Origin of the sequence: Streptomyces sp. NPDC003247 (genome assembly GCF_042888135.1) — a bacterium.
Taxonomy (GTDB): Bacteria; Actinomycetota; Actinomycetes; order Streptomycetales; family Streptomycetaceae; genus Streptomyces.
Genome location: NZ_JBIAPF010000021.1, coordinates 1 through 93764, shown reverse-complemented (window position 1 = coordinate 93764; position 93764 = coordinate 1). Strand labels below are relative to the sequence as shown.

The window sequence follows — 93764 nt, the reverse complement described above, 5'->3', positions numbered from 1 at the left end:
CTGTCCGAGGCCATCGACGGCCTCGCCGCCGCCAGGGACGCGCTGGACCACCTCATCGAGGACAACCACGCGTACCTGGCACGGTCGGCGGACGATGAGGCGTGAACCAGGGGGCGTTCGGATCAGCGTGCGGACCAGAAAAAGATGCCTGCGATGTGGAGTCCGGCCAGGTAGATGGTCGCGGGTGAGGCGGCACGGACGCGGCGGCTCCGGCCGACGCGCTGCACGCCGTGGGGCGGAACACCCCCGCGTCGGCGGGGAGGACCATCGCCCGATCATCACGCACGGTGGTTACTCCGGAACACCCCGGCGTCGGCGGGGAGGACGGCCGCGCGCACTGGGGGTTCGAGTCGCCCTACGGAACACCCCCGCGTCGGCGGGGAGGACGGCCGGACCTGGGGGACGGCCGAGTTTCTGGACGGAACACCCCCGCATCGGCGGGGAGGACTAGCCGCGCCTCCGCCCCACACGTGCCCGCAGCGGAACACCCCCGCGTCGGCGGGGAGGACGCCCAGGCCCTGGTGGAGGCTGTCGACCTCGGCGGGACACCCCCGCGTCGGCGGGGAGGACAAGGACGGCGCCCTGTGACGACCGTCGACCAGCGGAACACCCCCGCGTCGGCGGGGAGGACGTGCCGAGCGACGACTCGACCGCCCCGGTGCGCGGAACACCCCCGCGTCGGCGGGGAGGACATCCGCGATCGGGCCTGCCTACCGCCCATCAACGGAACACCCCCGCGTCGGCGGGGAGGACGAAGCTCGGACATGAGCGGACCCCTCGTTCTACGGAACACCCCCGCGTCGGCGGGGAGGACACCAGTTCGCGGGCGGCGCGGTAGGCGTGGCGCGGAACACCCCCGCGTCGGCGGGGAGGACGCCAGCAAACCGGCTTCCTTGGCCCGGGACGGCGGAACACCCCCGCGTCGGCGGGGAGGACGCCCGGCACCGTTTCGGACGCGCCGGAGTTCGTGGAACACCCCCGCGTCGGCGGGGAGGACGGCACCACCACGGCCACCACGTCCGGCACCACCGGAACACCCCCGCGTCGGCGGGGAGGACCAGCAGGTGAGGCGAGAGGCGTACGCGGCGTTCGGAACACCCCCGCGTCGGCGGGGAGGACGCGCCCACCGCCGCCATCACCCGACTCGGGCTCGGAACACCCTCGCGTCGGCGGGGAGGACGCCGCAACCGCGCATGCGTCCGCGGCAGCCACCGGAACACCCCCGCGTCCGGAACACCCCCGCGTCGGCGGGGAGGACCGCCCCGGTTTGGCCTTCGGGGTGCCGTCCGCCGGAACACCCCCGCGTCGGCGGGGAGGACTTGGCTGCCAGCCGCTCGATCACCGCCCCGGACGGAACACCCCCGCGTCGGCGGGGAGGACTTCACGCCCTCGGCCTCGTACCCGAGCCACAGCGGAACACCCCCGCGTCGGCGGGGAGGACGTGCTGAGCGACATGGCGCAGGCCGACCCCGGCGGAACACCCCCGCGTCGGCGGGGAGGACGACAGATTGAGGGGGGTCCCATGGGGGTCCCGCGGAACACCCCCGCGTCGGCGGGGAGGACGGCGGTGTCTCCGTCCGCGCGGGCATCCGCGGCGGAACACCCCCGCGTCGGCGGGGAGGACGAGTTCACCCCGGACGACCGCCATGGGGTGGACGGAACACCCCCGCGTCGGCGGGGAGGACTGATGGCGACCGCCCACCTGCGTGGTGACCTGCGGAACACCCCCGCGTCGGCGGGGAGGACCCGGGCGTGCCGACTACTTCCCTGGGAGACCCCGGAACACCCCCGCGTCGGCGGGGAGGACCTGGTCGGCGCCGGATGCCTCGGCCCTGGTGGCGGAACACCCCCGCGTCGGCGGGGAGGACGCCGCGCTGCTCGTGGACCCTGATGCGTTCGGCGGAACACCCCCGCGTCGGCGGGGAGGACGAAGGCCTCTCCGCCCACTACGCCAACGCCGACGGAACACCCCCGCGTCGGCGGGGAGGACAGGCGTCGGGTCCTCGTAGTCGAACTCCAGGCCGGAACACCCCCGCGTCGGCGGGGAGGACCCGGAGGACTGCCGGTAGGCGTCCTGGTAGATCGGAACACCCCCGCGTCGGCGGGGAGGACCCCATGAGGGTGTCGGCGAGCTCGTCGAAGCTCGGAACACCCCCGCGTCGGCGGGGAGGACTGCTCCAGCTCGCGCCGGGTGCAGTTGCCGTACGGAACACCCCCGCGTCGGCGGGGAGGACGCGGACACGGTCCGCCGGGAGTGGGGCCGCTCCGGAACACCCCCGCGTCGGCGGGGAGGACCCTTTCTGACCTGCACTTTAAGATGGGGATTGCATTTCTTTTACCTTCGGTGCGGCGGTCATACGGATCAGGGTAAGGCCGTCGAAGTCGATGGGGACCCGTCGGCGGGTTCCTGCGGTTCGGATGGCGTAGCCCTGTTCTGTGGCGGCGGGGTGGACGAGGATGGCAGCGCCGTTGCCCACGGTCTCGGTGACGGCCTGCCAGAGTTCATCGCGGACGCGGGCCGAGACACTGCCGACGAAGATGCCGGGCACTACTTCGCTGGTCCATCGGCTGAGGGCGCCGCGCAGATGGTCGGGGACTGCGGTGGTGGCGATGACGACCATGGAGGGCATCAGTCGCCTCCTTGGGCGTAGTTGACGCCTGCTGGGAGGACTCCGGCTTTGGGGTCCCAGAGGTGGACCATCCGCACGTCATGCCGTTCGGAGTGTTCCTCGTCGAGGTTGTCATCGGTTGTGGTCGTAGGGGTGTGGGACGGGGTCAGCAGGGATTGGACGTCCTGGACTATGCGGGGCAGGAGGCGTAGGAGTCGGAGGTCTTCGCGGAAGCGGCGGCGGGCTTCTTGTTCGGGGTTGTCGGAGCTGTGGAGGGCGAATGCGAGGGGGAGTGTGATGTCGGCTTTGTAGAGGTCGGCGATGTCGTAGACGAAGGCGTGCTGGGTGCCGGTGTGGACGTAGCCGAGGGCCGGGGAGAGTCCGAGGGCGAGCAGGGCTGCGTGGACGATGCCGTACAGGCAGGTGTTGGCGGCGGACAGGGCGAGGTTGACGGGGTCCTGGGTGTCCCATTGGTCGGGTCGGTAGTTGCGGCGGAAGCGTCCGATGCCGTGCTGCTGCGCGAGGATCTTGTAGAAGGCTTTCATGCGCTGGCCTTCCATACCGCGGAGCTGGTCCAGGGTGACGGATGTGGGTACGTCGGCTTCCTTGAAGCGCATCCGGTACATGCGGACGGCGACCTCGAGGCGCCGTGCCGGGTCGGCCCATGTCGCGACCTGTTGTTCGAGCCAGTGGGTGGTGAGAGAGTCCGGGAGGATGCCCGCGTAGGCACGGATGCCGCCGGCTCCGACGCAGACGACGCTGGTGCCATGGCGGGCGAGGGTGGTCAGGGCCGGGGTGGTGATGGAGACGCCCGGGCCGAGGAGCAGGCAGGACAGGGCGGCGGTGGGGATGTATACGAGGTCGGTGCGGTGTTCGTCGGTCTGGATCTGCGCGCACACTCCGGTGTCGTCCTGCACCACGCGGACCATGTCGAGGTAGAGGAAGGACAGGGAGTCCGCGACGCGGGGGAGCATGGCAAGGGTGGGGGCGGCGAGGCGTCTGCGTGCGTCGCCGCCCCGTCGTGGCGCGCTCACGTGGTTCTCGCGGGTGCGAGGCTGAGCAGTCCCGCGCCGTAGGGTTTGCTGCGTCCGATGCCGTGCGTGACGGCGTCTCGGAGGGCGTCGGGGTCGGTGACGGTGGCGGTGCCGTCGTAGCGGAGCAGGCTGTGCCGCATGCGGGGGGCGTCTCGGCCGCGGGGGCGAACCGGCTCCATGCTGGTGGAGGTCAGGACGTTGAGGTCGAGGCCGGCTTCGGCGGCCCGGCGGAGCCACCACTGGTCGGCGTCGGCGCCGGAGAGCGGAACGATCCGGCCCCGCTTCCCCTTCTCCTGCAGGGAGAGCCGTTCCCGTTTGGCGGGGTTGACGACGATGCGGTAGCGGACCCCGAGTCCTTTGCGCAGTGCGGTGAACATCGGGGCGAGGCTCTTGACGTCGGCCTGGCCGTACCCGGTGGGCAGGAGTGTCGGGTCGAGCCTGGCGGCCTGGACGAGGAGGGTGCTGGAGGTGTCGGTCTCGTCCAGGCGGTACAGCAGCCCGGCCTGCTGCCGGGGGGCGTCGCCGAGGCCGTCGGGGACCATCCGCATGACGGTGCGGTGCATCTGGGTGGCGTCGCGCAGGTCCCGCTGCACGTCCCGGCTGTGCGGGTTGAGGCGGATGCGTGCGATCACCGGGTGGCCGTTCATGCGCTTTCCTCGAGGTGGGCGTAGTCGATCAGGCGCTGCATCAGGGTTTCCGGGGGTCCTGCGAGGGAGCGGGGCACCGGTTCCACGGTGCGGTGGAGGCGGCGGCCGGTGTGGCTGCGGCCGTGCTGGGCGAAGCTCACCGGCACATCGTTCACGTCGATGACGTCGACCGGTACGGGCGCTGCGGAACCGCTGGGGGGTGATGGCCGTTCCCGGAGGAATTCCACGGCGATCGTCCCGGTTTCCGGGCTGTCGCCGTCTTTCGCCTGGGGTGCGGTGCGGCTGAGCGGGACCCGGGTGCGGAGTTCTTCCTCGGGGTTGTCGGCGTGGCGGCGCAGGAGGAACGGCTCGTCGGGGACGCAGGAGCGGCGGCCCAGATAGGGCGCCCAGTGCGGGCGGCTCAGGGCAGCCGAGAGGCGCTCGACGGTCTCGTCGGTTGCGGTGACGGCGACGACGAACACCGCGTCGGACAGGTAGTGGCGGTGGGTGATGACGGCGGCGCCTTTGTTGCTGCCTCCGCTGGTGGCGGCGGTGCGGTCCTTGGGGAAGCCGCCGCCGACGGTGTGGTAGTCGACGAGGCGGACGCCCGGCCGGTCCACGCGCACGGTGAGCCGCAGGTCCTGGTAGCGGTCGAGGCCTGCCTCGTCGCGGCCGATTCCCTCGGCCGCGGCGAACATTCCGATCAGTGCGGAGCGGGTGGGGAAGGGCGCGGTGTCCCGCACCGGGGTGAACGCGGACCGTTCACCCCAGGATTGCAGGGGGCCGGCCAGGCGCAGCAGGAGCCCGCTCACTGCTGGGTCTCCACGGCGGCGTCGACGGCGGCGTCGATCAGCTGGTCGAAGGAGTCGTGTGCGGTGCCGAGTCCGGTGTACTTCTCGGCGGGGTTGATGACGGTGTGGCCGTGGAAGCGGCGGTTGCGGTTGCCGGTGAGGCGGTTGATGTTGCCGGCGTAGGCGTCGAGGGCCTGGCGGGAGGGCTGGGAGAAGCCGCCTTGCTGGTCGCCGGTGACGGGGGTCTCGAAGGCCGCGGCCAGGGAGAGCGGCCGGTGTTCCCGCACGGCGAGGTAGGTCAGGTCCGGGACGGTGTGCGGGGCGGTGCTGTTCTTTTTGGCCTGCGGGAGGGAGAGCAGGAAGTGCTCGGCGAAGGAGCTGAGTACGGTCCGGGCGGCCTTGACGTCGCCTTCCAGGTTGTTCAGCAGGTCGGCGACGTTGACGGTCGCGTACCGGTAGAAGACGCCGGCGCTGAACTCGGCGGTGTCGAGGTGACCGCTGCCGGTCTCGGCCTCGCCCAGCCAGTCGTCGACGGCGGTGAAGTAGTCACGCTGCGGCTCGGCGGCGTGCGTGGTGAACGCGTGGGCGACCTGGGCCGCCCCGTCCACGTTGGCGTCCGGGAGCTCGGCGAGCATGCGGCCCAGCAGACTGATGGAGGCGGTGCGCCGCTTGAGGATCGCCTCGATCTTCTCGGGTGGCAGTACCTGGCCGGGCTTCTTCTTGCCCTGGGCCGCCTGAAGGGCCTCTTGGTGCTCGGTGCACACTGCGGCCAGTTCGCCGATGGCCGCCTCTGGCAGGAACAGCAGGACCGAGGTGTGGCCGGCCGATTCGGTGCCGATGCCCTTCTTCCCGGCGCTCGCGGCGACCTGTGCTCCGGCGAATGCGGCGAGCTCGGTGGGCCAGCCGGTGTTCTCCAGGGCGTGCTGCACTTTCGCCGGCACCAGGCGGGTGCGGGCGGCCTTCTCCCCGAGGTCCTGCTCGACGCCGAGACGGATGACCCGCTTCCAGGACTGGCTGGAGACCCGGATGCGGGGTGCGTTGCCGTAGCGCACCTGCTTGGGGGAGCCGAGGTCGTCACGGTTGAGGTTGGCGGCGGGCACCGACTGCAGGGCGCTCAGGTCCAGGTAGAGAGTCATCGGTCGTTCTCCTCGGCGGAATCGGAGGGGGCGGGGTCGGTCGTGCCGCTGGCGGTGCGGAAGTAGCTCTCGAGCCAGCGGGTGGCGATGCGGTCGCGGCTGCGGTTCCACCAGGCGAGGTCCTCCAGGAGGACCGCCCAGTCGACCGTGATGCCGCCGCCCAGGAGCTGGCGGACGAGGGCGGGCAGGCCCGGGTGGACGGCGTCGCTGCTCTGCCGGGCCATCAGGTGAAGAGCGCTTTCGGCGGAGTTCTCCTTGAGGACGCCCGCGGTGACGGCCTGCCCGAGCGAGGCGCCCAGGTTGGGCCGCTCGTACCAGGAGACGGACACGCTCTCGTCGGGTGTGGTGTCGCGGGCGATGCGGGGACGTGCGGCGATCAGCGAGGCCGCCGCGTAGTACGCCCGCCGGACATCGGCATGGTGCTGGTCGTCGTGGTCGCGCAGCCACGGCACCAGGTAGCGGTGCATGTAGTTGCACCGCTCCACCGGCAGCCCGAGCCCGCGCCGCAGGGCGGCACGGGCCTGCTTGGACTCGCACAGGTGGTGCGTGTAGGCGACGAACCGGTCCGAGACACGGACGGTCGGGGAATTCGGCGGGGCAGACGCTGCCGGCACGGAATCGGTCATGAGGCATCCCTGATGCGGGGAAAGGGTGAGGTGAGGGAGCGCCGACAGCGTCGGCGTGGGGCGCGGCCGGGCGGGTTCAGTCGGATCCGGACGGCTGCAGCAGTGCGAGGAGGAGGCCGCGGGCGCGGTGACGGGCGCGCGCGACGCGGATGTCCGCACGGTTGGCCTGTCCGATGGCTTCGTCGAGAGCGGCAAGGGCTGCGTCGACGAACGGCTTGTCGACCCGGTCTGTGGTGCGGCCAGGCTCGGTGAGCTGCCAGAACTTCTTCTCCGCGGTCGGCCAGTAACGAGTCAGCGCGGCAGCAGCCCACGGGCCGGGTTTGCGGGCGTCCAGCTTGATTTTGGCTTTCGGTGACGGATCGGCACTGGTGTCGGTGGCGATCTTCCAGGCGATCCTCGCGGCGAAGTCCAGCCGGTCACCGGTCTTCTCGGCAGCTCCGTGGCAGTGCTTGACGTGATAGGCTATTGCCGCGTCGTTCTCCTCCTGCCACTGCAGGACCTGCGGACTCGTCGCCCGGAACCAGACGCTGTCCTTCTGCTGACCGTCCTGGTCGAAGCCGTAGGCGCGCACCCGCAGCCGTGACAGCAGCGGTCGGGGCAGGTGCTCGAGGGCCGGGGGGCGCCGGGCGTCCTGACGGCTGTCCTTCAGCAGCAGCGAGTCCAGGTCCCGCCACAGGGCCCTGGCCCCGTCGGCCTCCCGCGGCTGGAAGTCCCCGTCCTTGCGCCGGTCGAGGATCTGGTAGGGGTCGCGCACCTTGTGCGGCGGCTCGTGGGTCGACCAGGTGATGTAGGCGTCGGTCACCGTCCGGCCGTCCTCGGACGGCACGAGCAGCGCGGCATGACGGAACCGGCCGGTCAGCATCCGGCCCGGCCACGTGACCGGCGGCAGAGGTTCCAGGGGGGCGTTGAGGTCCTCTTCCCACGGGCAAGCGTCCTGCGCCTCCCCGTCGGTCTCGGTCTGAGGGATCGGCACGGCCAGCACCAGCGTGGTGAACAGGTCGGGCCCCCATGGAAAGTAGGAGACGGACTTGCGCAGCGGGGCCGCGTCACTGCTGCCTGTCCGCGCATCGGTGATCCGGCGGGGTGTGCACTGCCCGGACGGCCCGTAGTACAACTGCGCGATCAGATGCCAGGCAGCTTCGGCGGCCGGCACCGGCACGGGTGCGGTGTCGGTGAAATGCCCGAACAGCACCGCCCCGTTGACTCCTGTGGGGCGGCCCATCACGAGCTTGTTCACCCCGGACGTGTTCGGCGCTCCCTTCCCGTCCACGCACTCCGCACGCAGCCGCGGGTCCTGGAGGAAGGGCCGCGCGGGATGGAACAGGTCGAACCGGCCCGCCAGGTCCTCCCGGTCGAAGTGGGCGTCCACCGCGTGCGGATCGAACCGGCCGGCCTTCCAGACACGCTCCCGCAGACCGAACCAGTCGTCGATGTCCTCCGCAACGTCCGGATCGTCGAGCCGGTCACCGCCATCGGCAGCGATCCTCGCCGCGATCGGCGCCAGAATCCGCAGCAAGCCCGCCGCCGCCGGCGGCACGGGGATCTCCAGGTCCTCGATCTCGTGCGCCCGCTGAAATAACTCACGCAACCCCACACACGCCGGCTGCCCGGTCAGCAGACGCACAGGAATCCACGGCTCGACCCGCAGGTCGAATCCCCCACTCACGGTCATCCCCTCCAACAGCCTGGGTCCCATGACGCACGGGCACGGCAAAGCCCCTCCCCCAGCAGCCCTGCACTGACGTCGTCCCGGCATTCAAGCAGCCACCACCGACAATGCGCCCGGACCTGCGAACTTCTGAGTCAAAGGCAGGCAGTGACTGGTATCAGCGGCGAACCAGACCACAGTCCGTGTCCAGACGAAGAGTCGCGCCGCCGACCTTCACCGCCTGCCCACTCCCGCCCTGCACGGGAAGGCGGAGAACACGCAGTTCTCCGAGCATCGGGTGCTCCGTCCACGACTTCGGCGGGGCGACAGTGTCGGGATCTGCTCCCTTGAGCCAGTCGCCGCGGACCGCAATGGTGCGGCGCATCACCTCCCGCACGGACGAGACCGGCATCTTCCCGTCCGACGCGACCTGGGGAAGCAGTTGCTCACCCCCCGGGTCCAGGGTCACCCGGCCGTCCTCCTGTACATACGCGCACAGCAGACGCACCGATTCGGCGCCGAGCCGGGTGGACACCTCCCACTCGTCCTCGTCACCGGGAAGGCCGTGCAGGTCATGCAGCGCGGAAACGCTCCGCGCCCGCGGGACGGCGAGAAGACCGGCCACGCTGCGCTCCGCCATCTCCTGGCCCTTGTGCACCGTCCAGGCTTTCGCCTCGCTGCCGCCCGGACTGTTCCAGTCGAAGTCCTCGCTGTCCCCGTGGACAGCTTCGACCAGATCCTGCACGTCGTCCGGGATGGAAATGGTCCCGCCCTCGATGCCGGCAAGAATCCGGGAGGTGGTGGCGAGGAGGTGCTCGGAATACACCTCGCCCCACTGCTTCGGCGTCGTCCCGCCGCCCGCGATCGGGTCGAGCACCACAAGACACGGCCCGCTCGCCCAGGCCGGGCGCCCGCGTCCGTCGGGATATCCGTGCCGGGCCCAGTGGTCCTCGTGCCGCCAGCACCGTCCGGCCCGCTGCAGCAGCAGGGCCAGAGGAGCGAGGTCGCTGATGACAATGTCGGCATCAAGATCAAGCGACTGCTCGACGACCTGAGTGGCGACGACGATCCGGCGCAGCGGACGCGGCCCTGAGCGGCCCAGCCCTTCGGTGACCTCCCGTGTGCGGGCCTCACGTACGTCGCCGGGGAAACGGGCGTGCAGCAATTGCACGCTTCCGCCCTGCTCGTGTGAACGCTTGTCGAACCGCTCGCGGAGCCTCAAGTAGGTGTCCTGCGCGTCTCCTACGGTGTTGCACACCACCAGGGCGGTGCCTCCCTCCCCCTCGCTCACCGGCTGCAGGACCCGTTCGATCACCGCCAGCCGGGCCCGGGCCCCGCCATCACAGCCGTGGACGACCGGTTCCACCACGACACCGAGCTCCATGTGCCGCGCACGCGCCTGCTCATGCTGTCGGGCGGGCGAGATCTGCGTCGCCCGGCCGCTCTGCCCGTCCACGTACAGCCACCCGGGGTAGGGCGCCGGGAACGTCCGTCCGCTCAGGGCGCGCTTGTTGTGACCGGCGCCCTGCAGGTACTCCTTGATCAGCCGGTCGCTGACCGATGCCGGCAGCGTCGCCGACAACAGGACGACCGGCACGCCGTACGCCCCGAGCCAGTTCAGCAACCGGCCCAGTAGCACCTGCATGTACGGGTCATAAGCGTGGGCCTCGTCAACGATGAACGTCTTCCCCGACAGGGCCAGCAAGCGCAGCGCATTGTGCCGCACCGGCAAAACCGCCATCAGGGCCTGGTCGATCGTACCGACCGCGAACTGCGCGAGCAGGGGCCGCTTCGCTCCGCGCAGCCACCGCTGCGGCCGCATGTCGGCCTCCGCCCGCCGGCTCCCCTCCCCGACCTCGTCACCATCGCAGGTCAACACGTTCTGCGCATCCAGATCCTCGTCGGAGTACGCGCTGTTCAGCCAAGCCATGCTGTGGACCAGCGTCAGCCCGGCCTCCTCGCCGGACTGACGCAGCAACGCCTGCGCAACCCGCCCGTGCATCTGGTCGCTGGTGGCCATCGTCGGCAGCAAAAACGCGTACCCCTGCGTGCCGAAGGCCTCGGACAGAACCCGCTCGGCCTCCAGAGCCGTCTCGCTCTTGCCATCCCCCGGAGCCGCGGTGACGAGGAAAACGCCGCCGCGCTGCCCCTCGCCCACCGCCGCCCGCAGCTCGTCCATCACGGACCGCTGCAACGGATTCGGCTCACCCTGAATGCCGTACGCCTCCGCGAACCCCTTGCGCTGCAGCCGCACCCAGGCCAACCCGGCCTGGGTCAGCAGGCGGGGAGCGTCCTTCTGAGATTGCTTGAAATGATCCGCCAGCGCCGGCTCGAGACCCCGCTGCCGCTCCCGGAGGTAGTCCTCCTGGCTGACCAGCCAGTCCGCAAGAATGACCACCCCCGTCACCAGCACCGCGGCCGACGCCTTGAACACTCCAGGCGCCTGTGGTGCTCCCAGCGACTCATACACCTCGGCCGCATGCGCAGTCCTCTGCCGTGCCCAGGCAGCCCCGCCGAGAAATGCCGGAGCGATACCGTCCTCGATGCGGTGGAAGCGTCCGTGATGACCGCCGATGACCTCGGCCAGCCGCTCTGCGACCCTCAGCTCTCCGTCGGCAGCGAAGCCCAGGTCCGCCAGCACATCCTTCGCACCCTGCAGGCCGGCCACGTCATGCCCGAACCGCTCCCCGCTCATCTTCATGCGGTCGCCGGCCAGCTCCGCGCTGAGGTACTGGCTGCCGTGCCGGGAGCAGAACTGGAACCCTGACAACTTGCCGATGTCATGCAGACCGGCACACAGCCCGACGACCGCCCTCGCGCGTTCCAGCTCGCCCGCCAGCCCCATCCCGTCCGCGATCCGTACACGCTGGTTCTCAGACAGGTAGGCATCCCACAGGTGCAGCGCCATCGCCGCAGCGTCCAGGAGGTGCCGGATCAGCGGATACGGCGGCAGTCCCCCATCCAAACCTCTCGACTTCCCCCACACCGACTCATCCGGCGCTTCCCACTTCCCCGGCATCCCAGCCCCCTCACCCCAGCTAGCGGGCCACACCCCGCCACCGGAACGGGCATTCAACCACTGCCCACCGACAGCAGTGCAGCTGTCCAGCCCCGATAAGGTGACAACGTGCAGCCTCAGCCACCACGACGCGAAGCTCCCTCGAACGCAAAGAAAAAGCAAAGCCTCTCCTGAGCCCCAGGTCAGGAAGAGTCCTCCCCGCCGACGCGGGGGTGTTCCGGTCACGGTGGTGACGAGGACCGCCACGGCCGAGTCCTCCCCGCCGACGCGGGGGTGTTCCGCCCGCCACCCCGGCGCTGCTGGTCTCGTTCGGGTCCTCCCCGCCGACGCGGGGGTGTTCCGCTCGACCTGCGCTACTGGGCGCGGCGGGATGTGTCCTCCCCGCCGACGCGGGGGTGTTCCGCCGAGCATCGGAAGGATCCGATCCGCCAACGCGTCCTCCCCGCCGACGCGGGGGTGTTCCGCCCCGGACTGGGCGCTGAAGGAGGTGGCCGACGTCCTCCCCGCCGACGCGGGGGTGTTCCGAGGCTCCAGGCCCTGGAAACCGCCCGCTTCATGTCCTCCCCGCCGACGCGGGGGTGTTCCACCCGCAGGTGGCAGGGCCGCCGCATCCTCAACGTCCTCCCCGCCGACGCGGGGGTGTTCCGAACCGCTGTACGAACGCGCGGACTTCCTCGTCGTCCTCCCCGCCGACGCGGGGGTGTTCCGCCGTCCGTGCTCGTTCTCCAGGGCCGCCTTGGGTCCTCCCCGCCGACGCGGGGGTGTTCCGCTTGGCGATTCCCGCGCCCTCCGGGTCGGTCGGTCCTCCCCGCCGACGCGGGGGTGTTCCGTGCGCGCGTCCGGAGTGCTTGCCGTCGTAGAGGTCCTCCCCGCCGACGCGGGGGTGTTCCGTTGGATGGTGCGAACTGGTTTGCATGTCGCCCGTCCTCCCCGCCGACGCGGGGGTGTTCCGCAGTTCCGCGAGGTCGTGTTCCCGGGCATCGTGTCCTCCCCGCCGACGCGGGGGGTGTTCCGTCGATGTACGGCTTGATGATGTAGTCCCACAGGTCCTCCCCGCCGACGCGGGGGTGTTCCGAGAAGGAGAGCAGCTGATGCCCAGGCAGCTTCGTCCTCCCCGCCGACGCGGGGGTGTTCCGCCGGGATCATCCTCGAGGCCATCGCCGCCAAGGTCCTCCCCGCCGACGCGGGGGTGTTCCGCGTCCGAAGGGCGGCTCTGGGTGACGGGCTTTGTCCTCCCCGCCGACGCGGGGGTGTTCCGTTCACTGCGGCGTTCCCGGTGTCGGGGACGATGTCCTCCCCGCCGACGCGGGGGTGTTCCGGCGGACGGCTTCCACCGGCCGTCCAGGCGCACGTCCTCCCCGCCGACGCGGGGGTGTTCCGAAGACCTGCTCCTGGGTGAGGCCGGCCGCTTGGTCCTCCCCGCCGACGCGGGGGTGTTCCGTTGACGGCGAGGTGGGACACCAGGTTCGGCAGGTCCTCCCCGCCGACGCGGGGGTGTTCCGCGGGCCCCGGAGCCGATGGTCCCCGGACAGCTGTCCTCCCCGCCGACGCGGGGGTGTTCCGGACCGCACATGGATCGCCCCGTCGTCCACCGCGTTCTCCCCGCCGACGCGGGGGTGTTCCGCAGTGCAGGAGCATCGAGCCGACGACCTTCGTGTTCTCCCCGCCGACGCGGGGGTGTTCCGGCAGAGGGCGCGCTGGGCGTCGCAGAGCCTGCGTCCTCCCCGCCGACGCGGGGGTGATCCGGCCGTCGAGATCACCGTCAAGGCCCGGCTCACGTCCTCCCCGCCGACGCGGGGGTGTTCCGATGCTTACGACGGCGAGCACGATCTTGACGATGTCCTCCCCGCCGACGCGGGGGTGTTCCGCCGACCTGCTTGCCCACGAAGAAGTTGTCCCCGTCCTCCCCGCCGACGCGGGGGTGGTCCGAGGCCCGCACACCGGCCGCACAGCGGGACCGCGTCCTCCCCACCGACGCGGGGGTGTCCCAGTCGGCGAGCTCGTCGACGAGCACCTCGCCAAGTCTTCCCCGCCGACGCGGGGGTGTTCCACGATCCCGCCCGATGTACGACCGCCCCACCCCGTCCTCCCCGCCCACCCGGGGGTGTTCCCTGTGACAACAAGGTCGCCTACAACCGGCTCGCGTGCTCCCCGCCGACGCGGGGGTGTTCCGATCGAGTACATCTCGACCGACACCACGGTGTGGTCCTCCTCGCCGACGCGGGGGCGTTCCGCCTGCTGGGCGTACCCCGAGTGGACGCCGTGGGTCCTCCCGCCGACGCGGGGGTATTCCGGGGGTGCGGGTGATCGTGCAGGGCCGGCTGAAGTCTTCCCCGCCGACGTGGGGATGTTCCGCCCATGGCCTTGGCCAGCGCGACCCAGCCGTTGTCCTCCCCGCCGACGCGGGGGGCCCGAGGCGGCCCACCCCTCCGCCGAGCGGCTCGGCGTCCTCCCTGCCGACTTGGGGGTGTCCAGCGTGATGTGCCGTCTGCTCCTGGTTCTCGTGCCATCCTCCGCGGTCAAGCGTGGATAGTCAGCGCCCAGGGTAAACAGGATGTTCTCCTCCGGGGGCATACGAGGCCAGCCAGCCGTCCGCGGCGGTACTTCGCGTCGTCGGCACAAGTCGGCTAGGCACTGCTGCAGTACACGGCAGGTTTGTTGACGGCCCGTGAGTTGTTCGCCACTGCATCCGAAGTGGGTTTGATGGAGCCGTTACGGCCGTACGAGCTGTGTACCTAGTAAAGTTCGGCCCCATGAGCATCCCAAGCCCACGAGGGGAGCGAGAGAAGCTAATTACAGCCCTCACTCCCCAGTTGCGTAGACACCTGAAAATCCGCGCCTTCGAGCACGGAATGGACATCCAGGACGCGACCGAGCACGCGATCAGTGCCTGGTACTCAGCGGACGGCCTGCCGGAGGTCAAGACCGACGGCGCGAAGACGTGGGGCACGTTCCTCCCTGTCGGTGAGCCGGACAGGTTCAAGGCGGCCTGCTCCGACCGCGGGGTCACCTATGTTCAGGGGCTGGCGCAGGCCCTCACCCTGTGGCTCGACAATCACCCCTCCCCCACTGCTCCGTTGGCGGCTCAGCCGGTGGTGCGGGTGATAGTGGCCAACCAGAAGGGCGGTGTGGGCAAGACGTTCCTGTCCTCCGGCATTGCCCAGGCGCTCGCGGAGGCCGGCCACCGCGTCCTGCTGGTCGACTACGACCCGCAGGGCCACCTCACGGCAGAGCTGGGCTTCGAGGACCTCATGTACGAGGACGATGTCGAGACCCTGATGATGCACATGGACGGCACTGCACGGGGCGACATACACGATCTGCTGGTGGCTCTGGACGGCGAACGGTTCGGCGATCGGCTCCATCTACTGCCCGCATCCGACGACGCATTCCTGCGGGACGTCGCCCTGTCCAAGGTGAGCTTCAGCGAGGCCGCTTTGGAGCGGGCACTGGAGCCGCTCGAAGCGGACTACGACGTGATCATCATCGACGGCCCACCCAGCCTGGGCCTGAACATGGACACCGCCCTGTACTACGTCCGCCGCCGTGATGGGGAGCTCGCTGACCGGTCCGGGGTGATCACGCCGGTCTGGGCGAACAAGGCCTCGCACCGGGCGTTCCGGCTCCTCAGCCGTCAGATGGACGACCTGTGCAAGAAGGGCAGGATCCAGGTCGATTACATCGGTCTGATCATCAACGCGTACGACAGCCGCCGCGGCAAGCTCGTGAAGCAGAACAAGGACGAGTGGGAGAAGAGCAGTTCCCCGCCCGTCCTGGCTGTGATCGGTGATCTGAAGGAAGGCCGGGAGGCCGCGGACGGTGAGATCCCGTTGCTGGAGTACGCACCGGACAGTGAGCACGCGCAGGTGATGCGCGATCTGGCGAAGGAGCTTGCCGTATGACGCCCCCTCAGCAGCGGGTCACCCGCGGGTTCAGCATGGGGGAGGAGGGTGAGGCCGGTGAGAAGAGGGAGCCGCGGCGGATCCGAACCCGTCAGCAGATCATGAACGGTGAGGGCAAGCGCCCTCCCGCCAAGGTGGAGCTCAGACTGCTCGCGGGAAATCCGTTCAATCCGCGTGACGAGCTCACGGAGATCGAAGAGACGGCGGAGTCGCTGCGTGCCAAGGGGCAGATCCAGCCTGTCACCGTGGTGCGTCGCGCAGCCTTCTTGGGTGCTTACCCCGGCCAGGAAGACAAGCTCGGTGAGGAAGCCGAGTACGTCGTCGTCGACGGCAACCGGCGCCTGGCTGCTGCTCAGCTCGCCGGTCTTGTCGAGCTGCGGATAGACGTCAACGACGATCTCGCCGCGACTGCGGCGGACATCCTGGAGTCCGCCTTGATCGCCAACATCCACCGCGTGGACGTCCCGCCCATGGATCAGGCAAACGCGATCCAGGACCTCGTGAAGGTCCACGGTTCGCAGGGCGCGGTGGCGAGGAGGCTGGGGAAGACGGCGGCGTGGGTGTCTCAGCGCATGGCCCTGTTGGAACTCACGCCCGACCTTCAGAGGCAAGTTGAAACGGGCGAGCTGAAGGTCGAGCCGGCTCGCCGGATCGGTCGGCTTCCCAAGAACGAGCAGGCTGGGGAGGCGCAGAAGGCCATCGAGGCCGCCAAAGCCCCCCGTCAGCGGCGTCCCAAACCCGCCAAGGGGGAGGCGAGCGACACCTCCGCCATTAACGGCGTTAACACCTCAGAGGGGCCAGCGGCATCTGGCATCCCTGCGGCACCTGCCGTTAACGGCGTTAATACCCCGGAGAGCCCTTCGGTGTCTGGCTCTCTTGCGGCGCCGGGCGTTAACGGCGTTAATACCCTGGAGGTTGCGGCGCCCGAGCTGCCAGCCCAGAACGATGGAGGCCAGCCGCGTCGGCTGCCGTACGACGACGCCTTTTCCGTCGTCACCCACCTGCACCTGAAGATGGACCCGGCGGTCTTCGCGGACGGCGCACGCATCTGGCTCAGGATCCTGCGTGAACAGCATCCCGACAGCTACAGCGCACTGCTGCAGGAGCTGACCGGACAGGAGCAGCAGTCGGCCTGACTGCCCGCCGGCCGGAGCGCAACGCAAAAAAGGCCCGCGCTCCCTGCGTGATGCGCAGGGAGCGCGGGCCTTTGCTGTCCTGTCTCAATGAAGTTAGTCGTCCACTCCTGCGCTGACCTGCGTGGACTGGATTGGGTGCGACGCGGGGACTTGGTTCGTTGAGACAAATCTCGGCTCGCTAAAGCAGCTGCGCGTTCCGATGCTGGTCGCCCGCCTGCTCCAGGGCGGCCTCGTAGGCGTGCAGGGCGGTGATGACTGTGGCGCGTTCCGCGGGGGCGAGACCGCGCATGACGCATTCCCAGGCGGAGGCGCTGCCAGAAAGCCATTCGCCGATCGGTGCGGCGTAGGCGGGGGCGATGGCGATGATGCGGCGGCGGCGGTCGGCGGGATCGGCAGTGCGCTGCAGGACGCCCGGCCGTGACAGCTCGCTGACCATGAGGCTGACGGTCGTCGGGGCCACCTCCAGCCGGGCGGCCAGCTCGTTGATGCTGGTGGGGCCGTCGTACTCCAGGTGGGCCAGCAGTGCGAGGTGTCGCGGTGCCAGGTCCAGACCCTGGAGCGCCGGAGGTATGGGCAGGCGCTTGGCGCGGCCCACGAGCCGTGGCATGAGCAACAGCAGGGTGCGGACGGCCTCATTGACGGCTGGACCGTCCGATTCCGTGGACATCAACGACCTCTTCCAGATACCTTTAAAGACAAAGACTTTGGATTCAAAGGGAACGAGGTCCACTATGCCGCATCTGACCGTCCACCTTCCAGAGAACAGGCTGACCGGGAACGAACCCATGCTCGTCGCCGCACTGACCGACGCGATCGTCGGCGTCTATGGCGAATGGGCCCGCGACCTCGTAAGCGTCCGCCTGACCGGAGCCCCCGCAGGCCGTTTCGCGCAGGGTGGCAAGGCCGTGGACACGAATGCCTCGGTGATCTTGGGCGTCCGCGCCGGCGTCTTCGACCGCCCCGACGCCGCCCAGATCACCGCGCGCCTCGGCACCGCGCTCACCGAAGCGATCACGCGTGTCCTCGGCGATGACCTCCGCGCCGGCACCATGGTCGAACTCGTGGCGTCACCGCCGGAACGTACCTTCGTCGGCGGCGCCCCCGCCGCGTGATCCACCCCAGCCGGTACAGCCATCCAGCACCCCCAGCACGCTCAACCGCGCGACTGGGGGTTCGCTGAGGCAGAAGCCCGAACGACTCGGTTCGTTGAGAAAACGACTCGATTGAGTGAGACAGGACATTTGCCGTGCAGCTTGGGGGCGGAGTGTCAGCGGCGTCGGCGACGATGAACGTCGACGTTGTTACTTCTTGCCCTTCAAGACGCGGGGCAGATGGGCGTGGAGATGCCGGACGCTGACCGGGATGCCGCGCTCCAGGAGACGCAGGGCGAGCAGTTCGACCAGTGCGCATGCCCGGTGCTTCCCGCCGGCGCACCCGATCGCGATGCGGCGGGGTCCGGCGGGGAGCAGGGCGTAGGCGGTGAGGTTGTCGAGCAGCTCGGGGACGCCGGGGGTGGCGAGGACGACGGCCTGGACGTCGGGGTGGCGGCCGTCCAGGTCGAGGATGTTGCGGGCGGCGGCGGGGTCGCGCAGGCGCTCGCGGACGTCCTCGGTGCGGTCGGCGGTGGGCGGTGCGGGTTGTCCGTCGGTGCCGGTCGGCTGGTGGAGGTAGCCGAACGAGGTCAGCTCGATGGGGGTCGGTGGCACGGGTTTCCCTTCGTGGTGCCGGTAGGCGCCGGGGCGGCCGGACTCGAGGTCGACGGCCGCCCCGGGCGTTCACTGGGTGGTGGAGGTGTTCGTGTTGGTCGTCGCCGGCTGGGCAGCGCTCGTCTCGAGTTCGGCGTGGCGCTGCTGGACGTATTCGGTGGCCTGGCCGTCGGACAGCAGCGTCTTGATCAGGTCGGTTTGGTAGTGCATGCCGACGCTGACGCCCTTGTGGAAGCGGCAGGAGTCCTGGGCTTCGGCGCAGGCCAGGCAGTCCTCCCAGCTCTGTTCGTCGTACGGGGCGGTCTCCGGGCCGGGGAGCTGCGGCGCGGCTGGGCCGTTGGGGTCGGGGAAGAGGTAGGTGCGGGTGAACAGGTCCTCGCGCCAGGTGGGCGGCAGCCCGGTGAGGAAGGCGGCCAGGGCCTGGGCGATGACGGGGTAGTGGTCGTACAGCGATGCCCACAGCCGTTTGGCCTCGGTGTCCGGGTCGGTCCTCGTGTTCAGCCAGTCGGCCTCCCGCGCGTAGTCGCGCATCTTGTCGCGCCGTTCCTTCCAGTGGCTGGTGTCGATCCCGGCCTGGATGGCCGCGCTCAGGACCCGGGTGTCGTTGAGGAAGTCCGGGTCCATCTGGCGGTGGGCGAGGTCTTCGGCTGCGGCCGGGTCGCGGTCTGCGAGGGCGGCCAGGGCCTGGTCGGTGAGGAGTGCCGTGCGCTGCGTCCAGAAGTCCGCGTTGGCGTAGGCGGCGCTCAGCAGCCGGGTGCGCAGGCGGGTGAGGGCTGTGGTGGTGTCCGTCATGAGGGCTCTTTCAGTGAGTGGGCGGGCTCTGCGGGGCTGGGCGTGTGCTCAGACGGTGGTGATGGGGTGGTGCTGCGGGGGTGGCCGGAGTCGGTGTCGACGGCCGCCCCCGCAGGTATGGGGGCGTTCCCGGCCGGGCGGGCCGCGGGGTCAGCGGGCGGCGAGGGCGGCGCGGTGCTCCTGGCGGTGCTCGGTGGCCGCGGGCGCGGCAAGCTGCTTGATGTGGTGGGGCCCGCCGACGTCGCCGTGCTCGGAGCAGACGACGGCGTATGCGGTCCTGCCGGTGCAGCCGGAGGCGGGGTCGCGGGGCTTGCCGGAGGGCTTTACCGCGTGATCGCAGGGGCTGTTGTCGGCGTGGCGGGGTTCGACGCGGATGGTGATGCGGGCCATGGGGTGCTGCTCCTTGTCGCAGACGGGGGAGCGCCGCGCCCGGCCGGGAAGGCGGGGCCGCGGCGCTCGGGGTGGTGGTGCTAGTGGGTGGTGCTGGTGACCACGAGGAACTGGTCGCTGGGCAGGTCCATCACGACTTGGGCGTCCGACCTGCCTTGGGCGCGCTGGGCGGCGGCGTACTCTTCCGCCGGCCAGGAGCCGCGGGGGCCTCCGGCGGGGAACCGCTCCAGGACGTTGCGCTGTGGCTGGGTGGGCTTCAAGGTCGCCTCCCTTCGGGCTTGGCTGGTGGTCACGGGTCGGTGTCTTCGGGGGCGGGGACGTCGCCGAACATGTCGTCCATCGCCTGCGTGACGGCGGGCCGGTGTTCGGGCCGGGTGGCGTTGAGGACCGCGTTGGTGAGGCCGATCAGGTCGATGTCCTCGAACAGCTCGGTCAGGTCTGCGATGGTCTCCGGGGCCAGGTCGACGCCGTCGGGGCGTTCGCTGTCGAGGTAGCAGCTCATGGCGTCGACGTAGTCGGCGAGCCGGTGGGCCATGGCGGGGGTGACGTCGAAGCTGTGGCAGTGTTCCAGGCCCGAGCCGAGGGCTCCTGTCGGGCTGATGTGGATACGGATGCTCTGTCCGGGACCGGGGGTGGCCTGTCCGAAGCCGGTGAGCGCTTCGGCGAGAGCCGCGATGGCACTGTTGCGGTCCGTGTGCGCGTCTGTCGCGGTCGCGGTGTCTGTGTCATCCCGGTCCGCGTCCAGTAACGGCGCTTGCCAGAGCACTTCGAGCGTTTCGGCGTGCAGCCGGATGACCCCGTCGGCGGTGTCCGGGAGCGTGAGGTGGCCGATGACGCGCAGCAGGTCGCCGGGCTGGTGCTCGGTGAGCAGGGCGTGCGCGATCTCCGGCTCCATGGTGGTGCAGGGAATGACCGCTTCTTCCACCAGGTGGTCGGTGCCGGCGGAGCAGTTCAGACGCCAGGCGGCGGAGCCTTCACGGTCGCCGGGTTCGGGTTCGGCGGCCAGGTAGCCTTCCAGCGCGAGCGGGATGGCGTCCATCAGATCGCCTCTGCCAGGTTGGTGGTGCGGTGGGCGGCGTCGTAGGCGTCCATGACGGCCTTGGCCGGGTTGCCTCGGTCGGCGACCTGGTGGCCGTTGGCGCGCGCCCACGTGCGGATCGCGGCGAGCTGCTCCTTGCTGAGCTTGCCGTTGAGGGCCGGGACGGCGACGGCGGCCTTGGTGGTGGTCTTGCCGGTCCTGGCCTGCCGGAGTTCCTCCCTGGCTCGGGCGAGTTCGCGTTCCAGCCGGTCGACCCGGCCTTCTGCTTCGGTGACGGCGTGCTCGGTGTCGCGCCTGCTGGCGAGTTCGGCCAGGGCTGTGCGGGCCCTGGCGGCGAGGGCCTGCACGGCCTTCGCGGTGTGCTGCTCGCCCCAGGCGAGCAGCGTCTCGATCTCTGTCCCGGGGGCCGGCTTGCGCATGCCGGACGTCTCGGGCTCGGGGGAGTCCGCGCCTTGCGCAGGGGTGCCGTCCCTTCCCGGGGCGATGCCGGTTTCCGGTGCGGGCTCCGCCTCTGCCTTTGTGACGGCGTCGGCGAGTTCGGTGTCGGACAGTCCGAGCGTGGCGCGGACGTGGTCGGGGTTGTCGCCGCGGTTGAGCATGTCGGCGGCGACGGCCGCGTAGGCGTTGGTGCTGGGGGCCTGGGTGGTCACGAGTTCTCCGGCGGTGGCGGTGTCGGGAAGGAGGGGGAGGAGCGCGGTGAGGGTGTCCTCGTCGGCGGGCACCCCGAGGGCGTCCAGGAGGTGGGCGAGGTCGTCCTTGTCGCGGGCGTTGCGTGCGGTGACGCGGCACGCGGCGGCGAGCTGCTGCTCGGTGCTGGGCTCGAGCGGGAGGGATTCGGCTTCGAGGGCCTGGGTCCAGTCGGTGAACACGGCGCCTCCTACGTGCGCTGGGCGAGCACCAGGAGCTCGCGGTTGTGCTGCTGCTGGTCGGCGGTGAGCGGCCGGGGCTTCGCCGTGCCGCGCCGCCGCCAGTTCGGGTGAGCCGGGGGCTCGGGATAGGCGAGGGCGTGGTCGACGTCCTGCTGTGGGGTACTGCTCATGGAGGTCCTCCAGGTGGAGGTCAGGCGTGGTCGTCGCCTTGGCCCTTGGACTTGGGCTTCGGCTGGATGTCGGAGGCGAACCGCCCGAGGCGGGCCTCAACGGGGTTGGCGGTGATCCAGTCCTCAGCGCACGCCTTGTGCACGGGCTCCCCGGAGTGGGAGCGCATGGGCGTGGGCTGGCCGCACAGCGTGCAGGGGAGGTCCTGCCAGCGGTCGAAGTGCTGGCTGTCGCGCCATCCGAGAAGCTCGCCGGGAGCCGGGATCAGGCCCGGCTCGAACGGCGGCTTCTCCTTCTTGCGTCCCGGGCGGGTCACGGCCGGAAGGCGGGCAGCTGCTGGAAAACCTGCGTCAGCAGGTCCGGCGTCGGCTTCCAGGCCGGAAGCGCGCCCGTGGCGGGCACGGGGAGGGCGAGCTCCTGGACGTCGGCGAGGACCAGGTGGTGCGCGCCGCGCTCCGCCCAGGGGCTGGTGCACCGCTCCGGCCCTTGGTCCAAGTGGCAGCCGGTGAGGCGGGCGACGCCGATGACCGCGCCCAAGGGCAGTTCGCGGCCGCGGATCGTGGTGGCGACCAGCGGGTCGCGCAGCACGGCGGGCTCCGGCTTCTTCTTTCCGGCGTGGATCAAGACCCAGCCTTGCCACGACCAGGGGACGGGTCGGTTTTCCGGGCTCTTCCCGGCGAGGATGCAGGTCGCCCAGGGCTGGCGGATCGTGATGCCGCGGATCCAGTCGCCCTCGGGCAGGGGTGCGACGCTCATGCGGCTCGCCCCCACAGGCTCGTGCCCGGGCGGCCGGCCCGGCGCCCGTTGACGGACGGCAGCGTGGCGTGCGCGGCAGTGGCGACGATCGCGCGGCCGGAGTGCTTGCCCTCGTAGAGGGCGGCGTCGGCGGCCCTCTGCAGCAGGGACAGGTCGCGGGTGCTGATCACGTCGGGGGTCGCGGCGCCGACCGATGCGGCCACGTCGACGGTGCGGCCGTCGTCCAGGACGACGGGGGTGTGCAGCATGCGGACCAGCTGCGCGAGGCGCTGCTCCAGTCGGCCAGCGGGTAGCTCCAGGACGACGGCGAACTCGTCACCGCCGAGGCGGCCGACGGCGGCGCGCGGGCCCGCCCACGCGGTGAGCCGGGCGCCGAACGCGGCGAGCACGGCGTCCCCGGCCGGGTGCCCGAAGCCGTCGTTCACGGCCTTGAAGTGGTCGGCGTCGACCATGACCACGGCCACGCCGTCACCGTGCCGGGACAGGAGCCGGCGGGCGCGAGCGGTGTAGACGTCGCGGCGCATCAGGCCGGTCAGCGGGTCGCGGCGGGTGGCGGCGAGCTGCTTGTGCAGCGTGACGGCGTGGAGCGCCCAGCCGGTCAACGGCACGGCGGCGGTCGTAAGTAAGAGGGTGCGCTGGCCGATCCGGCCCTGAACGCGCAGGAGGGACGACATACTTGGGTTCTCCGTCTCGTCTCGTACGGGATGGTTGGGCCCGGGACAGCCGTCAAGCCGGGCAAGCAGAGCGGCTGTCCCGGGGCGGAGCTACAGCGCGAGGTCGCTGCGGGTGGTCCAGCTGACGGGGTTGTTCCAGGGGCCGGCCTTCGCGGCGGGCCACTCCATCTGCCAGCCGGGCCTCAGCCCGCGCGCTCCCCAGCTGTCCGGCTGCCTGCCGGGGATCTCGAGTCCGGCCGTGTGCGCGGCGAGCGCGGCGTCGTACACCTCGTGGGCGCGGCGCATGGCCGCGGCGGGGGAGTCGGCGACGCCGGTGAAGACGTGCACGCCCTTGCGGGCCGGATTGGTGGTGTCGTGTATCGGGACGTTGACCTCATAGAACTCGGTGCGTGGCATGACGCCCTTCTCCTCTCCGTGCCAGTGCTTGAGGGGCCACCGCGACCGCCCCGGCCTGCGTGGTGCGGGAGGGCCGGGGCGGCACGGGGAGCCCGTCAGGCAGCGACGGAGGCGGGGGAGTCGAGGCCGATGCCGCGGAGCGCGTTTAGGACGTACGCGTCGAGGCGGGCCTGGTGCTGGGCGGCGACCGCGTGGCCGGTGGCGCGGCCGTAGGCGTAGCTGTACGCGTACATGCTGGCGTCGGTGTCGGCGAGGGCCTGGTCGACGGCGCGGCGCGCGAGGTGCTCGATCCAGGTCTGCGCGGCCGACTCGCGGCGGGCGTGCGACGTGGTGAGGGCCACCGACTCCGCCCACCGTCCGCCTCCGCAGGTGCGGCCGCCGCACTGCGCCCAGTTCCACTGCCGCTGGCGCATGCCCTCGGGATCGGCGTCCCAGTCCGCAGCCCAGCGGACGGCCTGCTCGGGGATCTGCTGCTGGACGACGTCCAGGACGTCGCGGCCGGCGGCGCCGAGCGCGCGGTGGGCGTCGGTCTCCTCGAGGACGCGGATCTGGTGGGAGAGCAGCCGGTAAGGGTAGTGGCGCTGGCCCCAGTTGCCGGTCTCGCCGAGCGGCTGGACGGTCCACAGCCGCACGGGCCAGGTGACGGGCCAGATGCCGGTGTCCCCCAGCGCCTCGCCGACACTCTTGACCATGCGGAAGTACGAGAAGGGGCTCTCGTCGAACCACAGGTTGGTGCAGGGCTTGGGGTGGTCGACGACCTGGCCGACGTTGGCGGCGAGGTTCACCGGGGTACCGGCGTGCCGGGACATCTCGATGACGCCGTCGGCGGGAGTGGCGATGTACCAGGTGACGGGCTTGCGGGCCATGCGGTCCTCCACGAAGGGGTGTTGGCGGCCAGGGCCGCTCGATAACCGGGTGTTGGTCGGGGTGCGCACGTCGGCGGTCAGGCGCGGTAGACGGGCGGGCGGACTCCGGCACGGAGTTCGCGGATGATCGAGCAGGGGCCCTTGGTGGCGCAGTACGCGTCGTCGGTGTCCGGGAGGGCGTTGCCCGTGGTGCCCCACATGTCGCGGGCGACCGCGTTCACGCCGCGCAGCATCTCGCCGTTGTTGGGGCGGCAGGCGCTGTTCTTGCCGCTGACGCCGTGCCGGGCGGCGCTGATGATGTGCTGGCGGGCCTGGCGGGCGGCCCAGCGGCGGCGGTCGGGGCCGGTGTTCTCGTGGACGTGCCCGGAGTCGTGGAACGTGTCCAGGTGGCAGCCGGTGCAGTGGTAGGTGACCAGCTGCTGCGGCTCGCTGTCGGGAAGCCACTTGCCTTCGAATTCGTAGACGATGGCCTCCGCGCCCGGGATCTCGGTGTGCGCGAAGGCGGTGACGAGGCCGACGCCGTCCGCGATGCCGCCGGGCGCCTTGACGTTCCAGAAGACGCGGGGGAGGAAGTCGTCCCAGCCCTTGCCGTGGGGCCACTGGGCGTACATGACGCCCTGCGAGGCGTCGAAGGTCGCCTTGCCGTCGGTGTTCTCGCGCTTGTACTGCTCGATCTGTGCGATCGATCCGAAGTACGTGGCGCTGAACTCCTCGGACTCCAGGAAGATCAGCCCGTATCCCTCGGGGCGGGTGTCGTGGCCGTTGTCCTTGAGGATCTCGACCATGTCCTCGTAGCCGGGGTTTCCGGGGGCGATGGTGCCGACGAGGGGCAGCCGGTAGTAGTCGCAGCTCGTGACGTGGGTCGGGTTGGTCTCGCTGACGTGGTGCGCGGTGCCGTACGTGTTCGTGATCGTGATGCTCATGCGTGGGTGTCCTTCCTGGGGTGACGGCGGGCGCCGGGTGTGGGCGGCGCCCCGTGGGCTTGGGTTGTTCGGCGCAGCGGCGGCGGCACGCCTCATGCGCGGACCGCGTCCGCGTACTGCGCTTCCAGGTCGGCGCGGCCCTCGGGGTCGTCGTCGGGGAGGTCGTGGTCGTCGGCCTCCTGGTCGACGCCGTCGCCGTGGACGGTGCAGACGATGTCCGGGTCGCTGTCCATGGCCCCGGTGAGCGCCTTGTGCAGGTCGGTGACCGAGTAGGCCGGCGCCCACGCCTGCCCGTCGCACTCCGGGTCGAAGGGGCAGGGCAGCAGGACGTCGAAGCCGAAGTCGCCCTCTCCGTCGACGTCGGCGCGGAAGGCCAGGGTGAGGGACTGCTGCCCGAGGCGGATCTCCGCGACGCGGTCCCGGCCGGTCACCAGGTCCGAGCCCGGCTGCCACCGCCACAGCGGCAGGATCTCCGGGCCGAAGAAGCGGCGGACCAGCAGCAGATCGCCCAGGCCGTCGCTGCCGTCGCGTCCGAGGTCGGCCTCCCGGACCTGCGAGAGCCGCTTCAGGAACGGCTCCAGGCGGTACAGGGCGTCGGCGAAGACGATGGTGTTGAAGCCTTCGGCCGCGAGGCGCTGGTGGGAGTGGACCCTGGCCTGGTGCTGGGCGCGGACGACGTCCTCGGGCACGCGCCGGTTGTCCGGCCGCGGGCCCTGCCGTTCCAGGCAGACGTCCAGCGGCGTGGCGACGACGACCGCGACGGTCGGCATGCCGTGCCGCTTGGCGGCCATCACCAGCTCCACCCGCACGGACTGCTCGCAGTTGGTCGCGTCGATCACCGTGTTGAGCCTGCGGGCCATCCGGCGCTCCAGGATCAGCTTGAGGACGTCGGCGGCATCAGCCGTGACGTCCTGCCGACCGGGGTCGTCACCGACCATGCCGCGCAGGCCATCGAGCGAGAGGACCTGGGAGGCCGGCCAGGTGCGGGCCAGCGTCGACTTGCCCGCGCCGGAGGCGCCGATCAGCACGATCAGCCCGTTCTCGGGCAGGTCCGGGTAGAACACCGAGGTCATTCGGGGTCTCCTTGCGGGTCGAGGGAGCGGGCAGCCCAGTTCAGGCGCTGCCCGGCGTTGTCGGTGAGCAGGGCGGCGGCCTCGTGCAGGGGGCAGGAGGCGTCGCGGTCGGGTTCGATCTGCTCCGCCCGGCGGGCTGCGGTGGTGAGCAGCTGTGCGAGGGAGGGGAGGAGGCCGCCGGGGACGTCGACGTCCTCCTGGAGCTCGCGCAGGATCGCGGCGAGCTCGCGGGCGTCGACGTCGTCGGCGCTCAGGTCGTCCTCGATCTGCTGGAGGGCGAGCTGGGCGATGCCGAGCGAGGCGCGCATCCGGTCCAGGCGGCTGCGGGTGCGGCCGGTCACCGGGTGGTGGCCTTGGTGGTGGCGACCAGGGCGGCGAGGGTCTCCCAGGCGTGGTGCCAGGCGCTGTCGATGCAGTACGCGCCGTTGATTCCGCGGTCGGCCAGGTGCCAGAAGCCGCCCTTGCCGGTCTTGGTGGCGAGCGTCTCCAGGAGCCCGCCCGGTACCCGGCGGTCCGCGGCGTAGTGCGTGACGAAGGACAGGGCGAGCGCGCCCGCGGCGGCACCGGGGTGCAGCCGGATGCCCAGGACGCGGGCACCGGCCCCGACCGCGACGGCCTGGGTGGCGGTGTAGGTCAGGCAGTGCCAGGCGCAGGCCTTGATGCCGTCGGCGGTGCCGTGGACGGTCGGCTCGTCGTCCGGGCCGGCGGCGTAGTGGACGGGCTTGTCGTCGGTGGCGCCCTTGACGCGGGCGCAGTAGTCGGACTGCACGAGGTGATCGCCAAGGTTCGAGGCGGCGCGACCGAGACCGAGGACGGCGGCGAAGAGGGCGGAGCGATGCGTCATGCTGGGGTTTCTCCTGATCTCGAAAGGGGTGAGGGAGCGGGCGGCCGGCCTTTGCCGGTGCTGCGGCCGCCCGGGTGGGCCCCGTCCCGGCCTGTATGGCTGGGACGGGGTTCGGCTCACGCGGCCAGCCGGTGGACGACCGGGGCCGTGGACGCCATGTAGGTGTCGGGGCTGGGCTCGTAGCCCTTGTCGCAGGGGTCACAGACGCCCTGGGTGCGCAGCGGGAGGCAGAAGTAGTACCTCCGGCGGCACTGGGGGCACGTGGACCTCGCGGCCATCGCCCGGTCCAGCGCCCATTCCTGCGCGAGCGTCGGCGTCCGCTTCGGCCGGGCAAGGTTCACGTCGTACAGCCAGCCCCGGGTGGGGTGGTTGCACGACTGATCGGGCCGGTACGAGCAGCCCTTGCAGCGCAGGACCGCGACCGGTCCGTGCCCGCCGGGGCTGAGGCCCTTGTCCCGTAACTGGCGGCGCGTGACCAGGCCCTTGGGACAGGTGCGCCGGTCGTACTCCGGCAAGGTCGCCTCGCTGCGCGGCACCTTCTTGACCTCCCGGCGGCGCCCCTTCTTCCGGCGGCGGGGCATCACCTGCTCCAGGCGCCGGGCAGCCGGGCGGGGCGGTGCGGGTAGCGGGGGCCGGGGCGCTGCGGGCGGGGCCGGCCGATCCGGCGGCGCGGGCGGGGGATGAGCACGGTGTGTCCTCCAACAGGTTGATGGCGGGCAGTGCTGCGCCCCGCCGGCGGAAGCCAATGCGGGGCGTGGGGTGTGGCGGGCGGCCGGTCGTCCTGTCCGGTCCTCGCCCGCGCGGGGCGGGCGAGAGCCAGGCAGGGCGGCGGGTCAGCGCTTCTGGAGCGGGTGCACGTTGTCCGGGGTGTCGTCGGCGTCCGGGACGGCCGGGGCCGGGAGGTGGATGTGCGGCTCGATCTGGTGACCGGCGTTGTGGATGTGGGTGAAGAACGCCGGGCGCAGGGTCAGCCCGCGCAGCGCGAACGCGGAGGCGACGGTCCAGGCGAGGACGGCGAGCCCGGTGGCGATGGTGCGGCCCTCGTCGGGAGCGGTGTCCCAGACCATGGCGATGCTGGCCGCGCCCCACGCGGTCCAGGTGAGGCGGGCGCCGCTGCTGCGGAAGAACCCGCCGACCAGGCCGAAGAGTCCGACGATCTGCCAGACGGTGTAGACGGTGGAGGCGCTGATCGGCAGCGCGGCGGAGTGCGCCGCGATGTACGAGCGGATCGGCTGGTCGACCACGGCGAAGACGCCGTGGGAGGTGTCGGCACCAACCTGGACGCGCGGCACGGCGGTCAGCAGGCTGTGCAGCGTGTCGGCCAGGACGTCGGTCGCGCCGTCCAGCAGGATGAGGACCGCGCAGATCCCGGCGAGTCCGAGCGACGTCTTCACCCAGTTCGCCATGCCGTGCCAGCCGAGTGCGGGGGCGCGGCGCAGGTCTTCCCAGCGGTCGTGCAGGAAGCCGCCGTCGTCCCAGGCGTCGGCCCACCACTCGCGCAGGGCCTCCAGCCGCGGCTCCTTCTCTTCGAGGGAGGGCGGGGGCGGCGGGAAGTCGAGGGCCTGGCCGTGGGCGGCCGGGGACTCCTGGCGCTGGCCGGGGATGTGCGGGGTGCGGTCGTTGTGGTCAGCCACGGTCGGCATCTCCTTCGAGGGCGGTGACGCTGCGTACGGGATGGGAATGTCTCTGTCACCAGGGCCTGGTGGTGCGTCAGGCTGGGGCGAGGCCAGGAGCAGCAAGGGGGCGCGATGGCAGTCGAGTTCGATTCGGTGATCGCCGACGGGGTGATCTATCCGGCGTTCACGGACGACGACGGCGTGCTGTGGATCGACGACGAAGACGACTTCGAGGTGGTCGTAGATCACGCGGTCGTCGACGGCGTGATCTACGAGGCGGAGGTCGATGAGTACGGCCGCCTGCTGATCTACCTGGACGACGACGACTGATTGCGCGGGCTGCCCGGGGCAGCCTGCGCCGCACTCGACTCCCGGCCGTGCGGGCGGGGTTCGAGTACGACGCAGGGTGCCGGGATCAGCTGTGGATGTCGTTGCGGGTGCGGGCGAAGAACATGCCGCGCGTGGTGCTGTGGTTGTTGATCTCGGTCTTCTGGGTGACCGGGCCCTCGTAGATGTTCTTGGTGACGGCGGAGCGGGCGCGGCTGATCGCGCCGCCGATCGCGGTGGCGGCCATGGCGAGGCCGGCGAACGGCAGGGTGACCATCAGGACGCCGGTCAGGGTGACCGAGGCGAGGCCCTGGAGGACCAGCCAGGCCCCACAGCCGATGCCGGTGACCCCGGCGCCGACACCGATGGAGGCCACCGCGATCCCGGCCGCCCATGCGGGCACGATCCGGCGGTCGTCCTGATGGACGGGCGGGGTGTCGCCGTAGGCAGGCACGGGGGAGTGGTCGCGGAACGACGTCGGGAAGTGGCGGACCGGCGGCTCGGGCCGGAAGTTCTCCTCGATGATCCGCTTGGCTTCGGCGGCGGCCTCGGAGTCGGACATCGGGCGGCCGTCGGTGGAGTGGAAGTCCATCGTGGTGTCTCCGTTCGGGTGCGGGCGCGCCCTCCCTGCCATGTGGCGGGGAGGGCGCGAAGGGGTGGGGGAGCGGGGCGGTGGGGCGGGTCATCCGAGGGTGCTGAGCCATCCGGCGACGCTGCTGATCGCGTTGGTGATGGCGGGCGCGATGCCGGTGGAGGCGAGGGTGAAGCCGAACAGGACGGCGGCGAGCGCGGGCCACAGCCGCAGGTAGCCGGTGCGCAGCAGGACCACGACGATGACTCCGGCGAAGACGACCAGGGAGACGGTCAGCGCCACAGTGGAAAGCTCCTTCAGGGAAGGCCGGCGGCCGGGCGGGGCGCGAGGCCCGGCCCGGCCGGGCGAAGGGTGAGGGTCAGTTCCTGATCGCAGTCAGGGTGTTGCGGACGCTGCCGAGCTTGACCTCGCGGCGGCCGTCGGCGTTGACCAGCTCCAGGATCTGGAGTGCGTCCAGTGGGTCGTCGTGCGCGTCCAGGACGGCCTGGATGCGTTCGCGCAGCGTGCGGGCGCGGGGCTTGGGCTGGGAGGCCGGGACCGGGGAGGCGGCCTTCTTGGCGCCGCCGCCCTTCTTCTTGCCCCCGCCGCCGCCTTCGCCGTCCTCGTCTTCCTCGGGCTCGGGGAAGACGGCCCGGTACGCCTCCATGCCGTCCAGGCGCTGGCAGTAGGCGTCTCCGATGAGGTCCCAGGCGGCTTCCTCGATCTCGGGCGGGGCGCCTGGGCCGTAGAGGTCCAGGACCATCGGGTCCAGGCCCTCGGTGGGGACCGGGGAGCCGATGTTCCAGAACCGCATCTTGGACGTCGGGTAGCGGCCGTTGACGTTGTACGCGGTGCCCTGGGTGCCGGGCCGGTCGTCGTCGGTGTGTTCCTCGTCGAACTGCGAGACGAGGTCGACTTCGCCCGCGTACTTCGGGATCGGGGCGAGGATCTGCCCGGCGGGCAGCAGGCCGTCGGTCACCAGCTGCTTCATCATCGAGCTGGTCCAGCGCAGGAGGATGACCTCGCCCTCCTTGAGCATCGCCCTCAACGTGTCGCTGCCGCCCATCTCCTCGAGGTGGCCGGCCTGCGCGAACAGGCCGATGCCGACCCCGAGGGAGCGGCCGGTGCGGCCGATGTCCTTGATGTAGAAGGTGGCTTCGTCCCGGTAGGGCGCGCCCTTCTCCAGCAACCTGTTGGCCTCGTCCACGATCTGGTAGATCAGCGGGTCGGGCCGGTCGCGCAGGAACTTGGAGCGGCCCAGGCGGGCGTAGCGCTCCTGGCGGTCCATCATGGTCAGCCACGTCGTGCGCAGCTGCGCCATCGTGCCTTCCTGCGTGGTGACCCGCCAGGCGACGTTGCCGTCCGCACGGGGCCCGGTCTGCCCGTACGCCTCGGGGGCGGACTGGCCGCCCTTGAGGTCGGCGTACAGCACGGCGATCCCGGAGCGCTTCATCGCGGCGAGGATGATCTGCCCGGCGGTGGACTTGCCCGCGCCGGTGGTGCCGAACAGCAGCAGACGCTGCGCGGAGCCGGACTGCGGGTCGTACAGGCGCAGCAGGGAGGGTCGGCCGTTGTGGTAGCGGCCGATCCACACGCGCCCGCGGTCGTCCATGACCAGCATCTGCGGGTCGGCGAGGATGACGTGGGCGAGCGGGTCGTGCGGGTAGATGGTGACCAGCGCCTTGTCGCCCATGACGCTGGTCTCCACCGCGAGCCGGTTGACGTCCTTGATGCGCAGGGCGTTGGCGAGTTTCATCGGGTGGTAGGTGATGATGTCGCCGGCCTCCACCGCTTCCACGGTCAGCTCGTAGATCTTGCTCATGCGGGGAGCTCCTTGGTCTCCTCGTCGGGGATGTCGACGGTGCGGATCGCGGTGATGACGGTGGAGGGCATGCCTTTGGGGGCGATGAGCTTCTCCCAGGCCGTGTAGATGTCCAGGGCCTCTTCGGGGGCCTGGCCGACGGTGAGGCGCCGGACCCCGGCGCCCTGCTTGGGCACGGGGGTGATGGCGATGTCGTCCTCGGGCCAGTTGATGGCCGCGGACAGTTCCAGCAGGTCGATCTTCGGGACCGGCTTGCCGGGGAGGGTGGAGCGGATGACGGCGGTCATCGACTCCTCGCCGGTGCGTTCGATCTGCTCCAGCACGGTGTTCGGGGCGGCGCCGCCCTCGATGGCGACGTGCTGCGCCCAGTAGGCGGCCATCGGGTGCTGCGGGCCGGCCTGGTCGGTGTCGGCGGCCAGGAGCACTTGGGTCTGCTCGATGGCCTCGGGGGTCAGCGACTTCTCGCGGCCGACCAGGACGCGGGCCAGGCGGGCCGGGCGTACGTACAGCACCACGGCGGTCCAGCCCGCGTCGGCGAGCAGCTGCCAGTACCAGTCGATGCCGGGCACGATGCGCTGCGCGGTGAGCAGCGCGGCCATGGATACCGACGGGGACAGGTACAGGCCCATGGCGGTGTTGCCCGCCGCGTGGCGCGGCAGGGTCAGCGACCACAGGGCGCCCCATCCGGCGCAGCCGAGGGCGGCCAGCACGGAGGGGCCGTAGAAGTCGTGGGTGAAGGTTCCGGTGGCGAGCGCGCCGGTGCCGGCCACGGTGGCAACGCGGCCGACGGCGTTGCGGGCCAGGGCGAAGCGGCCGCGCAGGGGTCCGAGGCGGATCATCGGTGGGCTCTCCTTCGAGGCATGAGGAAGGGCGGCGAACCCGTCGTGGGTTCGCCGCCCTTCGTGGTGAGGGGGTGAGGGTGGGTCAGCGGTTGCTGTAGAAGGTGCGGTCGGCCATCTCGATGCCGTCGGGCATGTTGTTGGCGGCGTCCGCGACCGCGCCGTAGTCGGCGATGTGCGCGTCGGCGGTCTCGTGGAAGAGCGTGGACATCTCCTCGCACTCCACCGCCATGGCCTCCGCTTCGTCCTTGCAGGACCGCATCACGGTCGCCGCCTCGCGGTGCTCGTTGACGGTGGACTGGTCGACGGCCTTGGACGCGGCGAGGTCGGCGAGCTTGTCGACCGAGTCCGCGCAGTCCTCCACGTACTTGAACGTGGAGCGGACCTGGTTGGACAGGCCGGCCATGGTGGCGCTGGCGGCGGTCAGCTGCGCGACGACGATGCCGAAGCGGACGGCGCCGACGATGGCGGAGCCGGTCTTCTGGAGGGCTCCGCCGATGACGGGAACGAGGTCGGACACGGTGGGTTCTCCTATTCGACGTGGTAGTCGCGCTCAGCGGGGGCGGCGTGTCCGGCATCGCGGACGGCGTCGGCGAGCGGCTTGTGGCGGCGCTCCGCGTTCTCGCCGGCGGTGCGGATGGCCTCGGAGGCGGCGGGCAGCTTCTCCGCCAGGGCCTCCGCCTTCGCCTTCACGCTGACGGCCTTCTCCGCGAGGATCAGCACCCAGCCCTCCAGGACGCCGGGCACCTTGAGGTCGACGATCTTCGCGTGGAGGGCCTCCAGCCGCGTCATCATCTTGTCGCAGCCCTCAGCGGCGGCGTTGGCCTCGTCGACGCCCGCCATGATCTCCTCCGCCATGTCGGCGTCGGAGTCGATGACGTCGTAGATCGTCAGGTCGCTGTCCGCGTACTGGGTGTTCGGTGCCTTCGTCGGGACGGGCACGGTCACTCCGGTTCCTCCTTTTCGTGATGCGGGAATGGCTCCGGCCGGGATGCGGGCCGCGCGGCGGTTCTCCCCGCGGCGGGCGGTCCAGCCCTCGCCGCCGACCTGTTCGACGGTGATCGTCGTTCCCTGTGCGTAGCCCCAGCCCGGGGGCGGGCCGAACCCTCCGCCGGGTGCTGCGCCCTGCCCCGGCCCCGGCGTGGGGCCGGAGCTGGTGGAGCTGGACGGGTCGGGAGCCGGGCGGCCGGATCGGCGGGCGCTCGCCCGCTCCCACCAGCCGCGGCGGGAACGGCGCTTGTCCGCCTTCGGCTTGGGGACCGCACCCGCCGCACCGGCCGGCCCGGTCGGCTTCGGCCCAGGCACGGGCGGGCCGAACCCGCCCGGTCCGGGCTTGCGCGGCTTCTTGGTGAGCTTGACCTTCTTGCGGAGGTTCACCTTCGGAGCCGTGCCGCCGGTGCCGGCCGCGCCGGGAGTACCCGGCTTCGGCTTCTTCGTGAGGCTGACCTTCGGCGTCGCCGCACCGCCCGCGCCGGGAGTGCCCGGCTTGGGCTTCTTGGTCAGGCTGACCTTCGGCGTCGTCGGCGTCGTCCCGGCCGCGGCGGGCTTCTTGCCCTTCTTGCCCTTCTTCTTGGGCACCGTGGTCAGGACCGGCGGGTCCAGCCGCTTGCGGCGCTTCTTCAGCCGCCGTGCCGATTCCTTCGCGATGGCCGCCGGCAGCGTGACCCTGCCCTTGCCCTTGCGCTTCGGGCCGGGGCCGCCGCTGCCCGACTTCCCCGCGCCCTTCTTGCCCTTGCCCTTGCGGACCGTGGTCAGGACGGGCGGGGCCAGCCGCTTGCGGCGCCTCTTCAGCCGCCGCGCCGATTCCTTCGCCACCGCCTCCGGCAGCGTGACCCGGCCCTTGCCGCCCGAACCCGTGCCGGAGGTACTGGACTTGGTTCCGGTCGTGCCGGACTTCGAGCCGGAGGCGCCGGTCGTGCCGGACTTCGAGCCGGGGCCGCGGCCCGACTTCGACCCGGAGGACGGTGTGGTGCCGCCGCCCGAGCCGGACTTGCCGGTGCCGAGGGTGCCGGTGCTGTTCTTCGGCTTGGGGCCGTTGCGGATCCGGTCGGCGGCACGGTTGCGTACGGCGCCGGAGAGACTGCCGGAGTTGTTCTTCGTGCCGGTTGTCGGGGTCTTTCGGCCCCCGTTCCCGGTGTTTCCACCGCCCTTTGTCCCGGAGGACTCCAGGGCGCCCCTGCGGCCTCCGCCGCCGCCCCCGCGCCCGCCCCTGCCCAGCGACGGTGTACGCCCGCCAGAGCCGCCGCCAGACGTCTTGCTGGGCGTCTTGGATCCGGAGCCACCCGGGGGCTTGGTGCCGCCGGAGGAGCGGAACGTGCTCGGGGCGGAATTCTTTCCGGAGTTTGTCCGGCCGCCTCCACCGCCCGATGTGCGAGTGCTCCGACCGAATTCCGGACCGGCCTGTAAGCGGCTTTTCTGGCGCGCCGCTTCAACACCGATCGAGGCTTTATCGGCCGCCGCCCGCTGCTGATCCGCAATTGCCCGATGGTGTTCGTGGCGGGCTTTCAGATAAGCAGCGGCATTCCATGCGCCACGCATTGCGGCGACGGTAATACCGGCCATCATCACCACCGACATGGCAGCGATTCCCTGCCCTTCCGGGCTGTCCGGCATTCCGGGATCCGCGTGCGCGGTGGTCGTACTCCCGCCGCCGACGTCGGAATTACCCGCCACCAGCAGGGAGGGCGGGGGCGCCAGTTCGGGCAGGTCACTCAGGGACGGGGCGGCGGCCCCGGGCGGCGGCGGGCCGCTGCCCACCGGCCCCGGGATCGTCAGCCCGCCGGGGAAGCCGAGGACGGTCCCCCCGGCGTCGTCGTCGGCCATCGGCCGTCTCCTTTTGATCAGTCACTCAGGGTCATGACCCCGGGGGCCTCACGCGCGCGTATAAGCGCGCGTGTTGGGACCCCGTGATTCACGGAGTGAGGCGGTGATGATGAGCAGTGATGAGCGCGGAGCGTTACGAGCCGGGCCCCCGGCCCTGCTGCTTCTGGGTCCACCCCTGGAGCAGCAGGACCAGGTCGGCCCATGCCTTGTCGTCGGTGCCGGCCAGGAGGCGGGCCAGGTCCCACAGCGCGGTCGCCCGCGCCTTGTTCGTGGTGGTCTCCGCCAGGCGCTTGTTCCAGCGCGCCTCCTGGCCCTTGGAAAGCGGGGAAGCCACTTATCAGGCCCTCCTTTCCAGGAAGTCCAGGAAGGTGTGGTCGCCACTGTCCGTGCCGGTCTTCTTCGCGACTCCCTTCCCGTCGCCGGTCGGCTCGTTGAGGGCCTGCGAGAGGCCGTTGAGATGTCCGGCGGCGCTGACCGTGCGGGCGCTGTTCAGGCCCTGCCTGCGCGCCTTCTCCAGCTCCTTCTTCTCCGCCTTCTTCTCACGTTTCTCGGGCAGCTCGACATAGCGCCGCTGGAATTCGGCGTCGAGCTTTCCGGCGTGATTTACGGCGTCCCGGAGGTCGCTTTCGAGCTGCGCCAGCGGACGCGACGCGAGATAGGCCCGGATGCGGGCCTCGAAGGGCTTGTCCCCGTCGAACTTGATGTTCTCCAGGTCAGCCCGGTACTCGCGGAGCAGCGCCCTGACCTCATCGGCCATCTGCCGCAGCCGCTCGCGCTGCTGAGCGGCGTACAGGGCGGTGCCGCCGGGCTTCATCAGGTGGTCCGAGGTCCACCGGTTGTTGTTCTCGGGCATGACAAAAGACCTCCAGGTCTCGGGGTGGGGAGGGGGAAGGGGTTCATGGGTCCGTGTCCCCGAGGCGTGCGTGCGGGGCCGGGATCGTGCTCGGTTCGGGCTGATCGGCCGCGCCCCGCTCGGGGCGGGCGCGGGCGAGCGGCCTGCCGGCCGTGGCCGTCACCGGTCCGCGCTCACGCTCGGGAGCGTGGGCGCGGGCCGGGGGCGACCATGAGCGGCAGGTGCTGTGCGGGGTGCGGGCGCTCAGGTGTTGCCGGGCGCGCTCGCCTTGGCGCTCACCGGGGCGCTCTCCTCTACCTGAGCGCGCAGGCGCTGCGCGGTCGGGCGGGAGACCGGCTCCTCGGACAGGCCCGCCTCGGTGAGCGCGTCGCGGATCTCCGTCCACTCGGGGCGGCGCCCGAGCTCGGTGTAGAGGAGACGGATGCGGTCGTGACGGCGCTCGGTGAGCGCGTCCCGCTCGCTGCGCGTGCGGGGGCTGTCCGCTCGGTGAGCGTCGTCGCGCTCACCGTCGCGCTCACCGTGGTGAGCGCCCGTGGTGAGCGCCGGGCGCTCACGCTCACCGTCGGCGTTCCCGGAGGTGAGCGCGCTCGGTTCCGGGTGAGCGTCGTGAGCGTCGCCGCTCTCCTCGATCCGCTCGACGGTGTGAGCGTCCTCGGGGGTGAGCGTGTCGGCGAGCGCGGCTGGGGCGGTGTTGAGCTTGAGCGCCATCCGCTTGTCGAGCGGGGCCTTCCACCGCCACGCCATCCAGCCGTACTTCTGGCGCAGCCGCGCCCGCAGGTACGTCTGCTCCTGGAGCCGGGTGAGCGCCTCCTCGTAGGAGGTGATCTCCCACAGGATCATCCGGCGGCGCAGGCGAGCGGTCGGGATCGGAGCGAGGATCCAGCGCGAGCGCCGCACTGTCTCCATCCGCTTCTTGCCGGTGACCGCGCCGATCCGCGTCGCGTACACGTGGGAGGCGATCTCCGAGAAAATCACCCACAGCAGCGTGAGGGCGGCGTGCCCGAGGCGGCCCGAGGCGGAGTGCGCCGCGTTCCAGTTCAGGTACACGGTCACCGCCGTCAACGCCCGAGGCACCCAGCGGATCCAGCGCAGCTCCATGCCCATGCGGATCAAGACCAAGTTGGCGCCGGTGAACGCCGGGATGGCGACGTCGATGCCGACCGGCAGCAGCCACGGCCAGTCCCAGCCCCACGCCGTCGCCTTGGTCTCCAGCGCGGTGTAGGAGGAGAGCAGACCGAGGGTGGAGACGGTCGCGGCCGCCAGGACGATCCCGACGACCAGGACCAGCTCCTGCCCGGACAGCGGCGGGACACCGCCGGCGGGCCGGGCGTCGTTGCGGGCCTTGCGCCGCTTGGCGCGGGACTCGGTCCGGATCTCCCGGCGGCGGGCCCGCTGCACGGTGCGCTGCGTCGCCGCCTCGAGGATCCGCTCGGCTTCGGCCAGGGCACGTTCGGCGGCGGCCTGGTCAGTCGTGGCCTTGGCCTCCGCCTCCCGGGCCGCCGTCGCGTCCGTCTCCGCCTGCTCACGCAGCCGGGCGACGTCCTTGTCGGTGGCGGCCCGCAGCTCCTCAGCAGAGGTACGGGCGTCGGCCAGGGCGCGTTCGGCGTCCTGACGGAGGCCGGCCGCGGCCTTCTCGGCTCCGGCCCGTACCTGCGCGGCCTGTCCGTCCGCGCTCTCGCGCATCCGGTCGGCCTCGCTCCGCGCCCGCTCCAGGAGAGCTTCGGCGTAAGTGGTGGCCCGGGTGCGGGTCTCCGCCGCGGTGCGCTCCGCCGCCGCGAGCAGCTCGGTGCGCGCGGCCTCCGCGTCGGCGAGGACCTTGGCGGCCTCCGCCTGCACGGTGTCGGCCTTCGAGGCCGCCGTGGTGGTGACCTCCTGTGCCTGGTCGCGCGCGTCGGCGAGCAGCTGCTCGGCAGCCGCCTTGGCATCGGCGAGGACCTGGTCGGCGTTGCTGGACGCCGTCGCCGTGGCGGTGTCGGCCTCCGCGCGGGCGTCGGCGAGCAGCTGCTTGGCCTTCGCGTCGGCTTCGGCCAGGACCTGGTCGGCGTCGGCGGCCGCGGTGGTCGCGGCCTCCGTGCGGACCCGGTCGGCGTCGGCCTGCGCGTCGGCCAGGACGCGGGCCTGCTCGGTGGTGGCCGCCTCGGTGATCGAGGCCGCCTCCGAGCGGGCACCGTCCAGGAGTTCGGCAGCGCGGGTCTCGCCGTCAGCGAGGATGCGCGCAGCGTCGTCGGCGGCCAGGCCCCGGAGGTCGGCGGCACGGTCGGCGGCGTCGGCCAGGACCGGGTCGGCCTCCTCGAACACCAGCGGCACGGTCTCGCCGGTCTCGTCGGGGGCGGCGGCCTGGACAGGGATGGCAGCCGGAGTAGCCGGCGCCTTGGCGCGCCCGGCGCCTCGGGGCTTCGCAGCGGCGGGCTTCCGCCTGCGCCGGGTGGTGGTGTTGGCCACGGGGGTGTCCTCTCTTTCCGGCGCCTCGTACAAGAGGCCACCGCGGTCGGCATCGGGTCGGTAGGGTCGTGACCAGGCCCTCCGGGGCCCCGGCAGCGCTAATGCCGGGGACTCGGAGGGCCGTTGTGCTGGTGCGGTCAGTACCGGGATCAGGCGGCAGCCGCGGACCCGTAGGTGCGGGCGAACCGGGCGCTGGCGGTCAGCAGGGCGGTGATGTCCGCGTGGGTGCGGTGCTGCCGCTCCGACCACGGCGTGGCGCGGGCGAAGTCCGAGCCGGTGTGGGCCTGGACCACCAGGTCCAGGACGCAGCCCGCCACGTAGGCGGTGTCCGTGTCGCCGTGGCCGCCGTCCTCACCGACGTGGCGCAGGGCGGTGTACAGGGTCCGCTGCGGGTCGGTTCCGCTCTCGTCGCGGACGAACCGCACGAGCGCCCGGACCATCGCCTTGACCGTCATGGAGTCGTCGTCGGCGAGGTCCACGCCGGTCGACCAGTCCTTGCCGTGGTTGTAGGCGCGGACCCAGCCGTCCTTGTCGAGCAGGGCGATGGTGGCCTCGAGGTGGCGGGCCACGGCCTCGCCGGAGGATTCCTCCCCGGACGGACCGATCCACACCGACCGGTAGGAGTCGGCGGTGCGCTCCTGCGCCTTGCGCAGCGTGGCGTCGGTGAAAACCGTGGTGAAGGGGGCGTTCGTCGTCTTGGGCATACGAGCCTCACTTTGGGTCGGTGGTCCGGGCTGTCCGGCTCCCCATCACCGCCCGACCCGGCAGCCATCGTCCGGCGGGCGGTGCGGGCGGATCAGGCAGCCGTCAGAGGTTCAGCCGACGATGCAGGTGCAGCCGTTCTCCGTGTCGCACTCCGGGCAGCGCCAGGCGGCCAGAACCCTGCGGACGGCGGTGATCAGGGCGTTCATGACAGACCCCTCTGTCGTTGTGTGGACCCGGACTGTCCGGCTCCCCTTCACCGCCCGACCCGGCAGCCAGGAGGTCAGCGGTCGGCGCGGGCGGATCAGGCAGCCGTCAGGCCAGGGCCGCGACGGAGCGGTGCGGGGCGATGACCCGCCCGTCGGGGAGCAGCTCGCCGGTGTCCTCGAAGAGCAGGACGCCGTTGCACAGCAGGCTCCAGCCCTGCTCCGGGTGGCTGGCCACGACGTGCGCGGCCTCCCGGTCCGGGCTGTCGGCGGTCGGACAGGTCGGGGTGTGCGTGCACAGCGAGTCCGGCAGCTGGGTGGCGGTCGTCGCGGTGCCGAGCGGGGTGCTGCTGCGCATGGGCTCTCCTGCGGGGAAGCGGGCCCGAGACTTTCCCGGACCGGAGGCGTGCGAAAGGCCGGCCGCCCGTGGTGCGGGCGACCGGCCTGGTGGAGGGACATGCTGCGGGAGGGAAGCTGGGTTTCCGTCCTGCGCTGCGGGTCAACCTCGCCGCTTCTTCTGCTGGGCGAGGTAGGCGTCCTGGAGTCGGGCGACCGACTCGTACAGACGCTGGCCGATGTCGCACCTCGCGTCCGGCAGGCACCTGGGACAGGTCTCACAGTGCGTGCGAAAGACGGTGTCGGCCTTCATATAGCGGTCGTGAAGGGACTCAACCATGGGCGCGTCGGCCAAAGGCGTGTGCGTGGTTGGTCCGGCGAACCGCGTCCTCCAGGCGCTTCTGGTCGGCGTCCGTCATACCGCCACCTGCCGCGCCCGGCGGCGGGCGGCGCGGCGCTTCATCGCCCGCCGCTCGTCCTCGGACAGGCCGCCCCACACGCCGTCGCCCTGCTCGGACTCCAGCGCCCACTGCAGGCACTGCTCCATGACCGGGCAGCGGCGGCAGACCGCCTTGGCCTCCTCGATTTGCAGAAGTGCCAGGCCGGTGTTGCCGATGGGGAAGAACAGCTCGGGGTCCTCTTCGCGGCAGACCGCGTTGTGGCGCCAGTCCATGCCGCTCACTTCCCCTGCCGGACGCGGCGCAGAGCCTCTTCGATGATCGGGTCGGTGGTGTCGTCGTTCCGTGCGATGCTGGTGGGCATCAGGTCTCCAATCGGGTCCTGGACAGCCCCGGAGGGTCTCAAGTCACCGGGGCTGTCGTGCTGTTCAGGCTGTCCGTTTCGTACGAGCAGCCGCGGCCCCGGCCTCCCCGATCGCTCGGGATGGCCGGGGCCGTGGCGGTTCGTGCGTATGTATCAGGCGCTGATCCGTACCGGCTGCAGCGGCACCTGGGGACCTCGGAACTCGGAGACCGTGTCGGCCTGCCGGCTCCGGCAGGAGTTGTTGGCCTCTTCAACCGTCGTACCGCTGCGCTTGGCCATGGCCGCCTTCGCGTCGCCCGTGGCCTCGTGGTGCTTGGCCCACTCTGCTGCGGTGTTCTTCGCGGCGGCCGCGACGTAGGAACGGTCGAATCGGGCTCGCTCGCGGTCCAGGACCTTGCGCTGCTCGTAGATCGTGGCGAGTTTGACACCGGCAGCACAACGCTGGCTGCCAGTGCATCGTCCCGGCGCGCCGCTGGCCTGGCACTTCTTGAAGTGCTCCCGGTAGGCGGTGAGGGCAGTCTGTGCGGTGGGCGCCAACTTGGTGACGGGCTTGGCCGGGGCCGGGAGCGGCTTGTAGTGCTGGCGGGCTGAGCGGCGGCCGGTCGCCGTGCTGTCGGCGGCGAGCATTCGCTCGCTCCACTGCTCGATGGTGATGTCGAGCTGGACGATCTGGTTGCTGCCAGGGCAGCGGTCGTGCTTCTTGCCGGTGGTGGCCTTGTCGCTGCGGCAGTGTTCACGGATCTTGAGCTTCGTGTCGCCCATCAGGCGCCGCCAGGTGCGGCAGTCGGGGCAGACCAGCGACTTGACCTCGCCCTCACGGACGTTGACGTTCTCGGGCCTGATCGCGCTGAGCAGCAACGGAGCGCGCCGGTTGTCGCGCTTGGTACGGACGCGACCGGGGCGGATCTGGGGCATCGATTCCTCCTGGTTCTGGAGCGGTGCTGCTCTCTCTGCCGCGCCAGGCCGGCCTTGCGGCCGGTTTGGGTCCTGGCGGACAGACAGCGCAACCTCGCTGTTCAGGGATGGTTCGGATGCTGCTATTCGGTACAGGCGCCGTCGACCGGGGGAGCGCGGGCTCAACCCCATTGCCGCCGCCTCCGAAGAGACGGTGACTCCCGCTGTTGTGCAGTCGTGCTGGTGCCAAAGGCGCTTAGCGCCGTTCGCAGACACCACGATGAAGTCTTCTAGAAGAGATGTCAAGGTCTTCTAGAATGTGGTTGACTGGTCGGCACAAGACGAGCCGAGAGGAGCCGCCATGCCAACTCCGGCCCCGAAGCCGCCAAAGTGGCGACAGATCGCGGATGAGATCGCGAGAAAGATCGAGAACGGTGACTACGGCCCTGGTGATCGGCTCCCGTCGGTCCAAGCCCTTGTCACCGAAGGCAAGGGAGCCACAGCGACGGTCCATCGCGCTTATCAAGCCCTGGAGGCGGAGGGGCTGATTCGCACGACACAGGGCAGCGGCACCACTGTGTTGGGCCCGAGCGACATCCCGCCATCGATCCTCACGGGCGCCGCGCGCTTGGAGCGCCTTCGCCGCACAGGCAGGCCACTGGCTCCGCGGGAGACCTACGTGAACTCTCGCTCCGTACTTCGCTCGTGCGCCGATGCCGAGGTTGCGAACCTTCTCGGGATCGACCTGTACGACGAGATTGTGCTGAGGAGCCGAACCTTCGTACAGGACGGCAAACCTACGGTCTTGGCTCTGAACATGATTCACATGCGGGCCCTGGTGTCCCTGCCGGAGCTGCTTGACGAGGGACCGATGCCAAAGTTCCGGCACGACCTCTACACCGAGCGCACCGGAAAGACGATCACCGCAGGTCCTGAGCAGAGCACAGCACGGCTGGCTTCCAACAACGAACTCGATGAGTTTGGCATCGACATGCCTCCGGACGTGCCTGTCCCGGTTCTCGTCTTGCGGACCCTCTACTCCGACGACGAAGGCCCGCTGGAGGTGTGGGAGGACATTCTCCGACCAGGTGTGTGGCATGGAGGCCGCTCCTGACCTTCGTTGGATAGCCACTGATCTGCCCCCTCAAAATCCTTCGCGGTGTGGGGGCCATCACACCGTCTGCCGCTTTCGTTCAACATCACAAAGGCTTGTCGAAGCCCGTACGTACTCTCATTCACGGGTTTTCAACATCCGCGTACACACGGGTTTTGCGGGCCGAGCCCTAGGCTCACGGCCATGTCGATCACGGAGGGTCAAAGGGTGGGGAAGCAGCGAGCAGGTTGGCGGCCGGACATGCTGCGGGAGCAGCGGGAGGCTCACGGCCTGACCCTGGAGAAGGCTGGCGAGCGCCTTCGGCAGGTTGCCGAGCAGGCCAAGCTGAAGGGGATCCCTGCCGCGAATCCTCAGACCCTGTGGCAGCACGAGCAGGGCGAGGTCTACCCCGGTCCGCACTACCGGCGCGCCTACTGCCTCCTCTATAGGGCTACCGAGCCGGACTTGGGCTTCCGATCTGCTCTGCCCGGTGAGGAGACGTCGTTCAAGCTCACACCGATGGAAGACCGCCTCAACGGCGCGCACGTCCTGGCTGTCGAACGGGCCATCCACCGCATCTCACCCGGCAGTGAAGACGCCGGGCACTTCGCTCTCCAGCAGCGCATCATCGACGCCTGGAAGCGGAGGCACACCGGGGGTGACCCGCACCGCCCAGTCCTGATTCTGGTCGGGGGCTACGCCGGGAGCGGCAAAACCGAACTGGCGAGGTTCTTTGTCCAGCTCACCGGCTGGCCGCTGCTCGACAAGGACCCGCTCACCCGGCCCTTGGTGGAACGGCTCCTGGTCGCGTTGGGCGGTGACCCCAACGACCGGCACACCGAGCTCTATCGGGAGCATGTCCGGTCTGTGGAGTACGACTGCCTCATGCAGTCAGCCATGGCCAACATCAAGTGCGGGATCAGCACCGTGCTCTCCGCGCCCTTCATCGCGGAGTTGACCGACGCGGCCTGGATGCAGCGCCTGTCCAACCGAGCCGCGTCCATGGGCGTCGACGTCTTCCCGGTGTGGGTCCGGTGCGACGAGGAGTCGATGCGGGAGTACATCACCTTCCGTTCCGCTGCCCGCGACGCGTGGAAGCTCCAGCGCTGGGACGAGTACATGGCCACGATCGACTTGGACCTACGTCCGGCAGTCCCGCACCTGGTCGTCGACAACCGGCTGGGAACCGCTGTAAGCCTCGCAGACCAGGCTCGGCAGGCGATGGGGGCGATGTACGCGTGAAGCAGGGCGTGGTTTTGTACGGCCCGCCTGCAGCGGGCAAGGACACCGTCACCGCCGTGCTCACCGAGTTGCACTCGAAGTATTCGCAGTTCGCGCGGCTCAAGGTGGGGGCGGGCAAGTCCGCTGGCTACCGGATGGGCACAGCGGAGCAGCTGCGCAAGCTGGAAGCCGCGGGCGGCGTCATCTACGCGAACGCCCGGTACGGCAACACGTACGTCATCGACGAGCCCGGTCTGGACGCAGCGTTCGAGGCCGGGGTGCCGGTGGTGCACCTCGGGCAGGTCGACGGCATCCGAGCGCTGGTCGACGGCTACCCGGCCGACTGGTCGGTGGTGCTGCTGTGGTGCCCGCGCGAGGTGACCGAGCAGCGGTCGGCGGGGCGCGGCGACCGCGACACCACGGCGCGCCTGGCGGCGTGGGACGCGACCCGCGAGGACCTGGACGCGCACCCGGGCATGGTCTGGGACCTGACCGTAGACACCACGGCGTCGGCGCCGCAGGACGCGGCACGGCTCATCGACCAGCTGCTGACGCAGCAGGCAGGAGCGGCAACGGCATGAGCGCGGGCTACGGCTGGGCGAGTCGGTCCAAGGCGTCGGTGAGCGTGAGTTCGCTGTCCTTGGCGTCGTTCCACCGTGCCAGCGTGGACGCGGCCGCACGCAGCATCTCCGGCGGAAGGCCGGCGGCCGCGAGCGCGTCGGCAGCTTCCTCCAGCTCTGGGCCCCAGCGCCAGGCACGCGCGGCGGTCTTGGCAACGTACTGCGGCTCGGAGAGGTACGAGTCGGTGCGCCGGGAGGCGACATCGATGAGTTCCTGGTCGACACCGTGCTCGCGCGCCACGCCGACCGCGAGCGCCACCAGCACTCGGCTGGTCTTCTGGAACGAGGCGTACGACAACTTCAGCGCGGACGCCTTTCCCACCTTGGTCCCCAGCACCGCCGTCTGGACAGCGGTGCCCGCGAACAGCGCCTCGATGCGCGCGGTCGCGTCATTCGGGCCGGACAGGTACAGGGTTGGCGTCTTGCCGCCGACAGGCGGGGAACCGACGACACCGCCGTCCACGACGGTCGCGCCGTGTTCGAGCAGCGCGGCAAGCCGCTTCGTTCGCTCGGGGTTGATAGCGTTCGCCTCTACGTATACCCCGGCGAAGCGGTGCCCGGCGACGTCGCGGGCCAGGTCCTCGGCAGCGGCCGGCGGGCAGAGGCTGATGACGATGTCGCTGCGGTCCAGCAGCTCGGTCAGCGTCGCCACGGGCGTCAGCCCGAACCGGGCTGCACGCTCCACAGATGCGGCGCTGCGCCCGGTTTCGCACCACAGGACCGCGGCCGCGTTGGTCGCGGCACAGGCGGCGACAGCGGCGCCCATGCTGCCGGGGTGGAGGATGCCGACGGTCGGCTGGTCCACGGTGCTACTCCGTCTCTGCGAGCAGGATGGTGATGGCGTCGGTGACGTCGTTGACGACGTGGTGCGCGGCGGGGAGTCCGTCGGGCCAGGGTCGGCCGCGCAGCCAGATGGTGCGCAGGCCGGCCTGGTGGCCGCCGCCGACGTCGCCGGTCGGGTTGTCGCCGACCATCCAGCCGCCGTCCGCGAGGCTGACGCCGCAACGGGTGGCCCCGAGTTCGAAGAGGCGCCGGTCCGGCTTGCGGATCTCCAGGTCGCCCGAGGCAGCGACGCCGTCGACCAGGTCGGCGAGTCCGGTCCCGGCGAGCTTGGCACGCTGAATGTCGCCGGCCCCGTTGGTGATGACCCCGATCGTCCATGCAGCCGCACGCAGGCGGGCCAGACCCTCGAGGACCTCGGGGCGACAGGTGACTGCGGCCGCCATGAGGTCGACGTACTCCTGCCACAGGTCCGCAGCCGACACCTCCAGGACGAAGACGGCGCGCAACTCTTTGAAGTCGTTCATGGTCGCGCGGTCAGCGAAGCGGGCGAGCAGCCACTGCTCAGCCGAGATGCCGAGGGCGTGGTCGCGGCACAGGCTGGTCACGGCGTCGGTGTAGGCCGCCTGGCGGTCGACCAGCGTGCCGTCCAGGTCGAAGAGGGCGAGGCGCTGCTGCACGTCGGTGAGCCTATCGGGGGCGTCGCAGAGGCAGATTCAGTGTCCGCGCCATGGACGGTTCGCTGGCACGGCCCGTATGTCGGGAGGGACGAGCAAGTCGTCTCCCGCTCGGAGGGATTCACGGGGGTGCCCCTGCGAATCCCTTGGATTCGCAACCGATCCCTGCTCGGATCAGGGACATGTGCTGAACAATCAGTGCAGGTGATCACGGTAGCCCGGAAAACTCAGCTGGAAGGCGTCACGTCATGATGGTTCGTCAGGGGCCGTTGGGCTTTGCGACACGTACGGACCAGGGACCCCCGAAGTTCGGCGGGAACGGTACAGTGGCCCCCAGCGTTGATCAAAAAGAAGAGTGGCCCCGTCGTCCGGCCTTAGGCAAGCCGGGAATCGGGGCCACTTGGCCGAAGGACCTTGTAGGAGGGGTCCTAGAGCCTGCCGAGCACCCTTTTCGTGTGAAGGAAGGTGCCGACGTGATCAGGGTACCCGTACCCGTCACCCGACACACAGCACCCCGCCGTGGGGTCAGCAGCCATGCCAGCTGCTGGTCCGTCGGCGGGGTGATCGTGCTGTTCGCGTGCACCCCGGTTCGCCCCTCGGGTGAGGGGGCCGGGATGACCTAGGTCTTCGGGGGCGGCGCCCGTATGGGTCTTCATGCCGCCCCGGGTCGCTCAGCCAGCAGGTGATTGGGAGTCACCTCGGCTCAGCGCCCATCTGCCACCGGAGAGGGCTTGGGAGGCCCTTCCGAAGGGGTCGTCCGTCGGTTGGAGCCGGCCGGACGGTTCGAAATCAGGTTTCACACCGAAACCCGAAGCACCTCTAGGGGGCTTCGTCGTGCCGTGAGGCGGGGAGCCCCTCGACAGGAGTCATTGTGCATGACCTTCCTGCGGGCCGCCAGCTTCGGCATGCCCGCACAAATGGGTACTACCGCGCAGAGCTGCCATATCGCTTCGCGGTCATGGCCGACATCACACCGCACATGGTCACCGGAGCCGCTGGTTCCGGTCTGTCTGTGGCCCGGCAGTCAGCCGCCGTTCTCGGGAGCGTCATCCCGCCCGACGGGACGGGTTCCAAGATTTTTTGGCGTCTGACGGGAGGAAGGGCAGCAGCTGCTGCTGTCCGTCCTCTGTCCACAGGCGACCTGGTCCAGGGTCGCCGAATGGATCACATTCTGAGGTTCTTCCGAGGTGCCCGATGAGTGCGGGCGCGGCGGTGTCCACGATGCTGCCAACGTTCACCGGCGACGCCGTGGTCGACACCCCGGTTCTTCCCGGGCAGCGGGCCGCGCTGCGGTCGGTGCCGGCCTCCGGCCAGCCGGGTGACGGTGGCCTGGACGACCCGCTGCGTCTTGGTCGCGCGATGCGGCTGCGGCTGTGCGCCGCGGTCCAGGCGTTGCTGGCGGACCCGTCGATCGCCGGGCTGAAGGACGCGCCGAAGCTGGCAGCGGTGGTGCTGTACGCCAAGTCGCGGGCACCGCAGGGCGAGGAGAGCGACCTCCAGACCTCCATCTGGGGCTCGGAGCTCGGTCGGTGGATGGGCGTGAATGAGTCGACGGTCCACCACAAGGTGCTGCCGGTGCTGCGCAACTCGGGCGCACTGCGCACGAGGGTGGTAAGGGACGGGAAGGGGCACCCGACCGGGCTGGACTGCCTGGTCATGCCACTGTGGCACGCCCACCACGGAGGGGGAGCGGGGCACCCGCTGGCGCTGACGAAGGCGGAGCTGGCGACGCTGCTGCGCCTCATCGAGGCGCTGTTCGGGCATGGCTGGACGCCGGAGAACAAAAAGCCGACGCCGCCGGGGCTGCTGGCCGGCCGTACGGGCAAGGGGGCGGCGACCGACCGGCTCGGGCTGCTGCTGATGGTGCTGAGCACCAGGGCGTCGGGCTGGCTGCAGCTGTGCGGCGGCTCGGTGAAGACGCGTGAGGGGCGAGGGGCGGCGACGCTGGCCCGGCTGCTGGGCTGCTCGCCCTCGGGGGCGCGGAAGGTCCTGGCGCGGCTGACGGAGGCCGGTGTCGTGGCGCGGCAGCGCAAGGCGACGTCGACGCGGATGAACGGCCGGGGCAAGGTCATGCTGCTGCCGGTCGCCCGTGCGTACGGCCGCATCCTGGCCCCTGTGGAGGCTGTTTCGGGGTCCGGAGCGGTGTTTTCGGCGCGTCCCGATGGTGCGTGCGGAGATCATGCTCCCGGCGGTACCACTGGTGCCCTTGGTACGTCTGGGATCGGCGGTGCTGAGCGGGCAGGCGAGGCGGGGGACCGGGAGCGTCCTGATGGTGCAGAGCTCCACGCAGACCACGCTTCTGTGGTTACTCCCGTAGTTCCTCCGCAGCTCTCTTGTGGTTTTTCCGGCGAAGGCCGTGGGGCTGAAGGCCGTCGGCCGGAGCGCGCGTGCGCGGGCGAGGACCAGGCCGCCGACGGCGAGAGCGGCGTTGCCGGGATGGGGTCGCCGGTGGCTGAGGGCGGCCCGCTTCGCGGGGAAAAGCCGAAGGAGTCCCCGGTCGACGAGCGGGTGGAGCAGCTCGCTGCCAGGGCTGTTGCCGGTGGCCGGCCGAAGGCTGCGGGGTGGGAAAAGGCCCAGCAGCAGCGGAGGGTGGGTCTGCCTGCTGATCTTCGTCTGCGGGTAGCACTGGGGCCGGTCTCGTGGCTGTGGGAGCGGCTGTCCGGGTGGCAGCAGGATCAGGTGGAGGCAGCGTCGAAGGCGGAGCTGGCGCAGATGGCAGGCCTGGGTGTGGCGCCGGCGGGTGCACCGCGGCTGCTGGCCGACCGGCTCACCGACCGCCTGGAGGAGACCGGCGGCGAGGCTCTGGTCGACAAGCCGTTCCCGTGGCTGATCCGGCGGGGTCTGCCCCAGCGGCAGGCGTGTTCGCACCGCAAGTGCGACGACGGGGTCCGGCTGGACACCGGGGAGGACTGCGAGAATTGCGGCAACGTCATCTACCTCCGTCGCGCCTGGCGCGCCCGGATTGGCGCGGACATCGACCGGGAGCTGCCCGGCCTGTCCGACGGCGAGCGGCGGCGCGTCCTCGAGGAGCGGCTGCGCGAGCGGGCGGCCATCGAAGCGGAGGACCTGGTGTGGCGCCGGGAGCAGGCCCGCGCGCAGCAGGCCCGCCGGGATGCCGCCCGTGCGGCAGCGGCACAGCGGGCGGAGGCCGAACGTGCGGCCGCGGCCGCCGCCGACGCGGTGCGCCAGGCCCTGCCGTGCGAGGACTGCGGGCAGCAGCGGGCGGCCGGGCTGTGCGAGCGCTGCGACCACAGCCGTCAGACCGAGACCCTGATCGGTCAGGCCGGGCTCCTTGCAGCGGTCTGGTCCGCCGACCTGACCGACCCGGGCAGCGTCGCGGCCGCCGCCGCTGAGGCCCGGACGGCCATCGACGACAGCGTCGCCGCCGCGTGGCAGGAGTTCCTGGAGATCACCGATGTAGCCGCCCTGGAGGCCAACCCGGAGGCGGCGCAGGACGCGTACGCCTTCGCCGCGCTCCAGACCGCGCAGCAGGCCGTTCAGGAGTACCAGGCCACCGCCCTGGCGATGCTGGGACGGACCGAGGAAGCCGAAGCGGAGGCCCGGCGGGCGTACAAGACCGAGCAGGGCCGCCACTGGTTCCAGCACAACCCGAACGGTGCCGACGCCATCGCGGCCGCGACCCGGGCCGCCGACACGGCCCGCGAGCGCGTTGCCGAGTACCTGCTCACGACGCGGCTGGAGCAGCTGCGCGAGCTCGCCCCGCGCACGGCCTCGGCGGTGATCGCATGACCGAGCTGAGCGGCGTCGACCTCGCGCGCCAGGCCCTGGTCGCGGCCCGGGAGTCGGCGAAGAAGAACGGCGCCACCCAGACGAAGAAGGCGAAGCGGCGCACCGGCACGGTCGTACGGCGGGACGGGCGCGAGCCGCTCGGGCTCGGCGCGGCGATCGGGCTGATGATGACCGAGCGCGCGTGGGAGCTCCCGGCCGCCGGTGCGACGCTGCGCGAGCGGTGGGCGGTCATCGCTCCCGAGCTCGCCGGGCACGTCGCCGCCGTGTCGTACGACGCCGACTCCGGCCAGCTCACCGTGTGTCCGGAGTCGTCGGCCTGGGCGACGAAGGTCCGGCTGGAGCAGACCCGCATTATCGCGGCCGCCAACGAGTCGGCGGGCCGGACGGTCGTGCGCGCCCTGCGGATCCTGGCGCCCGGAACGGTGGCGGCGCCCGAGCCGGCCGACGTCGCCCCGGAGCCCGCTGCCGCGCCCGCCGGGCCGCCGCGTACCCGGGAGACCGCCTCGGACGGCTACCGCCGCGCGCTCGCCGCGCACCAGGAGGCGGCGCCGCCGTCGCGGGTGGACCCGCACATCGCGGAGGCGGTGGAGCGGCAGACCGCTGCGATGCGGGAGCTGTCGCGCCGCGCGTTCCCCGAGCCCGACGACGTCCCCGACGATGCGCCGGCCCCGATCGAGCAGGCCCGTGCGCAGCGTCGCCGCCAGGCCGCGGCCACCGAGGCCGCCGCCTTGCGCCGGGCCAGGGCAGAACGCGCTGCCAGTGAAGCCGGGACGGCGGCCGCCGTCCCTCAGCCGGCTGCGCTGCGGACCACGGCGTGAGCCGGGCATCGGTGAGGAGCGACGGCGTTAGACCGGAACGTGATGCCGCCCGCGTCGTCGGCGGCCAGGTCCCGGAGGTCGGCGGCACGGTCGGCGGCGTCGGCCAGGACCGGTTCGGCCTCCTCAACACCGCAGCGGGTTCCGGATTCGAACATGCGCGCCTCCACGTCCTTGTGCGCACCCCCGTTGTCAGTGGTGGCGGGCACAATGCTGTCAAGTCACTCATCTGGACCATCAGGGAGCACGATGGATCGGCGCCTCATCCAGACAGCGGTCTTCGACAGTGCAGACTCAGACGACCCGGCGGTCTGCCCGGAGACCGTGCATGAGCTGGAGGCCTTTCGGATCGAGCACGAGGGCCAGACGATCTGGTGCGGTACGAAGTTCGAAGGCGGCTGCGGACGCCGGCTCACGACCCGGCTATGCACGGACAAGATCTGCCACTTCGCGCACTACGGCTCCGACGGCTCCGGTGGACCATGCGGCCGCACCACCAAGGACAAGGACAGTGCCAACCACCTGTTCGCCAAGGCCCATCTGGCATCGTGGCTGCATGCCCAGGGCCTGACGGCCCGCTTCAGCTATCCCGAACCTCTCGGCTCCGCCGTGATCGCGCACCTCGATGACGGGCGCACCCTGCTGGTCCACCTCGACCGCAACAATCCCGTCGACTGGAACAGCGACGCCTGGGAAGTCATCCTCGGGCCCGGCGTACCCGTCCCCGCGACCATCCTCGAACAGCGCGGATACGTCCAGCGCCTGAGCTTCAAGGACCGGCCCGGAGGCGGCCGCTCCATGAAGTTCGGCACCGAACACCCCGGCAAAGGCACTGAGTGGGACACTCCCGACGACGTCACGCTGACGCCGAAAGGCATGAACACCACCACGCGCCCCGACGCGGTCCGCGCGCCACTGACCAGCCGCCCGCCACAGCACACGCCGGGCGAGGCGGGCGTCCGGACGATCGTGACCGTCGACCCGAAGCCCTACGTGGACAGCATCGCCCGCCAGGAGGACGCGGTCAAACTGGCCGTCATGCACATCGACCGGGCCCTGCGCGAGAACCACCGCGTGTACGCCGCAGTACAGGCCGTGAAACGGCTCCTGCAGGAGGAGAAGCTCCCGGAGAACATCGCCCGGTTGCGCATGGCCCTCGACCGCGGCGAGAAGCGGCTGGACCTGGGTGCCCAAGAACTTGATGAGGTCCTGCGGCAGCTCCAGCAGAACCCCACGGCCCTGCTCCTGGCGAAGGCCGACAAGCTGATGGCGGACGGGAACGTCTCAGATGCTCAGCGGGAGATCCTCCGCCTCGCCAGGCAGCAACACCGCTCCACACAGGCGGAGCGCCGGCGGACCGACGCAGAACGCGCGGCAGCAAAGGAACGCCAGTGGCAGCAGGAACTCCGCAGGCGGCAGGCCGAACGTGCGCGGGCCTACGCGCAGGAAGAGGCCGAACGCCGCGAACAGGCCGCCCGTGCCGAGGAGGAACGGGCCGCCCGTGACCAGGCGGCGCGGTTGCAGGCGGAGAAGGACCACGCTGAGAAGCTCTCCTACCTGGCCCCGTTCGTCCTGGGAGCGCTGAAGAAGGCGGCCCGGGAAGAGCGCTCCGCCACGTGGCAGGAGATCAGGGAGCGCACGGGCCAGCGTGAACTGGCCCGTCTCGATCGCCGGGACCGGCTCGCGGTGCTGGAAGCCGTGGAGAAGAACACCAGCCCCGGCGCTCCACTGTGGTCAGCTGTCCTCGCCGCCGCCGGTACTCAGGAAGCCCTGCACCTGTACCGCGACCTCGCCGAACGCCTTGAGCGCCACGTACCCGATGACGACACCGAACTCCTCGCCCAGGTCACCGCAGAATGCGCCCTGCTACGCCGCCCTTGGTAGTGGCGCGGCGGGACATCCTCAACTGTCACCTCGAGGGCCGCGGCCGCCGGTTGACGTCTCACGGTCAGGCCGCGGGCGGCTGGCTGGAGGGCGTGGCCTGGTCGGCGGGCTGGTCCAGCTGCTGCTGGCGGCGCCGCTGCTCGTTGCGGTGCTGTTCGACGCGCTGGGTGAACACCTTCAGCGCCTCGCCCTCGCGGCCGTTCCCGTACTCGCTGTACGGGCCGATGCCGAGCCGGACGGCGTTGGCCTCTTCCTCGATGGCGTCGGCGGTCTGCTGGAGGAAGTAGCTGCGCTCGCGGAACTTGTAGTAGCCGGTGAACATCGCGGCCACCGTGATGGCGAAGCTGATGCCGGTCAGGGTGACGCTCTGCCAGGTCAGCTCTTTGCCGGTGTCCAGGGCCGCGATCGTGGTCGTGGCAGCGGAGCCGATCATGATGAGGGTCTGCAGGCTGTTGTGGATGCGCCGGTACTTGCGGCTGTCGGCCTGGTACTGCTCGATCGCGGTGGTGACTTCCTCGCGGTAGAGCTTGCGCCGGTCGTCCAGGTCCGGGTTGCTCTTGGCCTTCTGCTTCCACAGCGACTCCTGCTCGGAGGCAAGCTGCGCCTCCAAGCGCTGGAGCGTCGGCAAGTCCCGCCCGGCGAAGCGGACGCCGACCAGCGCCAGCAGGGACATCAGGAGAAGGCTTCCGCAGATCAGGTCACCCAGAACGAACCGCGCCGGGTCGCCCGTGGTGAGCCAGGCGATGCCGGTGCCGATGACGGCGGTGAGTAAGGACAGCCAGCAGATCACCGCCCCGGCACGCCAGATGCGGTCCAGCCGCCGACGCCGGGCGAGCTTCTCCTGGGCGTCGATGACGAGGTTGGTGGTCACCACGTAGATCCGTTCGTCGGCGTCCCGCTGGCGGGCGCGAATCCGTTCGGCTTCGTCCCGCTTGCGGGCGTTGATCAGGTCGTCCGCGTCCTGGATACGGCGGGACGCGTCGTCGTCGAAGTCGCGGGCCACGGGCTCAGCGGGCGAACGCTTCGGTCAGGCTGATGCGGTAGCCGTCCTCTTCCATCAGCACGACGGTGACGCCGAACGGATCGGGGTGGTCCAGCTCGATGGGAGTGAAGGAGAAGTTCACCGCGGCCTGGATGGGCGGCACCAGTTCGCCGCCGGGCTGCGGCGCGGGGGCCGGCCTCCAGTCCGGGTCAACCGAAGCCCGACCCTCGGGGCTGCGGGCCAGGAACTGCTCGCTATAGGGGAACTGGTGCAGGACGTGCCCATCCCGGGTGGCGAGCACCATGTTCAGGCACGGCGCCGGGCCGACGACCGGCAACTCGCAGGCGGTGGCAACATCGTGGGTCTCCCAGGCGAGGACGACCTCGTCCGCGCCGGCCGCCGCAGCGATGTTCGCGAGTTCGCCGATCCCGGCGAGCGCGTCCGGGCCGACCTTGAGCGGGCGGACCCAGACCAGCCCGACCAGCTCGCCGCGCACCAGCGGCACCATCAGCGGGCGCGGCACGACCCCCTCGCCCAGCGAGGCGGTGTACGTCTTCTTCGCGACGCCGACCAGTCCGTCCCACATCCGCGCTTCCACGGGAGCCCCCTGCCGTCTGCTGATCCGATCACCGCACCCTGCCACGGGGATCGAGGCCGTGTCAGCGGGATGATCAGCCAGCCCCACGACGGGATTCGACGCATGGCGGCCGGGGCGCCGCGGTTACTCTGGGCAGCGAAGACCCCGGCATCGTCCCTGGTAGCCCTCCGATTCGGCGGGCGGGCCATACTCCGGGGTTCCAGAACGCAGCTGAGGGCCGCCGGATTGCCGTGCGGCCCTCGCAACGAGATCCCCCTGCCTGGGCCAGGTACGCGATCGGTCTCGGCGTCGCACATGCGCGCGTGGGAAGCTCCCCCGGTGAGCACCATGCGACGCCTTCTCGGCAGCGGCCCGAGCACCGCCAAGAGCACGACGACAGCCGTACCGTCCCCGCGGCTTCTGCCTGTCGAACGGATCGAGCCCGCCGCACTCCTGGACGACGGCGAGCACCAGGATGCCGCCGAGCGAAGAGGCCGGCGGACTCTCGGTCACGGCATCGCAGAAACGGGGTAGGGCGAGCAAGTCGGGCCGGAAGGGGGAGCTTCCCCCGAGCCCGGCCGTGAGGACCTGGACGGGGTTGCCTGGGTTGCCCTACGACGTGGCGCGGGGATGGCGGCGGCCGTCCGCCCCGCGTTGTCCCGCGGCACGACGATGTCCTTCGACGCGATCTCGGCCGCCACGATGAGGTCCCTACGGGACCGGCCCGGCGCTGTGGCGTCCGCGGGCGGCGCGGGCCTCGTCGAGCAGAATGTACTGCTGAATACCGGATGATCATGTGACTTGCTGCGCTTGAGAGTGAAGAGGCCAAGTTCGGCGGCGGTGCCGGGTCCGGGACTGCTACGAAGATCACGCCCCTGTCGTGATCTCTCGTGAGGAGCCCGCCCGTGCGTCGTTCCCGTGCCGTCCTGTCCGCGGCCGCCGTGGTGTCCGTACTCGCCGCCCTTGTCGCCCCTGCCGCTGCGCAGGCTGCGAACTCCCCCGGCGCCGTCCCGGCCGGGCGCGCGCCAGGGGAGACGGTCGTGCTGCCCGTCCGCGACGCTCTGGAAGCGCTGCCGGTGCAGGTAGAGGACCGTACCGGCTACACCCGCGACCAGTTCCGGCACTGGATCGACGCCGACCGCGACGGGTGCAGTACGCGCAACGAGGTACTCCTGGAGGAGGCGGTGACCGCCCCCGAGCAGGGTGCCCGCTGCCGGCTGACCGGAGGCGTCTGGTATTCGCCCTACGACGACACTCGCTTCGAGGTCGCGCGCGCCCTGGACATCGACCACCTCGTGCCCCTCGCCGAATCCTGGGACTCCGGGGCCTCCGCCTGGAGTCCGGCGGAGCGCGAGGCCTACGCCAACGACCTGGGCGATCCGCGTGCCCTGATCGCGGTGTCGGCGGCGTCCAACCGGTCGAAGGCCGACCAGGACCCGGCCACCTGGCAGCCTCCGGCCGCCGGATACCGCTGCACCTACGCCACCGACTGGATCGCGGTGAAGACCCGGTGGGGGCTCACGGTCGACTCCACCGAGCGCACCGCGCTCGCCACCGTCCTGGACGGCTGCCCCAACACGCCCGTCGAGGTCACCCTGGCCCGCTGACCGGTGCCGGCCGCAGGGCGGCAGACTGGGGGCGAGCGCTCGTGTTCAAGCTCTCGGCCGGGGCAGTACGCCGGGGCGGACAGGCACGATCTCCACGTCAGTGCAGCCAGCGTTCTCGAGTTCGGTCTGCCGCTGTCCAGCGGTGGGCTCGTCGTAGGCCACGGCGGAGGCCCGCGGTATGCCGTCGGCACTGGTCCAGGTGAGTCCGTAGTTCTGCATCGTGATCGTCATAGGGGGCATCATCGCGGCCGGCACTGACAGCGATTGATTCCGGCCGTGATCTGTTCCTGTGGCTGGTTTGTGGTGCATGGTGGTGCGCACGGGCCGCCCCTCCCCCCGGGTGGCGCCCCTTGCCGGGTCCTGCCGTCTTCCCCCGGGCGGCAGGACCCGCCGCGCCTCCCGACTCCTCCCCGCGGGAGGCCATGCGGCTGCCCGAGAGACGTCAGGTGCAGCCCGGGCCGCCGGGTCATAGCCTGGACCTCTCGGGGCTTTCGCGGAGGTCTCCCATGCCCCGAACCATATGGTCAGGAGCCATCAGCTTCGGCCTGGTCACGGTGCCTATCCATGTCCAGTCCGCCACCGAGGACCACTCGATCCACTTCCACCAGTACCACCTGGACGATCAAGGCAGGATCCGCACGCGGAAGGTGTGCGAGCTGGAGAACCGCGAGGTGGCGAACACGGAGATCGGCAAGGGCTACGAGTACTCCAAGGACCAGATCGTTCCCATCTCCGACCAGGAGCTGCGCGACCTGCCCCTGCCGACGGCGAAGGCGATCGAGATCGACGCGTTCGTGCCGGAGTCGTCCATCGACCCCATCCAGATCGCAGAGGGCTACTACCTCGCCCCCGACGGACAGGTCGCGGCCAAGCCGTACAAGCTGCTGCGGCAGGCCCTGGAGCGCTCGGAGAAGGTGGCCATCGCCAAGTACGCCTGGTCCGGCCGGGAACGGCTGGGCATGCTGCGAGTGAGGGAGAACGCGATCGTTCTGCACGCCCTGCGCTGGCCGGACGAAATCCGTGATCCGTCCGGGCTGGTCCCGCCGCCGGTGGAGGTCTCCGAGGAGGAGATCGAGCGGGCGATGGCGCTGATGGAGACGATGAGCCGCGACGACCTTGACGACCCCGAGTTCCAGGACACCTACACCGAGGCCATAGGGAAGATCATCGAGGCGAAGCGGGAGGACCGCCGGCTCCCCGAAGTGCCGGAGGCGGAGAAGCCGGCCCAGGTTCTGGACCTGATGGCCGCTCTGGACGAGTCCGTGCAGCGGGCGAAGGCCGCGCGCGGCGAGGACGCCGACGTGCACGAGATGCCGAAGGCGAAGACCGCCGCCGGGAAGCAGACGGTGAAGAAGACCGCGGGGAAGAAAGCGGCGTCGGGACGGCGGCCGCGCAGCGCGTGACGTACGGCGGCACCCAGAGTGTCAGGGCCGGGCCGCCGGCGGGCAGCTGCGCGGGCGGCAGGCGCTTGTCGTACGCACAGCGCGCTCCCCTGCGCAGGTGAACCGGCAGGCATTCCCGCCTGGCCGGCACCGGGTGACCGGTAGATGTGGTGCTGTGATCAAACACCTGATGCGTGCCGGGGCCGTCGTCGCCCTGGCTGTCCTTCCCCTGGCTGTCCCGGCCTCTGCTTCCAGCGCGCCGGGTGCGGTGCGGGCCGCGATCGACTGCCCGTCCGGCTACGTGTGCATCTACCCCGAGATCAATTTCGGCGGGCAGCCGTGGGTGCGGCGGGCCGCGGACGGCAGCGTGAAGGACCTGCCCTCCGCGATCCGTGACCGGGGCAGTTCGATCCGCAACAACTCCGACCGCACCGCCCGCGTCTACGAAAAACGCAACCACAGCGGCCGTTGGGTGTGCGTCACCCGCAGCGGCGGTTCCATCCACGACCTGCGCAGCTACAACCTCAACGACCAGACCCGCTCCCTGAAGATCAACCGCAACGACTGCGGCTGACCCTCCACACCCGTCGTGCCGGGACCGGCTGGCCGGGACCGGCACACCCGGGTGCGCTGGTGGAAGTCCTGCGGCGGTAGGCCGCCGGCCTGGACAATGGCCAACTGCTGCGACCGCGCCGGGTTGAGCGCCCAGAAGTCGTCTGGCCCTGAAAACAGTGCCTGGCGCTGAAGCGCCACGGCGCCCGCTCCGGCCGCGGAGTCGCCGGTAAGGGGCTGGCCTCGGGGGGTGATGCCCTTGTCCGGAGAGGTCGGCGGGAAGGTCAGCGGCGGGTGCTGGTGTGGCGTACGTTCGGGCCCCACTGCTCGAGGACGGGGGCCATGCACCACTGGCACAGCGGGCTTCCGCCGGGGCCGTACTTGTGTGTTTTTCTCTGGCAGGTGGCGCAGGGGCCGACCTGGCTGCCCAGGCAGGTCAGCGCGGACGGGTCGGGTTCGGTGACCGGGGGCGGGGGAGTAGGCGTCATCGGCGGGGTCCTTCGGGCGGTATGCGGGTGGGGGTGGGATACCTCCGTCGGATAAGTCGATGATGTCCAGGAGGGTCTCGGGCCGGCAGTGGGTGCAGGCGCGCAGTCCGCCGGCGAGGAGGCGGCGGGCTTCGTCACGGCTGACCGGGCGGCGTCGGCTGCCGGTCATGCGGCAGTCGCCGGCGTGGACCTGGACGGGCGGTCGGCCGGTGCCGATGCCGAGTTCGACGAGCCACTGCGGGGGTTCGGGCCGGTTGCGCCGGCCGTGGTCGGTTTCGGCCTGGCGCTGCTGCACGGCGGCGATCTTGGCGTCGATGCGGGTCAGCCACATCGTGTGCCATACGCGCAGGGTGTGCAGGCGCTCCAGGTCGGGCGGCAGGTCATCGAACACGTTTTTGATTCTATGCCCGTGATCCACCTCGCGCCGTCGCGTGTTCGATTTTATGTTCGATAGCGTGGTGTGCGGGAGGTGGCCGCGATGAGCATGGAGAAGGCGTCCGGTGGCGGGGTGTCGTCGGTGATGCATGTGCGCTGCCCGGACCGCTTGCCGGAGGAGGTCTACCGCCGGGTCCTGGAGGAGCTCGCCGGCCTGTCCGCGGTCGTGCAGGCGCTGCCGCCGACGGCGGCCCTGGTGGAGCTGAAGGGCGCCCTGCGCTACCACGGCACCGACGCCCGCCACCTCGGCGAGGTCCTGCGGGTGCGGACCCTGTCCCGGCTCGGCATCGACGTACGGGTGGGCATCGGCCCCTCAATCACGGTCGCCGCCACCGCCTCCGCCCAGGTCCCGCACCCCGGCGGCGTCCTCGCCATCGACCCGGACCAGGCCGCCGACTGGCTGGCGCCGCTGCCGGTGGAGGCCCTGCACGGCATCGGCCCCCGCCAGGCCGAAGCGCTGCACGACTACGGCATCCACCGCGTCGGCCTGCTCGCCGCCGTCGACCCCGCGACCGTGCAGCGCCTCCTCGGCGGCCGCGCTGGCCGCCAGGCCGCCGACCGGGCCCGCGGCATCGACCCCCGCCCCGTCGTCCCCCGCGCCCTGCCCGCCACCGCCACCGTCCGGCACGACTTCGACCACCACGTCCTGGACGGCGCCGCCGCACGGGCCGCCCTCCTCGAGCTGGTGATCCGGCTCGCCCTGCTGCTGCGCCGGCGCGGCCAGGCCGCCCGCGCCCTGACCTTGACGCTGGCCTTCGCCGGCACCGGCAGCTGGGAGAAGACCCGCCGTCTGAAGGAGCCGTCCGCGCACGACGAGGACCTGCGCGCCCTGGCCTACCAGCTGATGGACGCCGCCGGCCTGCAACGCGGCCGTCTCACCCGGATCACCCTGAAAGGCGAGGACCTCATCGGCGCCGGCCAGGTCGCCCGGCAGCTCAGCCTCGACGACGCCCGCGAGGCCCGCCTGGTCGCCGAAGCGGCCGTCGACCGCGTCCGCGACAAGTTCGGCCCCCACGTCATCGGCCCGGCCACCATCTACCGCCACGCCTCCTGACCCCGGCACGCGGCGGGCCGCCCTGCCGGCGGCAGCACCAGGTCCTGCCGTTCGCCGACTCCCGGAACCTCTTGGCCGGCCTTGTCCTGCCACCCCTGTCTGCGGCAGTTCGGGTGGCGGCGGCTGTTACTCACTTTCGGGTGACGCCCGGACCGTCCGGGCTGACGCGATACACCGACGGCAGGGGCACGGCCAACTGCCGCAAGAACGGTCGGCCTGCCGGAGCGTCAACTTCGGGCACGGCCTCGGGGAACATCGGTACAGCGGTTGGCGCTGAGAACGATCATGGTCAGGGTGTGAGCGTGCTGACCCGGTTCTCGTACTCGCGGCGGGCCTTGCGCTGAGCTGGTACCGCTGGGATGCCCTGGGTGCCGTCGAGCGGCTGGCACCGGGCGAGGAGCTGGTGGTGCACCGCGGGGACGGCGGTCACACGCAGGGTGTAGGCCCTCGGGGAGTATCCGAACGGAAATTAGCGGTAGGCGTCAGGTGGAGCCCGGCAGGAGCCCCTGTGCCGCTTCCGACGCTGATCGTCAGCCGGGACGCCTGGCCATGACGACCACACCCGGCCCGCTCCACTCATCCGCGGGGAGCCGGAGTTCGGCGACCGGGTGTAGTCCGGCCTGCTCGATCAGGTCCACGAGCTGCTCCGGCCGCCACTTGTGCGTGGTCCAACGAACGGGCACTCCTCCGTATGCCTCGGTGCGCACCGCGTCCTCGTCGCCAACGTGTGTGCCGGCGATGAGGTGCCCGCCCGGCTTCAGGGCGTGCGCGAAATGAGTGAGGACCTGGGGAAGGACATCACGGGGGAGGTTGAACAGTGACCACCACCCGAGCATGCCGCCGAGGGAGGCTTCACCGAGGTCGAGCTCGGTGGCGGAGGCGACGCTAAAGCGGCATTGCGGATGTAGACGGCGCGCGTTCTCGATCATGCGGGGAGAGAGGTCAACCCCGGATACGTCGAGTCCGCGTTCGGCGAGGTAGCCGGTCACCGTGCCGGGTCCGCAGCCGACGTCGAGGACGCGCCCGAGCTCGCCCACGGTGTCGGCGAAAGCGTCAATCGACGCCTTGAGCCAGGGATGGCGACGGATGTCGCCCATGCCGGTTGTCACCACCATGTGGGCGTAGTTGTCGGCCACGCGGTCATAGGACTCACGGACCACGTCGAGGTCGGCTGGGCGGTCAATAGGATGTGCGCGCATCAGCCAACGATAGGACTGGGCAGCAGACTTGGGGCCTGTACAGCGGTTGCCGGTGCCGGGGATCAATCGAACCGTGGTTGGCGCTGAGATTGATCATGGTTCGGCGGTGGCCCCGAGGGCGTTGACACGGTTCGCGTCCTCGCGGCGGGCCTTGCGCTGTGCCGGAATCGCCGAAGTGTTGTCGAGCGGCTGGCAGTGGTCGAGGAGCTGGCGGTGTACGGCGAGGACGGCGCTGACGCGCAGGGTGTAGCCCTGGCCGCGCCGTACGGTCACGCCCTCGCCGAGCGCGGCCCGCTCAGCGGGCTCCAGGTCGGTGTTGCGGAGGAAGTCGGCGACCTTGCCCGGCATGTCGAGGGCGACCGGCAGCTCCGGGGCGGGGGCGTCCTCCTCGACGGCGATGTGCTCGGGCATGAGGTCGGCGACCGCCGTGCGGATCGCGCCGCGGCTGACGCCGTGGTCGCGGGCGAGGGCGGCGATCGAGCAGCCCTCCAGGTACGCGGTGCGGACGGCGTCGGTCCTGTCGGCCCCCACGGCGGGGCGACGCCCGCCTTTGCTGCCCTTTGCCTCGGCGGCGCGCAGTCCGTCGTAGGTCAGCTCGCGCTGGAGGTCGCGCTGGAGTTCGCCGGCGGCGGCGAGGGTCTGCACCATGAACTTCACGGTGGACAGCAGCTCGCCGGTGCGCGGGTGACGGGCGGTGAGGTCCATGGCGGAGAACGCGCCGTCGTGGATGCGCAGGGCGAGGCGATCACGGTGGAGGACGTCGAGCACGTCGAGGATGTGCTGGTTGCCGCGCACAAGGCGGAACATCTCGGAGATGTGCACGGTGTCACCCGGCCGCGCGTAGGTGAGCAGCTCGCTGAACTTCGGGCGCTGGAGGGGATGGAGGCGGCTGGAGGTGCCCGGGTCCTCCTCGAAGACGACCGGGTCCTCGATCCCGGCCTCGGCCAGGACGAGGTCCTGCCGGGCGGTGGACTGCTGGTCGGTCGAGACCCGCTTGTAGACCAGGTTCGCCACCGTGGGCCCCTTCCGTACGGAGGATCGGACCCTATCCGTCGTCAAACCCTGTCAGCAATCACCATCGGATCTGATTGGATCCGGGCCGCCTCGAACCCTCTGATTGCACGGGTTCATTGGACGCTCCGGCCTCCTGTCGTCAAACGATCCTTTGACGACAGGGTGGGCCGCTGTCTGCAGGGGGCGGGTTTTCGGGTGTAGTCCTTGTCTCGGGCCCGGTGGCTGGCCGCTTCGGCACGGGCTCGGTGAGGAAGGGGCGCCGCCGGGGTCAGCCGACGATGTCGGTGTAGCCGTGTCCGGTGATGCTGTCGCCAGCGTGGGTGCCGGTGACGGTGCAGACGCCGCCGTAAAAGCGTCCGTCGTCGGCGGACAGTTGGCGGTGGGTGATGTCGAGGGTTGCGTCGAGGCTGGGGGCGGTCAGCGTCCAGACGCCGTTGCTGTCGGTGCGCCGGGCGGCGGTGATGGTGTGGGTGCCGTCGGCGGTCAGTTCGGTGAGCCAGGAGGTGCCGTCGCCTGTGGTGTCCCAGACGCTCAGGTAGCGGTCTGCGCCGAGGTCAAGGCCGAGCCAGGTGAAGCGCGGGGGCTGTGTGCCGGGTGAGACCCATTGGCGGTCGAACCAGGTGCGGCCGCTGACGGTGTAGGTGGTGCCGTCGGCGGTGAGGGTTCCGGTGGTGGTCAGGCCGGGCAGGGCGTACTGGCCGGTGGTTCCGTCGAGGAAGGGGAAGATGCCCGATCCGCCGCTGTAGAGGACGGGAGTCTCGCGGTGAAGGGTGAGCCGGAGCGATGCGGTGTCCGTGGCACCGGTGAGTTCCAGGTGCTCCAGGTTTCCGTGCATCGTCAGGAGCGGGGTGCGGATGTCGAGTCGGTCGGTGGAGAGTGTCACGGCCTGGCGGCTGTCGATGCTCTTGGTGTGGCTGGTGTGACCGCCGGGGTCCTGGAGGACCGCGACGGTGCTGTGGACGGTGTCGCGCACCGTGATGGCGTGGATCTTCGCCCAGAACGCGGTGCCCTCGGTCTGGAGGCGGGCGGTGAACCACCAGGAGTCCGTCGAGCGGGAAGGGCCCTGCGCAAGTGTGTCGGCGGCGCTGATCAGGGTGGGGTGTGCGGGGTGCATGGTCTCTCCTTGGGGCGTGGTGGGCCGGACGGCCGGGTCAGACGGCGGCGATGTCGATGGACTTCTCCTTGAACCGTCCGGCGGCCAGGGTCTGCATCGCGCGTTGGCCGAGGCGGGTGCTCAGCACCTGCTGCATGGCGGTGCGTACGGCCTTGTCCCTGCGGGTCTGCGGGACGAACATCGTCAGGCCCTGGGCCCGGCCGGATTTCTGCTGGAGGGTGATGAAGGGGCGCAGCCTCTGCTCCCATTCGCGCAGTGCCCGGGTGATGGTGGCGGGGTTGCGGTGGAGGAGGGTGCCCAGGAGATCCGCGCCGGCCATCGCGGTGGAGGCGCCCATGCCGGAGTAGAGGGTCAGACACCAGGCGGCGTCGCCGAGCAGGACGACGCGATTGGTGTGCCAGGTCGGCATCTCGACCTGGTGGACGGAGTCGAAGAGGTAGTCGTCGGCCTGCTCGAACTGTGCCAGGAGGTTGTTCAGGACGGGGCCGGCGGGCTCGGGGCCGAAGGCGCGGCGCAGGGACTCGGCGGGCGGGAGGCGGAACTGGGCGTCCTCGTCGTCGGTGCGGTAGTTGAAGAGCACGCCGGGCTGGTGGTCGGCGAAGGGGAAGGTCCATACCGAGCGGCCCGGTTCGGCCAGGACCAGGCCGTCGTTGGGGCGGTAGCCGGGAACGGGTTCCTTCAGGATGGTGGCGCCGATGATGTGGTGCAGCGGGCGGAGGTAGTCGCTGTCGGGGCCGAAGGCGAGGCGGCGGGTCGTGGAGCGCAGTCCGTCGGCGCCCACGACGAGGTCGAAGCGCTCGGTGGTTTCCCGGCTCTCCCGGTCACCGGTGGTGTGCAGGGTGACGTCGACGCCGTCGGGGTCTTCGGAGAGGGCGGTGGGGGTGGTGCCGTACCGGATGTCGGTCCGGTGCGCGACGGTGTCGTACAGGGCGGCCTCGATGTCGCCGCGGAGGATCAGGCGGGGCGCCCCGGGCAGGTCGCCGTAGCCCAGGCCGGGCCGGCGGCGGCCTGTGCGGTCGATGTCGTAGGTCATGCCGTCGGGGTCGGTGCGGTCGCCGATGGCGTCGAGGACGCCCATGCGCTGGGCGGTGGCACGGCCTGTCTCGAAGAGGCCGATGAAGTAGCCGGCGGGGCGGCGCTCGGGTGCGCGTTCGACGATGACGGGTTCCCAGCCGATTTCGTGCAGGCGCATCGCGGTGGCCAGGCCGCCGATGCCCATGCCGACGATCAGGGCGCGGGGTGTGGGGGTGTGCATGGCGTCCCTCTCTCGTTCTTCTGTGCTCTGTCGGGTGCGATGGACCAGGCGCCGGGGCCGACGGCGGTGCGCGGCCTCCGGCTGCGTGGGGGTGGGTCACATGTGGACGGCGGGAGCGGCGTCGGCGTCCTGCTGGGGGGCGCCGGGCCGGAAGAGCAGGCCGCAGATGATCGCGCCGGCGGCGAAGAACACGGCGGACCAGGTGTAGGCGGTGGAGTAGCTCTCCAGGGCGGACTGGGCGACGACCTCGGGGGTGGGGGTCTTGCCGGAGAGGAAGTCGGTGGCGGCGCCGGCGGCCAGGGTGCTGAGCAGGGCGACGCCGATGGAGCCGCCGATCTGCTGCATGGTGTTGACACCGGCGGAGCCGACGCCGGCATCGGCCGGCGCGACGCCCTTGGTTGCGGTGCTCATGCACGTCGACATCACCAGGCCGAGGCCGAGACCGAAGACGACCAGCGGGGGGAGCACGTGGGCGGCGTAGCCGGAGTCGGTCTCCAGCGCGGTCAGCCACAGCAGGCCGGCGGCTGCGAGGGCCAGGCCCAGCGGGACGACGGTCTTGGGGCCGAAGCGCGGAGCCAGCATGCCGGTGGCCAGGGTCGCGGAGACCATCGTGGCGCCGATCATGGGCAGAACGGACAGACCTGTCCGGACCGGCGAGTAGCCGAGGGACTGCTGAAGGTAGTAGGTCAGGAACAGGTTGACGCCGAACATGCCGGCGGCGGTGATGAACATGGCGAGGAAGGCGGCGCCGCGGTCGCGGTCGCGCAGGATCCGCAGCGGCAGCAGCGGGTTCCTCACCCGGGTCTGCAGCCACACGAACACCGTCATGAGCACCGTGCCCGCGGCCAGGAAGCCCCAGGTGCCCGCCGCGTTCCAGCCCTCGGTCTCGGCATTCGCGCATCCGTAGACCAGGGCGAACAGGCCGGTGGTCACCGCGACCGTGCCCGGGACATCGATTTTCACGCTCCTGTCGCGGGCCTGGACGGGCAGGAACACCAGGGCGCCGGCCAGCGCGACGCCGGCGAAGACGAGGTTGACGTACAGGCACCAGCGCCAGTCCAGGTGCTCGGTCAGCAGGCCGCCGAGCAGCAGGCCCACGCCGCCACCCGCACCGGCGACCGCTCCGTAGATACCGAACGCCTTCGCGCGTTCCTTGACATCGGTGAACGTCGTGGTCAGCAGAGCGAGCGCGGTGGGGGCGAGCAGGGCGCCGAAGACGCCCTGCAGCGCCCGGCCGGCGACCAGGACACCGAAGCTCCCGGCGGCGCCCGCCAGGACGGAGGTCCCGGCGAAGCCGACGAGTCCGATGATCAAAGCCTTCTTGCGGCCTATGAGGTCCGCGATGCGCCCGCCGAGCAGGAGCAGGCTGCCGAAGCCGAGGGAGTAGGCGGTGACGACCCACTGACGGTTGTCAGCGGAGAACCCCAGATCGGCCTGGGCCGAGGGAAGGGCGATGTTCACGATGGTGGCGTCGAGCACCACCATCAGCTGGGCGATCGCGATGACCGCCAGGACCAGCCACCGGTGCCGGCCGCCGGGCCGCTCCACGGCCTGGTCCGCCGGCGGCGGGCTCGATTCACGGGTGAGGGGCGTACTCATCAGCTTCTCCGAACACGGAAACCAAAGTGGAGACGACATCTCCGATTGACGGTTCCAAGGTAGCAGAAAATCGGAGATGATCTCTCCAGTTGGTCGGTTAGAGTAGATGCATGAGCCGTCAGACCACCCCCGTCCCGTCCTTGGGGAACACACCGCCTCGCCCCCTGCGGGCGGATGCGGAGCGCAACAGGCGCCGCATCATCGCGGCAGCTCAGGAGGTGTTCGCCGAACGCGGCCTGGAGGTCACACTCGATGACATCGCCCGCCACGCGGGCGTCGGCGTCGGCACCGCCTACCGCCGCTTCGCCAACCGCCAGGAACTCATCGAGGCCGTCTTCGACGACGCAGTGCAGCACCTGAACGGCCTGGCGGAGGCCGCCCTGGCGCATGAGGACCCCTGGGAGGGAGTCGTGCAGCTCTTCCAGACCGCCGGGCAGGACTTCGCCCGGGACCGCGGACTGCGCCAGATTCTGCTGGAGAGCACGCACGGCAAAGCCCGCGCCACCGCCCTCCGGGAGCGCCTCACCCCCGCCGTCGACGCCGTCATCACCCGCGCCCAGCAGGCCGGTCAGCTACGCGGCGACATCGAGCCGACCGACTTCCCCCTCGTCCAGCTCATGCTCGGGGCCATTGCCCAGCACACCAGGGACATCGCCCCCGACCTGTGGCAGCGCTACCTCATGCTGATCCTCGACGGCCTCCGTCACGACCGCGGCCACCCCACCCCCCTGCCGCACCCGGCCCTCAGCGGAACCGAATTCGACCAGACGCGAACCTGACAGGACCTCGGCACCCGGCGACGGCCTCGCCGACGGCGCCTGAGCAAAACGGCCGCGCCTGCATGCCCGACTGTCAGCCCGGAACGCCACCGTCGTCCTCGTCCAGCTCCGGCGCCTCCGGGTCGCGCAGCGGCCGCAGGGCGCCGGCGGCCGGGACCTGGGCGGTGAAACTGTAGCGGCCGAGCAGGTTCAGGTTGCGGTGCTTGATCGGGGACAGGCGGGCGATGTCTTCGTCCCGGATCTCGTGGTCCTCCGCCTTCAGCTGGGTGACGGCGGCGTCGATGTAGCGCGTCGTCCAGAGCATGATGGCGTTAAGGACCAGGCCGAGGGAGCCGAGCTGGTCCTCCATGCCGTCCCGGTACGCCTGGTGGATGGTGCCGCGCTTGCCGTGGCACACGTCGCGGGCGAGCTTGTGGCGGGATTCCTGCACGGTGAGCTGCCGGTTCATCTGCCGCCGGTAGGTGTCGTCGACCGGGTCGACCACCCGCAGCAGGTGCTCGGTCTTGGCGATCCGCCCGTACTCGGCGAACGCCGCCCCGAGCGGGGTCGGGCGGCCGTCGCGGCCGAACATGCGCAGCAGGTCGTAGGCGCGGACCTGGTTGGTGACCAGGGAGCCGGCGACCTTCAGCATGTCCGGCCAGTGCGTGATCACCTTGTTCAGGTTCACGCGGTTGCGGGCCAGGTCCTCCACCGCGCCGTACGTGCCGGTTTCGACGCCGGGCATCGTGGCCCGCCAGAACCGCTGGTCGTCCAGGTCGCGGAACCGCGGGCTGAAGTTGTAGCCGAGGATCTTGAACAGGCCGAACACCATGTCGGAGTACGAGGCGTTGTCGGTCGCCACCATCTCCGGCTTGACCCCGCCGTCGAGGTTCAGCAGGGCGTCCAGGATGTGCAGGGAGTCGCGCGGGGTGCCGGGCACGACCATCTGCCCGATGCCCGCGACCTGGTCGTTGACGGCGTTGAGCCAGGTGATGCCGCGCTTGAACCCGAAGTACTTCGGCGACGGGGCAGCGTTGATGGTGCGCACCGGCACCGTAAAGCGCAGCCCGTCCACCGAGGCCAGCAGGCCGTCGCCCCAGTAGCGCACGACCGGGATGCCGGCCTGGGCGGCGATCAGTCGTGCGTTCGCCGCGGCGATGGTGTCGGCGCGCAGGTAGTACTGGTCGACGTGCACGAGCCGGGCCCGGGTCAGGGCCTCGTGGCCGGGGTTGACCACCGGGGCCAGGCCGATGTTGCACGCCTCGGAGACCAGCAGCGCGACCACCGAGGTGGGCAGGTCCTTCATCCGGGTCGTGCCGTCGCCGAGGTGCACGAAGGCGTCGAGGAAGCCGGTCCAGGCGTTCACCTCGAACAGCAGGTCCGGAAGGTCGATCTTCGGGAGCATCTTCTCGACCCGCTGGCGCAGCCAGGTCAGGGACTTCGGCTCGCCGAGCGCGCCGAGCTTGTCGACGTTCAGCTTCACCCGCCCGTCGTCCTGGATCTCGATGGAGACCTTCGCCGCCGGCCCCGCCTCCTGAAGCCGTTCGGCGAGTTGCTTCCACCCGGCGTCCAGGCCGCGCACCAGCTCCGCCAGGTGCTCGGTGACGGGCATGTCCAGGCTCAGGGCCGCCAGGACGTCCTCCTCGACCGCGTCCCAGTCGGGCCCGTCCAGCAGCCGGGCGCGCGGGTTGGACCAGCGGTGCGAGGGCGAGGCGAAGACGTCGCGGTTGTTCAGGGCCCGGTGCAGCTGCTCCAGCACGCACACCACGTACGCGTCCCGGTCCACCGCACCCTGCGGCAGGTCCGGGTTGGCGTACACCGCCTTGCGCCACGCCGGCGGCACCAGCTTGTCGTCCACCTCGCGCGGCAGCAGCGGCTTGACCCCCACCTTCCGCCGCGCCAGCGCCGGAAGACCCCGCACCCCGCCCAGGACCCGCTTCCCGGTGCTCGCCGCGTCCAGCGCCTTCGACTCGCCCAGCAGCGCGAGGAACGGGCGCACCGTCGCGTACCGGTTCGCGAGCGCGGCCCGCATGGCGACCTCGGCCGAGTTCTCGTCCTCGGGCACCAGGGTCACCACGGTGGCCGCCGCGCTCATCACGGCGGCGCGCGGGGCGACCTCCTCCACGGCTGCCCAGAGCGCGGCCACGTCCAGATCCGTCTCCTGCTCCTCGACCAGCTCCAGCTCCTGAAGCAGCACCTTCGCCGCCCGCGCGAGCACCCGTGACGCTTTCTCCAGCTGCGGCAGCGTGGACAGCCGCTCCTTCTCCGTCTTCCGCTTCGCCGTGTTCAGCAGCCGGGTGGCCATCAGGACCTGGAACAGGTCCAGAGCCTCGTCGATCGCCTTCGCCTCCAGGTGCCGCATCACCGCGGCGAGCATCGCCGTGCGCTTCGGCTCCTGAGCCCGCTCCAGCAGCGGCGCCTTCGACCCCAGCGCGTACCGGGCCAGCGCCGCCATCCGGTTCGGCGGGATCTGCGACAACCTCAACCTGCCGAGCCGGTACGCGCCGATCTCGTCCACCCGCTCCAGCGCACGAGCGAACGCCGTACCCGTCGTCCGCGTCGGCGGCCGGCGCAGCCGCTCCAGCTCCGAGAACCGCGAGCCCTCCGGCGTCTTCAGCGTCGCCACCAGATCCCCGGGCAGCGCCGGGTCCGCGCGGCGGGCAGCGCCCGCGACCGTGGCGTGCAACCGCTTCTCCGCGACCTTCCGCACCTCCGACACCTGCCGGGCCAGCACCGACACCCCGGGCAGCAGCACCCGGTGACGGCGCAGCCAGCCCACCGCGTGGTCGAACAGCGCCTTCGGGCCCTCGGCGTGCGTCCACGCCCGCCCGTGCAGGAAGGTGCGGAACCGCCGGGACCACTCCGCGTCGTCGTACTCGTGGTACTCGTAGGCGTCCCGGATCTCCCACGCGTGCTCGTACGCCGTCTTGGGCCGCTCGGTGTACCGCTTCACCACCGACGGGTCCTCGATGCCGAGCTGCGCGGCCAGGTGCTCGACCACCGGCCAGGGCGCGTCCAGCGGGTCGTCCGGGAGGAACCGGCCGATGTAGCGCACGGTGCACATCTGGAGTGCGAACCCGAGCTGGTGGTACGTCGAGCGGCGCCGGGCGATCAGATCGCGGTCGACGTCGTCCAGGAAGAAGAACCGCTCCAGCTCGGGGCGGGTCGGCTCCTCGGCGAACTTCCCGTACGCCTCGGCCTGCTCATCAGTCAGAAACTCCACCGGCACGAGCGGACCGTAGCCAGCCCCAGCACCCGCCCGGCGATCTTTCCGCGAACCCCAGCGGAGCCACCGGCCGGTGTGCTAGCCAACCGTGATCAATCTCAGCGCCAACCGCTGTACCGATGTTCCCCGAGGCCGGGGCACCCCCGGCTGTATGGACGGTGCAGCCGAGAGTCACAGAAATATGGGCAACAAGTAACACAGCCCACGATTCCCCCTCATCCCCTCCACGACGTGGACAGAGTGTGGGTGCGCGGCCGACCGGCCGCCACCCGCACACCGCACCCACCTTGCCGCTGCGGCGAGAGCCGCCGGCCGGGAGGGTGCCCGCACCAAGGGGGACTTGTGTCCGCTTCTGCTTCCGTCTCCGCCCGCCGCCTGACCGCCGCCGCGCTCGCCGCCGGCGCCCTGGTCTCGCTGGCCGCGCTGCCCGCGACCGCGGCCGACCACGCCCGCCCCGAGCGGCCGAAGGTGGAGATCTCCGCCGTCCAGTACGACTCCCCGGGACGCGACGACCGCTCCAACCGCTCCCTGAACAAGGAGTGGGTGGAGCTGACCAACACCACCCGCCACGCGGTCAACCTCGACGGCTGGACCCTCAAGGACGAGTCCGGCCACACCTACACCTTCGACCACTACCGCCTGGCCAGCCGCACCACGGTCCGCATCCACACCGGCGAGGGCCGCGACACCCGCACCGACCTCTACCAGGACCGCCGCCAGTACGTGTGGAACAACGACCACGACACCGCGACCCTGCGCAACGACCACGGCCGCGTCATCGACAAGGAGTCCTGGGGCTACAGCAGCCACGGCAGCCGCCACTGACCCACCAGACGTGACAGACCGGCGGTGCGCCGTCCTCTCCAGGACGGCGCGTCCCTTTGTTCTGCACGGGAGCCGCTCTGGAGGGGGTGCTGATCAGAGACTGTTCCCAGCCCGTCGGTTGTGGGGCGGCCCGTGCCGGTCTGGCCTCCTGACTCGTTCAGGGGCTTTTGCTCCGAATGACGCCCGGGTCCGTACTGGGGTGGTTACGGTGCTGCCATGCCACCAGAAGAGCTGACTCCGGATCAGGTCTTGCGCGCGGTCGCCGGGCTGGAAGCGGCATGGGCCGATGACGATGACGCGCTGGCCGCCCTGGTCCGCGGTGGGCACGGCGAGCAGCCGCTGGCCGTGCTGATCGCTGAGTTCGGCGCCAGCAGGCTGCAGACCATGGTGCTGATCGTCGCCGGCATCCCGAACATGGACGGAGCCGACCGGCAAGAAGCGCTGGCGGAGCTGCGGGAGGGCGTCATCGCGCACATGACCACGGTGGCGCTGAGCATGATGTCCGGCTGGGCTCTCTCCGCCGGCGACGACGTCCAGGCGACCGGCGACCTCGCCCGCCACGTCCTGCAAGCGCTCCTGTCCTTCACCACGGACGGCGACGACCCGCAGGAGGTACGGGCCCTGTTTGCCCACCTGCGGGCAGACGCCCTGGCTCACTCGTGAGAGCCTGTGTCGCTTTTTCTGCGTTCCACGACGGCTGATCCGTGGAGGAACGGACGGCTCTGTCCGAAGCACCGGGTGAGGTGGCCTGCCGGGTGAGGCGACGAGTTGGCGGACCACCGGCGCGATTGGGTTCTCCGGCCGCCCGGGAACCGGTTCGGACTTGTCGGCCTGGTGCCACCGGTCAGTCTGTGCCCTGTTGAACAGACACCTGGTGGTATCCGCGGCGGCTTGGAAGGCGACGCTGGGGGTGAGACAGGAAGTCGGTGGCCAGCGTGCGGCGGCCTGGTCGTCGACCGCGAGGTCGTGGATCGCCTTGACCTTCTCCTGCGGGTTTGTCGATCGTCGACCCGCCACACGACCTGCCTCGTTGGCGCAGCAGGGCGATGCGCCGCGGCTGCTGGCCGACCGGCTTCAGAACACCGGGGGCGAGGCCCGGATCAACAGCCCGTTCGACTGGGTCACCCGGCGGGGCCGGTGCAGCGGCCGGCCTGCTCGGACGGGGCGCTGCGACGGCGGGATCCGGCTGGACACCGGCGGCGACTGCGGCAACGCGATCCGCCTCCGCCGGGCGCGCCGGGCGAGGATCGCGGCCGGCATCGACCGGGAGGTGCCCGGCATCGGTGAAGGGGAGCGCTGTCAGGTCATCGAGGACCGGATGCGCGAGCACGCCGCCATCGAGGCGGAGACTTGGTGTGGCGCTGCGAGCAGGCGCTGACGGAGCAGGACCGGTGCGATTCGGTACCGGCGGGCGGGCGATGTACGACCCGCACCGGGCGATGCGGCCGGCTTCGGCCACGGCGACATACCGTGACGACTGCCGGGCAGGGCCACTCAGCTGGGTGAACATACCAGTCCTTTACGAACCGGGTGTCGTCCCGGAGCGTCGACCAGAGCATGAGGTCGATCAGGGACGTACACGTCGCAGAACCGGGGCTGGACGTCGCGGCCGCGGACGACGCCACCGCTGCAACTTTCCGCGAGGTACTCGCCGGGCGCTGGGTGACCGCGACATCTGACCGGACGACCAGACCCCCGGGCGGGCCGGGTGTACGACTGCGCTGTTGCCTCGATCTGTGCCGGGAGCTCCCCGCTGCGGTCGCCCCGACCACGGCGTGAGGTTCATGGCGGGGCAGGGTCCTTGCCGAACGGTGGTATCTGCGCTGCGCCGATGTCCGTGAGGAGCCGTGCCGGCTGCCTGCTCGGGTTGTCGGCGTGCCGGCGGGTCTTCGTACACGCCGACTTCCGCCAGATTTTGTTGACACGGTTCTGGATCTTGAGAGTGTGGATGGGGGGCGCACTGCGGGTGTACGGGGGGACGGCGAGGTCTGCGCGGGCGTACTCGATTTTGTCGATTCACCCCGCATGCCCTGTTTGGGTGACCGTTTTTGATCGGTTGCTGCCATTTCTGGGCAGGGCCTTCTGACGGTGACCGTCTGTGGGGTGATGGGCGCCCGTACCCACGGCGCTACTTTCTGGCATCGCAGGGCTGCGCAAGGTAGTAGCGTCCTGCTCCCGGAATCTTCTTCCGGACGGCAAAGACCCCGGCACCGTTGGTTGGTCGCCTCGCGCCGGGGTCTTGTCGCTCTCAACGCCAGTCCCGAGACAAGGGAGGTCTCCGATGTCGCTGTCCCGACGCCGAATTCGTTTTCCCGCAGGCGCGTATGCACTTGCGGTGAAAACGAGTCGTGACCGTATCATCCCGTCGCCGCCCCCGGCCCAAACCCCGGTGTGGCATGTCAAGGCTGTCATGCTCCGCGGCAGCCTGCCCATGGCCGCAATCTGCCTTGCCCTGCTCGCAGTCCCGGGCGCTCTGCCGACGCGTGTACTGCCCCTGATTGCCCTCTTTCTGACAGCCGCTCACGGATCTGTGCTGGTTAGCCAGCGGATTTACCGCCGCTGACCTGAGCACCGGCCGGGGCGCGAGCAGACGCCCGCGCCCCGGCCGGCCTCCGCCCCTGCGGCCGCCCCTGGCCGCTGGGGCGGTACAGATACCCGCCCAGCACCCCCGAAAGAGGTCCCTGGTGTCCACCCGTTCCCGCCTCCAGACGGCTGACAACGCCTCACGCCCCGTCCGTTCCGCCCCTGCGGCCGGCCCGGCCCGTGGCCGTTCCGCCCCTGCGGCCGACCCAGCCCGTGCCCGCCGCTGCACCGAGGCTCTGCGCGACATCGCCGAGGACTGCACCGTGGTCTCGGAGTCCCTGTTGCTCAACGCCTACAGTGCGGACGCCCCGAACACCGAACTCCTCCAGCTCCTGGTCAATCTCCGGGAACTGGTGGACGAGGCGGTCGGAGTGGTCGTCGTCCGCCAGCGCGCCCAGGGCGAGCCGCTCGCAGAACTCGAGCCGACCACCGGGCTCACCCAGGACCGGCTGCGCAAGAAGTACAACCCGGCCTCCGTCGACCGCGCCCTGGCCGCCCGCCGCCGCCCCCGGCCCGCAACCCCGGCCCACAGCAACGAAACCGCCACGGGCGCGCCCACCCTGCGCCATCCGCGCCAGCGCCTGGCCGCCGCCCTGACCCGGATGAAGGAAGGTTCCGGCCACCGTCAGCGCCAACTCGCCGTGATGATGGACATCGACGAGTCCTACGCCTCACGCATGCTCTCCGGCCAGCGCACCACCCACTGGAAGTACGCCAAGACCATCTGCGAGGCGTGCGGCGTCGAACCAGAACTGATGAAACCGCTGTGGGAAGTAGCCGCCGGCGTCCAGCCCCCGGAAACCGAAGACCCGGTCACCTACCTGCGCACCTACCTCCAGGGCCTCCACTACGCGTTCGGTTCACCCGACCCCCAGATCATCCTCGCCGCCGCCCAGCACGCCCTCAGCGCCGACGACCTCGACCGCGCGCTTCACGGGCCCGGCGTCCCCGACTGGCCGGTGATCGACCGGCTCACCTTCGCCCTGCAGAGCCTGCCCAACGTCGCCCGGCCCCTGTGGCGCCGCGCCCAGTCGGCCGCCGAGAACAGCCCCACCGACACCCACAGCTGAACCGCCTGCCCATCGGGGGGAAAGGACCATGAAGTCCACAGCGCCCACCGCGTCCGTGCTCACGACCGCCTTCTACGCTTTCTACGACCTGCACCGCGAGGCCTACCACGCCTACGCCGCCGCACGCCTCCCCCAAGAAGAAGCCCAGCTCAGCGTCACCCAGCTCTTCGACCTCATCGCCAACAACTGGACCTGGCTCATGACCGAACAGCGCCCCTCCGCCTGGGCCTGGGAAGAACACATCCGGGCCATCGCCCGCCGCGCCGGCCGCACTTCCACCCCGGCCGAGGACACCGCGCTCCTGCACGACGGCCTGCGCCTGAGCATCGACCGCATCGCCACCATCACCGGCACCGACCCCGCCCGGGTCACCACGCTCCTGGCCGCCGCCCGCCGCCCCGACCGCCCAGCCCCCCAGCCGCGCTCCACGCCGACGGCATGAACGAGCGCCCCGAAGCTCCGGGGCCGATCCGCCCACAGCCCCGCCCCCTGGAGGCCGCCGCCCCGTGTGCGTGACGACTGCGCGTCCACGCTCCGGTGCCCCGTCGGCCGTGTCTCGGCACCGGGCAGCCGCGAGGCCTCCCGTGGGGAGCCGGGAGGTGCGGCGGGCCGTGCCGCTCGGACAGGCGGCACGGCCCAGCAAGAAGGACGGTCCATCCGAGGGGTTGGCGGGCCCTCTCATACGCATACCTTGCACCACAAACCGGCCACTCGGATAGGTTGTGGCCTAAATTGCCGCTATTGGTCATTTCCTCGATTCGGGCGGGCGTGACCGGCCCCAGCGATCCCGGCATCTCAGGGGCGCTGCTCCACGGTGAGCTCACGGAGCCCGGCTGCAGCGTCCCTGGCGCTCGCCCGCCGTGAAACCGATCCCGGCCGACGGATCAGCCGCTCAGCTTCCGCGATATCGTGGAGGACCCTTGACGACTGTCCCACCCCTCATGATCTGGCAGGAGACTCGCGTGCCCGAGGACCCCATCGCACAGGGCGAGATCGCGGCGCTCACCCGCCGGTTCGAGGAAGTGGCAGAAAGGACGGACCGGGAGTTCGGGATCGTCAAGAGCGATCTCACGGCGCTGCGCCTGCAGGTGGGCAACCTCGATCAGAAGGTCGGCAACCTGGTCGGCGAGGTGCGTGATCTCACCGAGAAGCTCGACCGCAACCAGGCTCAGATCATCGAGCTGCTGACCCGGATGATCGGCCGAGACCCCGACGCCCTCTGATCCGTTCCGCTTGAAATGCCCACCTCCCGCGGCCCGCACAGAAGCTGGTCAGACCGTTTCGGGAGGTGCTTCCTCGAGCTTACGGAGCAGGGTGGCAGCGTCCCTGGCCTGGCGCCGGGTCTCGCGAACGGCCCGGCCGGCGTCCCCCACGCGGTCATGCGCCTGCCCGGCGGTCTCCTGCGCCCGGCGGCCGCCCGCCTCGGCTTCCCGGAGCTGCCGGGACAGGTCGTTCACCTGCCGTTCCGCCTGCCGCTGCTCCTCCACCGCACGGCTGTGGTCCTTCTCCGCGGCCGCGAGTTCACGCTCCCTCGCCTGTAGCGCCTGCTCAGCTTCTTCTATCTGCTTCCGGGCCCGGGCGATGCGTTCCTGACGTTCGCGGCGGCGGGCCTCCGCTTCGGCGCGGTCAGGCTTGGCCTGGTTGGAGGCTTCGGCCGGGCGGCCGGACCGGGGTGCCGCGCGGCCGGCCGGCTGGGCGGTGGGGAATCCGGCCGGGGCGGGGAAGTGCCTGGCGAGGCGGCCCGTCGCCCAGCGGGCTGCCGCGTCCGGGTCGGCCAGCACGGCGTGCAGGGTGTCCTGGACCTCCTGCCGGACGACGTCGCCCACCCGCTGCCCGGCCCGGGCGGCGAGCCGGACGGCCTGCCGGGACAACGCGAAGGTCAGCCGGTGCTGCTGCGCCGACAGCTCGGACAGGTTCCCGGCGTCCAGGTGCTGGTGCGCCCGGCGGAGTGCCTCGCCCAGCTGCAGCAGCCGCTGCACCTCGTCCGGTTCCTCGCGCACCAGCAGGTTGCCGGCCCACGCCGCGAGCGTCGGCTTGCGCAGCCGGCCGATCCGGTCTGCCAGCTCACGATCGCCCGCCGCCCGGGCGGCCCGCGCCTTCTCGTCCCGGGCGGCGGTGAAACCGCTCGGAGGCAGGCCGTACAGCTCCTCCCCGACCGCGTCCAGGTCTGACTGCCGACCATCCTCCATGCGGCCATTCTGTAACGAACCACCGCAAATCACGCAGCTTCAGGAAGCGCGCCGCCCGCCACCCGGCTCCGCCGGCGACCCGGCCTCTGCCGGTCCGGCAGCGCCGGGCCGTGGAGCGTCTACTGCCTGCTGTGCAGGGACCGTCGGGTGGTAACGAAGTTCCGCCAGCGGGCGCGGGTGGAGGCTTCGTCGTCCAGCCAGAGGGGTGGGGTGTGGCCGTCCGGGAGGGGGAGGCCGGCCATGAAGCAGGCGATGTCGACGCAGTAGACGTACCCGCCGCTCCGTGCCTGCTCGCGGAGCCGGTCGACCGTCGCCCGCAGCGCCGCCTGGTCGTCGAGGACGGCCTGGTGGAAGGCGAGGGCGAGTTCGAGAGTAGGGATCGTGGAGGTGAGGCCCGCGGTGACGAGTTCGGTGCGGAGGGCTTGGCCGCGGTCGTCGACGTCGGGGTCGCCGGCGTCGCGCAGGAGGGTGGCGATGTTCGTCTTGGCGGCGGTGGCCCGCAGGTCTAGGCCGGCCAGGAGCCGGCGGGACAGGTCGATCTCGTCGTCGGCCTGGCGGGGGTCGGTGAGGGCGACGGCGAGGGTGCGCAGCGACTGGTTGTGCGCGGCCTCGCCGGCTTTGGCGTGCTCTTCGGCCTCGCGGCGGCCGGCCAGGTAGAAGTCGGCGGCACGCTGGGCTTCGCCCTGGAGCCAGTGGATGTCCCCGAGGACGCGCTGCTGACGGCCTTCCCAGCCGAGCTGCTGGGCAGCGGTGAGGGCGGTGGGGAAGTCGCCGGCAAGGCGGGCGGCCTGGGCGAGGCCCCGGCGGGCGGCTGTGGCGAGACGGCCGCCGTTGTCGGCGACCTGCTGGTAGTCGCGGCGCGAGTCGGCGAAGCGGTCGATGTCGCGCAGCGCCTTGGCCCGGTAGTAGACGGCCAGGTCCCGCAGCTCGGTGGGCAGCAGGGCGGAGCCGATGACGGCGTCCAGGCGCTGGACGGTGCGGGCGCGGTGTTCGTGCTGTCGGCGGACCACCGCGCTGAGGGTTTCCACCAGGGCGTCGGCGGGTGTCGCGAGCGGGGCCGCGGTGTCGTCGGCGGGCGGGGCGAGGGGCTCCCAGATGGAGTCGCCGACGTAGGCGAAGGCGGCGTCGGCGAGCCAGCCCAGCTCGTGGAGGTTGGTGTCGCGGGCCAGGCGCAGGCCCTGGCGCAGGACGCCGACGAGCATGGTCCGGTCGCGGCGCGGCCCGCCGGTCCACTGCTGTCCGAGGGCGGTGAGGGCGCGGTGGGCGGCGCGCTGCCAGTCCTGGTCGGACCAGCGGTCGTCGGTGTGGTCGTCGGCGTTGCGGATCGCGGAGCGGACAACCTGGTGGAGGTGGAAGGGCCACAGTCCGGTCGGATCTTCCAGGACGAAGGGACGCTCGGACAGGCGCAGGGCCGCGGCGTCGGTGGGCTGGCCGGCGACCTCGGTCGCCAGCGGGACGGAGAAGGCGTCCAGCAAGGAGACGGAGCGCAGGACGTGGCGTTCGTCGCGGGTGAGGTCGCTGAGGGTGCGGGAGACGAGGGCGGGGAAGTCGCCGAAGTCGCCGGCGGCGGGCTCGCGGCCGGTGCGGCGGATCTCGAGGAAGCGCAGGACGGCGAGGTCCAGGTAGAGGGGCAGGCCGTGGGAGCGTTCGGTGATGGCGTGGCGCAGGTCCTCGCCGATGAGGGGCTGCCCGTTGCGGGCGAGGCGGCGGGCAAGGTGGTCGTCGCAGTCCTCGGGGGCGAGGTCGCCGATCAGGATCTGCCGCACCGCGGGCCCGGCGCCGCCGCGGGCGCCGGGGAGGTGGCCGGCGAGGCCGGGCCAGGCGGCCGGGCCGGTCCAGTCGAGCTGTCCGTGGAGGCCTTCCTCGGCCCACTGGAGCCGGTTGCGGCCAGTGATCAGGAAGAACGCGTTGGGCATCAGCCAGACAATGCGCTGCAACAACCGTTCGAAGTCGCGGTGGGTGCGGTCCCCGACCTCCTCGAAGCTGTCGAGGAGGATGACGGGGGTGACCCGGCGGTGGGCGGGAAGCTGCTGGAGGTCCCAGGCAAGGAGGTGGGCGGCGAAGGAGAGGGTGTCCAGGTCGGGTTCGGCGTCGAGGATGTCGGCCAGCCGGTGGCAGCCGGCCAGCGCGCGCACCGTCTGACGCCGTTCGCGCAGCGCGCCGACGAGGGCGGTGGTGACCTGGGCGACGACGCCGCCGACGGTGCCGGGCAGGGCGAGGGCCTGGGCGGCGTCCGCGAGCGCGGAACTCATCTGCCCGGGAAGGTTGACGGCGTTGCTGAACCGGCTGAGCAGGCCGCCGCGGCGCAGGTACTCCTCCAGCGGCTCGCCGGGGTGATTGCGGTCCCAGTGCCGGCGCAGCGCCAGATCGAACGCGGGCATCGGCTTGCCCAGGGAAGCGACGGCAAGGCGGATCGACAGCATCACCCGCTCGAAGTCGGTGCCGGCGGAGCGGGCGAGGTCGATCCGTACGGGCAGGAGCCGTTCGGCCGGCCAGGCGGGCGCACCCCACTGGGGAGGCCGGGATCCGGGGTGGGCGAGCGAGGCCTCGATCTTCCGCGACAGCGTCGACTTTCCGATCCCGCCGACACCGTGGGCCGCAGCCACGTTGTGCCGGGGGCTGGTCACGTCCTGGACGTCGAACCCCGGGGCGGCGACGCGCTGCAGATGGTCGGCGAGCGCCGCGATGACGACCTGCCACTGCACCTGACGGTTGGTGAAGGCCTCCTGCGCCTCCACCGTGCGGTCACCCGCACCGAACGACATCCGCAGGTCCCGTGCCACGGCCACCCCATCCCCCGGTAAAGATCACAGGCGCTGCCAGCCTAGGTGCCCTGCTTCCCGCTACGGAAGGCTTCCCCGAGATGCAGGCTCCGGAGACGACCCGTCTCGGCCAGGGACAATGTCGCCCCTGACCACCCCGAGACAAAGAGGAACTTGTGTCTGAGCACGTCACCCCCGAGACCGTCGAACTCGTGATCCAAGAGGTCGTCAGCTGGTGCGCGGAGCAGATCATCCAGGAGCGGCGTACGGCCGCACCCGATCCCGAGCGGCTGAAAGCCCTCCAGGAAGAGCTCGCCGTGTGCGCCGCCGACCGGGAAGCCCTGCAAGATGCCGACGAGGACGAAGTCGCCGAGATCGCCGCCCGCTACGCGGCCCGCGTGAAGACTCTCCAGTCCGAGTAGCCGCCTCCCGGCCGGACCGGGACGGGCAGCGCCGCGGTGGAGAGCGTGGCGGCAAGCGCCCGCGGCCGCAGACCGGCGGGCATCAGCGGCCACGCCATCGCAGCGATCTCGACCAGATCCGACCGGTACTGCGGCAGCTGCTCCTGCACCCGCTCGAGCGCCGCGAGGAACGAGGCCGCCTCGGACGGCGTGTATGGGCGCCGCTGCTCCGCCTCCACGGCCTGCCCGCCCCGCGGCGGCCGCGCCCATGTTCCGTTGGCGGTGCACTCGTTGCGGTACACCGCGGCCAGGTCCCGGCGGACCACGGAGACGGAGCTGACGATGTCCGGCTCGGCTTCGGCCGCCCGGACGACGTCGGCCAGCACGGCGTCGATCCGGCGGTGCCCGGCGGCCGGGGTGAAGCGGACGGCGCCGCCCATGCGGGCCAGTTCCGCGCACCGCGCCGCGGTGCCCAGCCGACTGTCCGCGGCCCGCACCCCCAGCACGATCAGCTCCACCCGCCGACCGGCGGCATGGCAGCGGCGCGCACTGTGGAGGAAGTGCGCGGCATCGTCCGGGGCGATCTCCACCAGCAGATCGCCGCCGCGCTCGCGCACGTACTGCTCGGCCTGCTGCTGCCAGCGTCGGTAGTCGGTGCGGATCCGGGCCGACGCCGTCCGCGGCTCCTCCTCCAGAAGCCGCCGATAGTCGGGGTGCACGGCCTTGAACATGCCTCCCTCGATCCGGGTCGGCCGCCGTGCACGCAGGACGCGGCGCAGCATCCGCGCCGCGTGGGTCTTCCCGGCGCCGGGCGCCCCCATCACGTACAGAGTGACCGGCCGCTCATGCGGGGTGATCGCGCTCAGGTACATCGGTACCACCAGCTCGTCGAAGACGAATCGGTGCTCCTCGGCCGACAACCGGTGGAAGTCGACGCCAGGCGGCACCGCGAGCGGCTGCGCAACACGGCGCACAGGCTCAGCCAGCGCCCGAGCCCGCTCCACACCCCCGGCCACCACCAGGTGCCCCTCCCGGCGGCTCACCGCCGGGTGCGCACGCTGCTCCACCTCGGCCGTCTCGCGACGAAACCGCCAGGTCTCAGCCGCTGTCCACCACCGCGCCCACTCCGCCTCCAGCGCCTTCAAGGCGGTGACCGGAGATCGCGTCGGCCGTCCCACACCCCGGCGGTCGCTGTCGTACAGCACCTCCAAGCCGCGCCGGACCACGGTCAACCGGTCGGCCAGGCCAGCGCACTCGATGGTCTTCAGGGACTGCCGCAGATCCCGCAGGCACTGGTCAGAGTTGTCCCACGACACGTACCGGCCGGTGGCCAGGTAGCGGTCCAGCACGCTGAGCTGCGTGACGGCAACCGCCTCTGCCAGCACCACCACCTCGACCTGGTAGCCGGCCTCCCGGTGGGCGCGGATCCGATCCGGGTCTGCGACCGGGTCCTCCACCACGGCGTCGAACCGGCGCCCGCGTACGTACTCCTCGACCTCGGCCTGCCAGCGCAGCACGTCCGGTCGGACCTTCACCCCGGCGGTCCGGTCGTCGTCCCGCAGCAGGCGCCTGTATTCGGGATGAGCGGATTTGTAGAGGTCGCGGCCGATGAGTACGGCACCTCCCCGCCTGTCCAGGACTGCCTTCAGGACCCGGCAGGCCGCGGACTTCCCGCTGCCCGGCGGCCCCGCGACCACGACGACGACCGGTTGCTGCTGGGCAACTGCGTCGCTGGTCCACCTCGGCAGGATCTGCGAGGCCAGGATCTCCGCGTGCCGGTCCTCGGAGAGTACGACCGGCACGACATCCGAGTCCTTCACCGCCACCCACTTCCGTATCACTCAAGATCGCGCATCGAGCGCGAGCATACACCCAAGTGAGCTTCATTGTTATGTTCAAAGTTAGGTTCAAAGTGACTTTGAGTGTGAGTTTCGCTAGGATGGGGGCAGGAGGTTGCCGTATGCCCACGGAAGAGGAACTGATCGCGCGAGCCGCGGAACTGCTTGCCCGCGGTCCCCTGCTGCCGCCGCCGGCGGAGCGGAAGCGACTGCGTGAAGCCGCCGCGCTGACCCAGGAAGACGTAGCGGTCGCGCTGCAGACGAAGCGGGAGACTGTGAACGGCTGGGAGAGCGGCCGCACGATGCCCCGCCCGCCTCGCCTCGCCGCGTACAAGCATCTGCTCGACGGATGGGCCGAGATGTATCCGGCCGAAGCCCCGCATGCCGCAGCTCCGCCGCCCCCCGCAGTCCCGGAGACGTTCAACCGCGCGACAATCTCGCCGACGGATTCCCGGACTCTGTCCACAGGGGAGACCCCCGAGGCCGCGGTCATCACTTCAACACAGAACACCCAGACCCCCGCCGTCGCTGCTCCGGCCGCCGCACCCCGCCCTGACCGCACCACCAAGCCGACGGCGTCGACGTCGCGCCGCCCCGGCGCGAAGAAGGCCGCTCCGGCCGGCACTCCGGCAGACGCTACCGACCCGCGGTTCGAGAACGGTCCGCTCGCGGTCGTCGACGTCGAGGACGGGCAGGTGCTGGCGTACTGCACCGGCGGCCTGGTCCTGGACGTGCCCGCCAAAAGCATCCCGGCCCTGGTCGACTGGACGCTGCGCGAGGCCAAGCTCGGGCAGCCGAAGCTCGCCGGACCCGGCAAGGACGCCGACCCGCTGATCGTGCTCACCGAGGCCGCTCTGGAGCGCTACGGGCTCCCGGCCGCCCTCACTGAGGAGGAACGGCTCGCCGGGCGTCTGCCGGAGGGCCACAAGGTCATCAAGCAGCTCGCGCGTGCGGAGTGGAAGCTGACGAAGCGCGGGTTCGGCCCGTGGGCGCGGATCTACCGTCCGGCGACCGGTTCGGAGCGGGCCTGCGTGCAGTTGTGCATCCCGTCGTGGCACGCGCTGGACACCCGGCACTGGGGCGAGGCGGGGCAGCTCCCGCCGGCTGAACTCGCCCGCGTCCTGGGCGTGTACGCGTCCCGGGTGATGACGCCGCGCGGCTCCACCGCCGTGACAGGCCTGGAGCTGATGACCGCGCTGCACCCGGCGACCCGGGCCTCCGAGCCGGACGCCGACGGCAAGCGGCACTCCGAGCACAACCCCGGCTCCCTGGGCAAGGACCCGGTCGCCCCGGCGCCGTGTGAGGCCCCCGACGGTCACCCCGTCCTCAAGGACCTGCCGCGGTTCCACGTGCGCGGCCCGGCGGAGAAGCTGTTCGAGGAGGCGTACGACTGGGCACGGCCGATGACCGATGACGAGTGCACCCTGCGCCACCTGGTCGGCATCGACGTCAACATGGCCTTCGCCGCCGGAGCGAACGGCCTGAACGTCGGCCTCGGAGCCCCGACGCACGTCACGAACCCGGTGTTCGACCCGAAGCTGCCCGGCAGCTGGCTGGTGGACCTCTCCCACGTCGACCTGTCGAAGGTGAAGGTCGGCAAGGAGTGGGTGGAGCTGAACGGCTCGCTGCTGCCCTCCCCGTTCACGCCGAAGGGCGAGCGCCCCGAAGGGCCGGCCTGGTACGCGACGCCCACCGTCGCCTACGCCCAGGAGCTGGGCTACGAGGTGCGCCCGCTGGAGGCGTGGGTGCGGCGCGAGAACGGCCGCTACCTGGACGGCTGGTACAACCGGCTGCGCGACGCCTACCTCGCCACGATGGCCGACCTCGGCGTCGACGCCGACCTCGCCCCGCCCGACTTCCTCACGGCGATGGACGGCTACAAGAGCCGCGACCCGGAGCTGGCCATCGTCGTCTCGGCGGTCAAGGCCACGGTGAAGGGCGGCCTGGGCAAGCTCCGCGAGCGGCCCCGCGGTGAGGGCTGGCGGCCCGGCGAGCCGTGGCGCGCCCTGTCCCGCCCGACGTGGCGCCCCGACATCCGGGCGGCGGTCATCTCCCGCACCCGGATCAACCTGCACCGCAAGATCGTCAAGCACGCCGCCTTCACCGGGCAGTACCCCATCGCGATCCTGTCCGACTGCGTCGTCTACGCCGCCAACGGACCGAGCCCGCTGGACTTCCTGCCCTACCGGGAGGGCAAGCCGCTGCCCGGCGGCTTCAAGCTCGGCATCAACCCCGGCCTGGTCAAGCACGAGGGCACCCAGGACGTCCTGTGGGGCGAGGAAGTCCGCGAGCGGTTCAACGCGCCGGAGCTCAACCTCGCCCGGTACATCAAGGACGGCACCGTCACCGACGTCGACAACGGAGAGTAGGAGAGGGCCACGATGAGCCTGTTCGGGGACGGCCTGGACGCCGCCGTGCAGAAGGCATTCACGCGCCCGGCGCCCAAGAACGCGGGCCCGCAGATGCGGTACCTGGTCAAGCAGCTCGGAGGCACCAAGCCGGTGGCCCAGATGCTGCGGGTCTCCCAGCGCACCGTCGAGCGGTACGTGAAGGACCAGATCAAGAAGCCCCGCCCGGACCTCGCCGCGCGCCTGGAGCGCGAGGTGAAGAAGCGCTGGCAGCCACAGATCCGGGCCAAGGCCAGGGCGAAGGCGGCGAGCACGGGCGGCATCGTCATCGACGCCCGCGCCCGCATGGGCTACACCGCGCCGATCGGGTCGACGGACCAGGACCGCATCCGGCACCTGACCGTCGCCCTGCCCCCGGTCTACGCCGCCCGCCTCTTCGACGCCCAGGAGCAGGGGGCCAGCGACGCCCGCCTCCAGGAGATCGCCGCCGAAGCCCTCAAGGAGGTGTACTTCCAGGACGGCGGCCGCCGCGCCGGCTCCCTGGAGGAGGTCCGGTTCACGGACATCGAGCACCTCGAGTTCGAGCTCTAGCAGCCGCGCCCCGAACAGCCCGCGAGCCCCGGACCGAGTTGGTCTGGGGCTCGCTCGCGTATCCGCGGGGGGGCGGATGGTGATGCACGCGATGCCGTGTCCAACGACGCCGCCGGATGCCGGTTACCCCGCTGCCGTGGCCGGGCCGGGAGACGGCCGGCCTTCCCGTGCGGCGAGGGCCGCGTCGACGAAGGCCTGCACGAGCGCGGCCGTCTCGGGCGCTGTCACGTCCTTCGTCCACCGGCTGGCGTGCCATCCGCTGCACTCCAGCTCGAACCGGCGCACACCGTGAGCGTGCTCCACCTCGCGGGCGTACGGCTCGCGCGGGCAGCGCCCGTGCCGCTCGGTCTGCTCCAGGTGCGCGCGGACGACGGCGGTGTGGAACCGGCGCGGCAAGGTCCGCTGTTCGAGGCAGCCGCGGCATTCCAGGAGATGCAGCGCCGCGCCTTCGAGGCGGAGGAAGTAGTAGGGGAGACCTGTTCCTTCGCGGGTGTTGCAGCTGCCGCACAGCGGGCCGCGGACGTAGCCGTGCTCGTGGCAGTGGTCCCACGCCGCGGCCGGGCTCTGCTTGCACAGTCGGCACAGGTAGCCGTCTGCCCGGGTGCCGCGCCGGCGGTGAGCCTCGTACAGCACGCCCCGCAGGTGGCCGGTGTACAGCTGGGTGGATTCCCCGGCACACGGCGGGCACATGGTGACGTACCCGGTGCGGGTGTTCCTCCTCCAACCGCCCAAGTACGGACCCTGGGCTCCGCAGCGGCACAGCCGGGCCTGGTCGACCAGCTCGCCCTCCCGCTGCTCCCAGCGGTCCAGGAACTCGGTGTAGGCCCGCGGCAGGAGCCAGGTATCACCGTTCCAGGCCAGCAGCTGGAGGGGCCGGGTGCCGGCGATGTTCTGCAGGTGCCGGGCCTGGCTGCTGTAGGCGACGAATTCCTCCCACGTCAGGCCCCGGGCAGCCCGTTGCCGCCGATGGCCTTCCAGTCGCCCCACTCCTCATAGGGACGGTTCTCCTGCACCAGCTTGAAGCGGGCCCGCTCGACCATCCACGACATCAGCGTGCGCCGCCAGTCGGGCCGGTGCCACTCCTCCGGGTCGCGCTCCGGGATGTCGCGGTACGCGGGCAGCTGCACGTCGACGACGTCGCCCAGGTCCACGTGCAGGTCCGCCAGCGCCTGGCCGGCGGCACGCACGTCCCGCTCGTCATACATCCAGCGCGCCTTGTGCTTGTAGCAGCGCACCGCTATGTCACCGAAGAAGACGTGCCCGTGCTCCCGCAGGCGTGGCATGTGAAGAAGCACGTCGGGATCCAGCGGGACCGCGGCAGTGTGCGTCAGGTCCGCGAAGAGGGAGCGCGCTCGCTCCCGGGTGACGAGAGGCATGACCGGATGGTGGCAGCAGCCACTGACAACTCCCCCTGCGCTGCGCGTTCCTGCAGGGCCGATGCGAGTGAAGCCGTCCGGCGGCTGCTCCAGCGCGCCTACGATGCAGTCGTGCGGAACACGAAGGCGTTCAAGGAAGCCGTTGCCCAGACGCTCACCGAGCTGGCCCACCGAGGGGTGACGCTCGCGCCGGCGACGGTGGAGGACACGATCGAGAAGAGCATCAGCACCGTGGCCGAACGGCTCGGGATCCAGACGCGCTCCGCCTGGCGGTACTTCGACGCCGCCGCCCTCGCCGACCGCCTCGCGCAGAGCCAGGCCTCCTACGAGGAGAGCAGCAGCGAGAAGGGCGTCGGGCAGGCCCCGATGCCGCCGATCGACAACCCCGAGCTCGCCCTGGTCCTCGCCGGGGTACCGGACTCCCTGGCCCAGACCGGCGGCGACCTGTACGCGGTCATCATCAACGTCGCCGTCAACGCCTGGATGGCCGGCCACATCCACGGCGAGGACGGCTGCACCGGCTGCGACGGCAGCCGCGGCCCGGCCGGACACGACTGGGAAGCGAGGATGCGCACCATCACCGAGCTGCAGCCCAACGTCACCAAGTGGTTCGACCGCGACGTGTGGACCCGCGCTGTCAACGACGCCGGTTACACCGTCGCCCGCCGCTGACCTGCTGCTCAGGTCTCTTCGAAGCCGTGGTCGAGGCCCTTGAGGACGGGGTCCAGCTCGGCGGCTGCGCCGCACAGCGAGCACAGCCGCACCCCCGGCTGCTCGGCTGCGTCCAAGGCCCGCTCCAGCGGCAGCACCGGCGCCCCGGCCGGCGCCTCTTCGCAGTCGACGGCGTGCACGACACCGCCCGGCCGGGACCGCGGCCGCCGGCCTTCGCCAGCACCCAGCCGGACGGCCGCCGCGGCCCCAGCGCCTCCTGGACGGGCGAGGGCGGCGCCAGGTACTCGGTGGGCACGGCGTCGTACGAGACGCCGTCCACGGGCCCCACCTGCTGCGGGGCGCGCACCCAGACCCGGTACTCGGCAGGCTCCACCGTGTCCCCGGGGCCGTTGCGGAACGCCGGGAGGCCGACCTCGTACCGCCAGCCGTCGGGCGTCTGGCGCCGGGACCACAGGTGCGCGACGACCTCCTGGTCCCCGGGCAGCAGCACACGGATGGGCACCGGCACTGGCTCGGGGGCGGAGGACGTCGTCACGCCTTCCACCGTACGGACGGACAGCCGCCCGGGTCACCGGCTCAGCGCGCGGGGCCGGGCAGGACGCCGCGGATGACGAGCTGCCGCCCGTAGCGAGGGCCTGGCCGCTGTCCACAGGCGATCCGTGAGCCCCTGGAGGCATGAACGATCACGAGCAGCAGCAGCCGGCCCCCCGCCGCGGCAAGGTCCTGGAGGCCCTCGCGCGGGCGGAGCGGAAGGTCTTCACCCGGCCCGCGCCGAAATCCGCAAAGGCGTGCATGAAATTCCTCCGCACGCGAGAGAGGGGGTCCACCAAGGCCGTGGCGGAGCGGCTGGGCACCTCGCGCCGCACGGTGGAGCGCTACCTCGCCGGGAAGTTGAAGAATCCTCAGAAGCGCCTCCAGGCCGCTCTGGTGGAGGAGACGGAATCCGAGTGGCAACCGCAGGTCAGGGCACAGGCACGCGAACAGGCGGCCACCTCCAGCGGCATGATGGTGGACGTGACGGCGCACTTCGGATTCACCTGCACGGGCAGCTCGGACGACGGCCGCGAGCGCACCATCACCACGGCGATCTCGCCCACCTACGCGAAGCAGATCCTCGAACTCCAGGAAGCGGGTGCGACGGAGGAGGAGCTGCATCCGATCGTCGCGGCGGCCATCACCGAGTCGTATTTCACCGAGTGGGGCACCCGCACCGATGGCCTGCGAGCAGATTTCACAGACGTCCAGTCCATAGAATTCCGGTTCTGACACCGCGAAATTCCAAGCCTGCTATAAACCATGTCCACGGGCCGCCGTACAGCGCTCTGGCGGCGGCCCGCCCCGATTCTCCACCACGAATACAAGGCTGCCGATGACCACGCCCTGGCGCACCGCCCGCCGATCGCCCACCCCGCGCGTCGCCGCGCCCCGCGAGCTGGTCGACCCGGCCCGCATCGGACGGCGCGTCGTACGGCGCCGGGCGAAGGGGATGGACGCCGGCGCCATCGCGGCGGCACTCGAGGACGCGCGGTTCGACGCACGGCAGGACTCCCGGTTCGAGGACCTGTCCGACGACGTCCGCGGCCCGGCGGAGCTCGCGGAGTGGGAACGGATCGAGCAGCTGCTCGCCGCCGCGCCTGCGGGCACCCTCTACGACCCGGACACCGATCCCGTCGTCCGGGCGGAGCTCGAAGCCGACGCCGCGGCCGCCGCCGCCCACGAGGCCGACCTGCGCGAGGCCGCCCGCATCGCGGCCCGCGCCGACGAGCTCCAGGCGCTGCGCGACCTCGGCACCCTGGACCAGGCCGAGCCGACCGAAGGCGACGAAGCCGTCCGCGACGAGCTCACGCGGCGAGCCGGCGGGTACGTCCCGGCCGACGTCGACGCCTGGCTCGCGCACGCCCTCGCCGCCCACCGCGGGCACTACCGCGACCCCGCCGCCCGCGAGGAAGCCGCCGGCCTTCTCACCCCGCCGGTCCTCGCGCACGCCGCGCTGCTCGCCGAACTCGCCCGCCTGGTCCCCGACGCCGACGTCGACCAGCTGGCGTTCGCGGGCCGCCTCGCCACCACCGAACCCGAAGCAGCTGGCAGCCTCGCCGCGTTGCTCGCCCGCGCCCGGTCCGACCAGAGCTGATCTCACCCTCCGCAACCTCCCAGATCCCCGTGGAGACCTGTGACAAGCCTGAGGCCGAAGGCAGAAATGCCCTGTTCACCCTGTTTGCCTGTTAAAAGTGACTGTCACGCTGTCACGCCCAGCGGTGTCACGTACCCCGGTCCGGCTGTCACGTTGGGGTGTCACGCGGCGGTCCGGCCCGGAAACACCGGCCCCACCCCCGATTCGGCCACCTATGCCCATCAGCGTGACACCCCTCCCGCCCGGCTACGGCCGGCATCCGGGCCAGCCACTGCCGCCATCGAACGTGACCGTGTGCCACCGAACTGTGACGGACGCGAGTTTGTGTCACCGAAGTTTGATCACGCCTGGTCAGAGATTGGGCGAGGCGGATGCAGCGCCGAAAGACGGTCCCTGGAGTGTGGCCGGCGAAGATCGAGAGCGCAAGATAAACGCTCATGATCGGCGCCATTAAGACCTGTGCAGCGAGTCTCTGCACAGGTCTAGGAGTTCTGCCATGGCGCGATCAAGGGCTGCAAGTTGGGATTCGATGTCCTCTCCGGGCCGAGTGCGCGGCCAGTGCCGCGCGCGGTGCAGGGCCAGAGTCAGGTAGTCCCTGAGCTTCTCGGCGGCGTCCGTAACCTCGGTCGGCGCTTCCAATTCCACGGCTCCGAAGGCTCGTGTCATTTCCCGGAATGCATCGTCAGGTCGAAGGGCGGCTTCCATCTCGTCCCAGTCCTGCTGGCGACGAGCCGCATACGCTCTCAGGTGCTGCTCAAGGACTGTACGCGCGGGCGTGATGAAGGATGTGTACGCATCACGGCGGATCTGTCTCAGCCACTGCTCATGGGCGGTCTCACCTTGCCGATCGGCTTGATACCGGGCGCCCCGGAAGGCGATCACTGCCGCTCCCCAGGCTCCGGCTGCACCCAAGAAGCCCCCACCAAGCGCACCAACGAGCCCTGCGACTGCTGCATCCACGCAGGGACTGTAAAGCTCACCGGGTCGAAGCTGAGTGTGGTCGCTCAAACTTCAATGGCACGGGGTCAAGCTTCAGTGGCACAGGACACCTGAACAGTCCCGCCGATCTGTGTCATCCACCCCCTGTTTCCGCAGGTGGACACGTCCATCTGTGTCACTGTTCAGCTGATCTGTGTCATCGCGCGGGCGGACCCAGCAACGCCCCGGAACCTGGGTCCCTGGGTCCCGGAACCGGTGTTTCCCCTGGCGGACACGCAGTGCGCCGGGAGCTGGGTCCCTGGGTCTCACACCCTCGTACGGCCAGGTTCGTCCGGAGTGGTCCCCAGAGGCCGGGGCGGCCGATACCGTTGGAGCAGACGCCAGTTCTGCCTTCTGGAGCCCTCGATGAGCGAACAGCCGGCCCCCGCCGACACCGCCCGGCAGCTGGAGCCCGCGGCCGCCGACGCGGTCCGCGCGTACGCGGCCAAGACCCGCGCCGACGCCGACCGGTTCGCCGCCGTCCTGGAGGACATCGCCACCAACGGCCTGCCCGACCCCGAGCAGTGCACCCCGTGGGAGGAGCTGCGCGAGGCCCACCTCGCCCGCCTCGCCTCCCAGCGCCCGGCCGTCGCCTGATGCCCCCGCAGCACGGCCCCCGCCGCGCCCGGATCGTCTTCTCGGACTCCGCCACGAAGCAGCTGGAGAACATCAGCAGCGAGTCGGAGATCCACGCTCTGGACCGCGCCCTGGTCGTCGTCTCCGTCGACCCGGATGTCGGCGAGTCGATCCCCGGCGACGCGGCCGGCCCCCAGCTGCGCCAGTACGCCGACGAAGTCGAGCGGGTACGCCTCTTGTACTGGGTGAGTGCTTTGCGCACCGTCGTGGTCGTCGCCTACATCGAGGTCTAACCGCCGAAGGAGCCCAACGTGCCGTCCGTCCTGCACCAGCTGTCCGCCGGCCGTCAGATCACCTCGATGCGCATCGCGCTGGAGTGCTCCAAAACGGCGACGTCGATCCGGCAGGGACCTGCCGTTGAGGCCGGGACGGGCCCGGCCTGGCTCGCACACCTGTGCCCTGCGCATACCGAGGACCTGCCCGGATGGCCGGGCGCCGCCACCGTCGGCGCTGATTCTCGCCTGCACTGCGGGGTCGTCCTGGACTACCGGCCCACCGAGCAGGTGTTGCAGTCGCACGCCGACCTGTGGCTCACGCCCCTGACCGGGGTGGTCCCGCAGGCCCTCAAGCACTTCTGGTACGACGTCCTGGACCAGAGCAACCGCGTGGTGCTCACCCGTCTGGAGAAAGACGGCGGTGGCGAGGACGGACCGCTCCAAAGCCTCTCGATGATGCTGGGCATGGCCGTCCAGAACGTCTCCGAGGGGAACCTCTTCCAAGCACTGGTCCCGCTCGCGTACTGCGAGACCGTCTCCCAGAAGCTGTTGCCGCGGACCGGTCTTGCACCCCATTAGTGGGTGATACAGATAGTGCTTCTAGTGCGGGTGGTAGATCCTTCCCCCTGAGAGCAGAGCTCGCAGAACGGGGCCCGATCATCTGCCCTCACCTGTGGCGACGGCCCGCCAGCGTTCGGCGCACATGATCCTTCCCGGCCCCGTACGGCCGTCTGCGGCGTTCTGAGGCCCTCCGGGCTCCCAAGCGGCGATCAAGGCTGTCAGAGGCGCTCACAGCGCCGTACAGCGCCTCCAGGCGCCGGAAGTGCCGCTGATCCCCTTCGGAGCGGCACCACGACCGTCTCGCCGCCATCGTCGTCTCGCTGCGCCTCCCGGTTGCTCCCGGAGCGAGCTCTGCTCTCAGGGGGAGGGATCTACCACCCGCACAGAACCGCTATCTGTACTAACCACTATTGGGGTGCAACGCCGGTGTCGATCGACCCCGTCCTCCTAGGGCGCCGGCGCTCCCGGTGAAGTCGGTCGTCGCTGCAACCCACACGCCGTTGCAGTCCCTTGCCCCCTTCCCGGCGCCTGCACTGTGCAGCGTCCGTTGCGCAAGCGGCTGCTGCTCCTGGTGGTGAAGGGTGCAAGACCGGATGCTGCTCAGAGTCGGGCGCTGTGGCGCAGTAATCGCACGACCCGGACGACGCAAGGGTGCTGCATGTGCAGCAGGCCGGCCTCGGTCGGGCAGCAACACGACACGGCGCTGCCCAGCCCGTGCGCTGCGACGGGACTGCCGACCGTCGCGCAGCGGCATCATTTGTTCTGCTGCTCTAGAACAAACTGGTTTACCTGGTGCTACCGCTCAGCATCGCTGCACGCCGCCGACCTGCGGCTTTCCCCTGGAGGGGAACGGTGTACGGCTCCGGGCACGGGAACGGCGCCGCACCAGGGGTGCAGCGCCGTGTTGCCCGGCCGGGCGGGCGGCCGGGTCAGTGGACGCGCTTGAGGCGGGTCGTCTTGGTGATGGGCGTGACGTTGCCCTTGGCTTTGGCTTCGGCCTTGCGGGCCTTCTCGTCCAGGTGGAGCTGGAAGCGGCGCTCGTACTCGTCTTCGAAGTCGCCGTCGTCCAGGCGCATGTCCCGGGGCAGCGCCTTGACGGCTCGCTGCTGCTCGTGGGGGTCGTTGAAGGCGGCGATCATCGGGTGGAGCTGGAAGCGCCCGCGGCGAACCACGGTGACGAGCCGGGCGGCGACCAGGTGCGGCATGGCGCGGCTGATCATGCCGCGCTCCATCGCGAGGCCGGCCGCGAGTTCGTCGTGCGTGGCGACGACCAGGCCGCCGGGCTCCTGCTCGGTCATCATGTGCAGCAGCAGTGTGTAGGCGGTGGGAGGCAGCCGCGGTACGTACGCGAGACCGTTGAAGCTGCCCCACAGCACGTTGCGGCGCGGAACCCATTCCTCGGCAGCGGACGTCATGACGTGGCCTTCCCTTCCCCATCCGACTCCTTGCGCACTTCCAGTTTCGCGCCGGGAGCGGCCATCGCCCGGAACGCTTCGGGCGCGTCCGGGTCCTCCATGATCTCGCGCAGCAGGTCCAGCTGCTCCACCCTGTCGCTGATACCCGCCTTGGAGCGCTTCTTCTCGCCCTTCTGCGGCTCCCTGAGACCGCCCCTGAGCGACGCGGCTGGGTTGAGCTGGTACAGGCCCCGCTGGAGCCTGCGCAGCGCGCCGTCAGCCTCCAGGACGCTGAAGACGCGGCTGATGTGCGACCGGCTGTACCCGAGGGCCTCGGCAACATCCTCGTGCTTCGCCTCGATCAGCCCGCCAGGCTTCTGCGAGCCCATCAGGTGGAACAGCACCACGAGCACGAACCGGTCGCTGTCGTAACGGACGGCCGCCCAGCGCATGAACTCCAGGCTGTCCATGGAGAACGCCTCGCCGATGAACCCCGTACTGGAGCCGACCGGGAAGACCTGGGCAGCATGGCCGACGGGCAGCTCGATGGTTGCGCCAGAGGACCGGTTGTAGGCAGTAGGCGGCGGCTTCGGGCGCCGCCGACGACGGGACGGGGCGCCGGGCAGCTTCGGCGCTGCGCTGCCGTCCAGGGGCCCTGAACTCATAGGGTCGCCGCCTCCTTGATCGTCGTGGTGCCAGAACCATAGCGGAGAACCGTGGCACTACTGCCACCAAAACGCGGCAGCGCTGACACGAAAGTCACCCGAACGTCAGCCCTGGACTGACCTCCGCTTCCAGATCGGGGCCGAACCCCCTGCTGACGCACCGCGTGCTGTTTCGTGGCAGTAGTGCCACGAAACGATGTTGATCGGTCAGGACCGCCTGACGTCGCGACCGAGATACGTCAGTCCTGGGCTGACATATCTTTCTGAACTCGACTCCCTGACCTGCGGAAACGCACGGCTCTTCCCTCTAGAGCGCGCGCGCGTGATACCGGTTCGCCTCGCCGTGATCAAGCACCGCCGCGCCGTGGGATCTGCCCACTAGCAGCAGCGTCAGAGCCCCTCCGGTCGGACCCCGTCGTGGCGCGCGCGGCTTCGCGTGCGGGCCATCGGCCCACTGCGGGCCGTGGACAGCAGCAGCGGCTCTGATTCTCGGGTGGTGCCGGCCGTGACGCCCAAAAGCAGGCAAGGCGCGGCCGGTGCCGGTGGGCGGTTCCGCCGCCCGGCCCGGGGGGCCGTTCGGCTCCGGTACCTCCGCACGCCGGAATTCAGCCTTTCTGATATCCGGGGTACTGTTCTGTGGCTGAGGTTCACAGCGTCCCAATTTGGTAATTCCTCGCCTGAGTGGGGAGTTGCGAATTCCGGCACTGACCATTCATCAAATCACGCGCCCCGCTCGGGTGGTTGGGGGGTGTCCCATATTTCAGCCAACGGTACATGCTGCATCAACCTGATCCACGCGATACACTGGAACCCACACGAACGAGCCATCCCCACCCCTCGTAGCCAGCCCGGCCCGCGCCAGCGGGCCCCAAGGTTCTGGAGGCGCAGCCGGAAGGACCGTCAGGCGGGGGAGCGCAGCGAACCCGCCCGGGAGTGCGGAGCACTCCCCAACTCCCACACTGGAGGCCCGACTAGCCGCACCTGACACCACGCCAGTCACGGCCGCGCATCGCGCGGCCAGCCGGGCGCGCAGCGGCCGGCCCCACCGGATCCTGGAGCGCAGCGGAGGGAGGCGCCCTCGCATCGCGAGGGCCAGCGGGAGCGCAGCGACCGCCACCAACCCCAGCGCGCAGCACTGGGGTTCGAACCCGCGGAGCGGGTTCGCAACAACCGTGCGCAGCGCGGTTGTTCGCTTGCACATCGCGCAGCGATGTGGTACCCGCTCCGCGGG

General features: G+C 70.9%; 92 protein-coding genes, 2 pseudogenes and 2 CRISPR repeat arrays. Of the genes and pseudogenes, 31 read left to right on the top strand and 63 right to left on the bottom strand.

The genetic code is table 11. The features are described 5' to 3' along the window. Positions 1-236 precede the first annotated feature (236 nt). Positions 237-2295: direct repeats of the CRISPR family, unit length 29 nt; unit sequence CGGAACACCCCCGCGTCGGCGGGGAGGAC. Positions 2296-2312: 17 nt separating this feature from the next. From cas2e to cas3, 8 genes are all read right to left on the bottom strand, one after another. Further along, positions 2313-2630, bottom strand: a complete 318-nt coding sequence (cas2e, locus tag ACFYWQ_RS41540) for a type I-E CRISPR-associated endoribonuclease Cas2e (RefSeq protein WP_389525404.1) — start codon at positions 2628-2630, stop codon at positions 2313-2315. Further along, the gene (gene cas1e, locus ACFYWQ_RS41535) at positions 2630-3583 is read right to left on the bottom strand and encodes a type I-E CRISPR-associated endonuclease Cas1e (RefSeq protein WP_389525415.1); all 954 of its coding nucleotides are present in this window, start codon (positions 3581-3583) and stop codon (positions 2630-2632) included. Before cas1e ends, cas2e begins: the two co-directional genes overlap by 1 nt. A gap of 56 nt (positions 3584-3639) precedes the next feature. Further along, entirely contained in the window at positions 3640-4290 is a 651-nt protein-coding gene (cas6e, locus tag ACFYWQ_RS41530; RefSeq protein WP_389525401.1) for a type I-E CRISPR-associated protein Cas6/Cse3/CasE, read from the bottom strand. Further along, the gene (gene cas5e / locus ACFYWQ_RS41525) at positions 4287-5081 is read right to left on the bottom strand and encodes a type I-E CRISPR-associated protein Cas5/CasD (RefSeq protein WP_389525399.1); all 795 of its coding nucleotides are present in this window, start codon (positions 5079-5081) and stop codon (positions 4287-4289) included. The genes cas6e and cas5e overlap by 4 nt, the downstream gene beginning before the upstream one ends. After that, entirely contained in the window at positions 5078-6196 is a 1119-nt protein-coding gene (cas7e, locus tag ACFYWQ_RS41520) for a type I-E CRISPR-associated protein Cas7/Cse4/CasC (protein WP_389525396.1), read from the bottom strand. The genes cas5e and cas7e overlap by 4 nt, the downstream gene beginning before the upstream one ends. Then, on the bottom strand, positions 6193-6822 hold the full coding sequence (casB, locus tag ACFYWQ_RS41515; protein WP_389525393.1) for a type I-E CRISPR-associated protein Cse2/CasB: 630 nt from the start codon (positions 6820-6822) through the stop codon (positions 6193-6195). The genes cas7e and casB overlap by 4 nt, the downstream gene beginning before the upstream one ends. Before the next feature lie 76 nt (positions 6823-6898). Beyond that, complete coding sequence (casA, locus tag ACFYWQ_RS41510) at positions 6899-8494, bottom strand: type I-E CRISPR-associated protein Cse1/CasA (RefSeq protein WP_389525390.1); 1596 nt, start codon at positions 8492-8494, stop codon at positions 6899-6901. 154 nt (positions 8495-8648) lie between these two features. Further along, on the bottom strand, positions 8649-11489 hold the full coding sequence (gene cas3, locus ACFYWQ_RS41505) for a CRISPR-associated helicase Cas3' (protein ID WP_389525388.1): 2841 nt from the start codon (positions 11487-11489) through the stop codon (positions 8649-8651). Between the two features lie 191 nt (positions 11490-11680). Continuing rightward, positions 11681-13957: direct repeats of the CRISPR family, unit length 19 nt; unit sequence CTCCCCGCCGACGCGGGGG. Between the two features lie 285 nt (positions 13958-14242). On the opposite strand from cas3, the gene ACFYWQ_RS41500 reads away from it, so the two are divergent. Further along, positions 14243-15391, top strand: a complete 1149-nt coding sequence (locus ACFYWQ_RS41500) for a ParA family protein (RefSeq protein WP_389525386.1) — start codon at positions 14243-14245, stop codon at positions 15389-15391. Beyond that, positions 15388-16527 (top strand): ParB/RepB/Spo0J family partition protein, encoded by a 1140-nt coding sequence (locus ACFYWQ_RS41495; protein ID WP_389525383.1) that lies wholly within the window; start codon positions 15388-15390, stop codon positions 16525-16527. The genes ACFYWQ_RS41500 and ACFYWQ_RS41495 overlap by 4 nt, the downstream gene beginning before the upstream one ends. Positions 16528-16705: 178 nt before the next feature. Here ACFYWQ_RS41495 and ACFYWQ_RS41490 read toward each other — a convergent pair whose 3' ends face one another. After that, positions 16706-17194: a MarR family winged helix-turn-helix transcriptional regulator gene (locus tag ACFYWQ_RS41490; protein WP_389525380.1), complete on the bottom strand. Its 489-nt coding sequence runs from the start codon at positions 17192-17194 to the stop codon at positions 16706-16708. Between ACFYWQ_RS41490 and ACFYWQ_RS41485 the strand changes: the two genes are divergently transcribed. Next, positions 17187-17639, top strand: coding sequence for a 4-oxalocrotonate tautomerase family protein (locus ACFYWQ_RS41485; RefSeq protein WP_389525377.1), 453 nt, complete (start codon positions 17187-17189; stop codon positions 17637-17639). The genes ACFYWQ_RS41490 and ACFYWQ_RS41485 overlap by 8 nt on opposite strands. Positions 17640-17828: 189 nt before the next feature. Here the strand turns inward: ACFYWQ_RS41485 and ACFYWQ_RS41480 are convergent, their stop codons facing one another. From ACFYWQ_RS41480 to ACFYWQ_RS41395, 18 genes are all read right to left on the bottom strand, one after another. Then, positions 17829-18233 carry a hypothetical protein gene (locus ACFYWQ_RS41480; protein WP_389525375.1) on the bottom strand — a complete coding sequence of 135 codons (405 nt, stop codon included), beginning with the start codon at positions 18231-18233 and terminating at the stop codon, positions 17829-17831. A 69-nt stretch (positions 18234-18302) separates the two neighbouring features. Next, positions 18303-19025 carry a hypothetical protein gene (locus tag ACFYWQ_RS41475; protein WP_389525373.1) on the bottom strand — a complete coding sequence of 241 codons (723 nt, stop codon included), beginning with the start codon at positions 19023-19025 and terminating at the stop codon, positions 18303-18305. Positions 19026-19175: 150 nt separating this feature from the next. Beyond that, positions 19176-19415 carry a hypothetical protein gene (locus ACFYWQ_RS41470; protein WP_389525370.1) on the bottom strand — a complete coding sequence of 80 codons (240 nt, stop codon included), beginning with the start codon at positions 19413-19415 and terminating at the stop codon, positions 19176-19178. An 80-nt stretch (positions 19416-19495) separates the two neighbouring features. Further along, complete coding sequence (locus tag ACFYWQ_RS41465; protein WP_389525367.1) at positions 19496-19675, bottom strand: hypothetical protein; 180 nt, start codon at positions 19673-19675, stop codon at positions 19496-19498. Between the two features lie 29 nt (positions 19676-19704). Further along, on the bottom strand, positions 19705-20454 hold the full coding sequence (locus ACFYWQ_RS41460) for a hypothetical protein (RefSeq protein ID WP_389525364.1): 750 nt from the start codon (positions 20452-20454) through the stop codon (positions 19705-19707). Beyond that, positions 20454-21323, bottom strand: a complete 870-nt coding sequence (locus tag ACFYWQ_RS41455; RefSeq protein ID WP_389525361.1) for a histone-like nucleoid-structuring protein Lsr2 — start codon at positions 21321-21323, stop codon at positions 20454-20456. The genes ACFYWQ_RS41460 and ACFYWQ_RS41455 overlap by 1 nt, the downstream gene beginning before the upstream one ends. 8 nt (positions 21324-21331) lie before the next feature. After that, on the bottom strand, positions 21332-21493 hold the full coding sequence (locus ACFYWQ_RS41450) for a hypothetical protein (RefSeq protein WP_389525358.1): 162 nt from the start codon (positions 21491-21493) through the stop codon (positions 21332-21334). 20 nt (positions 21494-21513) lie between these two features. After that, on the bottom strand, positions 21514-21807 hold the full coding sequence (locus ACFYWQ_RS41445; RefSeq protein WP_389525355.1) for a hypothetical protein: 294 nt from the start codon (positions 21805-21807) through the stop codon (positions 21514-21516). Then, entirely contained in the window at positions 21804-22247 is a 444-nt protein-coding gene (locus ACFYWQ_RS41440) for a hypothetical protein (RefSeq protein ID WP_389525352.1), read from the bottom strand. The genes ACFYWQ_RS41445 and ACFYWQ_RS41440 overlap by 4 nt, the downstream gene beginning before the upstream one ends. Further along, positions 22244-22921, bottom strand: coding sequence for a GGDEF domain-containing protein (locus ACFYWQ_RS41435; protein WP_389525349.1), 678 nt, complete (start codon positions 22919-22921; stop codon positions 22244-22246). The genes ACFYWQ_RS41440 and ACFYWQ_RS41435 overlap by 4 nt, the downstream gene beginning before the upstream one ends. A 90-nt stretch (positions 22922-23011) precedes the next feature. Beyond that, entirely contained in the window at positions 23012-23317 is a 306-nt protein-coding gene (locus ACFYWQ_RS41430) for a hypothetical protein (protein ID WP_389525346.1), read from the bottom strand. Between the two features lie 95 nt (positions 23318-23412). Then, complete coding sequence (locus tag ACFYWQ_RS41425) at positions 23413-24183, bottom strand: hypothetical protein (protein WP_389525343.1); 771 nt, start codon at positions 24181-24183, stop codon at positions 23413-23415. Positions 24184-24260: 77 nt separating this feature from the next. Further along, positions 24261-25106 (bottom strand): hypothetical protein, encoded by an 846-nt coding sequence (locus tag ACFYWQ_RS41420; protein WP_389525341.1) that lies wholly within the window; start codon positions 25104-25106, stop codon positions 24261-24263. A gap of 92 nt (positions 25107-25198) precedes the next feature. Beyond that, entirely contained in the window at positions 25199-26179 is a 981-nt protein-coding gene (locus ACFYWQ_RS41415; protein WP_389525339.1) for an AAA family ATPase, read from the bottom strand. Next, entirely contained in the window at positions 26176-26520 is a 345-nt protein-coding gene (locus ACFYWQ_RS41410) for a hypothetical protein (protein ID WP_389525337.1), read from the bottom strand. Before ACFYWQ_RS41410 ends, ACFYWQ_RS41415 begins: the two co-directional genes overlap by 4 nt. After that, positions 26517-27023: a hypothetical protein gene (locus ACFYWQ_RS41405; RefSeq protein WP_389525334.1), complete on the bottom strand. Its 507-nt coding sequence runs from the start codon at positions 27021-27023 to the stop codon at positions 26517-26519. Before ACFYWQ_RS41405 ends, ACFYWQ_RS41410 begins: the two co-directional genes overlap by 4 nt. Before the next feature lie 116 nt (positions 27024-27139). Continuing rightward, positions 27140-27604: an RRQRL motif-containing zinc-binding protein gene (locus tag ACFYWQ_RS41400; RefSeq protein WP_389525331.1), complete on the bottom strand. Its 465-nt coding sequence runs from the start codon at positions 27602-27604 to the stop codon at positions 27140-27142. A gap of 252 nt (positions 27605-27856) precedes the next feature. Then, positions 27857-28657, bottom strand: coding sequence for a hypothetical protein (locus tag ACFYWQ_RS41395; protein ID WP_389525328.1), 801 nt, complete (start codon positions 28655-28657; stop codon positions 27857-27859). Positions 28658-28771: 114 nt separating this feature from the next. Between ACFYWQ_RS41395 and ACFYWQ_RS41390 the strand changes: the two genes are divergently transcribed. Further along, complete coding sequence (locus ACFYWQ_RS41390; protein WP_389525326.1) at positions 28772-28969, top strand: hypothetical protein; 198 nt, start codon at positions 28772-28774, stop codon at positions 28967-28969. Between the two features lie 85 nt (positions 28970-29054). Here the strand turns inward: ACFYWQ_RS41390 and ACFYWQ_RS41385 are convergent, their stop codons facing one another. The 13 genes from ACFYWQ_RS41385 to ACFYWQ_RS41325 all read right to left on the bottom strand — a co-directional run bounded on the left by ACFYWQ_RS41385 (position 29055) and on the right by ACFYWQ_RS41325 (position 41237). Beyond that, positions 29055-29558: a hypothetical protein gene (locus ACFYWQ_RS41385; RefSeq protein ID WP_389525323.1), complete on the bottom strand. Its 504-nt coding sequence runs from the start codon at positions 29556-29558 to the stop codon at positions 29055-29057. Positions 29559-29648: 90 nt separating this feature from the next. After that, positions 29649-29840: a hypothetical protein gene (locus tag ACFYWQ_RS41380; protein WP_389525321.1), complete on the bottom strand. Its 192-nt coding sequence runs from the start codon at positions 29838-29840 to the stop codon at positions 29649-29651. Between the two features lie 76 nt (positions 29841-29916). Next, positions 29917-31359 (bottom strand): transfer protein, encoded by a 1443-nt coding sequence (locus ACFYWQ_RS41375; protein ID WP_389525318.1) that lies wholly within the window; start codon positions 31357-31359, stop codon positions 29917-29919. Beyond that, positions 31356-32198: a hypothetical protein gene (locus ACFYWQ_RS41370; RefSeq protein WP_389525315.1), complete on the bottom strand. Its 843-nt coding sequence runs from the start codon at positions 32196-32198 to the stop codon at positions 31356-31358. The genes ACFYWQ_RS41375 and ACFYWQ_RS41370 overlap by 4 nt, the downstream gene beginning before the upstream one ends. An 85-nt stretch (positions 32199-32283) precedes the next feature. Further along, on the bottom strand, positions 32284-32718 hold the full coding sequence (locus ACFYWQ_RS41365; protein WP_389525312.1) for a hypothetical protein: 435 nt from the start codon (positions 32716-32718) through the stop codon (positions 32284-32286). 11 nt (positions 32719-32729) lie between these two features. Then, positions 32730-35021: a hypothetical protein gene (locus ACFYWQ_RS41360; protein ID WP_389525309.1), complete on the bottom strand. Its 2292-nt coding sequence runs from the start codon at positions 35019-35021 to the stop codon at positions 32730-32732. A gap of 133 nt (positions 35022-35154) precedes the next feature. Beyond that, complete coding sequence (locus ACFYWQ_RS41355; protein WP_389525305.1) at positions 35155-35355, bottom strand: hypothetical protein; 201 nt, start codon at positions 35353-35355, stop codon at positions 35155-35157. 3 nt (positions 35356-35358) lie between these two features. Next, positions 35359-35874: a hypothetical protein gene (locus tag ACFYWQ_RS41350; RefSeq protein WP_389525302.1), complete on the bottom strand. Its 516-nt coding sequence runs from the start codon at positions 35872-35874 to the stop codon at positions 35359-35361. A 243-nt stretch (positions 35875-36117) separates the two neighbouring features. Continuing rightward, positions 36118-38316, bottom strand: coding sequence for a DUF2637 domain-containing protein (locus ACFYWQ_RS41345; RefSeq protein ID WP_389525299.1), 2199 nt, complete (start codon positions 38314-38316; stop codon positions 36118-36120). Between the two features lie 149 nt (positions 38317-38465). Next, the gene (locus ACFYWQ_RS41340; RefSeq protein WP_389525296.1) at positions 38466-39020 is read right to left on the bottom strand and encodes a hypothetical protein; all 555 of its coding nucleotides are present in this window, start codon (positions 39018-39020) and stop codon (positions 38466-38468) included. A gap of 313 nt (positions 39021-39333) precedes the next feature. Then, the gene (locus ACFYWQ_RS41335) at positions 39334-39525 is read right to left on the bottom strand and encodes a DUF5999 family protein (protein WP_389525412.1); all 192 of its coding nucleotides are present in this window, start codon (positions 39523-39525) and stop codon (positions 39334-39336) included. A 450-nt stretch (positions 39526-39975) separates the two neighbouring features. Then, positions 39976-40233 carry a WhiB family transcriptional regulator gene (locus ACFYWQ_RS41330; protein WP_389525294.1) on the bottom strand — a complete coding sequence of 86 codons (258 nt, stop codon included), beginning with the start codon at positions 40231-40233 and terminating at the stop codon, positions 39976-39978. Between the two features lie 242 nt (positions 40234-40475). After that, a complete protein-coding gene (locus ACFYWQ_RS41325) occupies positions 40476-41237 on the bottom strand; it encodes a hypothetical protein (RefSeq protein ID WP_389525292.1) in 762 nt (253 codons plus the stop codon). A gap of 340 nt (positions 41238-41577) precedes the next feature. Here ACFYWQ_RS41325 and ACFYWQ_RS41320 point away from each other — a divergent pair, with 340 nt between their 5' ends. The 3 genes from ACFYWQ_RS41320 to ACFYWQ_RS41310 all read left to right on the top strand — a co-directional run bounded on the left by ACFYWQ_RS41320 (position 41578) and on the right by ACFYWQ_RS41310 (position 44111). Then, positions 41578-42330 (top strand): GntR family transcriptional regulator, encoded by a 753-nt coding sequence (locus ACFYWQ_RS41320; protein WP_389525289.1) that lies wholly within the window; start codon positions 41578-41580, stop codon positions 42328-42330. 183 nt (positions 42331-42513) lie between these two features. After that, positions 42514-43551 carry an AAA family ATPase gene (locus tag ACFYWQ_RS41315; RefSeq protein WP_389525286.1) on the top strand — a complete coding sequence of 346 codons (1038 nt, stop codon included), beginning with the start codon at positions 42514-42516 and terminating at the stop codon, positions 43549-43551. Continuing rightward, positions 43548-44111 carry a guanylate kinase gene (locus tag ACFYWQ_RS41310; RefSeq protein ID WP_389525283.1) on the top strand — a complete coding sequence of 188 codons (564 nt, stop codon included), beginning with the start codon at positions 43548-43550 and terminating at the stop codon, positions 44109-44111. Before ACFYWQ_RS41315 ends, ACFYWQ_RS41310 begins: the two co-directional genes overlap by 4 nt. Before the next feature lie 7 nt (positions 44112-44118). On the opposite strand, the gene ACFYWQ_RS41305 is transcribed toward ACFYWQ_RS41310, so the two are convergent. Together ACFYWQ_RS41305 and ACFYWQ_RS41300 are read right to left on the bottom strand one after the other, a co-directional pair. Next, positions 44119-44955, bottom strand: a complete 837-nt coding sequence (locus ACFYWQ_RS41305) for a DUF1932 domain-containing protein (RefSeq protein ID WP_389525280.1) — start codon at positions 44953-44955, stop codon at positions 44119-44121. A 4-nt stretch (positions 44956-44959) separates the two neighbouring features. Further along, a complete protein-coding gene (locus tag ACFYWQ_RS41300; protein WP_389525409.1) occupies positions 44960-45646 on the bottom strand; it encodes an HAD family hydrolase in 687 nt (228 codons plus the stop codon). Between the two features lie 1257 nt (positions 45647-46903). Between ACFYWQ_RS41300 and ACFYWQ_RS41295 the strand changes: the two genes are divergently transcribed. The 3 genes from ACFYWQ_RS41295 to ACFYWQ_RS41285 all read left to right on the top strand — a co-directional run bounded on the left by ACFYWQ_RS41295 (position 46904) and on the right by ACFYWQ_RS41285 (position 52056). Then, positions 46904-49357: a hypothetical protein gene (locus tag ACFYWQ_RS41295; RefSeq protein ID WP_389525278.1), complete on the top strand. Its 2454-nt coding sequence runs from the start codon at positions 46904-46906 to the stop codon at positions 49355-49357. Beyond that, positions 49354-50175, top strand: coding sequence for a DciA family protein (locus ACFYWQ_RS41290; protein ID WP_389525275.1), 822 nt, complete (start codon positions 49354-49356; stop codon positions 50173-50175). The genes ACFYWQ_RS41295 and ACFYWQ_RS41290 overlap by 4 nt, the downstream gene beginning before the upstream one ends. Before the next feature lie 246 nt (positions 50176-50421). Next, positions 50422-52056, top strand: a complete 1635-nt coding sequence (locus ACFYWQ_RS41285) for a hypothetical protein (protein ID WP_389525272.1) — start codon at positions 50422-50424, stop codon at positions 52054-52056. A gap of 64 nt (positions 52057-52120) precedes the next feature. Here ACFYWQ_RS41285 and ACFYWQ_RS41280 read toward each other — a convergent pair whose 3' ends face one another. Next, positions 52121-53059, bottom strand: a complete 939-nt coding sequence (locus tag ACFYWQ_RS41280) for a DUF4231 domain-containing protein (RefSeq protein ID WP_389525270.1) — start codon at positions 53057-53059, stop codon at positions 52121-52123. A 4-nt stretch (positions 53060-53063) separates the two neighbouring features. Next, a complete protein-coding gene (locus ACFYWQ_RS41275) occupies positions 53064-53624 on the bottom strand; it encodes a hypothetical protein (RefSeq protein WP_389525406.1) in 561 nt (186 codons plus the stop codon). An 896-nt stretch (positions 53625-54520) separates the two neighbouring features. On the opposite strand from ACFYWQ_RS41275, the gene ACFYWQ_RS41270 reads away from it, so the two are divergent. Continuing rightward, positions 54521-55222 carry an HNH endonuclease family protein gene (locus ACFYWQ_RS41270; RefSeq protein ID WP_389525267.1) on the top strand — a complete coding sequence of 234 codons (702 nt, stop codon included), beginning with the start codon at positions 54521-54523 and terminating at the stop codon, positions 55220-55222. Between the two features lie 45 nt (positions 55223-55267). On the opposite strand, the gene ACFYWQ_RS41265 is transcribed toward ACFYWQ_RS41270, so the two are convergent. Further along, on the bottom strand, positions 55268-55453 hold the full coding sequence (locus ACFYWQ_RS41265; RefSeq protein ID WP_389525264.1) for a hypothetical protein: 186 nt from the start codon (positions 55451-55453) through the stop codon (positions 55268-55270). Between the two features lie 275 nt (positions 55454-55728). Here ACFYWQ_RS41265 and ACFYWQ_RS41260 point away from each other — a divergent pair, with 275 nt between their 5' ends. Together ACFYWQ_RS41260 and ACFYWQ_RS41255 are read left to right on the top strand one after the other, a co-directional pair. Continuing rightward, complete coding sequence (locus ACFYWQ_RS41260; protein WP_389525261.1) at positions 55729-56625, top strand: Ku protein; 897 nt, start codon at positions 55729-55731, stop codon at positions 56623-56625. 154 nt (positions 56626-56779) lie between these two features. Next, positions 56780-57178 carry a peptidase inhibitor family I36 protein gene (locus tag ACFYWQ_RS41255; RefSeq protein ID WP_389525258.1) on the top strand — a complete coding sequence of 133 codons (399 nt, stop codon included), beginning with the start codon at positions 56780-56782 and terminating at the stop codon, positions 57176-57178. A gap of 262 nt (positions 57179-57440) precedes the next feature. Here ACFYWQ_RS41255 and ACFYWQ_RS41250 read toward each other — a convergent pair whose 3' ends face one another. Both ACFYWQ_RS41250 and ACFYWQ_RS41245 read right to left on the bottom strand, forming a co-directional pair. Continuing rightward, a complete protein-coding gene (locus ACFYWQ_RS41250) occupies positions 57441-57644 on the bottom strand; it encodes a hypothetical protein (protein ID WP_389525256.1) in 204 nt (67 codons plus the stop codon). A gap of 127 nt (positions 57645-57771) precedes the next feature. Further along, positions 57772-57975 (bottom strand): annotated as a pseudogene (locus ACFYWQ_RS41245) (DUF6233 domain-containing protein); the annotation flags it as partial. Positions 57976-58122: 147 nt separating this feature from the next. Here ACFYWQ_RS41245 and ACFYWQ_RS41240 point away from each other — a divergent pair. Then, the gene (locus tag ACFYWQ_RS41240) at positions 58123-59133 is read left to right on the top strand and encodes a hypothetical protein (RefSeq protein WP_389525253.1); all 1011 of its coding nucleotides are present in this window, start codon (positions 58123-58125) and stop codon (positions 59131-59133) included. 289 nt (positions 59134-59422) lie between these two features. On the opposite strand, the gene ACFYWQ_RS41235 is transcribed toward ACFYWQ_RS41240, so the two are convergent. The 6 genes from ACFYWQ_RS41235 to ACFYWQ_RS41210 form a co-directional block, all read right to left on the bottom strand. Beyond that, the gene (locus tag ACFYWQ_RS41235; RefSeq protein ID WP_389525251.1) at positions 59423-59563 is read right to left on the bottom strand and encodes a hypothetical protein; all 141 of its coding nucleotides are present in this window, start codon (positions 59561-59563) and stop codon (positions 59423-59425) included. A gap of 100 nt (positions 59564-59663) precedes the next feature. Further along, on the bottom strand, positions 59664-60332 hold the full coding sequence (locus ACFYWQ_RS41230) for a class I SAM-dependent methyltransferase (protein WP_389525248.1): 669 nt from the start codon (positions 60330-60332) through the stop codon (positions 59664-59666). Positions 60333-60425: 93 nt separating this feature from the next. Next, positions 60426-61346 carry a recombinase family protein gene (locus ACFYWQ_RS41225; protein ID WP_389525245.1) on the bottom strand — a complete coding sequence of 307 codons (921 nt, stop codon included), beginning with the start codon at positions 61344-61346 and terminating at the stop codon, positions 60426-60428. A 268-nt stretch (positions 61347-61614) separates the two neighbouring features. After that, positions 61615-62460 (bottom strand): lipocalin-like domain-containing protein, encoded by an 846-nt coding sequence (locus tag ACFYWQ_RS41220; protein WP_389525243.1) that lies wholly within the window; start codon positions 62458-62460, stop codon positions 61615-61617. 37 nt (positions 62461-62497) lie between these two features. Continuing rightward, positions 62498-63715, bottom strand: coding sequence for an FAD-dependent monooxygenase (locus tag ACFYWQ_RS41215; RefSeq protein ID WP_389525240.1), 1218 nt, complete (start codon positions 63713-63715; stop codon positions 62498-62500). Between the two features lie 96 nt (positions 63716-63811). Further along, positions 63812-65314 (bottom strand): MFS transporter, encoded by a 1503-nt coding sequence (locus tag ACFYWQ_RS41210; protein ID WP_389525238.1) that lies wholly within the window; start codon positions 65312-65314, stop codon positions 63812-63814. A 110-nt stretch (positions 65315-65424) separates the two neighbouring features. Here ACFYWQ_RS41210 and ACFYWQ_RS41205 point away from each other — a divergent pair, with 110 nt between their 5' ends. Next, positions 65425-66093: a TetR/AcrR family transcriptional regulator gene (locus ACFYWQ_RS41205; RefSeq protein WP_389525235.1), complete on the top strand. Its 669-nt coding sequence runs from the start codon at positions 65425-65427 to the stop codon at positions 66091-66093. 73 nt (positions 66094-66166) lie between these two features. Here the strand turns inward: ACFYWQ_RS41205 and ACFYWQ_RS41200 are convergent, their stop codons facing one another. Beyond that, positions 66167-69301 (bottom strand): Tn3 family transposase, encoded by a 3135-nt coding sequence (locus ACFYWQ_RS41200; protein ID WP_389525232.1) that lies wholly within the window; start codon positions 69299-69301, stop codon positions 66167-66169. A gap of 339 nt (positions 69302-69640) precedes the next feature. On the opposite strand from ACFYWQ_RS41200, the gene ACFYWQ_RS41195 reads away from it, so the two are divergent. The 7 genes from ACFYWQ_RS41195 to ACFYWQ_RS41165 all read left to right on the top strand — a co-directional run bounded on the left by ACFYWQ_RS41195 (position 69641) and on the right by ACFYWQ_RS41165 (position 74999). Further along, positions 69641-70123 (top strand): lamin tail domain-containing protein, encoded by a 483-nt coding sequence (locus tag ACFYWQ_RS41195; RefSeq protein ID WP_389525229.1) that lies wholly within the window; start codon positions 69641-69643, stop codon positions 70121-70123. 216 nt (positions 70124-70339) lie between these two features. Then, positions 70340-70786, top strand: a complete 447-nt coding sequence (locus ACFYWQ_RS41190; protein ID WP_389525226.1) for a hypothetical protein — start codon at positions 70340-70342, stop codon at positions 70784-70786. A 247-nt stretch (positions 70787-71033) separates the two neighbouring features. After that, complete coding sequence (locus tag ACFYWQ_RS41185) at positions 71034-71501, top strand: hypothetical protein (protein ID WP_389525223.1); 468 nt, start codon at positions 71034-71036, stop codon at positions 71499-71501. A 179-nt stretch (positions 71502-71680) separates the two neighbouring features. Next, positions 71681-71902, top strand: coding sequence for a DUF6207 family protein (locus tag ACFYWQ_RS41180; RefSeq protein ID WP_389525219.1), 222 nt, complete (start codon positions 71681-71683; stop codon positions 71900-71902). Positions 71903-72807: 905 nt separating this feature from the next. Further along, positions 72808-73776, top strand: coding sequence for a helix-turn-helix domain-containing protein (locus ACFYWQ_RS41175; protein WP_389525216.1), 969 nt, complete (start codon positions 72808-72810; stop codon positions 73774-73776). Between the two features lie 28 nt (positions 73777-73804). Beyond that, positions 73805-74218, top strand: a complete 414-nt coding sequence (locus ACFYWQ_RS41170; protein ID WP_389525215.1) for a hypothetical protein — start codon at positions 73805-73807, stop codon at positions 74216-74218. 520 nt (positions 74219-74738) lie between these two features. After that, a complete protein-coding gene (locus ACFYWQ_RS41165; protein WP_389525212.1) occupies positions 74739-74999 on the top strand; it encodes a hypothetical protein in 261 nt (86 codons plus the stop codon). 48 nt (positions 75000-75047) lie between these two features. On the opposite strand, the gene ACFYWQ_RS41160 is transcribed toward ACFYWQ_RS41165, so the two are convergent. After that, the gene (locus ACFYWQ_RS41160; protein WP_389525211.1) at positions 75048-75965 is read right to left on the bottom strand and encodes a hypothetical protein; all 918 of its coding nucleotides are present in this window, start codon (positions 75963-75965) and stop codon (positions 75048-75050) included. 119 nt (positions 75966-76084) lie between these two features. After that, positions 76085-78748, bottom strand: coding sequence for an ATP/GTP-binding protein (locus ACFYWQ_RS41155; RefSeq protein WP_389525208.1), 2664 nt, complete (start codon positions 78746-78748; stop codon positions 76085-76087). A gap of 155 nt (positions 78749-78903) precedes the next feature. Between ACFYWQ_RS41155 and ACFYWQ_RS41150 the strand changes: the two genes are divergently transcribed. Then, the gene (locus ACFYWQ_RS41150) at positions 78904-79149 is read left to right on the top strand and encodes a hypothetical protein (RefSeq protein ID WP_389525205.1); all 246 of its coding nucleotides are present in this window, start codon (positions 78904-78906) and stop codon (positions 79147-79149) included. Here the strand turns inward: ACFYWQ_RS41150 and ACFYWQ_RS41145 are convergent. Then, positions 79113-80930 (bottom strand): zeta toxin family protein, encoded by a 1818-nt coding sequence (locus ACFYWQ_RS41145; protein WP_389525203.1) that lies wholly within the window; start codon positions 80928-80930, stop codon positions 79113-79115. The two genes, ACFYWQ_RS41150 and ACFYWQ_RS41145, sit on opposite strands and share 37 nt — an antisense overlap. A gap of 158 nt (positions 80931-81088) precedes the next feature. On the opposite strand from ACFYWQ_RS41145, the gene tap reads away from it, so the two are divergent. Together tap and tpg (ACFYWQ_RS41135) are read left to right on the top strand one after the other, a co-directional pair. Then, positions 81089-83335: a telomere-associated protein Tap gene (tap, locus tag ACFYWQ_RS41140; protein WP_389525201.1), complete on the top strand. Its 2247-nt coding sequence runs from the start codon at positions 81089-81091 to the stop codon at positions 83333-83335. A 12-nt stretch (positions 83336-83347) separates the two neighbouring features. Then, positions 83348-83905 carry a telomere-protecting terminal protein Tpg gene (gene tpg, locus ACFYWQ_RS41135; protein WP_093545971.1) on the top strand — a complete coding sequence of 186 codons (558 nt, stop codon included), beginning with the start codon at positions 83348-83350 and terminating at the stop codon, positions 83903-83905. A gap of 123 nt (positions 83906-84028) precedes the next feature. Here the strand turns inward: tpg (ACFYWQ_RS41135) and ACFYWQ_RS41130 are convergent, their stop codons facing one another. After that, positions 84029-84892, bottom strand: coding sequence for an endonuclease domain-containing protein (locus tag ACFYWQ_RS41130; RefSeq protein WP_389525197.1), 864 nt, complete (start codon positions 84890-84892; stop codon positions 84029-84031). After that, on the bottom strand, positions 84844-85281 hold the full coding sequence (locus ACFYWQ_RS41125; protein WP_389525195.1) for an endonuclease VII: 438 nt from the start codon (positions 85279-85281) through the stop codon (positions 84844-84846). Before ACFYWQ_RS41125 ends, ACFYWQ_RS41130 begins: the two co-directional genes overlap by 49 nt. Positions 85282-85392: 111 nt before the next feature. Between ACFYWQ_RS41125 and ACFYWQ_RS41120 the strand changes: the two genes are divergently transcribed. Further along, complete coding sequence (locus ACFYWQ_RS41120; RefSeq protein WP_389525192.1) at positions 85393-85953, top strand: hypothetical protein; 561 nt, start codon at positions 85393-85395, stop codon at positions 85951-85953. An 8-nt stretch (positions 85954-85961) separates the two neighbouring features. Here ACFYWQ_RS41120 and ACFYWQ_RS41115 read toward each other — a convergent pair. Then, positions 85962-86455: pseudogene (locus ACFYWQ_RS41115) on the bottom strand (DUF6233 domain-containing protein). Positions 86456-86628: 173 nt separating this feature from the next. On the opposite strand from ACFYWQ_RS41115, the gene tpg (ACFYWQ_RS41110) reads away from it, so the two are divergent. Then, positions 86629-87219 carry a telomere-protecting terminal protein Tpg gene (gene tpg / locus ACFYWQ_RS41110; protein WP_389525189.1) on the top strand — a complete coding sequence of 197 codons (591 nt, stop codon included), beginning with the start codon at positions 86629-86631 and terminating at the stop codon, positions 87217-87219. Between the two features lie 103 nt (positions 87220-87322). Next, entirely contained in the window at positions 87323-88084 is a 762-nt protein-coding gene (locus ACFYWQ_RS41105; protein WP_389525187.1) for a hypothetical protein, read from the top strand. A 450-nt stretch (positions 88085-88534) separates the two neighbouring features. Here ACFYWQ_RS41105 and ACFYWQ_RS41100 read toward each other — a convergent pair whose 3' ends face one another. Then, complete coding sequence (locus tag ACFYWQ_RS41100; RefSeq protein WP_389525184.1) at positions 88535-89044, bottom strand: hypothetical protein; 510 nt, start codon at positions 89042-89044, stop codon at positions 88535-88537. Between the two features lie 384 nt (positions 89045-89428). Here ACFYWQ_RS41100 and ACFYWQ_RS41095 point away from each other — a divergent pair, with 384 nt between their 5' ends. The 3 genes from ACFYWQ_RS41095 to ACFYWQ_RS41085 are packed head-to-tail and all read left to right on the top strand — an operon-like array spanning position 89429 to position 90492. After that, the gene (locus ACFYWQ_RS41095; protein WP_389525181.1) at positions 89429-89659 is read left to right on the top strand and encodes a hypothetical protein; all 231 of its coding nucleotides are present in this window, start codon (positions 89429-89431) and stop codon (positions 89657-89659) included. Then, positions 89659-89931 carry a hypothetical protein gene (locus tag ACFYWQ_RS41090; protein WP_389525178.1) on the top strand — a complete coding sequence of 91 codons (273 nt, stop codon included), beginning with the start codon at positions 89659-89661 and terminating at the stop codon, positions 89929-89931. The genes ACFYWQ_RS41095 and ACFYWQ_RS41090 overlap by 1 nt, the downstream gene beginning before the upstream one ends. An 18-nt stretch (positions 89932-89949) precedes the next feature. Next, positions 89950-90492, top strand: a complete 543-nt coding sequence (locus tag ACFYWQ_RS41085; protein ID WP_389525175.1) for a hypothetical protein — start codon at positions 89950-89952, stop codon at positions 90490-90492. A gap of 911 nt (positions 90493-91403) precedes the next feature. On the opposite strand, the gene ACFYWQ_RS41080 is transcribed toward ACFYWQ_RS41085, so the two are convergent. Together ACFYWQ_RS41080 and ACFYWQ_RS41075 are read right to left on the bottom strand one after the other, a co-directional pair. Continuing rightward, entirely contained in the window at positions 91404-91889 is a 486-nt protein-coding gene (locus ACFYWQ_RS41080) for a hypothetical protein (protein WP_389525172.1), read from the bottom strand. Beyond that, positions 91886-92533 (bottom strand): helix-turn-helix domain-containing protein, encoded by a 648-nt coding sequence (locus ACFYWQ_RS41075; RefSeq protein ID WP_389525169.1) that lies wholly within the window; start codon positions 92531-92533, stop codon positions 91886-91888. The genes ACFYWQ_RS41080 and ACFYWQ_RS41075 overlap by 4 nt, the downstream gene beginning before the upstream one ends. Positions 92534-93764: the final 1231 nt, after the last annotated feature.

Bases quoted from the DNA above. Each gene is read 5' to 3' on its own strand.
- ACFYWQ_RS41230 (WP_389525248.1), bottom strand. From the start codon at position 60,332: ATGCGCGCACATCCTATTGACCGCCCAGCCGACCTCGACGTGGTCCGT.
- ACFYWQ_RS41090 (WP_389525178.1), top strand. From the start codon at position 89,659: ATGCCCCCGCAGCACGGCCCCCGCCGCGCCCGGATCGTCTTCTCGGAC.
- casA (WP_389525390.1), bottom strand. From the start codon at position 8,494: ATGACCGTGAGTGGGGGATTCGACCTGCGGGTCGAGCCGTGGATTCCT.
- ACFYWQ_RS41435 (WP_389525349.1), bottom strand. From the start codon at position 22,921: ATGTCGTCCCTCCTGCGCGTTCAGGGCCGGATCGGCCAGCGCACCCTC.
- ACFYWQ_RS41350 (WP_389525302.1), bottom strand. From the start codon at position 35,874: ATGCCCGAGAACAACAACCGGTGGACCTCGGACCACCTGATGAAGCCC.
- ACFYWQ_RS41315 (WP_389525286.1), top strand. From the start codon at position 42,514: ATGTCGATCACGGAGGGTCAAAGGGTGGGGAAGCAGCGAGCAGGTTGG.
- ACFYWQ_RS41330 (WP_389525294.1), bottom strand. From the start codon at position 40,233: ATGGACTGGCGCCACAACGCGGTCTGCCGCGAAGAGGACCCCGAGCTG.
- ACFYWQ_RS41215 (WP_389525240.1), bottom strand. From the start codon at position 63,715: ATGCACACCCCCACACCCCGCGCCCTGATCGTCGGCATGGGCATCGGC.
- ACFYWQ_RS41460 (WP_389525364.1), bottom strand. From the start codon at position 20,454: ATGGACGCCATCCCGCTCGCGCTGGAAGGCTACCTGGCCGCCGAACCC.
- ACFYWQ_RS41425 (WP_389525343.1), bottom strand. From the start codon at position 24,183: ATGGCCCGCAAGCCCGTCACCTGGTACATCGCCACTCCCGCCGACGGC.
- ACFYWQ_RS41125 (WP_389525195.1), bottom strand. From the start codon at position 85,281: ATGCCTCTCGTCACCCGGGAGCGAGCGCGCTCCCTCTTCGCGGACCTG.
- ACFYWQ_RS41495 (WP_389525383.1), top strand. From the start codon at position 15,388: ATGACGCCCCCTCAGCAGCGGGTCACCCGCGGGTTCAGCATGGGGGAG.
- cas3 (WP_389525388.1), bottom strand. From the start codon at position 11,489: ATGCCGGGGAAGTGGGAAGCGCCGGATGAGTCGGTGTGGGGGAAGTCG.
- ACFYWQ_RS41475 (WP_389525373.1), bottom strand. From the start codon at position 19,025: ATGACGGACACCACCACAGCCCTCACCCGCCTGCGCACCCGGCTGCTG.
- tpg (WP_389525189.1), top strand. From the start codon at position 86,629: ATGAACGATCACGAGCAGCAGCAGCCGGCCCCCCGCCGCGGCAAGGTC.
- ACFYWQ_RS41370 (WP_389525315.1), bottom strand. From the start codon at position 32,198: ATGATCCGCCTCGGACCCCTGCGCGGCCGCTTCGCCCTGGCCCGCAAC.
- ACFYWQ_RS41360 (WP_389525309.1), bottom strand. From the start codon at position 35,021: ATGGCCGACGACGACGCCGGGGGGACCGTCCTCGGCTTCCCCGGCGGG.
- ACFYWQ_RS41400 (WP_389525331.1), bottom strand. From the start codon at position 27,604: ATGCCCCGCCGCCGGAAGAAGGGGCGCCGCCGGGAGGTCAAGAAGGTG.
- casB (WP_389525393.1), bottom strand. From the start codon at position 6,822: ATGACCGATTCCGTGCCGGCAGCGTCTGCCCCGCCGAATTCCCCGACC.
- ACFYWQ_RS41290 (WP_389525275.1), top strand. From the start codon at position 49,354: ATGACCGAGCTGAGCGGCGTCGACCTCGCGCGCCAGGCCCTGGTCGCG.
- tap (WP_389525201.1), top strand. From the start codon at position 81,089: ATGCCCACGGAAGAGGAACTGATCGCGCGAGCCGCGGAACTGCTTGCC.
- ACFYWQ_RS41080 (WP_389525172.1), bottom strand. From the start codon at position 91,889: ATGACGTCCGCTGCCGAGGAATGGGTTCCGCGCCGCAACGTGCTGTGG.
- tpg (WP_093545971.1), top strand. From the start codon at position 83,348: ATGAGCCTGTTCGGGGACGGCCTGGACGCCGCCGTGCAGAAGGCATTC.
- ACFYWQ_RS41415 (WP_389525339.1), bottom strand. From the start codon at position 26,179: ATGACCTCGGTGTTCTACCCGGACCTGCCCGAGAACGGGCTGATCGTG.
- ACFYWQ_RS41190 (WP_389525226.1), top strand. From the start codon at position 70,340: ATGCCACCAGAAGAGCTGACTCCGGATCAGGTCTTGCGCGCGGTCGCC.
- ACFYWQ_RS41205 (WP_389525235.1), top strand. From the start codon at position 65,425: ATGAGCCGTCAGACCACCCCCGTCCCGTCCTTGGGGAACACACCGCCT.
- ACFYWQ_RS41325 (WP_389525292.1), bottom strand. From the start codon at position 41,237: ATGCCCCAGATCCGCCCCGGTCGCGTCCGTACCAAGCGCGACAACCGG.
- ACFYWQ_RS41450 (WP_389525358.1), bottom strand. From the start codon at position 21,493: ATGAGCAGTACCCCACAGCAGGACGTCGACCACGCCCTCGCCTATCCC.
- ACFYWQ_RS41285 (WP_389525272.1), top strand. From the start codon at position 50,422: ATGGATCGGCGCCTCATCCAGACAGCGGTCTTCGACAGTGCAGACTCA.
- ACFYWQ_RS41095 (WP_389525181.1), top strand. From the start codon at position 89,429: ATGAGCGAACAGCCGGCCCCCGCCGACACCGCCCGGCAGCTGGAGCCC.
- ACFYWQ_RS41265 (WP_389525264.1), bottom strand. From the start codon at position 55,453: ATGACGATCACGATGCAGAACTACGGACTCACCTGGACCAGTGCCGAC.
- ACFYWQ_RS41260 (WP_389525261.1), top strand. From the start codon at position 55,729: ATGCCCCGAACCATATGGTCAGGAGCCATCAGCTTCGGCCTGGTCACG.
- ACFYWQ_RS41340 (WP_389525296.1), bottom strand. From the start codon at position 39,020: ATGCCCAAGACGACGAACGCCCCCTTCACCACGGTTTTCACCGACGCC.
- ACFYWQ_RS41275 (WP_389525406.1), bottom strand. From the start codon at position 53,624: ATGTGGGACGGACTGGTCGGCGTCGCGAAGAAGACGTACACCGCCTCG.
- ACFYWQ_RS41390 (WP_389525326.1), top strand. From the start codon at position 28,772: ATGGCAGTCGAGTTCGATTCGGTGATCGCCGACGGGGTGATCTATCCG.
- ACFYWQ_RS41075 (WP_389525169.1), bottom strand. From the start codon at position 92,533: ATGAGTTCAGGGCCCCTGGACGGCAGCGCAGCGCCGAAGCTGCCCGGC.
- cas2e (WP_389525404.1), bottom strand. From the start codon at position 2,630: ATGCCCTCCATGGTCGTCATCGCCACCACCGCAGTCCCCGACCATCTG.
- ACFYWQ_RS41250 (WP_389525256.1), bottom strand. From the start codon at position 57,644: ATGACGCCTACTCCCCCGCCCCCGGTCACCGAACCCGACCCGTCCGCG.
- ACFYWQ_RS41180 (WP_389525219.1), top strand. From the start codon at position 71,681: ATGAGGTCGATCAGGGACGTACACGTCGCAGAACCGGGGCTGGACGTC.
- ACFYWQ_RS41420 (WP_389525341.1), bottom strand. From the start codon at position 25,106: ATGAGCATCACGATCACGAACACGTACGGCACCGCGCACCACGTCAGC.
- ACFYWQ_RS41220 (WP_389525243.1), bottom strand. From the start codon at position 62,460: ATGCACCCCGCACACCCCACCCTGATCAGCGCCGCCGACACACTTGCG.
- cas1e (WP_389525415.1), bottom strand. From the start codon at position 3,583: ATGCTCCCCCGCGTCGCGGACTCCCTGTCCTTCCTCTACCTCGACATG.
- ACFYWQ_RS41240 (WP_389525253.1), top strand. From the start codon at position 58,123: ATGAGCATGGAGAAGGCGTCCGGTGGCGGGGTGTCGTCGGTGATGCAT.
- ACFYWQ_RS41405 (WP_389525334.1), bottom strand. From the start codon at position 27,023: ATGACGCATCGCTCCGCCCTCTTCGCCGCCGTCCTCGGTCTCGGTCGC.
- ACFYWQ_RS41385 (WP_389525323.1), bottom strand. From the start codon at position 29,558: ATGGACTTCCACTCCACCGACGGCCGCCCGATGTCCGACTCCGAGGCC.
- ACFYWQ_RS41210 (WP_389525238.1), bottom strand. From the start codon at position 65,314: ATGAGTACGCCCCTCACCCGTGAATCGAGCCCGCCGCCGGCGGACCAG.
- ACFYWQ_RS41470 (WP_389525370.1), bottom strand. From the start codon at position 19,415: ATGGCCCGCATCACCATCCGCGTCGAACCCCGCCACGCCGACAACAGC.
- ACFYWQ_RS41170 (WP_389525215.1), top strand. From the start codon at position 73,805: ATGAAGTCCACAGCGCCCACCGCGTCCGTGCTCACGACCGCCTTCTAC.
- ACFYWQ_RS41500 (WP_389525386.1), top strand. From the start codon at position 14,243: ATGAGCATCCCAAGCCCACGAGGGGAGCGAGAGAAGCTAATTACAGCC.
- ACFYWQ_RS41490 (WP_389525380.1), bottom strand. From the start codon at position 17,194: ATGTCCACGGAATCGGACGGTCCAGCCGTCAATGAGGCCGTCCGCACC.
- ACFYWQ_RS41160 (WP_389525211.1), bottom strand. From the start codon at position 75,965: ATGGAGGATGGTCGGCAGTCAGACCTGGACGCGGTCGGGGAGGAGCTG.
- ACFYWQ_RS41375 (WP_389525318.1), bottom strand. From the start codon at position 31,359: ATGAGCAAGATCTACGAGCTGACCGTGGAAGCGGTGGAGGCCGGCGAC.
- cas7e (WP_389525396.1), bottom strand. From the start codon at position 6,196: ATGACTCTCTACCTGGACCTGAGCGCCCTGCAGTCGGTGCCCGCCGCC.
- ACFYWQ_RS41440 (WP_389525352.1), bottom strand. From the start codon at position 22,247: ATGAGCGTCGCACCCCTGCCCGAGGGCGACTGGATCCGCGGCATCACG.
- ACFYWQ_RS41105 (WP_389525187.1), top strand. From the start codon at position 87,323: ATGACCACGCCCTGGCGCACCGCCCGCCGATCGCCCACCCCGCGCGTC.
- cas6e (WP_389525401.1), bottom strand. From the start codon at position 4,290: ATGAACGGCCACCCGGTGATCGCACGCATCCGCCTCAACCCGCACAGC.
- ACFYWQ_RS41430 (WP_389525346.1), bottom strand. From the start codon at position 23,317: ATGCCACGCACCGAGTTCTATGAGGTCAACGTCCCGATACACGACACC.
- ACFYWQ_RS41320 (WP_389525289.1), top strand. From the start codon at position 41,578: ATGCCAACTCCGGCCCCGAAGCCGCCAAAGTGGCGACAGATCGCGGAT.